This window comes from Allokutzneria sp. NRRL B-24872, assembly GCF_002155965.1.
In the GTDB taxonomy this organism is placed as follows: domain Bacteria; phylum Actinomycetota; class Actinomycetes; order Mycobacteriales; family Pseudonocardiaceae; genus Allokutzneria.
This window is the reverse complement of sequence record NZ_MUMH01000086.1, coordinates 1-83,766: the sequence shown is the minus strand read 5'-3', so window position 1 is coordinate 83,766 and position 83,766 is coordinate 1. Positions and strand designations below refer to the sequence as shown.

The window sequence follows — 83,766 nt, the reverse complement described above, 5'->3', positions numbered from 1 at the left end:
CGAGCCGAGCCCGCCCGCCCCGCCCCAGATCAGCACGGGGTCGCCGGGCTTGACGGTGTTGCCCTCCCAACCCAGGAGCTGCCGGTAGGCGGTCGGCCCGGTGAGCATGAAGCAGGCCGCCTCCTCCCACGTCAGGTCTTTGGGCTTGGGGTGGCACTGGTAGTCGTCGACGCGGCAGAACTGGGCGAAGGAGCCGTAGTTGCTCTCGTAGCCCCACGCGGTCGCCCCGGCCGAGACGATGTAGTCGGTGCCGAGCCGGATGTCCTCGGCGGTCTCGTCCCACTGGCCGCCGGAGACCACGACGTGATCACCCACGGAGACGTTCTTCACGCCGTCGCCGACCGCCCACACCACACCGGAGGCCTCGGAGCCGCCGACGTGGAAGTCCTCGGTCTGACCGGCTGCCTGACGCATCTTGATCACGTCGATCGGCATGCCCAGCGCGGCCCACACGTTGTTGTAGTTGATCCCCGCGGCCATCACGTAGACCAGCACCTGTCCCCTGCCGACCGCCGGCGTGGGGATGACCTCGGTGCGGAAGGCCTGCTTCGGCGGCCCGAAGCGGTCCTGGCGGATCACCGACGCGTACATCGTCTCGGGCACCTCGCCGAGCGGAGGCACCTCGCCGAGCTCGTAGAGCGACTTCGTCATGGCTTGCTCCTAGGTGGTGTGCGGGGTGAGCCAGGTCTGGACCGCCTCAGCGGTGGTGCCCGCGTGGTCTTCCAACATCGTGTAGTGGTTTCCTGGCACCTCAACGGTTTCCAGGACGTGCTCGGGCGGCGCGGCCCTGCCGTCGCCCTCCGCGCAGTCGCGCAACGTGGCCTCGCCCGCGCGCACGAGCAGCGTCGGCGCCTGGATCTCCGGCACCTCCCACTCCTGGAGCAGGCGTTCGTAGCCGCCCATCGCGGTGAGCTGTTCACCGCCCGCAGTCATGAACTCCAGTCGCACCGCCTGCTCGTTGGCCATCGCGCCCAGCACGGTGAGGTTCACGGGAGCCTTGCGGGAGAAGCTGTCCACCATCACCACAGCGCGCGGCTTGACGCCCATGTCCTCCAGGTGGGCGGCGACGCCGTGGGCGATCCAGCCGCCGGAGGAGTAGCCCAGCAGCACGATCGGCTTGTCCCCGGCGCACTCCAGCACCGTCTCGGCGTGCAGCCTCAGCAGTGCGTCCATTGTGGACGGAAGAAGCTCTCCCTCGCCGAAGCCGGGGTGCGGCAGCGCCCACACGTCCCGCTCGCCCCGGAAGGTGGCGGCGAACCGCGCGTACTGGTGCGCGCCCGCCGGGACCACGTACGGCGTGAAGCAGATCAGCGCGTCCCCGTCGCCCTGCGAGAACCGCACGGGTTCCGGTCGCGCGTCGAGCTTCGCGGGGTCGTCGAAGGTCGACCGGAACGCGGCGGCCTGCATGAGCATTCCCATGGCGGCCATGACTTCGCCGCGCTCGGTAGCCCGCTGGTAGAGCTGCACGAGCATGTCGGTCGGCCGCTCCGTCGGCGTGCTCTCGCCGAGCAGCGATCGCAGGTGCGCGGCGAGCTTGGCGGGCGTCGGGTGGTCGAACGCGAGCCCGGCGGGCAGGTTGACCCCGATCGCCGTGGATAGCCGCTTGCGCAGGTCGATCGCGGTCAGCGAGTCGAAGCCCAGCTCCAGGAACGGTTGCGCGGCTTGGACGTCCTCGGCCGAGGCGTAGCCCAGCACCACGGCGCTCTGCGCGCGGACCAGCTCCAGCAGCCGCTGTTCCTGCTCCTCCGGTGAGAGCCCGGCCAGCTCGCTGGTGATCGTCGCTTCTCCGGTCGGCGCTTCTTCCTCCACTGTGGACAGTTCGCGAACCTCCGGCAGCTCGGAGAGCAGCGGGCTCGGGCGGCCCACGGTGAACGCCGGGTGGAAGCGCGTCCAGTCGATCGGGGCCACGGTCAGCGCGGTCTCCCCGTGCTCAACGGCTTGGCGCAGCGCCTTGATCGCGAGTTCCGGAGCCATCGCGCCGAGCCCGCGCTTCTCGCCGCGCTCGCGGACCGCGTCGTCGACCATGCCGCCGCCGTCCCAACCACCCCAGGCGATCGAGGTGGCAGTGCGGCCGCGAGCCCGGCGCCACTGCGCGAGCCCGTCCAGGAACGCGTTGGCCGCGGCGTAGGAGGCCTGGCCACCGCTGCCCCACACCCCGGCTCCAGAGGCGAAGAGCACGAAGGCATCGAGTTCGGTGTCCGCCAACAGGTCGTCGAGGTTGATCGCGCCGGTGACCTTGGACGCGGCGGCTTCGGCGAACTCCGCGAAGTCGGCCTGCGACAGCAACGAGGACCGCGCGGTGCCCGCCGCGTGCAGCACGGCGTTGACCGGGTTCTCCGCGAGCAGCTTCGCCAGGGCGAGCTTGTCGGCGATGTCGCACGCGGCGATCGTCACCTTGACACCGGTTTTCTCCAGCTCCGCCTTGAGTTCTGGTGCGCCGGGCGCGTCCAAGCCACGGCGGCTTGTCAGCACCAGGTGCTCGACCCCGGCGCCAGCCAGCCAGGTGGCGAGATGCCTGCCGACCCCGCCCGTGCCGCCGGTGATCAGCACCGTGCCGCGCGGTGTCCACTCGCCGGTCGCAGTGGTTCCCGCGCGGACCATGCGGCGCGCGAACATCCCGGACTCACGGACGGCGAGTTGGTCCTCTGTGGACTGTCCGATCACCTGCGCGAGGCGGCGCAGCACCCGCTCGTCCGGAACGGCGGGAAGGTCGACCAGGCCGCCCCAGCGCGCGGAGTGCTCCAGCGCGGCGACTCGCCCGAAGCCCCACAGCTGCGTCTGCGTCGGGTTGAACACCGCGTCGGAGCGGCCGATCGAGACCGCGCCCCGCGTCGCGCACCACAGCGGCGCGCTCACGTCGAGATCGCCCAGCGCCTGCACCAACACCAGCGACAAGGCCAACCCGGTCGACAACGTCGGGTGCTCGGGGTGCTGTCCTTCGGCGAGGCCCAGCAGGGAGAGCACGCGCGCGGGCTGCTGCCCGCCGATAGCTTCGGCCAGCTTCGCGGCTGCTTCCTGTCGGTCTGCTTCGAGGGGCAGCTCGACAGTGGTCATGTTCGGGACGACCCAGTCCTGGTCCGCCCCAGCGGGCACGACCACGAGCACGGGCTCGGTGATCACGGCCAGGTCGTCCTCGGGCACGGGCCGCCAGGCGATGCGGTAGCGCCAATCGTCCATTGTGGACTTCTGGCGGCTCTGCTTGCGCCACGCGGACAGCAATGGCAGGACCGGCTTGATCAGCTCCTCGTCGCCGCCCACCGCCGACGCCAGGCCCTGGAGGTCATCTCCCTCCACCAGGCTCCAGAACTCCGCCGACGCGGGGTCGGTCTCCACGGGGGCGGCGTTCTCCAGCCAGTAGCGCTGGCGTTGGAAGGGGTAGGTCGGCAGATCAACCGCGACCGCTCCGGGCGTGACCGCCGCCCAGTCCACGCGCACGCCGTTGACGTGCAGATCGGCCGCCGACAACAGGAATCGGCGCAGGCCACCCTCGTCGCGGCGCAGCGAGCCACCGACGACCACAGTGCTCCCGGCGTCGTCCGCGATCTCCTGCACGGCGCTGACCAGCAGCGGGTGCGAGCTCGACTCGACGAACGCGCCGAAGCCGTCCTCCAGCAGCTTGCGCACGGTTGGCTCGAACAGCACGCTCTCGCGGGCGTTGCGGTACCAGTACTGGGCGTTCAGCTCCGTCGTGTCGATCCGATCACCGGTCACCGTGGAGTAGAACGGGATGTCCGAGGCGAGCGGGGAGACCGGGGCCAGGGCCTCCAGCAGTTCCTCGCGCAGCACCTCGATCTGCGCGGAGTGCCCGGCGCCGTTGGCACCGCGTACCTTGCGGGCCCGGAACCCATCCGCCTTCAGCTCCGTGAGCAGCTCGTCCACCGCCTCGGGCGAACCGGATACCGTGAGGGCCGCAGGCCCGTTGATCGCGGCGACGGAGAGCTGGTCACCGAAGCGTTCGAGCCGCCTGGCGATCTCGTCGGCCGGGGAGGCGACAGCGAGCATGGCACCCTTGCCCACCAGCTTCATCAGCGACCTGATGCGCAGCGCCACGATCCGCGCCGCGTCCTCCAGGCTCAGCGCCCCGGCGAAGTGCGCGGCGGCGACCTCGCCCTGCGAGTGGCCGATGACAGCGGCGGGCGTCACGCCGTGCGAGCGCCACAGCTCGGCCAGCGACACCATCACCGTGAACAGCACCGGCTGCGCGATGTCGACGCGGTCCAGGTCAGGCACGCCGGGCTCAGCGCGCAGCACGTCGAGCACCGACCAGTCCACGTAGGGCTTGAAGGCTTCGGCGCAGGCGTGGGCCTTGGCCGCGAAGACCGGCGAGGTCTCCAGCAGCTCCTTGGCCATCTCCGCCCACTGCGACCCGTGACCGGGGAAGACGAAGGCGACCTTGCCCGGCGAGGACGCGAAGCCCTGCACCAGGTTGCCAGCGGGCTCCTTCTCCCCCAACGCGGCGAGCCCGCGCAGCAGCTCCTCGCGGTCCCCGCCCACCACGACCGCGCGGTTGTCGAAGGCGGTCCGCTTGGTGACCAGCGAGAACGCGATGTCCGCGATGTCGATCTCCGGGTTCGAGTCCACAAAGGACTGAATCCGTCGAGCCTGAGCGCTGAGTGCCCCGGTCGACTTGCCCGAGACCAGCCAGGCGACGTTCTGCTCCGGGCGCTCCACCGTCGTAAGGACCGGCGTCTCCTGCGCCTGCTCGATGATCACATGCGCGTTGGTGCCGCTCATACCAAAGGAAGAGACACCGGCGCGGCGCGGACGGTCGACCTCCGGCCACTCCACGGCCTCGGTCAGCACGCGCACGTTGCCCGCCGACCAATCGATGCTGGTCGAAGGCTCGTCCACGTGCAGAGTCTTCGGCAGCACACCGTTGCGGATGGCCATGACCATCTTGATCACACCACCAACACCCGCGGCACCCTGCGTGTGCCCGATGTTGGACTTGAGGCTTCCGATGTGCAGGGGCTGTTCGCGGTCGCGACCGTAGGTGGCCAGAAGTGCTTGCGCCTCAATGGGGTCGCCGAGCTGCGTGCCGGTGCCGTGCGCTTCGACAGCGTCCACTTCGGACGGTTGCAGGCCCCCGTTGGCCAGCGCCTGGCGGATCACCCGGCGCTGCGCGGCTCCGCTCGGCGCGGTCAGGCCGTTGGAGGCGCCGTCCGAGTTGACCGCGCTGCTCCGCACGATCGCGAGCACCTGGTGACCGTTGCGGCGAGCGTCGGACAGTCGCTCGACGAGGATCATGCCCACGCCCTCGGCGAAACCGGTGCCGTCCGCGGAGTCAGCGAAGGCCTTGCAGCGGCCGTCCACCGCGAGCGCGCGCTGCTTGCTGGAGGTGGTGAACGCGGACGGGCTGGACATGACCATCACACCGCCCGCGAGCGCGAGATCGCACTCACCCTTGCGCAGCGCTTGTGCGGCAAGGTGAATCGCCACCAGCGACGCCGAGCACGCGGTATCGACTGTGACCGAGGGCCCTTGCAGCCCGAAGGTGTAGGAGATCCGGCCGGAGAGCACGCTCGCGGTGTTACCGGTGGGCAGGTAGCCCTCAACGCCCTCGGGGACGGTGATCGGGCGGCCGACGTAGTCCTGGTAACCGTTGCCGACGAAGACGCCGGTCTCACTGCCGCGCACGGTTTCCGGCTGCACTCCGGCCCGCTCGAAGGTCTCCCACGCGGTCTCCAGGAGCAGCCGCTGCTGCGGGTCCATCGCGATCGCCTCGCGCGGGCTGATCCCGAAGAACGCCGAGTCGAACTCGGGCGCGTCGTGCAGGAAGCCGCCCTGCGTGGTGTACGTGGTGCCGCTGTGCTCGGGATCGGGGTGGTAGAGCCCTTCCAGGTCCCAGCCGCGGTTGCCGGGGAACTCCGAGATCGCGTCGGCACCGGAGCGCACCAGCTCCCACAGCTCCTCCGGCGACCGCACTCCGCCCGGGTAGCGGCAGGCCATGCCCACGATCGCGATCGGCTCGTCATCAGTGATCACCGAGGACACCTCGGCGTCCTGGACCGCCCCGGCACCAGTGAGTTCGGCACGCAGGTGGGTCGCGAGGTCGTTCGCGGTCGGGTGATCGAACACAAGCGTCGGCGGCAGCGCGAGCCCGGTCTCGGCGTTGATCCGGTTGCGCAGTTCGACGGCGGTCAGCGAGTCGAACCCGAGTTCCTTGAACCGCAGCCCGGCTTCGACCGCGCCGACCCCCGTGTGTCCGAGCACCGAGGCGGCGTGCGCGCGGACGAGGTCGACCAAGACGGCGGTCTGGTCGTCCTCCGAGAGCCCGGCGAGGCGCGTGACCAGCGCCGAAGCCCCCGCACCGAGCCCCGTCGGCGCGTCAGCGGTCAGTGCCGCCCGCACCTCGGGGAGATCTCCGAGCAGCGGGCTCGGGCGGCTGAGCGTGAACGGCCCGATGAACCGCTCCCAGTCCACCTCGGCCACGGTCACCGCGGTCTCGTCGCGGTCGAGCGCGCGCCGCAGCGCGGTGATCGCGGATGCGGCTGGCATCGCCGTCAAACCCCTGCGGCGCAAGCGTTCTTCGTCATCGCCGTCGGCCACCATGCCGCCGTCGGCCCACGGCCCCCACGCGATCGCGGTCGCCGTCAGCCCACGTGCGCGCCGCTGCCGCGCGAGCCCGTCCAGGAACGCGTTGCCCGCCGCGTACGCCGCCTGCCCGCCGCTGCCCCACACTCCGGCGATCGAGGAGAACAGCACGAACGCGTCGAGTTCCTTGTCTCCCAAAAGCTCGTCGAGGTGCACCGCGCCGTCGACCTTCGCGGCCAGCGCGTTGGTGAACGCGGCGGTGCTCGTCTCGGCGAGCAGACCGGAGTCCGCAACCCCCGCCGTATGCACAACGGCGTTCACATCGTGCTCGTCCAGCAGGGCTCGCACGGCGTCGCGATCGGCCACGTCGCAGGCTGCGACCGTGACGCGCGCGCCGAGGTTTTCCAGCTCTGCCGTGAGTTCCAATGCTCCCGGCGCGTCGGGTCCACGACGGCTGGTCAAGATCAGGTGCTCAGCTCCCGCGCTCGCCAGCCACTTCGCGACGTGCCCGCCGAGGGCTCCCGTGCCGCCAGTGATCAGGACGGTGCCGCGCGGGGTCCACTCGCGAGCTGCGCGCCGTGCGGGCGCGTGGGCCAGCCTGCGGCCGAAGATCCCCGAGGCGCGGACGGCAAGTTGGTCCTCCGTGGACTGTCCGAGGACTTCCGCCAGCCGCTGCGCGATGCGGGCATCCAGGACTTCCGGCAGGTCAACCAGGCCGCCCCAGCGCGCGGGGTGCTCCAGCGCGGCAGTGCGGCCGAAGCCCCACAGCTGCGTCTGCTCGGGGTTGCGCACCTGGTCGACGCTGTCCACCGCGACCGCGCCCGTCGTGGCACACCACAGCGGCGCTTCGACCTCAGCGTCGCCCAGGGCCTGGGTCAGCACCAGCGCGCCCACGGTGTCCACCAGTGCAAGGACTCCGTCGACCGCGCCAGTCAGCTTCGCCGCGAGGTCTTCCCGCGTTGTGACCCGGATCGTGGTGAAACCGAGTTCCTTTGCCAGCAGTGCGGAGCGCTCGTCCTCTTCGGTGACCGCGAGCAGCCAGTTCCCACTGAGCCCGGCGGAGACGAGCCCGGTCAACGGCTTCCACGTCTCGCGGTAGGTCCAAGTGTCCACTTCGGACTGTCCGTGCCGCAGCCTCCGCCAAGCGGCCAGGCCCGGCAGGACCGTGCTCAGGTGATCGGCAGGCACATCAAGGGTGGTGGCCAGCGACTCCAGGTCCTCGCGCTCCACGACGTCCCAGAACTCCGCGTCCACCGGGTCGGCCGCCGGGGCGCTCGGCGCGAGCCAGAACCGCTCGTGCTGGAACGCGTAGGTCGGCAGGTCGATCGTGCGCCCACCGTTCAGGACGGTCTTCCAGTCCACCGGCACGCCGTGCCCGTGCAGCTGGCCGAGCGCCGTCATGATCGCCTGCGGCTCGACACGGTCCGCGCGCAGCACCGGCACCGCCACTGCGTCGTCCACGCAGCCCTGCACCATGGCGGAGAGCACACCACCAGGCCCGACCTCGACAAACCGCGTCACGCCCTGCGCTCGCAGCGCCTGCACACCGTCCGCGAACCGAACCGAGTCCCGCACATGCCGAACCCAGTACTCAACGGAATAGCGTTCCACCAAGGACCCGGTCAGCGTCGACACGATCGGAATACCCGGCGCCCGGAACTCAATCCCACTGAGGACTGCGGCGAACTCCGCCAGCATCGGCTCCATCAACGGCGAGTGGAACGCGTGCGACACCTTCAACCGCGAGGTCTTCCGGTCCGAGAACTGCGCGACAACCCCGAGAACAGCCTCTTCCTCACCCGACAGCACAACCGAGGTCGGCCCATTGATCGCCGCGATCCCCACGCCATCCGTCAGCAGCGGCAGAACCTCCTCTTCGGAGGCCTGCACCGCCACCATCGCCCCACCAGACGGGAGCGCCTGCATCAACCGAGCCCGAGCCGAAACCAGCACCGCCGCATCCGGTAGCGACAACACCCCAGCCACATGCGCAGCCGCGATCTCGCCGATCGAATGCCCAGCAAGCACGTCCGGCCGAACACCCCACGACTCCAACAGGCGGAACAGGGCGACCTCAATGGCGAACAGAGCAGGCTGAGCGTTGCCCGTCTGATCCAGGTCAGGCGACTTGACGTCTACCGTCAAGTACTGGACGACCTCGGTAAAGGCATCCGCGAACACCGGGTACGCCTCGAAGAGCTCTTGGCCCATGCCGACGCGCTGAGACCCCTGGCCGGAGAACACGAACGCCGTCTTGCCACCCCCAGCACGGAGGATCGACTCGGAGCCCGCCACCACCCCGCGCAGCCCGGCGAGCAGTTCCGCACGGTCCTGGCCCACGACGGCGGTTCGGTAATCCAGCGCGGCCCGCGCGGTGGCCAGCGAGAACGCCACGTCCACGGGGTGCTGATCGTCCACAAAGGACAGCAAGCGCGAGGCCTGCGCACGCACTGCGGCGTCCGACTTCCCCGAAAGCACCCACGGCACGACCGCGTCACCAGGCTCGACCGCAGCCGCGGCGACGGGAGCTTCCTCGATGATCGTATGCGCATTGGTGCCGCTGATGCCGAAGGACGACACCGCCGCACGCCGAGGTTCACCGGTCGACGGCCAGTCCACCGCCTCGGTGAGCAGGCGAATGTTGCCCTCGGACCAGTCGACCTGCGAGGTCGGGGCGTCCACGTGCAGCGTCGGCGGGAGAACCCCGTGCCGCAGCGCCATCACCATCTTGATCACACCACCGACACCGGCGGCGGACTGGGTGTGCCCGATGTTGGACTTCAGCGACCCCAACAGCAACGGCTCGTCGCGGTCCTGCCCGTAGGTGGCCAGAAGTGCTTGCGCCTCAATGGGGTCGCCCAGGCGGGTTCCTGTGCCGTGCGCCTCCACGGCGTGCACCTGCGAGGGCTGGAGACCCGCGCTCGCGAGCGCCTGGCGGATCACGCGCTGCTGCGAAGGACCGTTCGGCGCGGTCAAGCCATTCGACGCGCCATCGGAGTTGATCGCCGAACCGCGCACGACCGCGAGCACGTTGTGCCCAAGGCGCTCAGCTTCGGAAAGCCGCTCGACGAGCAGCAGGCCGACGCCCTCGCCCCAACCGGTGCCGTCCGCGCCCTCGGCGAAGGACTTGCAGCGGCCGTCGACGGCGAGCCCGCGCTGGCGGCTGAACTCCACGAACATGCCGGGGCTGGCCATGACCGCGACACCACCGGCCAACGCCATGTCGCACTCGCCACCGCGCAGCGACTGGATCGCCATGTGCAGCGCCACCAACGACGACGAGCACGCCGTGTCAACGGTGATCGCGGGACCTTCGAGCCCGAAGGTGTACGCGACACGACCGGAAACCACGCTCGCCGCGCTGCCGGTCAGCAGGTGCCCGCCAACGTCCTCGGGCGCGTCCTGGACGCCCGCACCATAGCCGAGGTACGCCATGCCGACGAAGACGCCGGTCCGGCTCCCCCGCACGGAGCCGGGGTCGATTCCCGCGCGCTCAAAGGCTTCCCACGTGCCCTCAAGCAGCAACCGCTGCTGCGGGTCCATCGCGAGCGCTTCGCGGGGTGAGATCCCGAAGAACGCCGGGTCGAACTGCGCCGCGTCACCGAGGAAACCACCCTCGCGGGTGTAGCTCGTGCCCTTGCGCGCGGAGTCCGGGTCGAAGAGCCCGTCGACATCCCAACCGCGGTCCTCCGGGAAGCCGGAAACCCCGTCACCACCGGAGATCACCAGCTGCCACAGGTCTTCCGGGGACCGGATGCCGCCCGGGTAGCGGCAGCTCATGCCCACGATCGCGATCGGCTCGTCCACCGCGACCGCGGCTTGCACGGTCACCTCAGTCACCGCGCCGAGCAGTTCGGACAGCAGGAACCGCGCGAGCACCGTGGCGTTCGGGTAGTCGAAGACGAGCGTGGCGGGCAGACGCACCGACGTGGCCGCCTGCAAACGGTTTCGCAGCTCGACAGCGGTGAGCGAGTCGAAACCCATGTCCTTGAACGCCTGTCCAGCCGACACCGCGTCCGCTCCGCTGTGCCCCAGCACGGCCGCCGTCTCCGCTCGCACCACCTCAAGCACGAGGTCCGAGCGGTCGGACTCCGACAGCGCCGCCAGCCGCTGAGCAAGCCCGGAACCGACTACCGCGGCGGACTTCGCCGCTCGACGGGAAGCCCCGCGCACGAGCCCGCGCAGCAGCGGCGGCACGGTCGGCGCCTGCCGCAGATCGCCGAAGTCCAGCATCATCGGGACCAGCACAGCGTCGTCCACAGTGGACGCGAGGCCGAACAGCTCCACACCGTCCTCATTGGACAGTGGAACGAACCCGCCCCTGCTTCGACCAGAGTCCACAGTGGACGCCATGCCGTTGGCCCAGACGCCCCAGGCCAGCGAGTGCGCGGTGAGCCCGTTCGCGCGCCGCTGAGCCGCGAGCGCGTCGAGCGCGCTGTTCGCGGCGGCGTAGTTGCCCTGCCCCGGCGTGCCGAAGATGCCCGAGGCGGAGGAGAACAGGACGAACATCGCGACGTCGCCGACGAGTTCGTGCAGGTGCAGCGCCGCGTCGACCTTCGGCCCGAGCACGGTGTCGACGCGCTCCGGCGTCAGCGCGGTGAGCACGCCGTCGTCCAGAACGCCCGCCGTGTGCACGACTCCGGTCAGCGGGTGCTGCGCGATCAACGCCGCGAGCGCGTCGCGGTCGGACACGTCGCAGGCCGCGATCGTCACGTCCGCGCCCAGCTCGGCCAGCTCATCCCGCAATGACGCGGCTCCGGGCGCGTCGATGCCGCGACGGCTGGTCAACAGCAAATTGCGGACGCCACGCTCGGTGACGAGGTGCTTGGCGACGAGCTGGCCGAGGCCACCGGTGCCGCCGGTGACCAGAACGGTGCCGTCGCGGTCGAGCTGCTTCGGCATTGTCAGCACGACCTTGCCGATGTGCTGCGCGCGCGACAGGTGCCGGAACGCCTCGGGCGCGCGGCGAATGTCCCAAGTGGACACTGGCGGCGGGGTAAGCACACCGCGCTCGAACAGCGCCAGCACCTCGGCCAGCATTTCGCCGATGCGCTCCGGCCCGGCCTCCATCAGGTCGAACGCCTGGTAGGCGACGCCGGGGTGGTCAGCCGCGACGACTTCGGGCGAGCGGACGTCGGTCTTGCCCATCTCCACGAACCGCCCGCCACGGGGCAGCAGGCGCAGCGACGCGTCGACGAACTCCCGCGCGAGCGAGTCCAGCACCACGTCCACGCCCGCGCCGGAGGTGACGCCGAGGAACTCCTGCTCGAAGTCCAAGGTCCGCGAGTTGGCGATGTGATCATCGGCGACGCCGAGCCCGCGCACGGTGTCGTGCTTGCCGAGGCTGGCCGTCGCGAAGACCTCAGCGCCGAGGTGCTTGGCCAGCTGCACGGCGGCGATGCCGACACCACCGGCGGCGGCGTGGATGAGCACGCGCTCGCCGGACTGGAGCCCCGCGAGGTCGATCAAGCTGTAGTACGCGGTCAGGTAGACGATCGGCGCGGCGGCGGCCTGCTCGAAGCTCCAGTGCTCCGGCTTCACCGCGATCATGCGACGGTCAGCGGTGGCCACCGGCCCGAAGGAACCGTGGAACAGGCCGAGCACCGCGTCGCCGACGTTGAGGTCGGTGACGCCTTCGCCCACCTCGACGACGACACCGGCGCCTTCGAGGCCCATCTGCCCGGGCTCGGGGTACATGCCCAGCGCGATCAGCACATCGCGGAAGTTCAGCCCGGCCGCGCGCACTTCAACGCGCACTTCACCGGCACCGAGCGGACGTTCCGCGTGCGGCGCGGGCGAGAGCGCGAGCGCGTCCAACGCGGACCCGCCGCTGGTCAGGCACCACGGCCGCGAGCCGGGCGGGGGAATCAGGCTGGCGCCACCGGAAGCGCGGGCCAGCCGGGGCACGAGCGCCTTGCCCTCGCGGAGCACGATCTGGTCCTCGCCGGTCGACAACGCCTCAGCGATGGCCGCCCGATCCGAGACGTCGGAGTCGAGCAGCACGAACCGGCCGGGGTTCTCGGCCTGCGCGGAGCGGATCAGGCCCCACACCGCCGCGCCCGCGAGGTCGGGCGACTCCACGTTGATCGCGGCGCGGGTCAGGAAGACGAGCTGCCCGCTGTCGGCGTCGTCGAGCCACGCTTGCGCGAGGGTGAGGGCGTGGTTGACCCGCTTGCGAATCCCGGTCGCGGAGTCCTCTGTGGACAGTGGCGCGATCTCGGCGACCACGAAGTCCTCGGGCGCGGTGGCGCCGGGCTCGACGGGAACCCAGTCGATCCGGTACAGCGATTCGGATAGCCGCCGGTCGTCAAGGCTGAGCGTGCGCATCGCCAGCGACTCGACGCGCGCGACCGGCGCTCCGGTCTCGTCGGCGAGCTCCAGTGTCACAGCGTCCTGGCCAGCCGTGGTCAACCGCGCTCGCACCGCCGTGGCGCCCGAGGCGTGCAGCGCGACCTGGCTCCACGAGAACGGCACCTGCGCGGGACCGTCCACAGTGGCTTCAGGCAACAGGGAAAGACCGTGCAGCACCGCGTCCAGCAGCGCGGGGTGCAGGCCGAACACCGCGGCGTCCTTGCCCGCGCCTTCGGGCAGGCGTACCTCGGCGTACACGTCGGAGCCGACGCGGTAGGCCGCGCTCAGCCCCTGGAACACCGGCCCGTAGCCGTAGCCCGAGCCGGTCAGCCGCTCGTAGAAGCCTTCCAGGTCAACGGCTTCGGCCCCGGCGGGCGGCCACTCCGACAGATCGAATCCGGGGTCAGCGGCGTTGGGCGCGAGGGAACCCACGGCGTGCAGCGACCACGGCTCGTCGGTGGCGGCGTCCTCGGCGCGGGAGTGGATGGTGATGTCACGGTGGCCGGACTCGTCGGCCTCGCTCACGGTCAGGCGGAGCTGGCGCGCACCGCGCTCCGGCAGCGCCATCGGCTCGGCGAGCGTCAGCTCTTCGACGGTCCCGCACCCGACCTCGTCACCAGCACGAACGGCCATCTCCACGAGGGCGGCGCCGGGCACGAGCACGCGGCCGTTCATGGCGTGATCAGCGAGCCACGGGTGGGTTCGCAGCGACACCCGGCCGGTCAGGACGTGGCCGGCTCCGGGCAGCGCGACGGCGGCGCTGAGCAGCGGGTGGTTCGCGGAGGCCAGGCCGAGCCCGGAGGCGTCGCCCGCCTGCACGGGGATGTCGAGCCAGTAGCGCTCGCGCTGGAAGGCGTAGGTGGGCAGGTCGATCTGCTTGGCGCCCGGGAAGAACGCGCTCCAGTCGACGGAGACGCCGTGCGCGTGCAGGCTGGCCAGCGCGGTGACCGCCGCCTCGGCCTCGCCGCGATCCGCGCGCAGCACCGGCACCGCGACGACGTCGTCCAGCACGCCCTGCACCATCGCGGAGAGCACGCCGCCGGGGCCGATCTCGACGAACGTGCGCACCTCCTCGGCGTGCATCGTCCGCACGCCGTCCGCAAAGCGAACCGAGTCCCGCACGTGCTGAACCCAGTACTCAACGGAATAGCGTTCCACCAAGGACCCGGTCAGCGTCGACACGATCGGAATCGCCGGAACCTGGAACTCGATCCCAACTAGGACTGCGGCGAACTCCTCCAGCATCGGCTCCATCAACGGCGAGTGGAACGCGTGCGACACCTTGAGCCGCGACGTCTTCCGGCCCTGCTCCGAGAAGATCGTCGCGGCCCTGGTGACGGCGTCCTCAGCTCCCGAGATCACCACGGACGTCGGGCCGTTGACCGCCGCGATCCCCACCTGGCCGGACAGGTGAGGAGTCACTTCTTCCTCGGTCGCCTGGATCGCGACCATGGCGCCGCCGGTCGGCAGCGCCTGCATCAACCGCGCCCGCGCATTGACCAGCGTCACCGCGTCCTCCAGCGACAGCGCGCCGGCCACGTGGGCGGCGGCGATCTCGCCGATCGAGTGCCCGGCGACGACGTCCGGCCGCACCCCCCACGACTCCAGCAGCCGGAACAGCGCCACTTCCAGCGCGAACAACGCGGGCTGCGCGTTCCCGGTCTGGTCCAGATCAGGCGACTTGACGTCCGCCGTCAGGTACTGGACGACCTCGGTAAAGGCGTCCGCGAACACCGGGTACGCCTCGAAGAGCTCCTGGCCCATGCCGACGCGCTGCGACCCCTGACCGGAGAACACGAAGCCCACGCGCCCGCCAACGCGGTGACCAGCCACGACCCGAGGAGCCGTCGAGCCATCGGCCAGCGTGCGCAAACCGTCCAGCAGCTCCTCGCGGGACGAGCCGATCACCACGGCTCGCGCCTCCAGAGCCGACCGCGTCGTCGCCAGGGAAAGCCCGATGTCAACGGAAGAATGTGTGTCCACAAAGGACAGAAGACGCGCGGCCTGGGCCCGGAGCGCGGCATCGGTGTGTCCGGAGAGCACCCACGGCAGCAAGGCCGGTTCGACGGCCTCAACCATCGTTTCAGCTTCAATCGCAGGCGCTTGTTCAACGATCACATGCGCATTGGTGCCAGAGACACCGAAGGACGAGACACCGGCACGACGCGGGCGGTCGACGGAAGGCCACGGCTGCGCCTCGGTGAGCAGCCGCACCGCTCCGGCGGACCAGTCCACATGGGACGAAGGCTGATCGACGTGCAGGGTCCGCGGCAGAACTCCGTTCCGGATAGCCATGATCATCTTGATCACACCGCCGACGCCCGCCGCGGCCTGGGCGTGGCCGATGTTGGACTTCAGCGAGCCCAGCCACAACGGCCGGTCGGCGGGGCGGTCCTGGCCGTAGGTGGCGATGAGCGCCTGCGCCTCGATGGGGTCGCCGAGGACGGTGCCGGTGCCGTGGCCCTCCACCGCGTCGACCTGGGCGGGTGAGAGACCGGCGTTGGTGAGGGCCTGCTTGATCACGCGCTGCTGGGAGGGACCGTTCGGCGCGGTCAGGCCGTTGGAGGCACCATCGGAGTTGATCGCGGTGGAGCGGATGACGGCGAGGACGTTGTGCCCGTTGCGCTGCGCGTCGGAAAGCCGCTCCAGCACGAGCATTCCGACGCCCTCGGACCATCCGGTGCCGTCCGCGGCGTCAGCGAAGGCCTTGCAGCGGCCGTCCGCAGCGAGCCCGCGCTGGCGTGCGAACTCCGCGAAGGCAGTAGAAGTCGCCATGACCATCACGCCACCGGCGAGCGCCATCGTGCACTCGTGCTGCCGCAGCGCCTGCGCGGCCAGGTGCAGCGCCACCAGCGAGGACGAACACGCGGTGTCGACGGTGACGGTCGGGCCTTCCAGGCCAAACGTGTAGGCCAGCCTGCCCGAGAGCACGCTGGCCGAGTTCCCTGTCCCGAGGTAGCCGTCGGAGTCCGTGGCCACGCTCAACGCTTGGGTGGCGTAGTCCTGGTACCCGGAACCAACGAACACCCCGGTTCGACTGCCGCGCAAGGAGACCGGATCGATGCCCGCTCGCTCAACGGTTTCCCACGCGGTCTCCAGCAGCAGCCGCTGCTGCGGGTCCATGGAAATGGCTTCGCGCGGGGAGATCCCGAAGAAACCGGGGTCGAACTCCCCCGCGTCGTAGAGGAATCCGCCGTGCCGGGTGTAGCACTTGCCGGGGGTGCCGGGGTCGGGGTGGTAGAGGTCCTCGTCCCAACCCCGGTCACCGGGGAACTCGCCGATCGCGTCGGTGCCGTCAGCGACGAGCCGCCACAGGTCCTCCGGGGAACGGACCCCGCCGGGGTACCGGCAGCCCATCCCCACGACGGCGATGGGCTCCTGGTCCTTCTCCTCGACCTCCTTGAGCCTGCCGCGGGCCTGGCGCAGGTCCGCGGTCACGCGCTTCAGGTACTCAAGGAGCCGTTCCTCGTTGCTGCTCATCCACGCCACCCGTCCCTCGGCCTGCACCGAGGTTAGGTCGCGCAAAACTAGGAAATTTCCAGCTCTTGGTCGATCAGATCGAAAATGTCGTCGACCGTCGCGGCCTCCAGTTCCCCGTTCTCCACCGCCGGGGCGGAGAGCGCGACGAGCAGCCCCTGCAGGCGCGTCCGCACTCGTGAACGCGTGACCTCCTCCTGGTTGACACCCGCGATCAGCGACTCCAGGCGGTCCAGCTCCTCGAAGACCGAGACCTCGCCGCCCGCCGTGTCCAGCAGTGCCTCGCGCAGGTGCCGCGCGAGCGCCCTGGGCGTCGGGTGGTCGAAGACCAGCGTGGCGGGCAGGGTCAGCCCGGTCTCGCCGGTGAGCAGGTTGCGCAGCTCCACCGCCGTGAGCGAGTCGAAACCCAGCTCCTTGAACGCCAGGTCGGCCTCCACCGCCGCCGTGCCCCGGTGGCCGAGCACCGTCGCCACGTGCGTGCTGACGATCCCGATCAGCGTCCGTTCCTGGTCGGACTCCGACATCCCGGACAGCTTCGCCACGAGCGCGGAGGCGTCGACCTCCGGCGCCTGCGGCTCGACCCGCTTCACCTGCGGAAGATCGCCCAGCAGCGCGCTTTCCCGGCTCACCGTGAACGGGACGATGAACTTCTCCCAGTCCACGTCGGCGATCGCGACCGCGGTGTCGCCGCCGTCCAAGGCGCGGCGCAGAGCCGTGATCGCCTGCTCCGGGCGCAACGCGGTCAGACCACGCGCCTTCAGCCGCTCTTCGTCGCCGGTGGCTTCGACCATGCCACCACCGGCCCACGGTCCCCACGCGATCGAGGTCGCCGCGAGGCCGCGGTGCCGTCGGTTCTCCGCGAGCCCGTTGAGGAAGGCGTTCGCGGCGGAGTACGCGGCCTGGCCGCCACCGCCCCACACGCCCGAAATCGACGAGAACAGCACGAACGCGTCGAGTTCCTTGTCTGCCAACAATTCGTCCAGGTGCACCGCGCCCGCGACCTTGGCCGCGCTCATCTCCGCGAACTCGGCGGGCGTGGTGTCCATGAGCATCGCCGCGTCCGAGCCGCCCGCCGTGTGCACCACCGCGTTCACCGTGTGCTCGGCCAGCAGGCTCCGCACGGCGTCCCGGTCAGCGACATCGCACGCGGCGACGGTCACCTGCGCGCCAAGGCTTTCCAGCTCTGCCTTGAGCTCCGTCGCTCCCGGCGCGTCCAGCCCACGACGGCTGGTCAAGATCACGTGCTCAGCTCCCGCCCCCGCCAGCCACCTGGCGACGTGCCCGCCAAGGGCCCCCGTACCACCAGTGATCAAGACCGTTCCGCGCGGAGTCCACTGTGCACCGTCCTGTGTGGACACTGCTCCGAGCCGTCTGCCGAACGAGCCCGAAGCGCGGACGGCGATCTGGTCCTCCGTGGCCTGCCCGAGCACCGAGGCGAGGCGCTTCGTCACGCGCTCGTCGAGCTTGGCGGGCAGGTCGACCAGGCCGCCCCACCGCGAAGCGTGCTCCAGCGCGGTGACCATGCCGATGCCCCACACCTGGCTCTGCGCCGGGTTCTCCAGCTCGTCGGAGGCGTTGACGGGCATCGCGTTCCTGGTGGCGAGCCACAGCGGCGCGTCGATCTGCGCGTCACCCAGCGCCTGCACCAGCACCAGGCTCAGCGCGGGGCCGTCCGAGTCCACGCCGAGCAGCGAGAGCACGCCGGTGACCATGTGATCGTGCGCCGCCTCAGCGAGCGCCTTCGTGGCGAGCGCGCGGTTGGTGCCCGCGTCGATGGGCACCGGGACCGGTGTGATTCCGTGATCAGTGAGGCCCAGCAGGCAGTCCTGCACCCAGGCGTCGTCGGCCAGCGCGGACGGCACGGGCACGAGCCACAGCCCGGAGGCCGTGGTGTCGCCGTCGCCGAGGCGCTTCCACGTGATGCCGTAGCGCAGACCGTCCACAACGGACTCTTCGCGGCGCTGCTTGCGCCAGGACGAGAGCCTGGGCAGCACGTCGCGGAACGAGTCGTTCTCGCCGATCTCCAAGGTCGCGGTCAGCGAGGCCAAGTCCTCGCGCTCCACGGTCTCCCAGAAGTCGCTGTCCACGGCGTCGCCGGCCACGGGCTCCGGCGCGTCCAGCCAGTAGCGCTCGCGCTGGAAGGCGTACGTCGGCAGGTCGATCTTGCTTCCGCCCACGAAGAACTTCGTCCAGTCCACCGTGGCACCGCGTGCGTGCGCTTCCGCGAGTGCCGTCGTGATCGCCTCCGGCTCCGGCCGGTCGGCACGGAGTACCGGAACGGTCACCACGTCCGTCAGGCAACCCTGCACCAGCGCGCTGAGCACGCCGCCCGGCCCGACCTCGACGAACGTCGTCACGCCCCGGTCGCGCACCGTCTCCACCGCGTCCGCGAAGCGCACCGAGTCCCGCACATGCCGAACCCAGTACCCGGCGGAATAGCGTTCCACCAAAGACCCGGTGAGCGTCGACACGACCGGAATCTCCGGCTCGTTGAACGTGATCCCCTCGATGGCCGCCGCGAACTCCGCCAGCATCGGCTCCATCAACGGCGAATGGAACGCATGCGACACCTTCAACCGCGAGGTCTTGCGGTCCGTGAACTGCGCCGCGACCGCCAGCACCGCGTCCTCGGCACCCGATACCACAACGGACTCCGGCCCGTTGATCGCCGCGATCCCCACACCATCGGTGAGCAGCGGCAGAACCTCGTCCTCAGACGCCTGGACCGCCACCATCGCCCCGCCGGACGGGAGCGCCTGCATCAACCGAGCCCGGGCGCTCACCAGCGTCGCCGCATCCTCCAACGACAGAACCCCAGCGACGTGCGCGGCAGCGATCTCACCAATGGAATGCCCAGCCAGCACATCCGGCCGCACACCCCACGACTCAAGCAGCCGGAACAACGCCACTTCAAGCGCGAACAAAGCAGGCTGGGCATTGCCCGTCTGATCCAGGTCAGGCGACTTGACGTCCACCGTCAAGTAGTTGACGACCTCCGTCCAGGCAGCCGCGAACACGGGGTACGTGTCGAACAACTCCTGCCCCATGCCCACACGCTGTGAGCCCTGCCCGGAGAACACGAACCCGATCTTGCCTCCGGGACGACCGCGCACCACGCCGGGCGCCGACCCACCGGAGGCGACTGCTCGCAGCCCTTCGAGCAGCTCCTCGCGAGAGACGCCGACCACGGCCGCCCGGTGGCCCAGAGCGCTGCGCGTCGAGGCGAGCGAGAGGCCGACGTCCACCGGATGCTGATCATCCACAAAGGACAAAAGCCGCCGGGCCTGATCGCGAACCGCCGCCTCGGACTTGCCCGAGAGCACCCACGGCACAACGGCGTCACCGGGCGCCCCGACACCATCCTCCGAGGCGGGAGCCTCTTCGATGATCACATGCGAATTGGTACCGGATACCCCGAAGGACGAGATACCAGCACGACGCGGCCGGCCGGACTCCCACGGAACGGCCTCGGTCAGCAGCGACACAGCTCCAGCCGACCAGTCCACGTTCGGCGTCGGCGCGTCGATGTGCAGGGTCTTCGGCAGCACCCCGTTGCGCATCGCCATGACCATCTTGATCACGCCACCGACACCGGCAGCCGCCTGTGTGTGGCCGATGTTGGACTTCAGCGACCCGAGCCACAACGGCTGCGCGCGGTCCTGCCCGTACGTCGCGAGAACCGCCTGCGCCTCGATCGGATCACCGAGCCGCGTGCCCGTGCCGTGCGCCTCCACAGCGTCCACGTCGGACGGAGCGAGCCCAGCCGAGGCGAGAGCCTGCCGGATCACCCGCTGCTGAGCCGGGCCGTTCGGCGCAGTCAGCCCGTTCGACGCGCCATCCTGGTTCACCGCGGAACCGCGTACCACGGCGAGCACCTTGTGGCCGTTGCGCTGGGCGTCGGAAAGGCGCTCCACCAGCAGCATGCCGATGCCCTCGGACCAGCCGGTGCCGTCAGCCGCCGCGGCGAAGGCCTTGCACCGGCCGTCCTCCGCGAGCCCGCGCTGGCGGCTGAACTCCACGAACGCCCGCGGCGTCGCCATGATCATCACACCGCCGGCCAGCGCCATCGAGCACTCGCCGTTGCGCAGCGCCTGAACCGCCCAGTGCAGCGCGACCAGCGAAGACGAGCACGCGGTGTCGATGGTGACCGCCGGGCCTTCGAGCCCGAAGGTGTAGGCGATGCGGCCCGACATGATGCTCGCGGTGTTTCCGGTGCCGAAGAAACCTTCAGAGTCATCGGCCGCACTGAAAGCCTGGGCCGCGTAGTCCTGGTAGCCCGAGCCGACGAACACGCCGGTCTGCGTGCCGCGCACCATCTCCGGGTCGAGGCCCGCGCGCTCGAAGGTCTCCCACGCGGTCTCCAGCAGCAGTCGTTGCTGCGGGTCCATCACCGTGGCCTCGCGCGGAGAGATCCCGAAGAACGCCGCGTCGAACTCGGCCGCGTCGTACCGGAAACCGCCGTGCTTCACGTAGGACTTGCCGGAGCTGTCCGGGTTCGAGTCGTAGAGGTTCGCGACGTCCCAACCACGGTCCTCCGGGAACTCCGAGATGCCGTCAGTACCACTTGCGACCAGGTTCCACAGGTCTTCGGGCGAGTCGACCCCGCCCGGGTAGCGACAGGCCATGCCGACGATCGCGATCGGCTCGTCCGTCACGGTCACCGCCGACGCGGACGTGACTTCCCGAGTCCCGCTCAGCTCCGAGCGCAGGTGCGCGGCGAGAGCGAGCGCGTTGGGGTAGTCGAAGACCAGCGTCGGCGGCAGCGTCAGCCCGGTCGCGGCGGTGAGCTGGTTGCGCAGCTCGACGGCGGTCAGCGAGTCGAAACCGAGGTCCTTGAACGCCCGGCCCGCCTCAACGGCGCCGCTGTCCGCATACCCCAGCACCGCCGAGGCGTGCGTCCGGACCAGCTCGACGAGCTCGGCCTCGGTGAGGTTCACGAGCGGCGACGAGACCAGCTCCGGCTCAGCCTGCTTGACCGAGACGAGGTCGCTGAGCAGCGCGCTCGAGCGGCTGACCGTGAAGGGCGCGATGAACCGCTCCCAGTCGACGTCGACCACCGTCGCGGCAGGCACACCGATCACCCGGCGCATCGCGGACACCGCCAGCGCGGCGCGCATCCGGACCAGGCCACGACGGCTGAGCCGCTGACCGGCCTCCTCACCCTCGGCCATGCCTCCGTCGTCCCACGGTCCCCACGCCACGGCGGTCGCCGCGAGCCCCTGTGCGCGCCGCCGCTCGGCGAGCCCGTCCAGGAACGCGTTGGCCGCCGCGTAAGCAGCCTGGTGACCGCCGCCCCACACCCCCGCGATGGAGGAGAAGAGCACGAACGCGTCCAGGTCTCCGGCGAGCTCGTGCAGGTGCACGGCGCCGCCGACCTTCGCGGAGAGCACGTCGGCGAAGGACTCCAAGTCCATGTCCGCCAGGGGCTCCAGCTGGTCCACACCCGCCGTGTGCACCACAGCGTTCACCGGGTGCTCAGCCAGCAGCGCAGCCACCGCGTCACGATCAGCCACATCGCACGCGGCCACAGTCACCCGCGCGCCCAGAGCCTCCAACTCGGTCTTCAGCTCAGCAGCGCCCGGCGCGTCCAGCCCGCGGCGGCTGGTCAGCACCAGGTGCTCGGCCCCCGCGCTCGCCAGCCAACGACCAACGTGCCCACCAAGGGCCCCAGTGCCGCCGGTGATCAGCACAGTGCCGCGAGGAGTCCACTGTGAACCATCCTTAGTGGACAGTCGCGCGAGCCTCCGCCCGTGGACGCCGTTCTCGCGGATCACCACCTGGTCCTCAGCGGACTGGCCGAGCACGCCGACGAGGTGCCCGAGCACGCCCTCGCTGAGCACACCCGGAAGGTCGATGAGGCCGCCCCACCGACGCGAGTGCTCCAGCGCGGCCACGCGGCCGAAGCCCCAGATCGCGTTCTGGACCGCACTCGGCACCACACCGCCAACAGGCATCGCTTCGGCCGTGACCGTCCACAGTGGAGCCTGAATGTCCGCGTCGCCCAACGCCTGCACGAGCAGCACCGACAGCGCGGCGCCCACGGACAGCGCCGCATGCGGTCGCTCGTCGACGCCGAGCAGCGACACCACGCCCGCAACCAGCGTCTCTTCGCTCGCACGCACGAGCTGGCGAGTGATGGCGCTGCGGTCAGCGGTGGTCTCAACGGCGATCGGGTAGACCCTCAGGCCGCGAGCGGCGAGGCCATCCGTGACCGCGGTCGTCCACTCGGTCTCTTCGGTGGCGAGCACGATCCACGTCCCGTACGGCTGGGCGTTGAGCCCACGCAGGGGCTTCCAGTCCACGCGATAGGTCCAGTTGTCCACAGTGGACTCGTCCCGCCGCTGCCTGCGCCAGGCGGACAACCTCGGCAGGACCGCCTCAAGCTGCTCGGCGGGCAGGTCCAAGGTCTCGGCGAGCGAGGTGACGTCGGCCTGCTCCACGGTGTCCCAGAACCCGCCGTCCTCCGACACCACGACGGGCGCGGACGGCATCAGCCAGTAGCGCTCGTGCTGGAACGGGTAGGTCGGCAGATCGACCACACCCGCACCGGGATACACCGCCGACCAGTCCACCGCGACACCGTGCGCGTGGAGCTGAGCGACAGCGGTCGTGATCGACTGCGTCTCCGGCCGATCCGAGCGCAGCAGCGCGACCGTGACGACGTCGGCGAGGCAGCCCTGCGCCATCGCGGTGAGCACCCCGCCCGGACCGATCTCGACGAACCGGTTGACGCCCTGGGCGTGAACGGTGTCGAGTGCCTCCGCGAACCGAACAGCGTCCCGGACGTGCCGAACCCAGTACGCAACGGAATAGCGTTCCACCACAGACCCGGTCGACGCCGACACGATCGGAATCCCCGGAACCTGGAACTCGATCCCGTCCAGAGCCTTCTCGAACTCCGCCAGCATGGGCTCCATCAGCGGCGAGTGGAACGCGTGCGACACCTTCAGCCGCGAGGTCTTGCGGTCCGTGAACTGCGCCGCGACCGCCAGCACCGCGTCCTCGGCACCCGATACCACAACGGACTCCGGCCCGTTGATCGCCGCGATGCTCACGGCGTCGTCGAGGTGCGGCAGGACCTCCGCCTCGGTGGCCTGGATCGCCACCATCGCTCCGCCGGCGGGCAGCGCCTGCATGAGCTGGGCGCGAGCGGACACCAGCTTCGCCGCGTCGGCCAGCGACAGCGCTCCGGCGACGTGCGCCGCCGCGATCTCACCGATCGAGTGCCCAGTCACGACGTCCGGCCGCACACCCCACGACTCCAGCAACCGGAACAACGCCACTTCAAGCGCGAACAGCGCGGGCTGCGTGAACTCGGTCCGGCCCAGGTCCGACGAGTCCCCGAAGACAACGTCGCGCAGCGGCCGGTCTCCGTGCACGTCCACGTGCGCGCACGCGTCGTCGAACGCCGCAGCGAAGGCCGGGAAGGCTTCGTACAGCTCGCAGCCCATGCCAGCGCGCTGCGAACCCTGTCCGGAGAACAGGAACGCCACGTTGCCCGCGTTGTCCGCGCGCCCCACCGTGACACCCGAGTTCGGCGTTCCCGCCACCAGCGCATGCAGGCCCTCGACCAGCGAGTCCCGATCCGAGCCGACCACAGCGGCCCGGTGCTCCAACGCCGCGCGCCCGGTCGCAAGAACACGAGCGACATCCAGCGACGGAACATCATCCACAATGGACAGCAACCGCGAAGCCTGATCCCGAACGGCGGCTGACGTCTTTCCCGACAACACCCACGCGACCTCTGCCGGAGCAGAAGCCGGTGCGACCGGAAGCACCGCCGGAGCTTCCTCCACAGTGTCTAGCGGGACACCCGCACCCGGTCGGCCCACACGCGCGGAAACAGCATCGCACGTGTACTCCTCCACGATCACATGCGCGTTGGTACCGGATACCCCGAAGGACGAGATACCAGCGCGGCGAGGACGGTCGTTCGACGGCCACGGTTGAGCCTCGGTCAACAGCCGCACGTCGCCGGTGGACCAGTCCACATGGGACGTCGGCTCATCGACGTGCAAGGTCTTCGGCAGCAGGTCGTTGCGCAGCGCCATCACCATCTTGATGACGCCAGCCACACCGGCCGCTGCCTGCGAGTGGCCGATGTTCGACTTGAGCGTGCCCAACCACAGCGGCGCCTGCCGCTCTTGGCCGTAGGTCGCCAGAAGTGCCTGCGCCTCAATGGGGTCACCGAGCTTGGTGCCGGTTCCGTGCGCCTCGACAGCGTCCACGTCGGACGGAACGAGCCCAGCCGAGGCCAACGCCTGCCGGATCACCCGCTGCTGAGCAGGACCATTCGGCGCGGTCAACCCGTTCGACGCGCCATCCTGGTTCACCGCGGAACCGCGTACCACAGCGAGCACCTTGTGCCCGTTGCGCTGAGCGTCGGAAAGCCGTTCCACCAGAACGAGGCCGACGCCGTCCGCCCAGCCCGTGCCGTCCGCGCTCTCCGCAAACGCCTTGCAGCGACCATCCGGCGACAGACCGCGCTGGCGGCTGAACTCCACGAACCCGGTGAGGCCCGCCATCACGTTCACACCACCCGCGATGGCCATCGTGCTCTCACCACTGCGCAGCGACTGCATCGCCAAGTGCAGCGCGACCAGCGACGACGAGCACGCGGTGTCCACGGTGACCGCCGGGCCTTCGAGCCCGAACGTGTAAGCCACGCGCCCGGACACGACGCTCGACGCGCCACCGGTCAGCAAGTGGCCCTCCACACCCTCGGGAACCTCAGCGAGCCCCGCGCCGTACCCCTGGTAGGCCATGCCGACGAACACGCCGGTTTGGCTGCCCTTCAAAGACATCGGGTCGATGCCCGCGCGCTCGAAGACCTCCCACGAGGACTCCAACAGCAACCGCTGCTGCGGGTCCATCGCCAAGGCCTCACGCGGGGAGATCCCGAACAGCCCGGCATCGAAACCTGCTGCGTCGTAGAGGAATCCGCCGTCGCGGGCGTAGGTCTTGCCCGGCTTGCCCGGCTCCGGGTCGTACATGCCCTCCGTGTCCCAGCCGCGGTCGTCCGGCCACAGCGAGATCACGTCGGTGCCGGACTCCAGCAGCTGCCACAGCTCCTCGGGCGAGTTCGCACCGCCGGGGAAACGGCAGGCCATGCCGACGATCGCGATCGGCTCGTCCGTCACAGTCACCGTCGACGCGGCAGCGACTTCCCTCGTCCCGCTCAGCTCCGACCGCAGGAACGACGCCAAAGCGAGCGCGTTGGGGTAGTCGAACACCGCCGTTGTCGGCAGCTTGAGCCCGGTCGCCGCGTTGAGCTTGTTGCGCAGCTCAACGGCGGTCAGCGAGTCGAAGCCCAGCTCCTTGAACGCGCGCCCGGCCTCCACCTCGGTGGCGCCGTTGTGCCCGAGCACGGTCGCGGCCTGCGTGCGGACGAGGTCGACGAGCAGCCGGTCCTGCTCCCCCGCCGTGAGAGCGGAAAGCTTGGCCACCAAGGGAGTCGGTCCAGCAGCAGTGGTCTCCTCGTCGCCGGACTCCAGCGCGCGGCGGACTTCGGGCAGCTCGTCGAGCAGCGCGCTCGCACGGTTGACGGTGAACCTCGGCGCGAACAGCGCCCAGTCGAACGCCGCGACCGTCAGCGTGGTCTCACCGTCCGACAACGCCTGGCGCAGCGCGGAAAGCGCCATCGCGGCGGGCATCGTGTGGACACCGCGCCGACGCAGGATCTCCTCGGCATCGCCCTGCGCGGCCATGCCGCCGTCCGCCCACGCGCCCCACGAGATCGCCAGACCGGCGAGCCCGCGCGAACGCCGGTGCTCCACGAGAGCGTCCATGAAGGCGTTGCCCGCCGAGTACGCGCCCTGGCGGCCACTTCCCCAGATGCCCGCGCCCGACGAGAACAGGATGAACGCGTCCAGTTCCTGATCGCCCAACAGTTCGTGCAAGTGGACCGCGCCCGCGACCTTGGCAGAGAGCGTGTCCGCGAACTCGTCGAGCGTGGTGTCCTCGATCATGGCGTGGCTGTCGATGCCCGCCGCGTGCACGACCGCGTTCACCGGGTGTGCGGCGAGCACGGCAGCCACGGAATCGCGGTCGGTAACGTCGCAGGCCGCGACGGTCACGTTGGCGCCCAAGGCTTCCAGTTCCGCGCTCAGCTCGGCAGCTCCAGGAGCATCGATGCCACGGCGGCTGGTCAGGACGAGGTGTTCAGCACCCGCCTCAGCCAGCCAGCGCGCGACGTGCCCGCCAAGAGCACCCGTCCCACCCGTGATCAGCACGGTGCCCCGAGGAGTCCACTGAGGACTGTCCGAAGAGGACTTCGCGCGAACGAGCCTGCGGCCGAACGCACCCGAAGCCCGGACCGCGACCTGGTCTTCGGAGGACTGCGAGAGCACAGCCAGCAGGCGCCCGGCGACACGCGCGTCGATGTTCGAGGGGAGGTCGATCATGCCACCCCACCGGCGCGGGTGCTCCAGCGCGACGACCCGGCCGAAGCCCCAGAGCTGCGACTGGACCGGCGCCTCGACGTGCTCGGAACGCCCGACGGCGACAGCGGTCCTGGTCGCGCACCACAGCGGCGCGTCGATCTCCGCGTCACCCAGGGCCTGCACGAGCAGCACGGTGGAGGCGATGCCCTGCGTCAAGTCCTTGTGCTGAACAGAGACCCCGGCGTCGTCCGCCAGCAGCGACACGATGCCGTTGACCGGGCCGAGCTCGCGGAGCTGAGCCGCCAGCGCCGCGCGATCGGCGGCGAGGTCGATGATCACCAGCTCACCGGACAGCGCCGAGCGGACCGCCGAAACCCACTCGGTCTCCTCGGTGGCCACGACGATCCACGTACCCGACAGCTCAGCCGGAGCTGTCGTCAGCGGCTTCCACGTGACACGGTAACGCCAACTGTCCACAACGGACTGCTCGCGGCGGGACCTCCGCCAGGCCGACAGGCGCGGCAGGATCGCGCTCAGCGACTCGTCCGCACCGACGCCCAGGGTCTCCGCGATGGAGTCGAGGTCTTCACGCTCCACCGACTCCCAGAACCCGGACTCGACCTCGTCGACCGGGGCAGCGGCGACCGTCGCCGAGGCAGGCTCGAACCAGAAGCGCTCGCGCTGGAAGGCGTAGGTCGGCAGCTCGATCTGCTTGCCGGGCAGCAGCGAGGACCAGTCGACGACGACGCCGTGCACGTACGCCTGCCCGAGCGAGAGCGTGAAGCGGTCAAGTCCGCCCTGGTCGCGGCGCAGCGAAGGCACAACGGCGGCGGTCGCCTCGGAAGCCTCGATCGTGTCCTCAAGTGCCATGATCATGACGGGGTGCGGGCTGCTCTCCACGAACACGTCGTGCCCGTCAGTGATCGCGGCCTCCACCGCCTCGCGCATGAGCACGGTCTGGCGCAGGTTGCGGTACCAGTACTCCGCGTCCACTTCGCCGGTGTCGATCAGCGCGCCGGTCACCGTGGAGTAGAACGGCACTCCCCCGGAACGCGGCACGATCGGTGCGAGAACTTCGGCCAGCCGCTGTTCGATGCGCTCCACGTGCGCGGAGTGCGAGGCGTAGTCCACGTTGACGCGGCGGGCACGGGCGTCACGCTGCTCGCTGACCACCATCAGCTCGTCCAGAGCGTCGGCGTCACCGGAAACCACTGTGGTGGCAGGACCGTTGACCGCCGCGATGCCGATCCGGCCGTCCCACTGGCTGATCAGCGCAGTGGTGTCCGCAAGCGGCAGCGCGACCGACACCATGCCGCCGAGCCCGGACAGCTCCAGCAAAGCCTTGCTGCGCAGAGAAACCACGCGAGCAGCGTCCGAAAGGGACAGTGCGCCGGAGACGGCCGCCGCCGCGATCTCGCCCTGCGAATGGCCGATCACCGCAGCGGGCTCGACGCCGAAGGACCGCCACAGCTCCGCGAGCGACACCATCACGGCCCACAGCACGGGCTGCACGACGTCAACGCGGTCGGTCGTTGGAGCGCCTTCAACGCCGCGAAGGACCTCGGTGAGCGACCAGTCGACGAACGGCTCCAACGCCTGCTCGCACTTGGCGATGCGCTCGCGGAACACCGGCGATGTCTCCAGCAGCTCCACGGCCATGCCCTGCCATTGCGAACCCTGGCCGGGGAAGACGAAGACAGCCTTGCCCTTGGTGGTCGCCGTGCCGGTGACAGTGAACGCCTGCAAGCCCTCCAGCAGTGACTCGCGGTCGGTCCCGACGACGACCGCGCGCTCCTCGAACGCCGCGCGGCCATCGAGGGAGAACCCGATGTCAATTGGGTTCCAGTCCCGGTCGGTCAGGTGCTCCGCCAAGCGGGCCGCCTGCGCGCGCAGAGCCTTGGCGCTCTTGGCGGACAGCACCCACGGGACCGGGGCGGTCGGCTCCGGCGTCGTTCTCGGGGCTTCTCCGGGCGGAGCCTGCTCGATGATCGCGTGGGCGTTGGTGCCGCTCGCGCCGAAGGAGGAGATGCCCGCGCGGCGCGGTCGGTCGACCTGCCACGGCACGGATTCGGTCAGCAGCCGCACGTTGCCCGCCGACCAGTCCACGTGCGGCGTCGGCTCGCCCGCGTGCAGCGTCTGCGGCAGCACGCCGTTGCGCATGGCCATGACCATCTTGATCACACCGGCGACACCGGCCGCGGCCTGCGTGTGGCCGATGTTGGACTTCAGCGAGCCCACCCACAGCGGCTGGTCGCGGTCCCGCCCGTAGGTCGCGAGCAGCGCCTGCGCCTCGATCGGATCACCCAGCGTGGTGCCGGTCCCGTGGGCCTCAACAGTGTCCACATCGGACGGTGCGAGCCCCGCGGCGGCGAGGGCCTCGCGAATCACGCGCTGCTGCGCGGGACCGTTGGGCGCGGTCAGCCCGTTGGACGCGCCGTCCTGGTTGATCGCAGTGCCGCGCACGACGGCGAGCACGGGGTGGCCGAAGCGCTGCGCGTCGGAAAGGCGCTCGACGAGGATCATGCCGACGCCCTCGGACCAGCCGGTGCCGTCCGCGTCCGCCGAGAACGCCCGGCAGCGGCCGTCCGGCGAGAGCCCGCGCTGGCGGCTGAACTCGACGAAGACGTTGGGGCTGGCCATGACGCACACACCACCGGCGAGCGCCATGTCCGATTCGCCGCTGCGCAACGACTGCACTGCGAGGTGCAGCGCGACCAGCGACGAAGAGCACGCCGTGTCGATCGTGACCGCAGGGCCTTCGAGCCCGAAGGTGTAAGCCACGCGACCGGACGCGACACTCGAGGCGCCCCCGGTGAGCAGGTGGCCCTCGACACCGTCCGGCTTGGTGCCGGACTCAGTGCCGTAACCCTGGAACGCGAGCCCAGCGTAAACCCCGGTCCGCGTTCCCTTCACCTGCGCGGGAGTCAGACCGGCGCGCTCGAAGACCTCCCACGAGGCCTCCAGCAACAGCCGCTGCTGCGGGTCCATCGCCAACGCCTCGCGCGGGGAGATCCCGAAGAACGCGGCGTCGAAGTCCGTGGCGTCGGCCAGGAAGCCGCCATCGCGCGCGTAGGTCGTGCCAGTCCTCTCGGGATCGGGGTCGTACAGGGAGTCGATGTCCCAGCCCCGGTCGCCCGGGAACCCGGAGATCGCGTCGACCCCCTCGGACACCAGCTGCCACAAGGCCTCCGGCGAGGCGACGCCGCCGGGAAGGCGGCAGCTCATCGCCACGATCGCGATCGGCTCGTCCGCCGACGCGGTCACCACACGGGTGGTGGCAGCAGCTGAGCCGAACAGCTCGGCGTGCAGGAACTCGGCCAGCACCAACGGGTTCGGGTAGTCGAAGATCAGCGTGGCGGGCAGCGACAGCCCGGTCGCCGCGCCGACCTTGGTGCGCATCTCGATCGCGGTCAGCGAGTCGAACCCGAGGTCCTTGAACGCGCGGTCGGTCTCGACGGAATCGGCGCCACGATGCCCGAGAACGGCAGCGACCTGCCCGCGCACGATGTCCAGCAGCGCCGCGATCTGGTCCTCAGTGGACAGTCCGGACAGCTTCGCCACCAACGGCGCGGCGTTCTCTTCAGCAGGAGCCGCCTCGGTGAAGCCGGAGAGCAACGCGCTCGGCCTGTTCAGGGTGAACGGGGGGATGAACCGTCCCCAGTCCACGTCGGCGACCGCGATGGCGGTCTCGCCGGAATCCAGTGCCCGCCTCAGCGCGGAGACGGCCAGGTCGGGGCGCATGGCGCTCACACCACGACGGCTCAGCTGCGCTTCGTCGGAGTCGGTGAGCATGCCGCCGCCGCCCCACGGCCCCCACGCCACGGAAGTCGCGGCCAGCCCACGCGCCCGGCGCTGGTGCGCGAGTCCGTCCAGGTAGGCGTTCGCGGCGGCGTAGGCGGTCTGCTGGCCGCTGCCCCACGTGGCGGCGATCGAGGAGTAGAGCACGAAGGCATCGAGTTCCCGCTCGCCCAGCAGCTCGTCCAAGAGCGCCGCGCCGGTGACCTTCGCGCCCAGCGTGCGGGCGAAGTCCTCGTCGGTCAGCTCGTCGAACGGCGTGAACTGCTCGACGCCCGCAGTGTGGAAGACGGACGTGAAGGTGTGCTCCGCAAGGAGGTTCTGCACGGCGTCGCGGTCGGCCATGTCGCACGCGAGCACAGTGACCTCGGTCGACGCTTCGAGCTCGGCCTTCAGCTCGGCGGCCCCCGGCGCCTCCATCCCGCGACGGCTGGTCAGCACCAGGTGCTCGGCGCCCGCCTTCGCGAGCCACCGCGCGAGGTGCCCGGCCAGCGCACCGGTCCCGCCGGTGATCAGGACGGTGCCGCGCGGCGTCCACGGCTCGGTGATCCCGCGCTGAACCCTGCTCAGGCGCGCGGCGAAGACGCCGTTGTCGCGGATGACGACCTGGTCTTCGCTCGTCTGGTTGAGCACCGCCGCGAGGCGTCCGACGTCGACGTTCTCACCAAGGTCGACGAGACCGCCCCACCGCTGCGGGTGCTCCAGCGCGACGGCTCGGCCGAGGCCCCACACCATGCTCTGGTCCGGGTCCAGGTTGTCGTGGACCGCACCCCGGGTCGCGCACCACAGCGGCGCCTCAACGCCAGCTCGGAGCAGCTTGACGGTAGCCGTCAAGGAGCCGAACGAGAGGATGCCGTCCGCTTCGGTCAGCTCGGCGAGGTCCGTGACCAGTCGAGCGCCGAGCCCTTCAGCGACGGCCGCCGCCCGCTCGTCGCCCTCCTCCGCCACGACGACCCAGTTCCCGGCGAGCGCGGCGGACTTGATCTCGGGAAGCGGCTGCCAGTCGATCCGGTAGGTCCAGCTGTCCACAGTGGACACCTCGTGCCGCTGCCTGCGCCATGCGGACAGCTTCGGCACCACGGCGTCCAGCTCGTCCGCGCTCAGCCCGAGCGCGGTCGCCAGCGAAGCGACGTCCTCGCGCTCGACGCTCGCCCAGAACTCGGCGTCGGCGGCGTCCACCACCGGCGCGGGCTTGTCCAGCCAGAAGCGCTCCTTCTGGAAGGCGTAGGTCGGCAGATCGACCTTGGCGCCGCCGAAGACGCTCCAGTCCACGGGCACGCCGTGGGTGTGCAGCTGCGCGAGCGCGGTGACGATCGCCTGCGGCTCCGCCCGCTCGGCGCGCAGCACCGGCACGGCCACCGCGTCGTCCACGCAGCCCTGCACCATCGCCGAGAGCACACCACCCGGTCCTACCTCAACGAACCGCGTCACCCCCTGCTCACGCATGGCCCGAACGCCATCCGCGAAGCGAACCGAGTCCCGCACATGCCGAACCCAGTACTCAACGGAACAGCGTTCCACCAAAGACCCGGTCAACGTCGACACGATCGGGATCTGCGGCTCGTTGAACGTCAAATCGGAGAGAGCCGAGGCGAACTCCGCCAGCATCGGCTCCATCAACGGCGAATGAAACGCATGCGACACCTTGAGCCGCGAGGTCTTGCGTCCCGCGAACTGCGCCACAACCGCCAGAACCGCGTCCTCGGTACCCGATACCACAACGGACTCCGGCCCGTTGATCGCCGCGATCCCCACGCCATCCGTCAGCAGCGGCAGCACCTCCGCTTCAGAAGCCTGCACCGCCACCATCGCCCCACCAACCGGGAGCGCCTGCATCAACCGAGCCCGAGCACCCACCAGAGCCGCCGCGTCCTTCAGCGACAGGACCCCAGCGACGTGAGCAGCCGCGATCTCACCAATCGAATGCCCAGCCACCACATCCGGCCGCACACCCCACGACTCCAGCAAACGGAACAACGCCACTTCGAGAGCGAACAACGCAGGCTGGGCGTTCCCGGTCTGATCCAGATCAGGCGACTTGACGTCCACCGTCAAGTAGTTGACGACCTCCGTAAAGGCCGCCGCGAACACCGGATACGTGTCAAACAACTCCTGACCCATACCCAGGCGCTGCGAACCCTGACCCGAGAACACGAACCCGACCTTGCCGGAGCGCGCAACACCCTCCACCGCGAGCGCCGAACCTTCACCGGCGGCGACGGCACGCAACCCCTCGGTCAGCTCCTCCACCGACGAGCCCACAACCGCCGCGCGGCGCTCCCAAGCGGACCGCGTGGTGGCCAGCGAGAGCGCGACGTCCACCGGAGAAGCCGACGTGTCCACAAAGGACAGAAGACGCGCGGCCTGAGCGCGCAGAGCCGCGTCGGACTTGCCGGACAGCACCCACGCCACCGGCCCAGCGGCGGGCGAAGCCACCGGTGCGGGCTCCGCGACGGCCTGCTCAAGGATCACGTGCGCGTTGGTTCCGCTCGCCCCGAACGACGAGACACCAGCACGTCGAGGCCGGTCCACATCAGGCCACGGCTCAGCCGAAGTCAGCAGGCGGACATTGCCCGAAGCCCAGTCCACGTGCGGTGACGGCGCGTCCACGTGCAGCGTCCGCGGAAGCACTCCGTGCTGGAGCGCCATCACCATCTTGATCACACCGGCCACACCGGCGGCGGCCTGCGAGTGACCGATGTTGGACTTGATCGACCCGAGCCACAGCGGTCGGTCAGCCGGGTGATCCTGGCCGTAGGTCGCGAGCAGCGCGTCCGCCTCGATCGGATCGCCCAGCGCGGTGGCGGTGCCGTGCGCCTCCACCACGTCAACCTGCTCCGGCGTCAACCGGGCGTTGGCCAGCGCCTGCCGGATGACGCGCTCCTGCGAGGGTCCGTTGGGCGCGGTCAGGCCGTTCGACGCACCGTCCTGGTTCACCGCCGAACCCCGGATCACCGCGAGCACCGGGTGACCGTTGCGACGCGCGTCGGACAGGCGCTCCAACAGGATCACGCCGACGCCCTCGGCCATGCCCGTGCCGTCCGCCGAAGCGGAGAACGCGCGGCAACGGCCGTCCGATGACAGCCCGCGCTGACGGCTGAACGCGATGAACGTGTTGGGAGTGGCCATGATCGTCGCACCACCGGCGAGCGCGAGCGAGCACTCCCCCTGGCGCAGCGCGTGCGCGGCGAGGTGCATGGCCACCAGCGACGACGAGCACGCGGTGTCCACTGTGACCGCGGGACCTTCGAGCCCCAGCGCGTAGGCGATGCGACCGGAGATCACCGCGGCGGTGTTGGCGGTGAGGGCGTGCGCCTCGGTCTCCTCGTCACCGGAGCGCAGCAGGCTGGCGTGGTCCTGGCCGTTGGTACCGACGAAAACGCCGGCCTGCCCGCCGCGCACCGACATCGGGTCGATGCCCGCGCGCTCGATGGCCTCCCACGAGGTCTGCAACAGCAGCCGCTGCTGCGGGTCCATCGCGAGCGCTTCACGCGGGGAGATCCCGAAGAACGCGGGGTCGAACCCGGCCGCGTCGTCGAGGAAACCACCGTGCCGGGTGTAGGTCCTCCCGGCGCGGTCGGGGTCCGGGTCGTAGATCCCCTCCAGGTCCCAGCCGCGGTCGGCCGGGAACCCCGACACCGCGTCCCGCCCGGAAGAAACCAGGTCCCACAGCTGCTCCGGGGACGCGACGCCGCCGGGGTAGCGGCAGGCCATGCCGACGATCGCGATGGGCTCGGTGTCCTTGGACTCCAGCTCGTCCAGCTGCCTGCGGGTCTGGCGCAGGTCCACCATGACGCGCTTGAGGTAGTCCCTGAGCTTGTCGTCGTTCGCCATGTCGTCCGTCCTCGGAGAAGCTGGTGGGGGTCAGCGCGAGCCGAGCTCGTTGTCGATGAGCTCGAACATCTCGTCGTCGCTGATCACGCCGATGTCGTCGGCCGCGTCGGGGGAAGCGGCCTGGGAAGCGCCGGTGTCGGTCCACTTCCACAGCAGTGCCTTCAGCCGCGCGGTGACCGTGTCGCGGACCTTGTCGCCGGGATCGATCATGGCGAGGGTGGCTTCCAGGCCGTCCAGCTCGTGCAGCACGGGCGGGATCTCGGTGACCGCCTCGATCGCGAGGTTCCCGCGCAGCAGCCGGGCGATCGCGATCGGGCTGGGGTGGTCGAAGACCAGCGTGGCCTTCAGCCGCAGCCCGGTGGCCGCGTTGATCCGGTTGCGCAGCTCCACCCCGGTCAGCGAGTCGAAGCCCAGCTCGCGGAACGCGCTGGTCGCCTCGATCGTCCCGGCGTCGCCGAGCCCGAGGGTCGCGGCGGCCTGCTCGCGGACCACGTCCAGCAGCACCCGCTCGACGTCGGCCTCGTCCAGTCCGGCCAGGCGCCGCATCAGCGCCGAGGACTCCTCGGCAGCCTTCGCCGGGCTGACCTCGCCGACCACACCGCGGAACTGCGCGGGCATCGCTGCGGCCCTCGCCATCGCCCGCAGGCCGGGGATGTCCAGCCGCGCGGGAACGATCACCGGGAGGTCGGCGGCGACCGCGCTGTCGAAGAGCGCCAAGCCCTCCTCGGAGGAGAACGGCACGACACCGGCGCGCGCCATCCGGCCGCGGTCGGCGTCGGTGATCCGGTCGCCCATGCCGCCGTTGCTCATCCACAGGCCCCACACGAGCGAGGTCGCGGGCAGCCCCTCGGCGCGCCGACGCAGCGCCAGCGCGTCCAGGAAAGCGTTGCCAGCGGCGTAGTTCGCCGCACCCGCACTGCCCAGAACACTGGACAGCGACGAGAAGAGCACGAACGCCGCGAGGTCCAACTCGCGCGTCAGTTCGTGCAGGTACTGCGTCCCGTCCACCTTGGGGCGGAGCACCGTCTCCATCCGCGCCGGGTCCAAAGCGGTGATCACGCCGTCGTCCAGCGCGGCGGCGGCGTGCACAACGGCGGTCAGCGGGTGCTCGGCCGGGATCGACGCGAGCAGGTCCTCCACCGCGCTGCGCTCGGCGATGTCGCAAGCCACAACGGACACGTGAGCGCCGAGCCCGGTCAGCTCGTCGTGCAGCTCGACCATCCCGTCGGCGTCGAGCCCGCGACGGCTGGTCAGCACGAGGTGCCGAACTCCACGCTCCACCACCAGGTGTCGAGCGAGGACCATGCCCAGCCCACCGGAAGCACCGGTGAGCAGGACCGTGCCTGCCGGGTCCCACGCCCTCGCACTGTCCGAAGCGGCAACCCGACCGAAGCGCGGCGCGTAGAGCTTTCCGCCGCGCACGGCGATCTGCGGCTCCTCCAGCGCGGCGATGGCTCCGAGCAGCGGTTCGAAGCCCTCACCGTCGACCAGCAGGAACCGGTCGGGGTGCTCGGACTGCGCGGACTTCACCACCGCCGCGGCGCAAGCCTGCGCGGGGTCCGGCAGTTCCCCGTCGAGCGCGGCGGCTCCGTTGGTCACCACGACCAACCGGCCGTCCTGCTCGTCAGCGATCCACTCCTGGACCTTCGCCAGCGTGTCGTTGACGACCTCGCGAACCGAGCCCTTCGCGCAACGGTGAACCACGAAGTCCGTAGCGGAGTCCACAGTGGACACAGGCTGCGAAACCCACTGAACGTCGAACATCCAGTCCTGGCCGGCCGCCCGAGCAGCAACGATCTGCTGCGGCGAAACCGGCCGAACCACAAGAGATTCCACAGAGGCGACCGGGAAGCCGTGCGTGTCAGCGACCTCGAAGGCCGCCGCGCCCTCGCCGACCGGACGAACTCGGACCCGCACGGTACTCGCTCCCGGCGAGTGGATCGACACGCCGTTCCACGCGAACGGCATGCCCATGCCTTCAGAACCGCCGGAGCCGCCAGCCAGCGTCAGCGTCTGCACGACCGCGTCGAGCAGCACCGGGTGCAGGCCGTAGGAGTCGGCACGGGCGCGCTCAGCTCCGGGCAGCTCGACCTCGGCGAACAGCTCGTCGCCGCGCCGCCACGCCGCACGCAGTCCCTGGAACGCCGGACCGTAGTGGTAGCCCAGCGCGGAAAGGCCGTCGTAGTGACCCTCCACCGGGATCTGCTCACTGTCGGCGGGCGGCCACGACACCAGGTCGAACTCCGGCTTCGGGGTCTTCGGCGCAAGCACTCCGGTGGCGTGGCACGTCCACTGTGGACTGTCGACCTCCGTGCTGCGCGCGTGGATGCTCACATCGCGGTGGCCCGAACCGCTCGCCGCGCCGACCTGAACCTGAACCTGCATCGCGCCCTGCTGCGCGACCAACGGCGCGTGCAGAGCCAACTCCTCCAAGTGCGCGCAGCCGACGTGGTTCCCGGCCTTCAGCGCGAGTTCCACCAGAACGCTCACCGGCAGCACCACGACGCCGCCGATGGAGTGCTCGGCGATCCACGGCTGAGTGGTCGGCGAGAGCCTGCCGGTCAGCAGAACACCTTCTCCCCCAGCGGTTTCCACCGTCGCGCCGAGCAGCGGGTGATCGGCGGTGTCCAGCCCGGCGGCGGTCACGTCGAGCGCGGAACCGCCTTCGAGCCAGTAGCGCTGCCGCTGGAAGGCGTAGGACGGCAGGTCGATCCGCTCCGCCTCCGGGCCGAACACCACGGACCAGTCGACCTTCTGCCCGTGGGTGTGGGCGTGCGCGAGAGAGGTCGCGAAGCGCTCCCAACCACCCTCACCACGGCGCAGCGTGCCGACGACCTTGGGCTCCCCGCCAGCGGCCTCAACGCTGTCACCGACGCCCATGACCAGCACCGGATGCGGGCTGACCTCGATGAACAGCTCGTACTCCTGCTCGGTCAGCTCCTGGACCGCCTGCTGGAAGCGCACGGTCTCACGCAGGTTCTGGTACCAGTACGCCGCGTCGACCTCCTGGCCCGCAAGCCACTCGCCGGTGACCGTGGAGAGCATCGGCACCTCGGCCTTGCCCGGCTTGACCCCCGCCAGCGCTTCCAAGACCTGCGTGCGGACGTCCTCGACGTGCACCGAGTGCGACGCGTAGTCCACCGGGACCCGCCGAGCGCGAACCGATTCGCCCTCGCAGAAGCCCATCAGCTCGTCCAGAGCGTCCGCGTCGCCGGAGACGACCGTGCTCTCCGGGCCGTTCACCGCAGCAATGGTGATCTTGCCGTTCCACCGGCTGACCAGCTCCACCGCACGATCATGGGGCACCGCGACGGACACCATGCCACCACGACCGGACAGGTCGAGCAAAGCCTTGCTGCGCAGAGCAACCACGGTCGCGGCGTCCGCAATGGACAGAGCTCCGGAGACGCACGCGGCGGCGATCTCCCCCTGCGAGTGACCGATGACGGCAGCGGGCTCGACGCCGCTCGCGCGCCACAGGGCGGCCAGCGAGACCATGATCGCCCACAGCACGGGCTGGACCACGTCCACCCGCTCCTCCATCGCGGGCGCGTCAGCGTCGCCGCGCAGCACGGAGATCACCGACCAGCCCACGAGCGGGGCGAGCGCCTTGTCGCACTCCGTGAGCCGGTCGCGGAAGACCTCGCACGTGTCGAGCAGGTCCACTGCCATCCCGGCCCACTGCGAACCCTGGCCCGGGAAGACGAAGACGGCCTTGGCGGGGCGGGTCCCGGCGGTGCCGTGCACGATGCGCGGACTGGCCTCGCCCTCGCTCAGCGCGCGGAGCCCGTCCAGCAGCTCCGCGTGCGAGGCGCCGAGCACAGCGGCTCGGTGTGACAGCGCGGAACGCGTCGTGGCGAGCGAGAAGCCGGCGTCGACCGGGTCCGGCGCCTCGCCCTCCTTCAAGAAGTCGAGCAGCCTGCGGGCCTGCGCGCGCAGCGCCTCCTCACCGCGGCCGGAGATCACCCACGGCAGCACCGGCGCGTCCGGGCACAGCAGAGCCCCCTGCCGCTCAACGGTTTCCGCTTCCGGAGCTTCCTCGATGATCACGTGGGAGTTGGTGCCGCTGACCCCGAACGAGGAGACACCGGCGCGACGCGTGCGCTCGCCCGGCTGCCACGCCGTCGACTCGGTCGCCAGGCGCACCGCGCCCGCGCTCCAGTCGACCCGGCTCGTCGGCCTGTCCACGTGCAGCGTCCTGGGCAGAATCCCGTTGCGCAGCGCCATGACCACCTTGATCACGCCAGCGACACCGGCCGCCGCCTGGGTGTGGCCGATGTTGGACTTGACCGAGCCGAGGAGCAGCGGCTCGGCGCGGTCCTGGCCGTAGGTCGCGAGCAGCGCCTGCGCCTCGATCGGATCGCCCAGATTGGTGCCGGTCCCGTGCGCCTCCACCACGTCGACGTCCTCAGTGGACAGTCGTGCGCTGGACAGCGCCTGAAGGATCACGCGCTGCTGCGAAGGACCGTTCGGCGCGGTCAAACCGTTGGACGCGCCGTCCTGGTTCACCGCCGAACCCCGTACCACCGCGAGCACCGGGTGACCGTTGCGACGCGCGTCGGACAGGCGCTCGACGAGCAGCAGGCCCACGCCCTCGGACCACGACGCGCCGTCTGCCGCGTCGGAGAAAGCCTTGCAGCGACCGTCTTCCGCGAGCCCGCGCTGACGGCTGAACTCCACGAAGGACGCTGGGCTGGACATGACGCTGACACCGCCCGCGAGCGCCATCGCGCACTCGCCGTTGCGCAGGGCCTGGACCGCCATGTGCAGCGCCACCAACGAGGACGAGCACGCGGTGTCCACCGTGACCGCCGGGCCTTCGAGCCCGAACGTGTAGGCGATTCGGCCCGAGGCGACGCTGCCGGAGTTTCCGGTGCTCAGCAGGCCCTCGACGGACTCGGGCGTGGTCTCCAGCCGCGAGGCGTAGTCGTGGTACATCAGGCCGGCGAAGACCCCGGTGCGGCTGCCTTTCAGCGACGTCGGGTCGATGCCCGCGCGCTCGAACAGCTCCCACGAGGACTCCAGCAGCAGCCGCTGCTGCGGGTCCATCGCCAGCGCCTCGCGCGGGGAGATCCCGAAGAACGCGGCGTCGAACTCGGGAACGTCGTGCAGGAAGCCGCCGTGGCGCGTGTAGACCTTGCCCGAGCGCTCGGGGTCGGGGTCGTAGAGCCCGACCAGGTCCCAGCCGCGGTCGGCCGGGAACTCCGAGATCGCGTCCCCGCCGTCGGCCAGCAGCCGCCACAGGTCCTCCGGCGAGCGCACCCCACCGGGGAAGCGGCAGCTCATCGACACGATCGCGATGGGCTCGGTGTCCCGGTCCTCCAGCTCCTGCACCCGCCGCCGAGCCTGCCGCAGGTCGGTGGCGGTCCGCTTGAGGTAGTCCCGAAGCTTGTCCTCGTTCAACATCTGGGTCCGCTCCTTCGGCCGCGCGGTCAGGAAATGCCGAGCTCGTCGTCGAGCAGGTCGTAGAGTTCGTCGTCGCTGGCCCCGGCGAAGTCCCGGTCGGTACCCGGTTCCGGCTCGGACTCGGTGCCGTTCCAGCGGGTCAGCAGCGACTGCAGGCGCATGGTGATCTTGATGCGGGTGACCTCGTCGGCCTCGGCGGCGGCCAGTGCCGCGCCGAGCCGGTCGATCTCGGCGAACAGGTCCTCGCCGGAGCCGCCGGGCAGGTCCTTGAGCACTTGGCGGGCCAGCGCGGTCGGCGTCGGGTGGTCGAAGACCAGCGTGGCGGGCAGCCGCAGCCCGGTGGCGGTGGCCAGCCGGTTGCGCAGCTCCACGGCGGTCAGCGAGTCGAAGCCCATGTCGTCGAAGGCCTGGTCGGGCTGGACGGCGCGGGCCGAGTCGTGGCCGAGCACCGCCGCGACCTCGGCGCGGATGACGTCGAGCACGGCCTTCTCGCGCTCCTCCTCAGCGAGCCCGGAGATGCGCCGCGCCAGGGACTCCGTGCTCCCACGCGCGGCCCTGCGGGTCCTGGTCTCGACCAGTCCGCGCAGCAGCGGCGGGACCGGCCCGTCCTGGAGCCGCATCGCCGCGAGGTCCAGGCGCACCGGCACGACCACCGGGCGGTCGAGGCCGAGGGCGGCGTCGAACAGCCGGATTCCGTCCTCAGTGGACAGTGGGAGGACTCCCCCGCGCGCCAGGCGCTTCCGGTCGGCGTTGTCCATGTCGCCGGTCATCGCGCTGGTCTGCTCCCACAGGCCCCACGGCAGCGAGGTCGTTGGCAGACCCAGTGCGCGGCGGTGGCCCGCGAAGGCGTCGAGGAAGTGGTTGGCGGCGGCGTAGGCGGCCTGGCCCGGCGTGCCGAAGGTGCCCGCGAGCGAGGAGAACAGCACGAGGGGCACGTCTCCGGCCAGGTCGTGCAAGTTCAGCACCGCGTCCACCTTGGGACGCAGTACCGCGCGCACCCGCTCCGGGGTCAGCGATCCGAGCACGCCGTCGTCGAGCACGCCCGCGGTGTGCACGACCGCGCTGACCGGGGTCCTCGCCAGCGCATCGGCGAGGGCGCCCCGGTCAGCGACGTCACAGGCCGCCCACGTCACCTCGGCACCGAGTTCCACCAGCTCGGTACTCAGTTCCACAGCTCCCGGGGCGTCGGCGCCGCGACGGCTCATCAGCAGCAGGGAACGCACACCGTGCTCGGTGACCAGGTGGCGCGCGAGCAGCGCACCAAGGGCACCAGACGCGCCCGTCAGCAGAACCGTTCCGTCGCCGAAGCTCAGCTCGGCCGCGTCCTCCGCGACAGCGACCCGCGCGAGTCTCGGTACCAGTAGGGACCCGTCGCGCACCGACACCTGCGGTTCCGCCAAGGCCAGCACCGTGGGCACGAGTGGGTCGACGTCCGCGTCGGAATCGAGATCCAGCAGGACGATCCGGTCCGGGTTCTCCGACTGCGCCGAACGGAGCAGCCCCCACACCGCCGCGTGTGCCAGGTCCCTCGTGGTACTCGTGACCACCACGAGCTTGCGCGGGTGATCAGCGGCCAGCCACTCCTGGACCTCGGCCAACACCGACGTGACGACCTCGTGAACGTGCGCGGCGTCATCGCTCCCCGCGACGGGAACCACGATGACATCGGACTCATCGTTCACGGCGGACGGCTGAGCGATCGGTGTCCACGCGACCTCGTAAAGCGAATCCTCCGAGCGCTGCCGGAGCTGCGCCTGCGAAACGGCTCGCAGCGTCAACGACTCCACCGAAGCGACCGGAGCGCCCGTTTCATCAGCGATGGCGAGGGACACCGCGTCGCCACCGACCGAAGACAGCTTCACGCGCAGCGTGGAAGCTCCGGTGGCGTGCGTAGCGACGCGAGCCCACACGAAGGGCAGCAGCGGCCCATCGGTGTCCTGCACCAGACCGCCCACGCCCAGCGCGTGCAGAGCCGAGTCCAGCAGCGCCGGGTGCACGCCGTAGGACTCAGCGTCCGATTCCTCGCTCAGCGCCAGCTCGGCGTAGACGCCGTCGCTGCCCCGCCACGCCGCGCGCAGGCCCTGGAACAGCGGCCCGTAGCTCAGGCCGATGTCGGCGAGGCGGTCGTAGAAGCCGTCGAGATCGATCCGCTCGGCGTTCAGCGGCGGCCAGTCGGTGAGGTCGGCATCCCCCTGCACGGTCCCGTTCGACACCGCGCCGGTGGCGTGCCGGGTCCACGGTCCCTCGTCGCCGTCGACACGGGAGTGCACCGACAGCGCGCGCCGACCGGCCTCGTCCTCCGGGCCGACCCACACCTGCACGGCCACACCGGCGTCCTCGGGCATGATCAGCGGCGCTTCGAGGGTCAGCTCCTCCACCAGGCCGCATCCGACCTGGTCAGCGGCGGTCGTGGCCAGCTCGACGAATCCGGTACCGGGTACCAGAACCGCGCCGAAGACCGCGTGCTCAGCCAGCCACGGGTGCGTGCGCAGCGACAGCCGCCCCGTCAGCAGGCGCCCGCCCGAGTCCGGCAGGTCCACCGCCGCGCCGAGCATCGGGTGCCCGGCGGTACCGAGTCCCGCAGCGCGCACGTCCCCGGCCCGGGCCTGGGACTCCAGCCAGTAGCGCTCGTGCTGGAAGGCGTAGGTCGGCAGGCCGATCACGTTCCCGGCGGGCAGGACCGAGTTCCAGTCCACCGCCGCGCCGTGCGCGAAGGCCTGCGCCACCGCGCGGAGGAACTGGCGGCGGCTGCCTTCGCCGCGGCGCAGGGTGGACGCCGCGACGGCGGGAGCGCCACGGTCCTCGATGGTGTCCTGAACGCTGCCCATGAGCACCGGGTGCGGGCTGACCTCGATGAACAGGTCGTGCCCGTCAGCGATCGCGGACTCGATGGCGTTGTGGAACAGCACGGGCTCGCGGAGGTTGGCGTACCAGTACTCCGGCCCCAGCTCGGTGGTCTCGACCTGCTGGCCGGTGACCGCGGAGTAGAAGCGCGCCGTGCCCTGGAGCGGGTTGACCTCGGTGAAGCTGTGCCGCCCGGCCTCCTCGATGCGGTCGATGTGCGGGGAGTGCGGCGCGTAGTCCACCGCCACCTTCCGGGCCTGGATACCGTTCTCGGCGCAGTGCGCGAGCAGTTCGACCAACGCGTCGTTGTCCCCGGCGACACCCACGCTGGAGGGGCCGTTGACGACAGCGACGCAGATCTTGGCCGACCACGGCGCGATCAGCTCCTCCGCCGCGCTCGCGGAGAGGGGGACGGAGACGATGCCGCCGATTCCCGTGATCGCCGTAACTGCCTTGCTGCGCAACGCAACCACGCGCGCGGCGTCCGAAAGGGACAGCGCCCCGGAGACCGCCGCGGCGGCGATCTCGCCCTGCGAGTGGCCGATCACCGCAGCAGGCTCGACGCCGAAGGACCGCCACAGCTCCGCCAGCGACACCATCACGGCCCACAGCACAGGCTGGATCACGTCGATGCGCTCCAGCAGGTCCCCGGCGTCACCACGCAGGACCTCGGTCAGCGACCAGTCCACGAACGGCTCCAGTGCCCGCTCGCACTCCTCCACGCGCTCGCGGAACACCGGCTCGGAGTCCAGCAGCGCGACAGCCATGCCGACCCACTGCGAACCCTGACCCGGGAACACGAAGACGATCTTCCGGCTGGTGGCGGCCGTCCCGCTCACCACCTCCGCCGTCGCGTTCCCCTCCGCGAAGGCCGCGAGCGCACGGCGCAGTTCCTCGGAATCCGCCCCAACGATCGCGGCGCGGTGCTCGAACGCGACTCGGCTCGTAGCGAGCGACACCGCGATGTCCGCCGATGAGGCGTCCACAGTGGACAGAAGCTTTGCCTGCGCCTTCACTGCGGCATCGGACTTTCCCGACACCACCCAGACGACGTCCTCGCCCGGCGTGGTCTCGACCTCCGCCCGGTTCTCCGGCGCCTGCTCGATGATCACGTGCGCGTTGGTGCCCGAGACCCCGAACGAGGAGATGCCCGCGCGCCGCGTGCCCCGGCGCTCCGGCCACTCCTGGCCCTCGGTGAGCAGTTCGACCGCCCCTGCCGTCCAGTCCACGTGCGAGGACGGCTCATCCACGTGCAGCGTCTTGGGCAGCACCCCGTTGCGCATCGCCATGACCATCTTGATCACGCCACCGACACCGGCGGCGGCCTGCGAGTGCCCGATGTTGGACTTCAGCGAGCCGAGCCACAGTGGACGGTCGCGGTCCTGCCCGTAGGTCGCCAGAACCGCCTGCGCCTCAATGGGATCGCCGAGCTTGGTGCCCGTGCCGTGCGCTTCCACGGCGTCCACATCGGACGGCGCGAGCCCGGCATTGGCCAGTGCCTGGCGGATCACGCGCTGCTGCGAAGGGCCGTTCGGCGCGGTCAAGCCGTTCGACGCGCCGTCCTGGTTTACCGCCGAACCCTGTACCACGGCGAGGATGTTGTGGCCGTTGCGCTTCGCGTCGGACAGGCGTTCGACCAGGATCATGCCCACGCCCTCGGACCAGCCCGTGCCGTCGGCCGCCTCCGCGAACGCCTTGCAGCGCCCGTCCGTTGAGAGCCCGCGCTGACGGCTGAACTCGACGAACACCGCCGGGCTGGCCATCACGGTGACACCGCCCGCGAGCGCCATGTCGCACTCGCCGTTGCGCAGCGCCTGAACCGCGAGGTGCAGCGTCACCAACGATGACGAGCACGCGGTGTCCACTGTGACCGCCGGGCCTTCGAGACCGAAGGAGTAGGCGATCCGACCGGAGGCGACGCTGCCGGAGCTACCGGTGGTGAGCAGGCCCTCGATGCCCTGGGGCAGCTCTTGGAGCCCCTGTGCGTAGTCGTGGTACATGAGGCCGGTGAACACGCCGGTTTGGCTGCCGCGCAACGAGTTCGGGTTGATGCCCGCGCGTTCGAAGGCTTCCCACGAGGTCTCCAGCAACAGTCGCTGCTGCGGGTCCATCGCCAGGGCCTCGCGCGGGGAGATCCCGAAGAACCCGGCGTCGAAGTCAGCCGCCTCGTGCAGAAAACCACCGTCGCGGACGTAGGACTTGCCCGAACGCTCCGGGTCGGGGTCGTACAGGTTCTCCACGTCCCAACCGCGATTGCTCGGGAACCGCGAGATCGCGTCGGTGCCGGAGAACACCAGCTGCCACAAGTCCTCCGGCGACCGCACACCGCCCGGGTACCGGCACGCCATGCCCACGATCGCGATCGGTTCGTCTGTGGCCCGCGCGGTCGTGACTCGCGTCGTGGTCGGGGTCGCGCCGACAAGCTCAGCACTGATGTGACGGGCCAGCACGGCGGGCGTCGGGTGATCGAAGACCAGCGTCGCCGGGAGCCGCAGACCGGTCGCGGCAGTGAGCCGGTTGCGCAGCTCGACGGCGGTCAGCGAGTCGAACCCGAGGTCCTGGAAGGCTTGGTGCGCTTCGATTCCCTGTGGCGAGGCATGCCCGAGCACCGAGGCTACCTCGGCGCGCAGAAGGTCCAGCACGGCCTGCTCGCGATCCGTCGGAGCGAGCGCGGCCAGGCGCTCGACGAGCGAGCCCGCCGCCTGGGCCACACGGCGCGTCGAACCGCGCACGAGCCCGCGCAGCACTGCCGGAACGTCACCGCTGAGCGCGGAGGTGTTGAGCCGGACGGGAACCAGCACCGCGTCGTCGAGCCCCAAGGCGGTGTCGAAGAGCCGCATACCGTCCTCAGTGGACAGTGGAAGCACGCCACCTCGCGCCATGCGTGCCCGGTCCGCGTCGCCCAGGGACTCGGCGGACTCCCACAGCCCCCACGCGAGCGAAGTGGCAGGCAGGCCGAGCGATGCGCGGTACTGCGCGAAGGCGTCCTCGAAAGCGTTGGCGGCGCTGTAGTTCGCCTGTCCGGGGTTGCCGAAGATCCCGGCGACGGAGGAGAAGATCACGAACGCGGTGAGGTCCCCCGCGAGCTCGTGCAGGTTGAGCACGCCGTCGACCTTGGGCCTCAGCACGGACTCCAGCCGCTCCGGCGTCAGCGCTTCGAGCAGGCAGTCGTCCAGCAGGCCGGCGGTGTGCACGATCGAGTCGACCGGCGTCGCGGTGAGGACTTCGGCCAGTGCCTCGCGGTCGGCCACGTCGCAGGCCGCCCACGTGACGTTCGCGCCCCACGCCGTCAGCTCCGCGTCCAGCTCGATCGCGCCAGGCGCGTCCGCGCCTCTCCGGCTGACCAGCAGCAACTCGCGGACACCGCGCTCGGCGACCAGGTGCCGCGCGACGAGCGCGCCCAGCGCCCCCGACGCACCGGTCACGAGCACGGTACCGAGTTCCCGCACGAACTCCTCGCTCTCGGCCTTCGCCGTGAGGCGCGGCGCGAGGAGCTGGCCTTCGCGCACTGCGACGCGGGGCTCACCGGTGGCGACAACGGCCGGAGCCAGCTCGACGGCTTCGGCGAAGTCCTCGGCCTCGACCAGCACGAAGCGTCCCGGGTGCTCCGCCTGCGCCGACCGCACCAGGCCAGCCGCCGTGGCGTGCGCTAGGTCTTCGGGGCGCGTGGCCAGTACGAACGTCGCGGCGGAGTCCTGGTCCAGCCACCACCGCACGGCTTGGAGCACGTCCGTGGCGACCTCGCGCACGCACTCGGCCGCATCGGCGGCTGTGCCGTCCGGACAGGCCAGCACCACGATGTCCGCCTCGGTGACCGTCAGGGACTCGGTGTCGCGGAACGCCTCGACGGATCGCGATTCCACGGCGGACGGAGTCCCAACAGAAACCCAGTCGAGCACGTACAGCTCACGGCGCGCCCGCAGCTGCTCCCGTGAGACCGCGCGCAACGCGAGTGAGTCCACCGAGGCGACCAGCTCGCCGCGACCGTCAGCGACCGTGATCGACACCGCGTCGGTCCCGGCAGGGGTCAGGCGCACGCGCAGCGTCGAGGCCCCGGCCGCGCGCAGGCTCACCCCGGACCAGGTGAACGGCAGCAGCGGCCCGTCAGCGGTGATCAGCCCGCCCGCGCCGATCGCGTGCAGCACGGAGTCGAACAGCGCCGGGTGCAGCAGGAACTCGGAGTTGTCCGCCGTGGACAGTTCCACCTCGGCGTACACCTCGCCGGGTGCGCGCCACACCGAGCGCAGCCCCTGGAACACCGGCCCGTACCCGAGGCCGAGCCCGGCGAGCTCGTCGTAGAAGTCGTCCAGGTCGACGGCCTCGCCCTGCGGCGGCCACACGGTCAGTCCCTCGGTGGCGGGCTCCGCCGTGCCGAGGAAACCGACCGCGTGCCGGACCCACGGCAGCTCGGCCTCGCCCTCGGGCCGAGAGTGCACCGTGACCTCGCGTCGCCCGGAGCCGTCCGCCGCGCCGACCCACACCTGCACGGCGACGCCTTCGCGCTCCGGCAGCACGAGCGGTGTCTCCAGCGTCAGCTCGTCCAGGAGGTCGCAGCCGACCTCGTCCCCCGCGCGCACAGCCAGTTCCACATAAGCGGTACCCGGTACCAGCACGGAACCCAGTACCGAATGGTCCGCGAGCCACGGGTGGGTGCGCAGTGAGATCCGCCCGGTCAGCAGCCACTCGTCGCCCCCGGCGATCGACACCGCGGCGCCCAGCAACGGGTGCTCGGCGATCCCCATGCCCGCCGCGCGCACATCGCCCTTGCCCGCGGGCGCCGGGTTGATCCAGTAGCGCTCGTGCTGGAAGGCGTAGGTGGGCAGGTCGACCTTGCTGCCTCCGGGCAGGAACGCCGCCCAGTCGACGTCGACGCCGTGAGCGTGGAGCTGGGCGAGCGCGGTGACGACCGCCTGCGGTTCCGGCCGGTCGGCACGCAGTACCGGGACGGTCACGGTGTCATCCAGGACGCCCTGCACCATCGCGCTCAGCACGCCGCCCGGCCCGACCTCCACGAACCGCGTGACACCGCGTTCGTGCAACGTCCGCACTCCATCCGCGAACCGCACCGCTTCGCGCACGTGCCGCACCCAGTAGTCGGCGGAGTAGCTGTCGATCTCCGCTCCGGTGAGCGTCGAGACGATCGGGATCTCCGGCGCGTGGAAGGTGATCCCCTCGATGGCGCGCGCGAAGTCCGCCAGCATCGGCTCCATCAGCGGCGAGTGGAACGCGTGCGACACCTTCAACCGCGAGGACTTGCGTCCCTCGAACTGCGCGACAACTCCCAGAACAGCCTCTTCGGAACCCGACAACACGACCGACGACGGTCCGTTGATCGCCGCAATCCCCACACCATTCGTCAGCAGCGGCAGCACTTCCTCCTCGGAAGCCTGCAAGGCCACCATTGCCCCACCAGCCGGGAGCGCTTGCATCAACCGCGCGCGAGCACCAACGAGCGTCGCCGCGTCCTCCAGCGACAACACTCCGGCCACATGTGCGGCCGCAATCTCGCCAATGGAGTGCCCGGCGACCACATCAGGCCGAACGCCCCACGACTCCAACAGACGGAACAGCGCCACCTCCAGGGCGAACAAAGCAGGCTGAGCATTGCCCGTCTGATCCAGATCAGGCGACTTGACGTCCACCGTCAAGTACTCGACGACCTCCGTCCAGGCAGCCGCGAACGCCGGATACGTCTCAAACAGCTCCTGCCCCATGCCCACGCGCTGCGAGCCTTGGCCGGAGAACACAAAAGCGACCTCGCCGCCAAGGTCGGCTCGCCCGCGCACGACATCGGCAGCGGACTCGCCAACGGCCAGAGCAGCCAGGCCCGCGCGCAGAATCTCGCGGTCGTCGCCCACGACAGCGGCGCGGTGCTCCAACGCGGCCCGCGTGGTGGCCAGCGAGAAGGCGACATCGACGGCCTGCGCATCGTCCACAGAGGACAGAAGTCGGGAAGCCTGCTCGCGAACCGCCGCCTCGGTCTTGCCGGAGAGCACCCACGGCACGACCGCCTCCACAGGAGCCGACAGCTTGCCCTCAGCAGCGGGCGCTTCCTCCACGATCACGTGCGCGTTGGTGCCGGAGATACCAAAAGAGGAAATGCCCGCGCGCCGCAGTGACTCCCCCGGCGCCCACTCCTGGTTCGACGTCAGCAGCGACACCGCGCCCGCGTTCCAGTCCACATGAGAAGTCGGTGCGTCCACGTGCAAGGTCTGCGGCAGCACTCCGTTGCGCAGCGCCATGACCATCTTGATCACACCGGCGACACCGGCGGCGGCCTGCGTGTGGCCGATGTTCGACTTGATCGACCCCAACCACAACGGCTCCGACCGTCCCTGGCCGTACGTGGCCAGAAGCGCTTGCGCCTCAATCGGATCACCGAGGCGCGTGCCCGTGCCGTGCGCCTCCACAGCGTCCACATCGGACGGTTCGAGACCAGCGGCGGTCAACGCCTGGCGAATCACCCGCTGCTGCGAAGGACCATTCGGCGCCGTCAAACCGTTCGACGCGCCGTCCTGGTTCACGGCCGAACCACGCACCACAGCAAGGACTTCGTGCCCGTTACGCAGAGCATCGGACAAGCGCTCCACCAGTAGCAGGCCGACACCCTCGCCCCAACCGGTGCCGTCAGCACCCTCAGCGAAGGCCTTGCAGCGACCATCGGGAGCCAGGCCGCGCTGACGGCTGAAGCCGACGAACGTGGCGGAGCCGACCATCGCGGTGACGCCGCCCGCGATCGCCAGCGAGCACTCGCCGTTGCGCAGGGCCTGAGCCGCCAAGTGCAGTGCTACCAAGGAAGACGAGCACGCGGTGTCCACGGTGACCGCAGGGCCTTCGAGCCCGAAGGCGTAAGCGATGCGACCGGATGCGACGCTGCCGGAGGTGCCGGTGCCCAGGTAGCCTTCAAGATCCTCCTCGGCGTTCTGGAGCATGCCGAGGAACTCGTGGTTCATGACCCCGGCGAAAACCCCGGTCTGGCTGCCCTTCAACGACATCGGGTCGATACCCGCGCGCTCGAAGACCTCCCACGAGGACTCCAACAGCAACCGCTGCTGCGGGTCCATCGCCAACGCCTCGCGCGGGGAGATCCCGAACAGCCCGGCATCGAAACCGGCCAGGTCCTCCAGGAAAGCCCCGGAGCGGGAGTAGCTGGTGCCGCGGCGTTCCGGATCGGGGTCGTAGAGGGCGTCGAGGTCCCAGCCGCGGTCCTCGGGGAAGGCCGACACCGCGTCGCCGCCGGAGGCCAGCAGCCGCCACAGGTCCTCGGGCGAGCGAACCCCGCCGGGGTAGCGGCAGCTCATGCCGATGATCGCGATGGGTTCCCCGGCCCGCTCGGTGCACTCGCGGAGGCGGTCGCGGGTCTCCTGGAGATCAGCGGTGACCCGCTTCAGGAAGTACCGGAGCTTCTCCTCATTCGACACCAAGAACCGCCCCTCGCCGTTACGGATACCGACCCGTGCACGGCAAGGAGCGATCCCAGGAAGATCAGGAGATCCCGAACTCCTTACCGATCAGATCGAAGACTTCCTCATCCGTCGCTGATTCGAGATCAGCACGTGCACCACCATGTGCGTCGACTGCCGAAAGAACCGCCCTGAGCCGGGAAGTGATTCGCTCCCTCGCCTCATCCGGAACCTTCGACATCAATTCTTGTTCCACCCGATCGAGATCAGCAAGTAGGGATTCCACTAGCTCTACCCCGGTACCGGCTCCGACCTGCGCGAGCACGTGATCTGCGAGAACGCCGGGGCTCGGGTGGTCGAAGACCAGCGTGGCGGGCAGCGTCAGCCCGGTCGCCGCGGTCAGCCTGTTCCGCAGTTCCACCGAGGTCAGCGAGTCGAATCCGAGGTCCTGGAAAGCCTGCGAGGGCTGAATCCGGCGCGGTGAGGAATGCCCGAGCACGCCCGCGACCTCACCAAGCACCAACTCCAGGACGACCTTGCGCCGCTCCCCGTCCCGCACGCCCGCCAGCCGGTCGGCCAGCGAGATGACCTTCGCGGCGGCAGCGCGCCTGGTCACCGACCTGGCCAGCCCGCGGAGCACCGGGGCGACCGTCCCGCGCAGCGCCGAGGACTCCAGCCGGACCGGCGCGAGCACCGCCTCGTCACTGGAGAGCGCCGCGTCCAGCAGCCGCAGGGCGTCCGCGACCGCCAACGGGAGCACACCACTCCGGGCCATTCGCGCGAGATCCGCGTCCGCGAGGCCCTCGGTCATCGCACCGGTCTGCTCCCACACGCCCCACGCCAGCGAAGTCGCGGGATATCCCTCGGAACGGAGACGGCGCGCGAACGAATCGAGGAACGAATTCGCCGCCGAGTAACTGGCCTGTCCCGCGCTCCCCACGATTCCCGCGAAGGACGAGAACAACACGAATGCGGAGAGCCCCATTTCCTTGGTGTTCTTGTGCAGGTACACCGCCGCGTCGACCTTGGGCCGCAGCACGGTTTCCAGGCGTTCCGGGGTCAGCGACCCCAGCACTCCGTCGTCGAGAACACCGGCGGTGTGCACGACCGCGCTGAGCGCCTTGTCGGCCAGCAGCTCGGCCACCGCGTCGCCGTCGCTGACGTCGCAGGCCGCCCACGTGACCTCGGCTCCCCACGCGGTCAGCTCCGCCTCCAGCTCGACGGCACCGGGGGCGTCCGCTCCGCGCCTGCTCACCAGCAGCAGGTGGCGCACACCGCGCTCGGACACGAGGTGCCGCGCGATCAGCCCGCCGAGCGCCCCGGAAGCACCCGTCACCAGCACGCTTCCGGCGCTGAGATCGGGCTCGTCCAGCGGTGCCGCGGTCCGCTTCGCCAAGCGCGGCACCAGGATCTGGCCGTCACGCAGGGCGGTCTGGTGCTCCCCCGCCTCGATGAGCGCGGGCGCCACGTCGACCACTGCGTCGAGATCATCGGCTTCGACGATCACGATGCGATCGGGGTTCTCCGACTGCGCCGACCGCAGCAACCCGAAGGCCGCCGCGTGTGCGAGATCGCCTTCCTTGCCGACCACGACCAGGCGTGCGGACCGCTCCTCCGCCAGCCACCACTGCGCCAGCGCGAGCGTGTCGGCGACAGCCTGCTGCACTGCGCCGCCTCCGTCGGGACATGCTGTGATCACCACATCCGGCATCACCGTTTCGGCGGTCAGCGACGCGAGCCCCGAGTACTTGCGGACGTCGAGCGGCATCCCTTCGGGCAGGTTGACCGGCTGCCAGTCCAGGCCGAGCAGCACGCCCTCGCCGGAGCCCTGGAACTGCTTCGCCGGAGCCTTCCGCAGCGTCAGCGACTCGACCGCCACGACGAGCCCGCCCGCGTTGTCCGCGGCGACCAGCTTCACGGAGTCCTCGCTGAGGCGGATCACCTTGATGCGCAAGGAAGAAGCGCCGGATGCGCGGACGCTCACGCCAGCCCACGCGAAGGGCAGCAGCGGCGCGGCGCCGACCTCCATCAGCCCACCGGCCGCGATGGCGTGCAGTGCTGAGTCCAGCAGCGCGGGGTGCACCGCGTAGGCGTCCTCGTGCTCCGCGATCTCGACCTCGGCGTAGACCGCGTCGTCGCCGCGCCACACGCTGCGCAAGCCTTGGAAAGCAGGTCCGTACGCCAGGCCGCTGCTCGCCAGGCCGTCGTAGAACTCGCTCAGGTCAACGGTTTCCGCGCGCGGCGGCCACAGCCCGACCTCGGCGTCGGCGGCCGTCTTGTCGCTCAGGAAGCCCGTGGCGTGCCGCGTCCAGGACCCGTTTTCAGCACTGGAGTGCACGGCCAGCTCGCGACGCCCGTTGGCGTCCTCCGCGCCGACCCACACCTGGAGCGCGACGCTGCCGTTCTCCGAGAGCACCAAGGGCGCTTCCAGGGTCAGGTCGTCGACCAGGGCGCAGCCGACCTCGTCGCCCGCCCGCACCGCGAGCTCCACGAACGCGGTCCCCGGCAAGATCGCCAGCCCGTTGACCACGTGATCGGCGAGCCACGGGTGCGTACGCAGCGATACCTTGCCCATCAACATGATCCCGCCACTGCCCGGCAGTGCGACGGTCGCGCCGAGCAGCGGGTGCTCCGTCGTTTCGAGGCCGAGTCCGGTCGGCTGGCCGTCGTCCGCGTCGAGCCAGTAGCGCTCGTACTGGAAGGCGTAGGTCGGCAGGTCGAGCGTGCGCTCACCGGGGAAGAACGTGCTCCAGTCGACGTCGACCCCGCGCACGTGCGCCTCGGCCAGCGCGCCGATGATCGCTTGCGGCTCCGGCCGGTCGGCCCGCAGCACCGGGATCGCCGCCACGTCGTCCAGCACGCCCTGCACGAGCGCGCTCAGCACGCCGCCAGGCCCCACCTCGACGAACGTCGTGACGCCTTCCGCGTGCAGCGTGCGCACCGCGTCCGCGAACCGAACCGAGTCCCGCACATGCTGAACCCAGTACTCAACGGAATAGCGTTCCACCAGGGCCCCGGTCAGCGTCGACACGATCGGAATCCCCGGAGCGTGGAACTCGATCCCATCTAGGACTGCGGCGAACTCCTCCAGCATCGGCTCCATCAACGGCGAGTGGAACGCGTGCGACACCTTCAACCGCGAGGTCTTCCGGTCCGAGAACTGCGCAACCACGGCCAGCACCGCATCCTCATCCCCCGACAGCACAACCGAGGACGGCCCGTTGACAGCCGCGATCCCCACACCGTCCGTCAGCAGCGGCAGCACTTCCTCCTCGGAAGCCTGCACCGCCACCATCGCCCCACCAGCTGGGAGCGCCTGCATGAGCCGAGCCCGGGCGCTGACGAGAGCCGCCGCATCCTTCAGCGACAAGACACCAGCGACATGAGCAGCAGCAATCTCACCGATCGAATGCCCAGCCACAACATCCGGCCGAACACCCCACGACTCCAACAACCGGAACAACGCCACCTCAAGCGCGAACAACGCAGGCTGCGCGATGCCCGTCTGGTCCAGATCAGGCGACTTGACGTCCACCGTCAAGTACTCGACGACCTCCGTAAAGGCCGCCGCGAACACCGGATAAGCCTCAAACAGCTCCTGGCCCATCCCCAGCCGCTGCGAACCCTGACCGGAGAAGACGAACGCGACCTTGCCGGGGTTCTCCGGCGCGGCGTGGCTGACCGCGCTCGACGGCGTTCCCTCGGCGAGCGCGGTCAACGACTCGATCAGCTCGGACGCGGAAGTGCCCGTGACAACCGCCCGATGCTCCAACGTCGCACGGGTGGTCGCCAGCGACCGCCCGACATCCACCACATCCTGACCGTCCACAAAGGACAGAAGCCGCCGCGCCTGAGCACGCACCGCCGTCGAGTCCTTGGCCGACAACACCCACGGCACGGGACCTTCCACGGCACCGCCAGAAGCCTCCGCGCTGGCCGGAGCCTGCTCCACTGCGTCTTGCGGGACACCCGTACCCGGTCGGCCAACACGTGCGGAGACAGCATCGCTCGCGTAGTCCTCCACGATCACGTGCGCGTTGGTGCCGCTGATCCCGAACGACGACACACCCGCCCGGCGCGGAGCAGTGCCCGACGGCCAGTCGACAGCCGACGTCAGCAGCCGCACCGAACCAGCTGTCCAGTCCACGTGCGAGGACGGCTCGTCCACGTGCAGCGTCTGTGGCAGCACTCCGTTGCGCATCGCCATCACCATCTTGATCACACCACCAACACCAGCAGCCGCCTGCGAGTGCCCGATGTTCGACTTCAACGAACCCAGCCACAACGGCTCCGCACGATCCTTGCCGTAGGTCGCGATCAGCGCCTGCGCCTCGATCGGATCACCGAGCCGCGTGCCCGTGCCGTGCGCCTCCACAGCGTCCACATCGGACGGAGCGAGCCCCGCGTTCGCCAGAGCCTGCCGGATCACCCGCTGCTGCGAAGGACCGTTCGGCGCCGTCAAACCGTTCGACGCGCCATCGGAGTTGATCGCGGTTCCCCGCACCACAGCAAGGATGTTGTGCCCGTTGCGCTGCGCATCGGACAGGCGCTCCACGAGGAGCATGCCCGCTCCCTCCGACCAGCCCGTACCGTCAGCCGCCTCCGCGAAGGCCTTGCAGCGCCCGTCAACGGACAAACCTCGCTGACGGCTGAACTCGATGAACGTGGACGGCGTCGCCATGACGGTGACACCGCCGACGAGTGCCATCGAGCACTCCCCGGTCCGCAGCGCCTGCGCCGCCAAGTGCAGTGCCACCAGCGATGACGAGCACGCGGTGTCCACGGTCAGCGCGGGGCCTTCGAAGCCCAGCGTGTACGCGACGCGTCCGGAGGCGATGCTGCCCGCGCTGCCGCTGCCGAGGTAGGCGTCCATGCCCTCCGGCGACACCTTCACCCGGGAGCCGTAGTCGTGGTACATGACCCCGGCGAACACCCCGACCTGGCTTCCCCGCAAAGAAACCGGGTCGATGCCCGCGCGCTCGAACGCCTCCCACGACGTCTCCAACAGCAACCGCTGCTGCGGGTCCATAGCCAACGCTTCACGCGGAGAGATCCCGAAGAACCCGGCGTCGAAGTCCGCGGCCCCGTGCAGGAACCCGCCTTCGCGGACGTAGGACTTGCCGGAGCGGTCAGGATCGGGGTCGTACAGGTTCTCGACGTCCCAGCCACGGTCCTCCGGGAACCCGGAGATCGCGTCGCCACCGGAGAACACCAGCTGCCACAAGTCCTCCGGCGACCGCACACCACCCGGGTACCGGCACGCCATGCCCACGATCGCGATCGGTTCATCGGTCGCGGACTTCACCGCGACAGCGACCTGCTCCTCAGCGGCACCAAGTACCTCCTGGATCAGGAACCCCGCGAGCGCACCTGGCGTCGGGTAGTCGAAGACCATCGTGGCGGGCAGCCGAAGCCCCGTCGCGGCGTTCAACCGGTTGCGCAGCTCCACCGAGGTGAGCGAGTCGAACCCGAGGTCCTGGAACGCGTTCCCAGCCTGAACGGCCTTGGTCGAGGTGTGCCCGAGCACCGCCGCGACCTCGGTACGCACCAGTTCGAGCGCAACCCGATCCCGTTCGGCACTGGGTACCCCGGCAAGGCGCGCACCCAACGAACCCTTGGGGGCCTGGGCGGCACGCCGGGTCGCGCGCAGCAGGCCGCGCAGCACAGCGGGCACGGCGTCGTGGTGCTTCTCCGTGCTGAGCCGCACCGGCGCCACCACCGCACGATCAAGGCCGACCGCCGCGTCGAACAGACGCAGACCTTCCTCGGCGGAGAGCGCGACGAGGCCCATCCGCTTGAGGCGGTTCATGTCCACGCTGTCCAGGCGCTCGGCCATGCCGTTGCCCTGCTGCCACAAGCCCCACGCCAGCGAGGTCGCGGCCAGCCCCTGCGCGCGCCGGTGCTGGGCGAAGGCGTCGAGGAAGGCGTTCGCGGCGGCGTAGGCACCCTGGCCCGCGCTGCCGAAGATCCCCGACACCGACGAGAACACCACGAACGCGGACAGGTCCTCGGTCAGCTCGTGCAGGTTCAGCACCGCGTCCATCTTGGGACGCAGTACCGCGTTCACCCGCTCCGGTGTCAGCGAGCCGAGCACGCCGTCATCCAGCACCCCAGCGGTGTGCACGACGGCGCTCAACCGGTGCCCCGCGAGCACGTCAGCCAACGCGTCGCGATCCGCGACATCGCACGCCGCCCACGCGACGCTGGCGCCGGCTTCGACGAGGTCCGCTGCCAGCTCGGCCGCGCCGGGGGCAGTCACCCCGCGACGGCTCACCAGCAGCAGTTCCCGAACGCCGTGCGAAGCGACGAGGTGCCGCGCGATCACTCCGCCCAGCGCACCGCCGGCTCCGGTCAGCAGGACCGTTCCCGTGCCGAAGTCCGGCGTCCCAGCGTCCGCGTCGACCTTCGCCAGGCGCTGAACGAAGACTTCTCCATCGCGCACGGCGGCTTCCGGCTCGCCCGCCGCGATCAAGCTCGGCAGGACGGGAAGCACCTCGGCCGTGTTCTCGGCTTCCACCAGCACGAATCGGTCAGGGTTCTCCGACTGCGCCGTGCGGACGAGCCCGTGCACCGCCGCGTGCGCGAGGTCTCCGGGCCTCGTCACGAGCACCAGCCGCGAGGTGTGCTCCCCAGTCAGCCAGGTTTGCAGCGCGGCCAGGACCGCACCGGCGACTTCACGAATCCCGCTCGCCGTGGCTTCGCCGGTCGGGCACGACGCCACCACGACCTCAGGCATCGTCTCCAAGGAACCGAGTACCGACAGGTCCAGGGTCTCAACCGCGAGGTCCTCAGTCGACGATCCGGCGAACGGAGTCCATCGAGGCTCGTACAGCGACTCCGCGCGAGTCCGCAACTGGTCCACACGCACAGCCCGAAGCGTCAACGACTCGACTGAAACCACGAGGTCCCCGGCCGCGTCGACGGCGACCAGCGACACGGAGTCGGCTCCAGCGCGCGCGAGCTTGACGCGCACAGCGCTCGCCCCACCCGCGTGGACGGTCACACCGGCCCACGCGAACGGAAGTACCGGGCCATCGTCGAGCGTGACCAGCCCGCCAGCGGCGAGCGCGTGCAGCGCCGCGTCCAGCAGCGCCGGGTGGACCGCGTAGTCCTCCTGGTCGTCGATCTCGACCTCGGCGAACACGTCCTCGCCGTCGCGCCACACCGAGCGCAAGCCCTGGAAAGCCGGGCCGTACACCAACCCGCGTGAGGCGAAGTCGTCGTAGAACCCTTCCAGATCAACCACTTCGGCGTTCTCGACGGTGAAGCTCGCGTCGACCTGAGTGGCCTGCGAAGTCAGCGCGCCGGTCGCATGACGCACCCACGTGGTGCCGTCGACCGACGAGTAGAGGGCGAGGTCACGACGGCCGTTCTCCTCCGTGCTCACCGAGACCTGGAGCGCCACGCCGTCGTTCTCCGGCAGCACCAACGGGACTTCGAGGGTCAGGTCCTCGATCGTGCCGCAGCCGACCTCCTCACCCGCGCGCACCGCCAGCTCGACGAACGCGGTCCCCGGCAGGACGACCACGCCGTTGACCACGTGGTCGGCGAGCCACGGGTGGGTGCGCAGCGACACGCGGCCGGTCAGCAGCACTCCCCCGCTGTCGGCGGTGATCGTCGCCGCGCCGAGCATCGGGTGATCGGCCGAGCCCAAACCGGCTTCGCGCACGTCGCCGCGGTCCTGCGGCGCGTCGAGCCAGAACCGCTCCCGCTGGAAGGCGTAGGTCGGCAGGTCGATCTTCGCGCCGCCGAACGCGCTCCAGTCCACTCGCACTCCGTGTGCGTGCGCCTGCCCGATGGCCGTGGCGATCGCCTCCGGCTCCGGCCGGTCGGCGCGCAGCAGCGGGATCGCGGCCACATCGTCGAGCACGCCCTGCACCAGCGCACTCAGCACACCACCCGGCCCCACCTCAACGAACTTGGTGACGCCACGAGAGCGCATCGTCCGCACGCCATCCGCGAACCGAACCGAGTCCCGCACGTGCTGGACCCAGTACCCGGCGGAATAGCGTTCCACCACAGACCCGGTCAGTGTCGAGACGATCGGAATCCCAGGCGACCGGAACTCGATACCTTCCAGTACCGCAGCGAACTCCGCCAGCATCGGCTCCATCAACGGCGAATGGAACGCGTGCGACACCTTCAACCGCGACGACTTCCGATCCGAGAACTGCGCAACAACCCCCTGGACCGCGTCCTCGTCACCGGACAGAACAACGGAGGTAGGTCCGTTGATCGCCGCAATCCCCACACCTTCGGTCAACAGCGGCAGCACCTCGTCCTCAGACGCCTGCACCGCCACCATCGCCCCACCGGAGGGCAGAGCCTGCATCAACCGAGCCCGAGCCGAAACCAGAACCGCCGCGTCCTCCAACGACAGAACACCAGCCACATGAGCAGCAGCGATCTCACCGATGGAGTGGCCCGCGACAACATCGGGCCGAACACCCCACGACTCCAACAACCGGAACAACGCCACTTCAAGCGCGAACAGAGCAGGCTGCGCATTGCCGGTCTGATCCAGATCAGGCGACTTGACGTCCACCGTCAAGTACTTGACGGCCTCCGTCCAAGCGGCCGCGAACACCGGATACGTGTCGAACAGCTCCTGACCCATGCCCACGCGCTGCGAGCCCTGGCCGGAGAACAGGAAGCCGAGCTTGCCGCTCACAGCAGCGCTGACGGGCGCCGAGCCGGACACCAGTGCCTCCAGGCCGCCGCGAAGATCACCAGCGACGACGGCGTGGTGGTCCATCACAGACCGCGTGGTCGCCAACGAGATACCGACATCAGCCGGATCGGCCGAGTCCACAAAGGACAGAAGCTGGCGTGCGCTCTCCCGCACGGCCTCGGCGTCGCGAGCGGAGATCACCCACGGCACCGGTCCGACCGCCTTCGCCGCAGCCCGGGAGACAACGGGAGCGGCCTGCTCCAAGATGACGTGCGCGTTGGTTCCGGAGACCCCGAACGACGACACACCAGCGCGCCGCGGCCGGTTCACCGAGGGCCACGGCACCTGCTCGGTCAGCAGCTGGACATCGCCCGCCGACCAGTCCACGTGCGAGGACGGCTCTTCGATGTGCAGCGTCTGCGGCAACACCCCGTTGCGCAACGCCATCACCATCTTGATCACACCACCAACACCAGCAGCCGCCTGCGAGTGCCCGATGTTCGACTTCAACGACCCCAACCACAACGGCTCCGCACGATCCTTGCCGTAGGTCGCGATCAGCGCCTGCGCCTCGATCGGATCACCGAGCCGCGTGCCCGTCCCGTGCGCCTCCACAGCGTCCACATCGGACGGATCCAGGCCAGCCGAAGCCAACGCCTGGCGAATCACCCGCTGCTGCGAAGGACCATTCGGCGCCGTCAAACCGTTCGACGCGCCGTCCTGGTTCACGGCCGAACCCCGTACCACAGCAAGGACTTCGTGCCCGTTGCGCACAGCGTCGGACAGCCGCTCGACGAGCAGCATGCCCGCGCCCTCAGCCCAACCTGTGCCGTCCGCGCCCTCGGAGAACGCCTTGCACCGACCGTCTGCCGCGAGACCGCGCTGACGGCTGAACTCGACGAACACCGCCGGGCTCGCCATCACCGTGACGCCACCGACGAGCGCCATCGAGCACTCACCGTTGCGCAGAGCCTGAGCCGCCAAGTGCAACGCCACCAACGACGACGAGCACGCCGTGTCCACAGTGACCGCCGGGCCTTCAAGCCCGAACGTGTAGGCCACGCGGCCGGACGCGACGCTTCCCGCGCTGCCGTTGATGAGGTAGCCCTCAAGGCCCTCCGGCGAGGTCCGCACCCGCCCGCCGTAGTCGTGGTACATCACTCCGGCGAACACTCCGGTTTGGCTTCCCCGCAAGGAAACCGGGTCGATCCCCGCGCGCTCGAACGCCTCCCACGACGTCTCCAGCAACAACCGCTGCTGCGGGTCCATCGCCAGCGCTTCACGAGGAGAGATCCCGAAGAACCCGGCGTCGAAATCGGCCGCGTCGTAGAGGAATCCGCCCTCGCGGGTGTAGCTCTTGCCCCACTGTTCCGGATCGGGATCGTAGAGATTCTCCACGTCCCAACCACGGTCCTCGGGGAAACCTGACACCGCGTCCCGACCGGAGAACACCAAGCGCCACAAGTCTTCCGGCGACCGCACACCACCCGGGTAACGGCACGCCATGCCCACGATCGCGATCGACTCGTCGGTAGCCGCCTTCACCACCACGGGCTTGTCCGAAACGGCCGTGTCCGCGTCGAGGAACCGCGCGAGCGCACCCGGCGAGGGGTGGTCGAACACCAGCGTGGCGGGCAGCCGCATCCCCGTCGCGGCGTTGAGCCGGTTGCGCAGCTCGACGGACGTCAGCGAGTCGAACCCGATGTCGCGGAATGAGTTCTCGGTGCCAATAGACACCGCGTCGGCGTGCCCGAGCACCGCGGCGACCTCGGCGCGAACCAGCTCCAGAACGGCGTCCGCGCGCTGCTCAGCCGACAGGCCAGCCAGCCGTCCGGCGAGCCCGGAAACAACGGTGGCAGCCTTCGCGGTCCGACGCGCAACGCCGCGCACGACCTTGCGCAGGAGCGGCGGAATCGTTGCGCCACCTTGGAAAACGCTGGTGTCCAGTCGCACGGGCACGACGACGGCGTTCTCCGCGGCGAGCGCGGCGTCGAAGAGGCGCAGGCCCTCCTCTTCCTGGATCGCCGCGATGCCCATGCGGCGGATGCGGGTGATGTCGGCCTGGCCGAGCGTCCCGGCCATCGCGCTCTCCTGCTCCCACAGGCCCCACGCGAGCGAGGTCCCGGGCAGCCCCTCCTCCCGGCGCAGCTCGGCGAGCGCGTCGAGGAAGGAGTTGGCCGCCGCGTAGTTGCCCTGCCCCGGCGTGCCGAGCGTGCCCGCGACGGAGGAGAACATCACGAACGCCGAGAGCTCGCTGGTCAGCTCGTGCAGGTTCAGCGCGGCGTCGATCTTCGGCCGGAACACGCTGGTCAGGCGCTCGGCGGTGAGCGAGCCGATGACGCCGTCGTCCAGCACGCCGGCGACGTGCACGACGGCGGACAGCTCGTGCCCGGTCAGCAGCGAGGCCACCGCTTCCCGGTCCCCGACGTCGCAGGCGGCCCACGTCACGTCGGCGCCGCGTGCGGTCAGTTCGGCCGCCAGCGTCACCGCGCCCGGAGCCTCGCCACCACGCCTGCTGACCAGCAGGAGGCGCCGAACTCCGTGCTGCGTCACGAGATGCTTGGCGATGAGCCCGCCGAGCCCGCCCGAAGCGCCGGTCACCAGCACGGTGCCGCTGCCGAACTCCTGGGGCTGCGCACCCGGTGTGATCCTGCCGAGCCTCGGCACGCGGACCTCGCCCTCGCGCACAGCCACCTGCTGCTCGCCGGAAGCGATCACGCCGGGCAGCGCGAGCACGGACTCCACCGCGTCGTCAACGTCGATGAGCAGAACGCGGTCCGGGTTCTCCGTCTGCGCCGAGCGCACGAGTCCCCACACCGCGGCCTGCGCGATGTCGTGCGCGGCGGTGACGATGGCCAGGCGAGCCGAACGCTCCTCGGACAGCCACCACTGGAGCAGCTCCAGCGTGCGCGCCGTGGACTGCCGCACCCGCTCGGCGGTGTTGGAGCTGGTCCCCGCCGGGCAGGCCACGAGAACAACCTCGTGATCGCCCTCGTCGGTGTAGGGCACGACGGAAATGCCCGCGTCGGCCAGTGTTTCCGCGAGGTGCAGGCTGTCGCTGAGCACCGCCCAGTTCGGCCGGTCAGCAGCCGGAGCGACCGTGATCGGCATCCACTCCACGCCGTACAGCGAGTCCGTCGACGCCTCGCGCAACCCTTCGGCCGCAAAGGGTCGCAGGGTCAGACCGTCCACAGTGGCCACAGGCTCGCCCACACCGTCACCGAGCACCAGTGACACGGTGTCAGCGCTTTCGCGCGTCACCTTGACACGCAAGGTCGTCGCGCCCGCCGCGCTCAGCCGAACGCCGCTCCACGCGAACGGCAGAAGCCCGCGCCCGTTCGCGTCCGGCTCGATCGCGCCGAGCCACACGGCGTGCAGCGCGGCGTCGAACAACGCCGGGTGCAGCCCGAAGTCGCCTTGCGGGTCGGGCACTTCGATCTCGGCGTAGAAGGCGTCAGCTGTCCGCCACGCCGCTCGCAAGCCGCGGAACGCCGGGCCGTAGTCCAGCCCCATGTCCGCCAGCCGCTCGTAGAAGCCCGACACATCAATGCTCTCGCCTGCGGGTGGCCACTCCGCAAGATCGCCCTCAACTGCGTCCACAATGGACAGAACACCGGAGGCGTTGCGCACCCACGGCCGCTCCTCGTCGGCCCGCGAGTGCACGGACACGGAGCGACGGCCATCAGCTTCCTCGGCTCCGACGAGCACCTGCAACGCCACGCTTCCCCGGCGTGGCAGGACGAGCGGGGCTTCCAACGCCAGCTCGTCCACCGTCGTGCACCCCACCGCGTCGGCCGCGGTGATCGCGAGTTCCATGATGGCGGTACCGGGTACCACCACGACGCCGCCCACGGTGTGGTCCGCGAGCCATGGATGCGAGTCGAGGGAGAGGCTGCCCGACAGCACGCGCCCGTCGTTGTCCGCCAAGGTGGCCACGGCGCCGAGCAACGCGTGTCCGGTCTCCTGCAAGCCGACCGCGCGCATGTCGCCCACGGCGGAGTTCGTGGCCAGCCAGAAGCGCTCGCGCTGGAACGCGTACGTCGGCAGCTCGACCGTCCGCGCTCCGGGGAACACGGCTGTCCACTCGGGGCGGACGCCGTTCGCGTACAGCTCGCCCAGCGCGGTCGTGACCGCATGCGGCTCCGGCCGGTCGGCGCGCAGCGTCGGCACCGTCACCACGTCTTCGAGCACGCCCTGCACGAGTGCGCTCAGCACACCGCCCGGCCCCACCTCGACGAATCGCGTGACACCACGCTCGTGCAGTGTCCGAACTCCGTCCGCGAAGCGCACCGCCTCCCGCACGTGCTGAACCCAGTACCCAATGGAATAGCGTTCCACCACGGACCCGGTCAGTGTCGAGACGATCGGAAGCTCAGGCTCGTTGAACGTCAGTCCGGAGAGAGCAGCCGCGAACTCCGCCAGCATCGGCTCCATCAACGGCGAGTGGAACGCGTGCGACACCTTCAACCGCGAGGTCTTCCGGCCCTGCTCGGCGAACGCCGACGCGATCTCCGCGACCGCGATCTCATCGCCGGAGATCACCACCGACTGCGGTCCGTTGATCGCCGCGATCCCCACGCCGGGCGTGAGCAGCGGCAGCACCTCGTCCTCGGAGGCCTGCACCGCCACCATCGCCCCGCCCGTGGGCAACGCCTGCATCAACCGAGCCCGAGCCGAAACCAGAGCCGCCGCATCCTCCAACGACAAGACACCAGCAACGTGAGCAGCTGCGATCTCACCAATCGAATGTCCGGCCACAACATCCGGCCGAACACCCCACGACTCCAACAACCGGAACAGCGCCACCTCAAGAGCGAACAGAGCGGGCTGTGCGACCCCCGTCTGATCCAGATCAGGCGACTTGACGTCCACCGCCAAGTACTTGACGACCTCCGTAAAGGCAGCCGCGAAAACCGGATACGCCTCGAACAGCTCCGAGCCCATCCCCAGCCGCTGCGAACCCTGACCGGAGAACACGAACGCGACCTTGCCCTGGCCACTCCGGACGACCGAACCGGAGCCCTCCGCGAGAGCCCGCACACCGGCGATCAGCTCAGCCCGGGTCTCCCCAACGACAGCAGCGCGGTAGTCCAACCCCGCGCGCGTGGAAGCGAGCGAGAAGCCCACGTCAGCCGGGTGATGACCGTCCACAACGGACAGCAGGCGAGCGGCCTGCGCACGCACTGCGGCCTCAGTCTTGCCCGAGAGAACCCATGGCACGACCGCGTCACCAGCCGACGACGGCACCTCCGTGGAAGCAGGCCCTTCCTCCACGATCACATGTGCGTTGGTTCCAGAGATACCGAACGAAGAGATGCCAGCCCGGCGAGCGCCGTCCCGCGAAGGCCATTCAACCTGAGAAGTCAGCAGCGACACCGCGCCGGAAGCCCAGTCGACATGAGACGTCGGTGAGTCCACGTGCAAGGTCGGAGGCAGCACGCCGTGACGCATGGCCTGCACCATCTTGATCACACCGGCAACGCCAGCGGCGGCCTGCGTGTGGCCGATGTTCGACTTGATCGACCCCAACCACAGCGGCTCCGACCGATCCTGGCCGTACGTGGCCAGAAGTGCCTGCGCCTCAATGGGATCACCGAGCTTGGTACCCGTGCCGTGCGCTTCGACAGCGTCCACATCGGATGGACGCAACCCTGCCGACGCCAACGCCTGGCGGATCACCCGCTGCTGCGAAGGACCGTTCGGCGCCGTCAAACCGTTCGACGCACCATCCTGATTCACCGCCGAACCTCGCACCACAGCAAGGACTTCATGCCCGTTACGCACCGCGTCCGACAGCCGCTCCACCAACAGCAGGCCGACGCCCTCGCCCCAACCGGTGCCGTCAGCACCCTCAGCGAAAGCCTTGCAGCGGCCGTTCGGGGACAGCCCGCGCTGCCGGGAGAACTCGACGAACATGTTGGGCGTGGTCATGACGGTGACGCCACCGGCCAACGCCATCGTGCACTCGCCGTTGCGCAGAGCCTGAGCCGCCAAGTGCAGCGCCACCAACGAAGACGAGCACGCGGTGTCGACGGTCAGCGCGGGGCCTTCGAGCCCGAAGGCGTAGGAAAGGCGACCGGACACCACCGAGGCGGCCTTGCCGGTCAGCAGGTAGCCCTCGATCTCCTCCGGCGCCCGGCGCATCCCGCTCGCGTAGTCCTGGCCGTTGGTGCCGATGAACACGCCGGTGCGGTGCCCGCGAACGGACATCGGATCGATCCCGGCGCGCTCGAACGTCTCCCACGCGGTCTCCAGCAGCAGGCGTTGCTGCGGGTCCATGGCGAGCGCTTCGCGGGGCGAGATCCCGAACAGCGCCGCGTCGAAACGGTCTGCGCTGTCGATGAACCCGCCGTCGCACGAGTAGGTCTTGCCGGAGCGGTCAGGGTCCGGGTCGTAGAGCGCGGCCGTGTCCCACCCGCGGTTCTCGGGGAAGCCGGTCACCGCGTCGCGCCCGGAGATCAGCAGCTCCCACAGTTCCTCCGGCGACTCCACGCCACCGGGGAAACGGCAGCTCATCGCCACGATCGCGATCGGCTCATCGGAGGCGGCCACGGTGGCGACGGACTCCACGGCGGTGCCTTCGCCCAGCAGTTCCGCGCGCAGGTGACCGATCAGCGCGGTCGGCGTCGGGTAGTCGAAGACCAGCGTCGCGGACAGCGTCAACCCGGTCGCGGCCGCGAGCCGGTTGCGCAGCTCGATCGCGGTCAGCGACTCGAACCCGGCTTCGCGGAAAGTCCCTTCAGGGTCAAGGGAAGCGCTGCCGGAGAGGCCGAGCACCGTGACGGCCTGCTCCTCCACCAGGTTCAGCAGCAGGCGCTCCTGCTCGGCCTGGGAGACGCGGGCCAACCGCGCGGCCAGCTCCGACACTGGAAGATCAACGGCCGGAGCGCGCCGGTCAAGGATCTCGCGCGCCTCTGGGACACCGCGCAGCAGCGGGCACGGCCGAGTCGTCACGAACGCGGGAACGAACCGCTCCCACTCCACGTCGGCGACGGTGACCGTGGACTCGCCCGCGCTCAAGGCACCGGAGAGCGCAGAAAGCGCTGGAGCTGCGGCGATTCCACGCACACCGCGCCGGCGCAGGTGCTCGCCGATCGCGCCGTCCGCCATGCCGCCGTCGGCCCAAGCGCCCCATGCGATCGCCAGCGCGGGCAGCCCGTCAGCGCGCCGCTGTTCCGCGAGCGCGTCCAGGAAGGCGTTCGCGGCGGCGTAAGCGCCCTGGCCGCCGTTGCCCCACACGCCGACCATCGAGGAGAACAGCACGAACGCGTCAAGATCGCTGGTCAGCTCGTGCAGGTTGATCGCCGCGTTCACCTTCGGGCGCAGCACGTTCGCCAGGCGCTCCGCCGTCAGCGACTCGACCAGCCCGTCGTCGAGCACGCCCGCCGCGTGCACCACCGCGTTCACCGGGTGCTCGGCGAGCAGCGAGGCCAGCGCCTCGCGGTCCGCCGCGTCGCAGGCCGCGACGGTGACAGCCACGCCGCGTTCTTCCAGTTCTGCCTTGAGCTCCGCCGCACCGGGTGCGTCCAGGCCACGACGGCTGGTCAGCAGGAGGTGTTCAGCGCCGTTCCCGGCGAGCCACCGCGAGACGTGTCCCCCGAGGGACCCAGTCCCACCAGTGATCAGCACCGTCCCGCGTGGTTTCCAGTCCTCCGTGGACGCTCCGCCGCGCGGCGCGCGCACGAGCCTGCGCCCGAACACGCCCTCCGCGCGGAGCGAGAGCTGGTCCTCTTCTTTCTGCGCCAACGCCGAGGCCAGCGCGGCGAAGTCCACAGCGGCCGGGAGGTCGACGAGCCCGCCCCACCGCTCCGGCTGCTCCAAGGCGATGACCCGTCCCAGCCCCCACACCTGAGCAGCCTCGGGACTGTTGGCCGTCGTCAAGCACCACAATCGCGCGTCAAGTCCGGCGTCGCCCATCGCCTGCGTGAGCAGCGCCGTCCCCCAGGTCGAGTCGGCCGCGAAGACCACGCCCGCAACCGCTCCCGCCTCGACGAGTTGAGCCGCGAGCTCGTCACGGGATTCCGCCGGGGCAAGCGACACCAGGTCGACCCCGTGTGAGGTGAGCCCGGCCCGGATCTCGTCAGCCCACGCGTTCTCATCGGCGACGAACAGCCAGCGCCCGCCGGGTACCGCCGCAGGCAGGGTGACCGAGTGCCAGGAGACGCGGTAACGCCAATCGTCCACAGTGGACCGCGCAGCGCTTGTGCGGGGCGTGTCGAGCCAGAAGCGCTCGTGCTGGAACGCGTACGTCGGCAGGTCGACCCTGCGCGCGCCCGCGTAGACCTTGCCCCAGTCGACGCCAACCCCGTGCACGTGCAGCTGCCCCAGCGCCGAGGTGATCGCGTGCGGCTCCGTGCGATCCGCGCGCAGCACCGGCACCGCGACCGCGTCGTCCAGCACGCCCTGCACCAGCGCGGCGAGCACTCCGCCCGGCCCGATCTCCACGAACTTCGTAGCGCCCTCGGCGTGCAGCGTCCGCACCCCGTCCGCGAACCGAACCGAGTCCCGCACGTGCTGAACCCAGTACCCGGCGGAATAGCGTTCCACCAGCGACCCGGTCAGCGTGGAGACGATCGGAATCGCTGGAACCTGGAACTCGATCCCATCCAGGACTGCCGCGAACTCCTCCAGCATCGGCTCCATCAACGGCGAGTGGAACGCATGCGACACCTTCAACCGCGAGGTCTTGCGTCCCGCGAACTGCGCGACCACAGCCAGCACCGCGTCCTCGGCACCCGACACCACAACGGACTCCGGCCCGTTGATCGCCGCGATCCCCACGCCATCCGTCAGCAGCGGCAGCACCTCCTCCTCAGAGGCCTGCACCGCCACCATCGCCCCGCCGGACGGGAGCGCCTGCATCAGACGGGCCCGAGCGGAAACGAGAGCCGCCGCGTCCGGCAGCGACAGGACACCAGCAACGTGAGCAGCGGCAATCTCACCGATCGAATGCCCGGCGACCAGATCCGGCCGAACACCCCACGACTCCAGCAGCCGGAACAACGCCACTTCGAGCGCGAACAGAGCGGGTTGCGCGGTCCCGGTCTGGTCCAGATCAGGCGACTTGACGTCCACCGTCAAGTACTCGACGACCTCCGTAAAGGTCGCCGCGAACACCGGATATGCCTCGAACAGCTCCGCACCCATACCCAGCCGCTGCGAGCCCTGGCCGGAGAACACGAACGCGGTCTTGCCGGAGCGAACGGAGGACACGTCGACGGAGCGCAGGCCCTCCACCAGCTCTTCGACCGACGAGCCGACCACGACCGCGCGCCGATCCCACGCCGACCGCGTCGTCGCCAATGACAACGCCACACCGGCCGGAGAGACCGGAGAGTCCGAGGAGTCCACAAAGGACGCAAGCCGAGCGGCCTGAGCGCGAACGGCCGCATCGGTCTTGCCGGACAGCACCCACGCCACCGGTCCACGGACCGGGGCGGAGGCGGGCTCCGCGACGGGGTCGGCCTGTTCGATCACGACGTGCGCATTGGTGCCGGAGATGCCGAACGACGAGATGCCAGCCCGGCGCGGCGCACCGCTCGAAGGCCACTCCACCTGCGAGGTCAGCAGCGACACAGAGCCCGAGGACCAGTCCACGTGCGACGTAGGCGACTCCACGTGCAGGGTCTGCGGCAGCACGCCGTGACGCATCGCCTGAACCATCTTGATCACACCGGCCACACCGGCGGCGGCCTGCGTGTGCCCGATGTTGGACTTCAACGACCCGAGCCACAGCGGCTGCGCGCGGTCACGGCCGTAGGTCGCGATGATCGCCTCGGCCTCGATCGGATCACCGAGCCGCGTGCCCGTGCCATGAGCCTCAACAGCGTCCACATCGGACGGACGCAACCCAGCAGAAGCCAACGCCTGACGAATCACCCGCTGCTGCGAAGGACCATTCGGCGCCGTCAAACCATTCGACGCACCATCCTGATTCACCGCCGAACCACGAACGACCGCAAGCACTTCATGCCCGTTGCGCCGAGCGTCCGACAGGCGCTCCACCAACAGGATCGCGACGCCCTCGGACCACCCCGTTCCATCAGCGTTGTCGGAGAACGCCTTGCACCGGCCGTCCGGGGACAGCCCGCCCTGGTGCCCGAACTCCACGAACATTCCCGGTGTGGACATGACCATCACACCACCGGCGAGCGCCAGCGAGCACTCACCGCTGCGCAACGACTGCACGGCCAAGTGCAGCGCCACCAGCGACGACGAGCACGCCGTGTCCACGGTGACCGCCGGGCCTTCGAGGCCGAGCGTGTAAGCAACCCTGCCCGAGATGATGCTCGCCGAGGAGCCGGTGAGCAGAAGCCCTTCGGTGCCCTCGACGGGATCGTGCAACCGGGGTCCGTAGTCCTGTGCGGTCGCGCCGATGAACACGCCAGAACGGCTGCCGCGCAACGATGCCGGGACGATGCCCGCGTGCTCGAACGCCTCCCACGCGGTCTCCAGGACGAGACGCTGCTGCGGGTCGGTCGCGGTCGCCTCGCGCGGGCTGATGCCGAAGAACGCCGCGTCGAAGTTCGCGGCGTCGTGCAGGAAGCCGCCCTGGCGCACACTTGAGCCGACATCCCAGCCACGGTCGTCGGGGAAGCCTGAGATGGCGTCGCCACCGGAGGCCACGAGCCGCCACAGGTCCTCCGGGGAGCGCACTCTGCCCGGCAGGCGGCAGCTCATCCCGACGATCGCGATCGGCTCGTCCGGCGCAGCCGCGACGGCAGTGTCCACATCGGACTCAAGCCCGAGCGACGATGCGTGCAGGTGGCGCGCCAGCGCGTCGGGGGTCGGGTGGTCGAACAGCAGTCCGCTTGGCAGACTCAGCCCGGTGGCCGCGCTCAAGCGGTTCCGCAGCTCGACGGCGCTCAGCGAGTCGAAGCCGAGGTCCTTGAACGTCAGCTCGGAGTCGACCTCGCCCGCGTCCGAGTGCCCGAGCACGGCCGCGATGTGCGCGCGCACCAGCTTCTCCGCCGCGGCCGCGTCCTGGAACTTGGACGCGCTCTCCGCCGAGACGACCGTGCTGGAAGCCGTGTCAAGCCAGTGCCTACGCCGCTCGAAGGCATACGTCGGCAGCGGAACCCGCCGCGCACCGCGTGAGGCGAACACGCCGGGCAGGTCGACCTCGATGCCGTGAACGTGCAGGGAGGCCAGCGCGGAGAGCGCCGCGTGTGCCTCGGGTTGCTTGGCGCGCAAGGAAGGCACGAACAGCGCCTCACCGGAGACGCAACCACGCGCGAGCGCGGTGAGCACACCGCCGGGACCGAGTTCCACGAAGGTCCGGACACCGTGCGAAGCCAGCGCGCCGACGCCGTCGTTGAAGCGAACCGCCTGCCGCACGTGGCGCACCCAGTACTCCGCCGAGTACGCAGAGACGATCTCACCATCCACATTGGACACGATCGGCAGCTGGGGAGGCGAGAAGGTCAGTCCTTCGGCGACGCGCCAGAACTCCTCCAGCATCGGCTCCATCAACGGCGAGTGGAACGCGTGCGACACCCTCAGCCGCGAGGTCTTGCGGTCCGCGAACTGGGCGACGACCGCCAGCACCGCCTCTTCCGAGCCCGAGAGCACCACCGAGGCGGGCCCGTTGATCGCCGCGATCCCCACGCCATCGGTCAGCAGCGGCGTGACCTCGGCCTCGGTGGCCTGGACCGCGACCATCGCGCCGCCCGTCGGCAACGCCTGCATGAGCTGGCCACGAGCCGCGACGAGCGCGCACGCGTCAGCCAGCGAGAGCGCCCCGGCGACGTGCGCGGCGGCGATCTCGCCGACGGAGTGCCCCATCAGGTAGTCCGGCGCGACGCCCCAGCTCGTCAGGAGCCGGAACAGCGCGACCTCGATCGCGAACAGCGAGGTCTGCGTGTAGAGCGTCTGGTCGAGCTGATCCCCCTCGGCGAACATGACCTCGCGCAACGGCCGCGGCAACCTGGGATCGAGTTCCAGACAGATCTCGTCGAGTGCCGAGGCGAACTCCGGGAAGGTCTCATACAGCTCGCGTCCCATGCCCGCACGCTGAGAGCCCTGCCCGGAGAACAGGAACGCGACCGGCGCGGCGGGCTGCACGCGCCCAGTGATCAGCCCGGCGTCCGCGCCGCCGTCGCTCAGCTCACGCAGTCCGCGCAGCAGGGCCGTGCGGTCCGCGCCAACCACAACCGCCCTGTGCGGGAAGGCCGTGCGCGTGGTCGCCAACGAGAACGCTAGATCGACTTCACGGAAATCGGCCAGGTGCGAGGCCAGCGCGGCGGCCTGGCCGGGCAGTGCCGAGGCGGTCTTGGCCGACAACGCCAGCGCCACCGGAGCCAGGCCCGGATCGCGGGGCTCCTCGGTCGTCACGGCCGGGGGCTCGGCGAGCACGAGGTGGCAGTTCGTGCCGCCCATGCCGAACGAGCTGACGCCGGCGACCCGCGCGCGCTCCCACTCGCCGAACTCCGTGCGGACGCGGAGGTTCAACTCCTCCAAAGGAATATCGGGGTTCGGGGTGCGGAAGTTCAGGCTCGGCGGCAGCGCGCGGTTGCGCAGCGCGAGCGCGACCTTGAGGAATCCGGTGATGCCCGCGGCGCCTTCGAGGTGGCCGACGTTGGTCTTCACCGAGCCCACGAGCAGCGGATCGGCCGGGTCGCGCGCCGCACCGAGGACCGCGCCCAGCGCCGCAGCCTCGACCGGGTCACCGGCCCTGGTGCCGGTGCCGTGCAGCTCCACGTAGCCGACCTCGGCCGGGTCGGTCCGCGCGCGCTCGTAGGCCAGCCACAGGACTTCTTCCTGGCCGACCCGCGACGGCACGGTGAGCCCTTCGCCACCGCCGTCGTTGTTGACCGCGCCGCCGCGCACCACGCAGTAGATGTCGTCGCCGTCGGCCAGCGCGGCCGGGAGCGGCTTGAGCACGACGACGCCACCGCCCTCGCCGCGCGCGTAGCCGTTCGCGCGCTCGTCGAAGGTGAAACAGCGGCCGTCCGGGGAGAGGCCGCCGAACTTCACCGACCGCTCCGTGCTCTCCGGCGCGATGATCAGGTTCACCCCACCGGCGAGCGCGACGGTCGATTCCCCCTTGCGCAGGCTCTCGCAGGCCAGGTGCACCGAGACCAGCGAAGAGGATTGCCCGGAATCGACGGTGAAACTCGGTCCGGTGAGTCCGAGGAAATAGGAAACGCGATTCGCGAGAATGCTCCTGTGCAGTCCGGTGACGGTGTGCGAGGAGACCGCGTCCCGACCGGAACGGCCCACCAGGGTGGCGTAGTCGTCCCAGATCGCGCCGACGAAGGCCGCCGTGCGGGTGCCGCGCAGCGACTCCGGCCGCAGGTGCGCGTCCTCCAGCGCCTCCCAGCACAGCTCGAGCACGAGCCGCTGCTGCGGGTCCATCGCGGCGGCTTCCCGAGGTGAGACGCCGAAGAAGCCCGCGTCGAAGGTGTCGATCCGGTCCAGGAAACCGCCGCGCCGGGCCGGGGCGGAGTCGTCCCAGCGATCGGCGGGCGGCTCGCTCGTGGCGTCGACGCCGTCGGCGAGCAGGCGCCAGAAGGCGGTGGGCCCGGAGGCCCCCGGCAGGCGACACGCGAGCCCGATGACGGCGATCTCGTCACCGGAGTCCTGTCGGTCCACAGCCCCGTTGATTCCGGACTCGCCCATAATGCGCTCCACCCAACCACGCGTGAACAACAAAGCAGAATCGGTGCGACACTAACCACCGCTTCCGCAGTTCAGCGCGGCCTCAGAATGGTTCTAGGGGAACCCCTAGCGATAGCGGAGCACTATCCACGAGGAAGTTTCAGCCACTCCCAGCACGCCCGGCCGCGCCAGCGCCGCAGAGGTTGTCCTTCTTCGGCTGGTAGGGAAAATCCCAGTACGTGCTGTTGTACGGTGAGCCACCACCATCGCGAAATCGGCTCGCCGGACGAAGCGATGCGTGGTTGTGTCGCAGAATGCCTGACGCGATCTTCGCCCACACACGCCTCGCCCCGATCTACGACGCCTTCGACGGCTCGCGCGAGGACCTGAAGCACTACATCGACATCGCGGACGAGCTCGACGCCCAGCGAGTGCTCGACATCGGTTGCGGCACAGGGTGTTTCGCGCTCCTGCTCGCCGAGACCGGGCGGACCGTGCTGGGCGTGGAGCCCGCCGCGGCGTCACTGGAGGTCGCGCGGGCGAAGGACCCGGAGGGCCGCGTGAGCTGGGTGCACGGCGACGCCACCGCGCTGCCGCCCTTCGCCGCCGACCTCGCGACCATGACCGCGAACGTGGCTGACGTCTTCCTCTCCGACGACGACTGGAGCGCGACCCTGCGCGGCGTCCACTCGGCACTGCGTCCCGGCGGGTACCTGGTGTTCGAGTCCCGGCGGCCCGAGCGCCGTGCCTGGGAGGACTGGGCGGCCGACACCGCGCCCACCGTGCTCGACGTGCCCGGTTTCGGTCCCGTGGAGCAGCGCCGCGAGGTCACCGACGTGAGCCTGCCGCTGGTGTCCTTCCGCTACACCTACCGCTTCGCCGACGGCGAGGTGGTGGCGTCGGACTCCACGCTGCGCTTCCGCACCCGCGAGGAGCAGGAGTCCGCCCTGACCGCGTTCGGGTACCGAGTCCGCGAAGTCCGTGACGCCCCTGACCGCCCCGGACGCGAGTTCGTTTTCATGGCCAGTCGCGACTGACGAGTTCGTACCCGCCCTCGTTGGTCACGTAGATCGCGTTGTCCCAGAAGACCCCGGTCAGCATCGCCACGGTCCCCAGCGCGAAGCCGGTCAAGGGCAGGCTCAGCCACAACCATCGGCGGTCGACCCGCGCCATCGGCCCCACCCACAGCGCCGTGACGGCAAGGCTGCACAAGCCCACCACCTGAAGCCAACTGGGATGGTGCGCGAGCAGAACGGGCGACACGATCAGCAGGCTCCGGACGACCCACCAGCCCGGCTGGAGCGAGCGCGCGAACTCGAAGCGAACGGCACTGACCTCGGGCAACGCCATGAACGAGGCCGCGGCTGGGCCGAGCCGAGGCACGACCGTCGCCGCCAGCAGCGCCAGCACGAGCCCGGCCATCGCGATCAGCAGCTGGATCTGGTTGTCGTACCGGCTCGCCCACAGGTTCAGCCAGCCGAGCGCTGTCGCGCTGGTGACGCCGAGGACCAAGCCCACCAGGGCGACCCGTGCTGTGACCCGTCCGCGCAGCAACTGCGGCAACCCCGCCGCGCGCCGCAGTTCGTCGGCGTAGTCACGCGGGTCCTCCGGCCGCCCGCCGCCTTCGTGGATCTGCGGGGCGATGTCGGCCACGATGTCCTCCACCTGCTCGCGCGGCAGGTCGGCCAGGTGCGCGCGGACCGCGCGGAGGTAGTCCTCGCCGGTCATCTCTCTCGCGTTCATTCCGGTCCCATCAGCTCGTCCATGGTCGCCACGAACGAGCGCCAGGTGCTGGTCGACGCTCGAAGGTGGTCCCTGCCCTCGTCGGTCAGGCGGTAGTACTTGCGAGGCGGACCCGTTTCGCTCGGGCTGAGGTAGGAGGTCAGCAGCCCGTTCCTGGCCAGCCGCTGGAGCGTGCCGTACACCGACGCGTCCCCGATCGCCTCCAGCCCGGCCGCACGCAACCCGCGCACGACGTCGTAGCCGTAGCGGTCCTCCCCTCGCAGCGCGGTGAGCACCGCGAGGTCGAGCACCCCCTTGAGCACCTGACTGATCTCCATCCGTCCTCCTCGCCACGAAGCTACCACGCACTGCGTAGTAGTCCGCAAGACGGAGTACCCCGGCAGTACCAACTGGAACTACGTGCCACTCCGAAGCGCGTCAACCGGCTCCAGGCGAGCGGCACGCACAGCGGGATGAAGCCCAGCGACCAACCCCACGACGGCCCCGGCCAGCGGCGCCCCCGCCACCAGCGACAGCTCCAGCACGGGCGTCCACCCCCGCGCCACGGACACGACCACCACCGCCACGACCCCGAGACTCGCCCCGACAACACCCCCCAAGATCCCGATGGTCGTCGACTCCACGAGGAACTGCGCCGCGATGTGCCGTCTCCCCGCACCGAGCGCCCGCCGCAAGCCGATCTCCCCGGTCCGCTCCAGCACGGTCACCAACGTGACGTTCGCGATGCCGACCGCGCCGACGACGAGCGACACCAGTCCCAGCACGAGGAACAGCGCGTTCACGTCTCCCTCCACGGCACCGCGCAAGGTTGCCGGATCGGGTGGGGCGAGCACCCGCAAGCTCTGCTGCGAGTTCGGCGACAACGCGAGCGGAGCCTGCGACGCGATCAGCGGAGCGGCACCGAGTACCGTTCGGATCAACACCTCCGTCGGCGGACCGAGCCGGGCCGTGCTGTGCGGCAACAAGACCGAAGCCGACAAGCCCTCCTCGCTGGCCCTCCCGATGCGGCCGAGCACGCCGATCACCGTGAAGGGCGCGTCGTTGACGAACACGGTCGGAGCGTCCTCGACGCGCACGATCCCCAGCAGCTCGGCAGCATCAGCTCCGAGCACTGCCACCCGGTCCTGGCGCGTCACGTGACCGGCGTCGAAGAAGCGACCTCGCGCCACCGAAGCGTCCACTGTGGACGGAAGTGACTCCGACGTCCCCACGACGGGAAGCGTCTTCGAGCTGACCGCGGTCGGATCGTGCAGGTCGTTCGCGCGGACGGTGCTGTCGCGCGCCGACGCGGGCCGGGCCACGGCTGCCGCCGAACGAACGCCGTTGAGCCGCACGAGGTCCGCGGCGGACTCCCACGAGACCAACGGCGGAGCGGCGGGGTCCAGCTCCGGCGGCAGGACAACGGTGACCTCCGTGGCGGTCACCGCGTCGAAGCGCCCGGCGATCTGGTGCGCGGCGGTCTCGGCGATGCCCAACGTGATCACCAGCGTGGTGATGCCGAGCACCGTTCCCAGCACGGTCAACGCGGAGCGCACGGGCCGCGCGGTGATACCGGCGACGGCCTCGTCCAGCAGGTCGGGCAGTCCCATGCGGGGCTTCACCAGGGCTCCTCGGTGAGTCGGCCGTCCTCGATGCGGACCCGGCGCGCGGCGCGGCGGCTGACCTCCTCGTCGTGGGTGATCACCACCAGGGTCACGCCCTGCTCCCGCAGCGAGTCGAACAGCGAGAGCACCGACGCGGTGGTCGCGCGATCGAGGTTGCCGGTCGGCTCGTCGCACAGCAGCAGCGCGGGCTCGCCGAACAACGCCCTGGCGATCGCCACGCGCTGCCGCTCACCGCCGGAGAGCCGATCGGGACGGAATCCCACGCGGTGCCCGAGCCCGACGCGTTCCAAGGCCGCTTTCGCCCGCGCGGCACGGGTCTTGCGCTGACCACCTCGGTAGACCTCACCGAGGCCGACGTTGTCGACGGCGGTGCGGTGCGGCAGCAGGTGGAAGGACTGGAACACGAACCCGATCCGGCTGCCCCGCAACGCCGCCCGCGCGGACTCCCCCAGCGAGGTCGACTCGACGCCGTCGATGACGTAGCTGCCCGAGGTCGGCCGGTCCAGCAAGCCCAGCACGTTCAGCAGCGTGGACTTGCCCGACCCAGACGGGCCGACGATGGAAACGTAGTCCCCTTCGCGCACGTCGATGTCCACATTGGACAGTGCGCGTACAGGCGGCTCCGAGGGAAAGACACGGCAGACTCCGGAGAGCCGGATGACCGCGCTCACGAACCACCGACCAGCACGCGATCACCTTGCGCAAGAACACCTTCGAGCGGTGTCACGTGCACCTCACCAAAAGCGGTGAGCCCTGTGCGCACAGAAACGTCACGAACCACCTGCTCGGCGGAGACAACACGCACCCGCGTGCGCCCGTCCGCCCCGGTGATCACAGCTGCGACGGGGACGACGAGCACTTCGCCCTCCGTCGCGCCGACCTGCACCGTCACCCGAACCGCTTGCCCGGCGAAGGGAGCGAGTGCCGCTTGGTCCTTGGGCACGATCCGAAAGGCCGTGCTGGCAGCGGACTGCGTGTCGCCACCGAGGGTATCCAGTGTCGCGGGGACCTCAGTTCCATCAGTGGCGAGCAGCGTCGCCGACAGCCCGGCCCTCAGCAGCCGCGCGTCGAGCGTGGGCACAGCGCCCTGCACGTGCACGGTCGGGTCGGTCACCGTCCCGATCTGCCCGCTCGCCGCAGCACCGGCCTTCGCCGTGACCGCGTCCAAACGCACGGGAAGCCTTGGCAGGAACAGGACCTCGCCGGACGGCACCGATGTTCCGTAGCTCGCGCGGAAGGTGTTCAGCTCCGCCTTCGCGTCGTTGTGAGCACGGTGCGCCCGCCCGCGATCCGCGTCGGGCGGCACCGCGTCGAGCGCGGCCTTGGCGTCGTCGACGGCCTGCTCCAAGGTCCTGAGCTGCCGCCGCTGCTCGGCGGTCGGCTTCTGCTCCTCATACCCGGCGCGAGCGTAGAGCTTGCCCACCGCCGTCGCCGTCGCATTGTCGAAGGTCCCGCTGCGCAGGCCGGACGCGTGTCCCAGAGCCACTAGCGCGGCCTGGAGCTGCTTCACGTCGTCGCCCTTGGACCCCGGTGTGAGTGTGCGGTACATCGGCACCTCGCCGGGCAGCACGAAGACCGGCCGCCCACTCACCTCCAGGAGCACATCGCCCGCCTTCACCGTGCCGCCCGCGCTGGGCGCCTTGGTGATCAGCTGCGCCTTCTCCGACGACTCCCCCGGCGAACCGACGACGCCGTTGAGCGCCAATGGCGTAGCCGCCGAGTACGCGACCGTGCCCTGGATGACGACGGTGCTGGTCAGCGCTTTGCGGAGCACCGGCGCGGTCACCAAGGACGGCGACGGCGCGCGGTGCTCGGCGGCGGCATCGGCGGGCGAGCGCACCTGCGTACCGACGATCCAGCCGACCGCGCCGGTGGCCAGCGCGGCGCACACCACCACGACGAGAGTGCGCCGAGGGCTCGGGGCGACCACGTCAGCCGGCCCCGGCCGCGATCAGCTTCTCCGTGTGCGGCTTGGCCGCGGCGAGGTAGTCCTTGCCGCACTCAAGGTCCTCCAGCGCCGCCTTGACCTCGTCATCCAGCCCCTTGCGCGCGGCGGTGGCATCGATCGGCGCCTCACCCCTGCGCGCCTGAAAAGACTGCTGCACAAAGGTTTCGATCTCACCGGGCTTGGCCGAGGTGACATTCCGGCCGAGGCGGCGCAAGCAGCTCGCGTAGCTCTGCGAGGTGCGCACGACCGCCGGGTCGTTCTCGAACGCCTGGCGCGCCCGGTTGTACTCGGCCTCGCGCTTCGGGTCGGCCGCGTCCTCGCGGTCGCCGTACACGGCCTTGTGCGCTTCGCCCATGCACCCCTGCCCGTCCAACATGCGTTTCTTCGCGCCGGAGTCGGTGCGGGTGCCGCTCGTGAGCGCGATGTCGTAGGCGTCCTTCTGCGCCGCGTCGAGGCCGTCGCGGATGGCCTGGTTGGGATCAGTCTGTTGCTCGGTCCGCGGGTTGACCGCAGGGTCCTGCGGGAAGACATCGCGGGCAAAGACGCCGAACCCGTACTTCTGCCGGAAGGTCTTGAGCGCGTCGTACGGGACGAGCGTCGGGTCCTTCCCGTTGGGGTTGTTCGCGTCCTCGGTGTTCTGCGGGGCGGTCACCGCGACGTAGGTGAAGCCCTTCTTCTTCATGCACTCCGCGACCAGGTTGCCGACCTTGACCGACTTGTCCTCGGAAGCCGCGGTCGGCGAAGGGGCCGCAGGTTTCTCCTCCACTGTGGATGATCCACAACCGGCGAGCAGCAGTCCGGCCGCTGCCAGCGCGAAAGTGCTGCGAAGCGTTGTCATCAGGGCTTTTCCTCTCGATTTCAGGCAGGATTCAGCGCCAGTCCGTCCACAGTGGATGAACCGGTGTTCGGTCAGCGCGGGCCGATGGCCCCGGGGATGTCGCGTTGCTGATCGGTCCAGCCGAGCCCGAGCAGCGTCTCGGAGCGGACGATGTCGCCCGCCGCCAGGCCCACGCTCGCCGCGCTGGCACCGGGTACCACCAGCACCTCCTGCGACGCCAGCGGAAGCCCGGTGCCGGGGTCGATGATCAGCTGCTGCTCCACGAGACCGAGCGCGTCGTCCCGGCGCGTCGGCAGGGCGATCGCATTGCCCTTGCGCCCCAACGGGTCTGCGCGCTCGCCAAGGGAACGCACTCCGGCGGTTCCGGCGATCACCTCGTAGGCCGCCGCCCTGGTCTCCTTCGCGACGGGCGAGGTGATCAGCTCGCGGGCGCGGTCGACCAACCACGCGTCCGAAACGGTCCCCGCTCCGGCTTCCTCGCGGTAACGCTCAGTCAGGTGCCTGCGGAGTCCGTCCGCGTCCTTCGGCAGGCCGGCGTGGTCCTCGCGACCGGACAGCCACGGCAGCGGCTTGATCGCCGGTGGCCGCTGCCCCAGCGCGACGGCGCCCTCGCGCACTCCAACGTCGGACAGCAGCTGCGCTGAGGCCGGTGTACCGGCGGCGCGCCAGGCCTGCTCGTCGGCGAGCGTGCGCGGCCTGGTCACGGCATTGAGCCCGCTCACCGCGCGACTCTTGCTCTCCGGCTTCCTGCCGAGGGACACCTCGCGCTCCTCCTCGATCACGAGCGCGAACCTGCGATCTCCGGCGGCGACGGGCCACGTGGAGCTGTGCCGGGTCTTGGTCTCCCAGTAAGTGCCTTCGGGACCGGGCTCGACGAGCTTGTTCGCCGCGTCCACCAGAACCCGGTTCACATCCGGAAAGCTCGGCTGCGTCGGAGCGAACAGGACGATCCCGGCCGCGACCGCCGCCACCGCGCCGACCGCGCCGACGGGCAGCCACCGCCGCACCGACCTCGGGCGCGCGGGCGTGATCGCCGCGCTGATGATCTGCTCCAGATCCCTTTGCTGACGTGGAGATCCGGCCAGCCGCTCCGGATCGAGCGCTTCCGGACGAGCGTCGGCGAGCGCCTTCATCACGTCTCTCTTGGCGCGTGCCATCACGACCGTCCTCCCACAGCAGCGTCCTGGGTGTCGGCGACCGCCTTCTCCAGGCGGCGCCGCGCGCGGTGCAGGCGAACCGCGAAGGTCGCCGTCGAGCATCCGAGGACCTTCGCCGCTTCCTTGGGCGTGAGGCCGTGCCAGGCGACGAGGGTCAGCAGCTCCTGTTCGGACTCCGGCAGCGTGCGCAGCGCCGCCAGGACGGCGGCGCGCTCGGTGACGATGCCGCCGGTGTCCTCGCCGAACTGCTCGTGCCGAGCGGTGGCCGCCGCCAGCTCGTACTGCCTGATCTCCGTGCGGCGCGACGTGCGCAGCAGGTTGCGGGCCACCCCGAGCAGCCACGGCAGCGGCGGCACCGGGATCTCGTGCCGCCTGCGCCACGCCACCGCGAACGTCTCGCTCACGACGTCCTCGCCGAGCTGACGACCGACGTGGCCGCTGGCGTAGGCGAGCACGCGCGGGTAGCACGCGTTGTACAGCTCGCGGAACTGGTCGGCCTCGGCCACGCGTTCTCCCTCACGGATGCTTCTCACCCGGTAATGCGCGCAGCCGCCCGGTTCTTACATCCTTTCCGAGAAATTCTGCGACCGCAGGACTCGTCCGAGCAGTTCCTCCGGCTCCAGCCCCACGACCTCGTGCGCCCGGTGGGACACCAGTGAGGCGATGCCGTGCACGGCGGTCAGCCGCGCGAGCGCGTCCGCGTCGGAGTCGGCGGGGTTCTGGGCGCACCACGCGTCGCGCCAGCGGGCGACCAGGGGAAGCGTCGTGGACCGCAGATCGGCCCCGGAAGCTTCGAGCAGATCGTGCCGCAGCAGCAGGTCGAAGGCGTGCGGGCGCCGCGCCGCGAACTCGACGTAGATCTTCGCCAGCCGCCGCGGGTCGCCGTCGGTCGCGTCGAACTCCTCGGTGAGTTCGGCGGCGACGCGCTTGGCGAGGTGGCCCAGCAGCACCGCCCGCGAGGGGAAGTGCCGTCGCGGCGCCCCGTGCGAGACGCCGCACTGCCGCGCGGTCTCGCGGATGGTCACGGCCTCGATGCCGTTCTCGTCGAGAATCCGCGCCGCCGCGTCGAGCAGCTGGTTCCGCAGTCCGTCCATGAGCGCCTCCTGCCGTAGACGCCGTCTACCCTAGTCGTGTAGACACTGTCTACGTGATCGCCTTACTGCTGCTGACCGCGGCCGCCGTGTGCCACGCGTCGTGGAACCTGCTCGTGAAGTCCTCGGGCCAGAAGGAGCCGGAGTTCGTCTGGCTCTACGCCGTGATCACCACACCTGTGGCACTGGGACTGGTGTTGTGGTCGCTCGCGAACGGCACGCTCGCCGCGCAATGGTGGCCCGGCCTGGTCAGCATGGTGCTGCACACCGCCTACGCCGTTGTCCTGCAACGCGCCTACGGCGAGGGCGAGTTCTCCGTGGTCTACGCCGTCAGCCGAGGCATGACCCCCGTGCTCGTGACGCTCGCCGCCATCCCCTGGACCGGCTCCCCGTCACCCCAGGCGTGGTGGGGCGTCGCGGCGGTGCTCGTCGGTGTGCTGATCATGGATCGCGTGCGGCCCGGGCACGGCCTCGCGCGCGGCTCGGCCCTCGGCCTGGCCGTCGCCGTGTGCAGCTGCGCGTACACGTTGTGGGACGGCTACGCGATGGCGTCGCTCGGCGTGCACCCGCTGCCGTACCTCGCCGTCGCGAGCCTCGGCCAGGTCGTGGTGCTCACCGCCGTGCTCGCGCCGCGCCGACGCCTGCGCTCCGTGCTGCCGCAGTGGCGGCGCGCGCTGCCGATCGCGCTGCTCGCCCCGGCCAGCTACTGCCTCGTCCTGCTCGCCTTGGCGATCGAGCCCGTCGGCGCCGTCGCCACCGGCCGCACCCTCAACGTCGTGGTCGGAGTGCTCCTCGGCGTCCTCATCCTCCGCGAACGCCTCACACCCCACCGCGCCATCGGCCTCACCACCGTGGTCGGCGGCGTCCTCCTGGTCTCCCTCCAACCCATCGCGTAAGGCGCACCCCACATCCGCCAGGCCGACCAGAACCCGTTTCGTACTCCAAGCGGCTTCTGGGAGCGCTCTATTTCCCGCTTTCGGTACGAAACGGGAAAGGTCTGGACCACTCCGGCGCACGATGCGGCGAGGTCCTGTTGAGCGTTTGTGAATTCCTCAACGAGGAGTTGTGACAAAGCGGAGCGGTTGAACGCGAATTTGACAATGCGGACCGCGCTCGCCACGTTTGTCGACCGTGAACGCGCCGTCGAACTGGCATCCCCAGCAGCAGTACCCCGGCTGGCACCCGCAGCAGCCGCCGAGGAAGAAGCGCACGGGCCTGGTCGTGGGCATCGTGATCGCGGTTCTCGTACTGGGTGTCGGCGGGTACTTCGGCGTGCTCTACCTCAACTACAGCTCCGGCGAGGACCCCGGCGCCGGTCCGGGCGGGCAGCCGGTGGCGCAGTGCGACATCAGCTCGGGACTGCGGCAGGAGGCGAAGGTCAGCAGCTTCCGCCTCGCCGGTGAACCGCCGAGGGCGCGCGGGATGAAGCACAGCAACTGCTTCTGGGAGCAGACGAAGGGCAAGGACGGCAAGGACACCCGCAAGCTCCAGATCCACGTCTACGACTTCCGCGGCGTCAACCGCCTGCCGGAGCGCGACGTCGAGCAGGCCAAGGGCTCCTACCGGGGCGCCGCGAGGGACCCGATCGCGTTGGACCGGCCCCTCGCGGGCGCGGACGAGGCCACGCTCCTGGACCCCTCGTCGTTGCAGACCTCGCAGACCGAGGCGAACCTGGTGGCGCGCAAGGGAGCCGTCTACTACCTCATCAAGTACTGGGGGCACGACAAGGGTTTCTTCGGCGACACGGCCTTCCCCGCGCAGACCGCCCAGTCCGTGGTGATCAAGGTCGCTGAGGAGCTGCTGGCCAGATAGCAGCCACTGCCAGCTCGGCGATCCGCAGCAGCTCCGATCGCCCGCGCCCGGCCGCCGCCTGGACGGCGATCCCGTCAGTGACCGTGTGGACGAGCGCCGCGAGCACGGCAGCGTCGGTTCCGGCGGGCAGATCTCCCGCGCGCTCCAAACGCCTGCGCAGCGCGGTCTCCCCCGCCTTCCGACGCGCGACGGCGGCCTCGCGCACCGGGGCCCCCTCCGCACCTGACGCGTGCACAGCGCGCACGGTCAGGCACCCCGGGCACTGCGCCGTCAGCTCGACCGCGCCCAGGACCAGGCCTTCGACCACCTCGCGCCCGGTCGGCGCGTCGAGCGCGGCGGCGGCGTAGGCACCCGGCCCTTCGACGTAGCGGGCGAGCACGGCGGTGAACAGTTCCTCCTTGTTGCCGAAGGCCGCGTAGAGGCTCGGCTTGGTGATCCCCATGGCCGCGGTCAGCTCCGCCACCGAGGTTCCGTCGTAGCCGTTGCGCCAGAACACCTCCAGCGCGATGTCGAGCGCGGCGTCGATGTCGAAGGCGCGTGGGCGGCCACCGGGCACCGCGATCCCCTCCCAGTTGTATACCTATCGGTACATTACTGTGGTTATATACCGCATGGTACACAACTGGGAGGAGTCGTCATGATCAAGGTGGGCGTGGTCGGGGCCAGCGGCTGGGCGGCGGGATCACACCTGCCCGTGCTCACCGCGCTGCCCGGGTTCGAGGTGGTGGCCGTGGCCACGACCAGGCAGGAGAGCGCCGACGACATGGCGACGGCCTTCGGTGTTCCGCACGCCTTCGCCACCGCGCGCGAGCTCACCGCGCATCCCGACGTCGACCTCGTGGTGGTCTCGGTGAAGGTGCCCGAGCACGCCGCGGTGATCAGGGACGCGGTGGCGGCGGGCAAGCACGTGGTCTCCGAGTGGCCGCTCGGCGTGAGCGCGGAGCAGGCGCGCGAGCTGACCGAAGTGGCCGCGGAAGCCGGGGTGCTGCACGGGATCGTCATGCAGGGCTACCACTCCCCCGACGCCGCGTTCGTCGCCGAGCTGCTCGCGGCGGGCCGGATCGGCGAGGTCGAGTCGGTGTCCGTGGTCGCGGCGGGCGATCCCTTCGGCGGGAGCGTCCTCCCAGAAGCCTTGGCGTGGAGCCTTGATCCCGCCGCGGGGACCTCGATCCTGACGATCATGGCGGGCCACTTCCTCGCGACGCTGGAGCGGATCGCGGGCCGGTGGACCGAGGTCACCGCGCAGCTGCCCCGCCTGCACGAGCACGTGCGCATCG

20 protein-coding genes are annotated in these 83,766 nt (G+C 70.2%); 4 read left to right on the top strand and 16 right to left on the bottom strand.

From position 1 onward, the window contains the following. The 6 genes from CCN37_RS22735 to CCN37_RS41615 all read right to left on the bottom strand — a co-directional run. On the bottom strand, window positions 1–651 hold a 651-nt coding region (locus CCN37_RS22735), incomplete at its 3' end, for an alcohol dehydrogenase catalytic domain-containing protein (protein WP_168200805.1). Between the two features lie 9 nt (window positions 652–660). After that, on the bottom strand, window positions 661–16,365 hold the full coding sequence (locus CCN37_RS22730) for a type I polyketide synthase (RefSeq protein WP_086824405.1): 15,705 nt from the start codon (window positions 16,363–16,365) through the stop codon (window positions 661–663). A gap of 47 nt (window positions 16,366–16,412) precedes the next feature. Further along, a complete protein-coding gene (locus CCN37_RS41620; RefSeq protein ID WP_086824400.1) occupies window positions 16,413–34,373 on the bottom strand; it encodes a type I polyketide synthase in 17,961 nt (5,986 codons plus the stop codon). Between the two features lie 30 nt (window positions 34,374–34,403). After that, window positions 34,404–39,776 carry an SDR family NAD(P)-dependent oxidoreductase gene (locus CCN37_RS22720; protein WP_371504782.1) on the bottom strand — a complete coding sequence of 1,791 codons (5,373 nt, stop codon included), beginning with the start codon at window positions 39,774–39,776 and terminating at the stop codon, window positions 34,404–34,406. Between the two features lie 29 nt (window positions 39,777–39,805). After that, window positions 39,806–50,044, bottom strand: coding sequence for a type I polyketide synthase (locus CCN37_RS22715; protein WP_086824396.1), 10,239 nt, complete (start codon window positions 50,042–50,044; stop codon window positions 39,806–39,808). Window positions 50,045–50,108: 64 nt separating this feature from the next. Continuing rightward, entirely contained in the window at window positions 50,109–72,317 is a 22,209-nt protein-coding gene (locus tag CCN37_RS41615) for a type I polyketide synthase (RefSeq protein ID WP_086824394.1), read from the bottom strand. 293 nt (window positions 72,318–72,610) lie between these two features. Here CCN37_RS41615 and CCN37_RS22705 point away from each other — a divergent pair, with 293 nt between their 5' ends. Continuing rightward, window positions 72,611–73,333 carry a class I SAM-dependent methyltransferase gene (locus tag CCN37_RS22705; RefSeq protein WP_086824392.1) on the top strand — a complete coding sequence of 241 codons (723 nt, stop codon included), beginning with the start codon at window positions 72,611–72,613 and terminating at the stop codon, window positions 73,331–73,333. Here CCN37_RS22705 and CCN37_RS22700 read toward each other — a convergent pair. The 9 genes from CCN37_RS22700 to CCN37_RS22660 form a co-directional block, all read right to left on the bottom strand. Then, window positions 73,314–74,039 carry a hypothetical protein gene (locus tag CCN37_RS22700; RefSeq protein WP_143261749.1) on the bottom strand — a complete coding sequence of 242 codons (726 nt, stop codon included), beginning with the start codon at window positions 74,037–74,039 and terminating at the stop codon, window positions 73,314–73,316. The genes CCN37_RS22705 and CCN37_RS22700 overlap by 20 nt on opposite strands. Beyond that, window positions 74,036–74,356: a PadR family transcriptional regulator gene (locus CCN37_RS22695; RefSeq protein WP_086824388.1), complete on the bottom strand. Its 321-nt coding sequence runs from the start codon at window positions 74,354–74,356 to the stop codon at window positions 74,036–74,038. Before CCN37_RS22695 ends, CCN37_RS22700 begins: the two co-directional genes overlap by 4 nt. Before the next feature lie 78 nt (window positions 74,357–74,434). Beyond that, window positions 74,435–75,640 (bottom strand): ABC transporter permease, encoded by a 1,206-nt coding sequence (locus CCN37_RS22690; protein WP_210408158.1) that lies wholly within the window; start codon window positions 75,638–75,640, stop codon window positions 74,435–74,437. Continuing rightward, the gene (locus CCN37_RS22685; protein WP_086824386.1) at window positions 75,637–76,314 is read right to left on the bottom strand and encodes an ABC transporter ATP-binding protein; all 678 of its coding nucleotides are present in this window, start codon (window positions 76,312–76,314) and stop codon (window positions 75,637–75,639) included. The genes CCN37_RS22690 and CCN37_RS22685 overlap by 4 nt, the downstream gene beginning before the upstream one ends. Then, a complete protein-coding gene (locus CCN37_RS22680) occupies window positions 76,311–77,573 on the bottom strand; it encodes a peptidoglycan-binding protein (protein WP_086824384.1) in 1,263 nt (420 codons plus the stop codon). The genes CCN37_RS22685 and CCN37_RS22680 overlap by 4 nt, the downstream gene beginning before the upstream one ends. A 1-nt stretch (window position 77,574) precedes the next feature. Next, window positions 77,575–78,429, bottom strand: coding sequence for a hypothetical protein (locus CCN37_RS22675; protein WP_143261748.1), 855 nt, complete (start codon window positions 78,427–78,429; stop codon window positions 77,575–77,577). Between the two features lie 71 nt (window positions 78,430–78,500). Beyond that, window positions 78,501–79,586 (bottom strand): CU044_5270 family protein, encoded by a 1,086-nt coding sequence (locus tag CCN37_RS22670; RefSeq protein WP_086824380.1) that lies wholly within the window; start codon window positions 79,584–79,586, stop codon window positions 78,501–78,503. Further along, window positions 79,586–80,092 carry an RNA polymerase sigma factor gene (locus tag CCN37_RS22665; RefSeq protein WP_086824378.1) on the bottom strand — a complete coding sequence of 169 codons (507 nt, stop codon included), beginning with the start codon at window positions 80,090–80,092 and terminating at the stop codon, window positions 79,586–79,588. Before CCN37_RS22665 ends, CCN37_RS22670 begins: the two co-directional genes overlap by 1 nt. Before the next feature lie 54 nt (window positions 80,093–80,146). Further along, window positions 80,147–80,680, bottom strand: coding sequence for a TetR/AcrR family transcriptional regulator (locus tag CCN37_RS22660; RefSeq protein ID WP_086824375.1), 534 nt, complete (start codon window positions 80,678–80,680; stop codon window positions 80,147–80,149). A gap of 53 nt (window positions 80,681–80,733) precedes the next feature. Between CCN37_RS22660 and CCN37_RS22655 the strand changes: the two genes are divergently transcribed. Together CCN37_RS22655 and CCN37_RS22650 are read left to right on the top strand one after the other, a co-directional pair. Further along, window positions 80,734–81,573 carry an EamA family transporter gene (locus CCN37_RS22655; RefSeq protein WP_086824373.1) on the top strand — a complete coding sequence of 280 codons (840 nt, stop codon included), beginning with the start codon at window positions 80,734–80,736 and terminating at the stop codon, window positions 81,571–81,573. Window positions 81,574–81,808: 235 nt separating this feature from the next. Beyond that, window positions 81,809–82,489 carry a hypothetical protein gene (locus tag CCN37_RS22650; RefSeq protein WP_086824372.1) on the top strand — a complete coding sequence of 227 codons (681 nt, stop codon included), beginning with the start codon at window positions 81,809–81,811 and terminating at the stop codon, window positions 82,487–82,489. Here the strand turns inward: CCN37_RS22650 and CCN37_RS22645 are convergent. Next, window positions 82,458–83,045 carry a TetR/AcrR family transcriptional regulator gene (locus CCN37_RS22645; protein ID WP_086824370.1) on the bottom strand — a complete coding sequence of 196 codons (588 nt, stop codon included), beginning with the start codon at window positions 83,043–83,045 and terminating at the stop codon, window positions 82,458–82,460. The genes CCN37_RS22650 and CCN37_RS22645 overlap by 32 nt on opposite strands. Before the next feature lie 81 nt (window positions 83,046–83,126). Here CCN37_RS22645 and CCN37_RS22640 point away from each other — a divergent pair. After that, window positions 83,127–83,766, top strand: a 640-nt coding sequence (locus tag CCN37_RS22640) for a Gfo/Idh/MocA family protein (protein ID WP_143261747.1), incomplete at its 3' end; no start/stop codon positions are given.

Bases quoted from the DNA above. Each gene is read 5' to 3' on its own strand.
- CCN37_RS22670 (WP_086824380.1), bottom strand. From the start codon at position 79,586: ATGGCACGCGCCAAGAGAGACGTGATGAAGGCGCTCGCCGACGCTCGT.
- CCN37_RS22730 (WP_086824405.1), bottom strand. From the start codon at position 16,365: ATGAGCAGCAACGAGGAACGGCTCCTTGAGTACCTGAAGCGCGTGACC.
- CCN37_RS41615 (WP_086824394.1), bottom strand. From the start codon at position 72,317: ATGGGCGAGTCCGGAATCAACGGGGCTGTGGACCGACAGGACTCCGGT.
- CCN37_RS22700 (WP_143261749.1), bottom strand. From the start codon at position 74,039: ATGAACGCGAGAGAGATGACCGGCGAGGACTACCTCCGCGCGGTCCGC.
- CCN37_RS22695 (WP_086824388.1), bottom strand. From the start codon at position 74,356: ATGGAGATCAGTCAGGTGCTCAAGGGGGTGCTCGACCTCGCGGTGCTC.
- CCN37_RS41620 (WP_086824400.1), bottom strand. From the start codon at position 34,373: ATGGCGAACGACGACAAGCTCAGGGACTACCTCAAGCGCGTCATGGTG.
- CCN37_RS22675 (WP_143261748.1), bottom strand. From the start codon at position 78,429: ATGACAACGCTTCGCAGCACTTTCGCGCTGGCAGCGGCCGGACTGCTG.
- CCN37_RS22705 (WP_086824392.1), top strand. From the start codon at position 72,611: ATGCCTGACGCGATCTTCGCCCACACACGCCTCGCCCCGATCTACGAC.
- CCN37_RS22660 (WP_086824375.1), bottom strand. From the start codon at position 80,680: ATGGACGGACTGCGGAACCAGCTGCTCGACGCGGCGGCGCGGATTCTC.